Source organism: Malaciobacter pacificus (genome assembly GCF_004214795.1).
Classification (GTDB): domain Bacteria; phylum Campylobacterota; class Campylobacteria; order Campylobacterales; family Arcobacteraceae; genus Malaciobacter_A; species Malaciobacter_A pacificus.
Genome location: NZ_CP035928.1, coordinates 57,672 through 173,014, shown reverse-complemented (window position 1 = coordinate 173,014; position 115,343 = coordinate 57,672). Strand labels below are relative to the sequence as shown.

The 115,343-nt window shown below is 27.9% G+C and carries 115 protein-coding genes and 1 tRNA gene (2 of these 116 cut by a window edge); 57 read left to right on the top strand and 59 right to left on the bottom strand.

The features are described 5' to 3' along the window. The 10 genes from APAC_RS00850 to APAC_RS00805 all read left to right on the top strand — a co-directional run. Positions 1-1,512: the 3' portion of a phosphoethanolamine transferase gene (locus APAC_RS00850; protein ID WP_130232314.1), read on the top strand. Its footprint begins 96 nt before the window's first position; the window shows 1,512 of its 1,608 coding nt (coding positions 97-1,608); the start codon falls outside the window, past its left edge; the stop codon is at positions 1,510-1,512. Next, the gene (locus APAC_RS00845) at positions 1,493-2,188 is read left to right on the top strand and encodes a phosphatase PAP2 family protein (protein WP_130232313.1); all 696 of its coding nucleotides are present in this window, start codon (positions 1,493-1,495) and stop codon (positions 2,186-2,188) included. The genes APAC_RS00850 and APAC_RS00845 overlap by 20 nt, the downstream gene beginning before the upstream one ends. Beyond that, a complete protein-coding gene (locus APAC_RS00840) occupies positions 2,172-2,543 on the top strand; it encodes a diacylglycerol kinase (RefSeq protein ID WP_130232312.1) in 372 nt (123 codons plus the stop codon). The genes APAC_RS00845 and APAC_RS00840 overlap by 17 nt, the downstream gene beginning before the upstream one ends. Positions 2,544-2,600: 57 nt before the next feature. Further along, a complete protein-coding gene (locus APAC_RS00835) occupies positions 2,601-2,990 on the top strand; it encodes a hypothetical protein (RefSeq protein WP_130232311.1) in 390 nt (129 codons plus the stop codon). Positions 2,991-3,060: 70 nt separating this feature from the next. Then, on the top strand, positions 3,061-3,621 hold the full coding sequence (locus APAC_RS00830) for a cysteine hydrolase family protein (protein ID WP_130232310.1): 561 nt from the start codon (positions 3,061-3,063) through the stop codon (positions 3,619-3,621). A gap of 8 nt (positions 3,622-3,629) precedes the next feature. Continuing rightward, a complete protein-coding gene (locus tag APAC_RS00825; RefSeq protein WP_130232309.1) occupies positions 3,630-4,334 on the top strand; it encodes a winged helix-turn-helix domain-containing protein in 705 nt (234 codons plus the stop codon). Between the two features lie 34 nt (positions 4,335-4,368). Then, positions 4,369-4,884: an S-ribosylhomocysteine lyase gene (luxS, locus tag APAC_RS00820; RefSeq protein WP_130232308.1), complete on the top strand. Its 516-nt coding sequence runs from the start codon at positions 4,369-4,371 to the stop codon at positions 4,882-4,884. Positions 4,885-4,886: 2 nt separating this feature from the next. Then, positions 4,887-5,330 carry a hypothetical protein gene (locus APAC_RS00815; RefSeq protein WP_130232307.1) on the top strand — a complete coding sequence of 148 codons (444 nt, stop codon included), beginning with the start codon at positions 4,887-4,889 and terminating at the stop codon, positions 5,328-5,330. Then, complete coding sequence (locus APAC_RS00810) at positions 5,330-6,088, top strand: tRNA (5-methylaminomethyl-2-thiouridine)(34)-methyltransferase MnmD (protein WP_130232306.1); 759 nt, start codon at positions 5,330-5,332, stop codon at positions 6,086-6,088. The genes APAC_RS00815 and APAC_RS00810 overlap by 1 nt, the downstream gene beginning before the upstream one ends. Then, positions 6,085-6,324, top strand: a complete 240-nt coding sequence (locus APAC_RS00805) for a BPTI/Kunitz domain-containing protein (RefSeq protein WP_130232305.1) — start codon at positions 6,085-6,087, stop codon at positions 6,322-6,324. Before APAC_RS00810 ends, APAC_RS00805 begins: the two co-directional genes overlap by 4 nt. Before the next feature lie 5 nt (positions 6,325-6,329). Here APAC_RS00805 and APAC_RS00800 read toward each other — a convergent pair whose 3' ends face one another. Beyond that, positions 6,330-6,824 carry a hypothetical protein gene (locus APAC_RS00800; protein ID WP_130232304.1) on the bottom strand — a complete coding sequence of 165 codons (495 nt, stop codon included), beginning with the start codon at positions 6,822-6,824 and terminating at the stop codon, positions 6,330-6,332. A 214-nt stretch (positions 6,825-7,038) separates the two neighbouring features. Here APAC_RS00800 and APAC_RS00795 point away from each other — a divergent pair, with 214 nt between their 5' ends. After that, positions 7,039-9,480 (top strand): ABC transporter substrate-binding protein, encoded by a 2,442-nt coding sequence (locus APAC_RS00795; protein ID WP_130232303.1) that lies wholly within the window; start codon positions 7,039-7,041, stop codon positions 9,478-9,480. Here the strand turns inward: APAC_RS00795 and APAC_RS00790 are convergent. The 6 genes from APAC_RS00790 to APAC_RS00770 form a co-directional block, all read right to left on the bottom strand. Continuing rightward, on the bottom strand, positions 9,473-11,224 hold the full coding sequence (locus APAC_RS00790) for an SEL1-like repeat protein (protein ID WP_130232302.1): 1,752 nt from the start codon (positions 11,222-11,224) through the stop codon (positions 9,473-9,475). The two genes, APAC_RS00795 and APAC_RS00790, sit on opposite strands and share 8 nt — an antisense overlap. Beyond that, complete coding sequence (locus APAC_RS13420; protein WP_266095879.1) at positions 11,211-11,345, bottom strand: hypothetical protein; 135 nt, start codon at positions 11,343-11,345, stop codon at positions 11,211-11,213. The genes APAC_RS00790 and APAC_RS13420 overlap by 14 nt, the downstream gene beginning before the upstream one ends. A 13-nt stretch (positions 11,346-11,358) precedes the next feature. Continuing rightward, the gene (locus tag APAC_RS00785; RefSeq protein ID WP_130232301.1) at positions 11,359-12,519 is read right to left on the bottom strand and encodes a hypothetical protein; all 1,161 of its coding nucleotides are present in this window, start codon (positions 12,517-12,519) and stop codon (positions 11,359-11,361) included. A gap of 195 nt (positions 12,520-12,714) precedes the next feature. Next, on the bottom strand, positions 12,715-16,194 hold the full coding sequence (gene metH, locus APAC_RS00780) for a methionine synthase (protein ID WP_130232300.1): 3,480 nt from the start codon (positions 16,192-16,194) through the stop codon (positions 12,715-12,717). Positions 16,195-16,282: 88 nt separating this feature from the next. Further along, positions 16,283-16,882 carry an SAM-dependent methyltransferase gene (locus APAC_RS00775; RefSeq protein ID WP_130232299.1) on the bottom strand — a complete coding sequence of 200 codons (600 nt, stop codon included), beginning with the start codon at positions 16,880-16,882 and terminating at the stop codon, positions 16,283-16,285. An 8-nt stretch (positions 16,883-16,890) separates the two neighbouring features. Beyond that, the gene (locus tag APAC_RS00770; protein WP_130232298.1) at positions 16,891-17,595 is read right to left on the bottom strand and encodes a hypothetical protein; all 705 of its coding nucleotides are present in this window, start codon (positions 17,593-17,595) and stop codon (positions 16,891-16,893) included. Between the two features lie 140 nt (positions 17,596-17,735). On the opposite strand from APAC_RS00770, the gene APAC_RS00765 reads away from it, so the two are divergent. From APAC_RS00765 to APAC_RS00745, 5 genes are read left to right on the top strand one after another with little or no spacing between them, the layout of a single operon-like run. Beyond that, positions 17,736-18,656, top strand: a complete 921-nt coding sequence (locus APAC_RS00765; RefSeq protein WP_130232297.1) for a branched-chain amino acid transaminase — start codon at positions 17,736-17,738, stop codon at positions 18,654-18,656. Positions 18,657-18,702: 46 nt separating this feature from the next. Then, the gene (locus APAC_RS00760) at positions 18,703-19,788 is read left to right on the top strand and encodes an SPFH domain-containing protein (protein WP_130232296.1); all 1,086 of its coding nucleotides are present in this window, start codon (positions 18,703-18,705) and stop codon (positions 19,786-19,788) included. A 39-nt stretch (positions 19,789-19,827) separates the two neighbouring features. After that, on the top strand, positions 19,828-20,091 hold the full coding sequence (locus APAC_RS00755; RefSeq protein WP_130232295.1) for a hypothetical protein: 264 nt from the start codon (positions 19,828-19,830) through the stop codon (positions 20,089-20,091). A gap of 8 nt (positions 20,092-20,099) precedes the next feature. After that, positions 20,100-20,780, top strand: a complete 681-nt coding sequence (gene hisIE / locus APAC_RS00750) for a bifunctional phosphoribosyl-AMP cyclohydrolase/phosphoribosyl-ATP diphosphatase HisIE (RefSeq protein ID WP_130232294.1) — start codon at positions 20,100-20,102, stop codon at positions 20,778-20,780. Between the two features lie 58 nt (positions 20,781-20,838). Further along, a complete protein-coding gene (locus APAC_RS00745; protein WP_130232293.1) occupies positions 20,839-21,096 on the top strand; it encodes a hypothetical protein in 258 nt (85 codons plus the stop codon). A 32-nt stretch (positions 21,097-21,128) separates the two neighbouring features. Here the strand turns inward: APAC_RS00745 and APAC_RS00740 are convergent, their stop codons facing one another. Together APAC_RS00740 and thiC are read right to left on the bottom strand one after the other, a co-directional pair. Then, a complete protein-coding gene (locus APAC_RS00740; protein WP_130232292.1) occupies positions 21,129-22,310 on the bottom strand; it encodes an Mrp/NBP35 family ATP-binding protein in 1,182 nt (393 codons plus the stop codon). A gap of 66 nt (positions 22,311-22,376) precedes the next feature. Further along, positions 22,377-23,729, bottom strand: a complete 1,353-nt coding sequence (gene thiC, locus APAC_RS00735) for a phosphomethylpyrimidine synthase ThiC (protein ID WP_130232291.1) — start codon at positions 23,727-23,729, stop codon at positions 22,377-22,379. 165 nt (positions 23,730-23,894) lie between these two features. Here thiC and APAC_RS00730 point away from each other — a divergent pair, with 165 nt between their 5' ends. Genes APAC_RS00730 through APAC_RS00710 form a run of 5 tightly spaced genes read left to right on the top strand, consistent with a single transcriptional unit; the run spans position 23,895 to position 29,720 of the window. Continuing rightward, positions 23,895-26,351, top strand: a complete 2,457-nt coding sequence (locus tag APAC_RS00730) for a diguanylate cyclase domain-containing protein (protein ID WP_130232290.1) — start codon at positions 23,895-23,897, stop codon at positions 26,349-26,351. Between the two features lie 3 nt (positions 26,352-26,354). Continuing rightward, the gene (locus APAC_RS00725; RefSeq protein ID WP_130232289.1) at positions 26,355-27,176 is read left to right on the top strand and encodes an HDOD domain-containing protein; all 822 of its coding nucleotides are present in this window, start codon (positions 26,355-26,357) and stop codon (positions 27,174-27,176) included. Between the two features lie 59 nt (positions 27,177-27,235). Beyond that, positions 27,236-28,360, top strand: a complete 1,125-nt coding sequence (locus APAC_RS00720; RefSeq protein ID WP_130232288.1) for a bifunctional 2-C-methyl-D-erythritol 4-phosphate cytidylyltransferase/2-C-methyl-D-erythritol 2,4-cyclodiphosphate synthase — start codon at positions 27,236-27,238, stop codon at positions 28,358-28,360. Then, entirely contained in the window at positions 28,357-29,247 is an 891-nt protein-coding gene (locus APAC_RS00715; protein ID WP_130232287.1) for a DNA-binding transcriptional response regulator, read from the top strand. The genes APAC_RS00720 and APAC_RS00715 overlap by 4 nt, the downstream gene beginning before the upstream one ends. Beyond that, positions 29,247-29,720, top strand: coding sequence for a phosphatidylglycerophosphatase A family protein (locus APAC_RS00710; RefSeq protein ID WP_130232286.1), 474 nt, complete (start codon positions 29,247-29,249; stop codon positions 29,718-29,720). Before APAC_RS00715 ends, APAC_RS00710 begins: the two co-directional genes overlap by 1 nt. A gap of 59 nt (positions 29,721-29,779) precedes the next feature. Here APAC_RS00710 and carA read toward each other — a convergent pair whose 3' ends face one another. Genes carA through APAC_RS00685 form a run of 5 tightly spaced genes read right to left on the bottom strand, consistent with a single transcriptional unit; the run spans position 29,780 to position 34,674 of the window. After that, positions 29,780-30,904 (bottom strand): glutamine-hydrolyzing carbamoyl-phosphate synthase small subunit, encoded by a 1,125-nt coding sequence (carA, locus tag APAC_RS00705; protein ID WP_130232285.1) that lies wholly within the window; start codon positions 30,902-30,904, stop codon positions 29,780-29,782. Between the two features lies 1 nt (position 30,905). Continuing rightward, a complete protein-coding gene (locus tag APAC_RS00700; protein WP_130232284.1) occupies positions 30,906-31,457 on the bottom strand; it encodes a DUF507 family protein in 552 nt (183 codons plus the stop codon). A gap of 3 nt (positions 31,458-31,460) precedes the next feature. Then, a complete protein-coding gene (locus tag APAC_RS00695) occupies positions 31,461-32,714 on the bottom strand; it encodes an adenylosuccinate synthase (protein WP_130232283.1) in 1,254 nt (417 codons plus the stop codon). Continuing rightward, positions 32,711-33,562 (bottom strand): ATP phosphoribosyltransferase regulatory subunit, encoded by an 852-nt coding sequence (locus APAC_RS00690; protein WP_130232282.1) that lies wholly within the window; start codon positions 33,560-33,562, stop codon positions 32,711-32,713. Before APAC_RS00690 ends, APAC_RS00695 begins: the two co-directional genes overlap by 4 nt. A gap of 5 nt (positions 33,563-33,567) precedes the next feature. After that, complete coding sequence (locus APAC_RS00685; protein ID WP_130232281.1) at positions 33,568-34,674, bottom strand: pyridoxal-phosphate-dependent aminotransferase family protein; 1,107 nt, start codon at positions 34,672-34,674, stop codon at positions 33,568-33,570. Between the two features lie 244 nt (positions 34,675-34,918). Here APAC_RS00685 and APAC_RS00680 point away from each other — a divergent pair, with 244 nt between their 5' ends. The 5 genes from APAC_RS00680 to APAC_RS00660 are packed head-to-tail and all read left to right on the top strand — an operon-like array spanning position 34,919 to position 38,463. Beyond that, on the top strand, positions 34,919-35,371 hold the full coding sequence (locus APAC_RS00680; protein WP_130232280.1) for a MarR family winged helix-turn-helix transcriptional regulator: 453 nt from the start codon (positions 34,919-34,921) through the stop codon (positions 35,369-35,371). 11 nt (positions 35,372-35,382) lie between these two features. Next, positions 35,383-35,952: a YceI family protein gene (locus APAC_RS00675; RefSeq protein WP_130232279.1), complete on the top strand. Its 570-nt coding sequence runs from the start codon at positions 35,383-35,385 to the stop codon at positions 35,950-35,952. Positions 35,953-35,955: 3 nt separating this feature from the next. Continuing rightward, positions 35,956-36,720 carry a DODA-type extradiol aromatic ring-opening family dioxygenase gene (locus tag APAC_RS00670; RefSeq protein ID WP_130232278.1) on the top strand — a complete coding sequence of 255 codons (765 nt, stop codon included), beginning with the start codon at positions 35,956-35,958 and terminating at the stop codon, positions 36,718-36,720. 2 nt (positions 36,721-36,722) lie between these two features. Beyond that, complete coding sequence (locus APAC_RS00665) at positions 36,723-37,424, top strand: pirin family protein (RefSeq protein ID WP_130232277.1); 702 nt, start codon at positions 36,723-36,725, stop codon at positions 37,422-37,424. Positions 37,425-37,443: 19 nt separating this feature from the next. Continuing rightward, positions 37,444-38,463 (top strand): glyceraldehyde 3-phosphate dehydrogenase NAD-binding domain-containing protein, encoded by a 1,020-nt coding sequence (locus APAC_RS00660; RefSeq protein WP_130232276.1) that lies wholly within the window; start codon positions 37,444-37,446, stop codon positions 38,461-38,463. Between the two features lie 131 nt (positions 38,464-38,594). Here APAC_RS00660 and purM read toward each other — a convergent pair whose 3' ends face one another. Then, positions 38,595-39,590 (bottom strand): phosphoribosylformylglycinamidine cyclo-ligase, encoded by a 996-nt coding sequence (gene purM, locus APAC_RS00655; protein WP_130232275.1) that lies wholly within the window; start codon positions 39,588-39,590, stop codon positions 38,595-38,597. 98 nt (positions 39,591-39,688) lie between these two features. Here purM and APAC_RS00650 point away from each other — a divergent pair, with 98 nt between their 5' ends. From APAC_RS00650 to purT, 5 genes are read left to right on the top strand one after another with little or no spacing between them, the layout of a single operon-like run. Beyond that, entirely contained in the window at positions 39,689-40,237 is a 549-nt protein-coding gene (locus APAC_RS00650) for a spermine/spermidine synthase domain-containing protein (RefSeq protein WP_130232274.1), read from the top strand. A gap of 49 nt (positions 40,238-40,286) precedes the next feature. Further along, positions 40,287-40,880: a dephospho-CoA kinase gene (gene coaE, locus APAC_RS00645; protein WP_130232273.1), complete on the top strand. Its 594-nt coding sequence runs from the start codon at positions 40,287-40,289 to the stop codon at positions 40,878-40,880. After that, the gene (gene dapF / locus APAC_RS00640; RefSeq protein WP_130232272.1) at positions 40,877-41,614 is read left to right on the top strand and encodes a diaminopimelate epimerase; all 738 of its coding nucleotides are present in this window, start codon (positions 40,877-40,879) and stop codon (positions 41,612-41,614) included. The genes coaE and dapF overlap by 4 nt, the downstream gene beginning before the upstream one ends. A 3-nt stretch (positions 41,615-41,617) precedes the next feature. Further along, complete coding sequence (locus APAC_RS00635) at positions 41,618-42,379, top strand: glucosaminidase domain-containing protein (RefSeq protein ID WP_130232271.1); 762 nt, start codon at positions 41,618-41,620, stop codon at positions 42,377-42,379. A 12-nt stretch (positions 42,380-42,391) separates the two neighbouring features. Next, positions 42,392-43,561, top strand: coding sequence for a formate-dependent phosphoribosylglycinamide formyltransferase (purT, locus tag APAC_RS00630; RefSeq protein ID WP_130232270.1), 1,170 nt, complete (start codon positions 42,392-42,394; stop codon positions 43,559-43,561). A gap of 16 nt (positions 43,562-43,577) precedes the next feature. Here the strand turns inward: purT and APAC_RS00625 are convergent, their stop codons facing one another. From APAC_RS00625 to APAC_RS00545, 17 genes are all read right to left on the bottom strand, one after another. Next, positions 43,578-44,648 (bottom strand): ATP-binding protein, encoded by a 1,071-nt coding sequence (locus APAC_RS00625; RefSeq protein WP_130232269.1) that lies wholly within the window; start codon positions 44,646-44,648, stop codon positions 43,578-43,580. Positions 44,649-44,657: 9 nt separating this feature from the next. Continuing rightward, positions 44,658-45,653: a hypothetical protein gene (locus tag APAC_RS00620; RefSeq protein ID WP_130232268.1), complete on the bottom strand. Its 996-nt coding sequence runs from the start codon at positions 45,651-45,653 to the stop codon at positions 44,658-44,660. Positions 45,654-45,668: 15 nt separating this feature from the next. Next, positions 45,669-47,843: a hypothetical protein gene (locus APAC_RS00615; RefSeq protein WP_130232267.1), complete on the bottom strand. Its 2,175-nt coding sequence runs from the start codon at positions 47,841-47,843 to the stop codon at positions 45,669-45,671. Then, positions 47,840-48,334 (bottom strand): hypothetical protein, encoded by a 495-nt coding sequence (locus APAC_RS00610; RefSeq protein WP_130232266.1) that lies wholly within the window; start codon positions 48,332-48,334, stop codon positions 47,840-47,842. Before APAC_RS00610 ends, APAC_RS00615 begins: the two co-directional genes overlap by 4 nt. A 1-nt stretch (position 48,335) precedes the next feature. Further along, the gene (locus APAC_RS00605; protein WP_130232265.1) at positions 48,336-49,085 is read right to left on the bottom strand and encodes a hypothetical protein; all 750 of its coding nucleotides are present in this window, start codon (positions 49,083-49,085) and stop codon (positions 48,336-48,338) included. Continuing rightward, a complete protein-coding gene (locus APAC_RS00600; protein ID WP_130232264.1) occupies positions 49,073-50,761 on the bottom strand; it encodes a GspE/PulE family protein in 1,689 nt (562 codons plus the stop codon). Before APAC_RS00600 ends, APAC_RS00605 begins: the two co-directional genes overlap by 13 nt. A gap of 12 nt (positions 50,762-50,773) precedes the next feature. Next, positions 50,774-51,790 (bottom strand): hypothetical protein, encoded by a 1,017-nt coding sequence (locus APAC_RS00595; protein ID WP_130232263.1) that lies wholly within the window; start codon positions 51,788-51,790, stop codon positions 50,774-50,776. 3 nt (positions 51,791-51,793) lie between these two features. Then, positions 51,794-53,362, bottom strand: a complete 1,569-nt coding sequence (locus APAC_RS00590) for a hypothetical protein (RefSeq protein WP_130232262.1) — start codon at positions 53,360-53,362, stop codon at positions 51,794-51,796. Between the two features lie 92 nt (positions 53,363-53,454). Beyond that, a complete protein-coding gene (locus APAC_RS00585; RefSeq protein WP_130232261.1) occupies positions 53,455-56,274 on the bottom strand; it encodes an RCC1 domain-containing protein in 2,820 nt (939 codons plus the stop codon). Between the two features lie 75 nt (positions 56,275-56,349). After that, entirely contained in the window at positions 56,350-57,087 is a 738-nt protein-coding gene (locus tag APAC_RS00580; RefSeq protein WP_130232260.1) for a hypothetical protein, read from the bottom strand. After that, a complete protein-coding gene (locus tag APAC_RS00575) occupies positions 57,084-57,812 on the bottom strand; it encodes a hypothetical protein (RefSeq protein WP_130232259.1) in 729 nt (242 codons plus the stop codon). The genes APAC_RS00580 and APAC_RS00575 overlap by 4 nt, the downstream gene beginning before the upstream one ends. Beyond that, positions 57,809-58,534: a hypothetical protein gene (locus APAC_RS00570; RefSeq protein ID WP_130232258.1), complete on the bottom strand. Its 726-nt coding sequence runs from the start codon at positions 58,532-58,534 to the stop codon at positions 57,809-57,811. Before APAC_RS00570 ends, APAC_RS00575 begins: the two co-directional genes overlap by 4 nt. Positions 58,535-58,643: 109 nt before the next feature. Continuing rightward, entirely contained in the window at positions 58,644-59,306 is a 663-nt protein-coding gene (locus APAC_RS00565; RefSeq protein WP_130232257.1) for a hypothetical protein, read from the bottom strand. Between the two features lie 74 nt (positions 59,307-59,380). Then, a complete protein-coding gene (locus tag APAC_RS00560) occupies positions 59,381-59,935 on the bottom strand; it encodes a hypothetical protein (protein ID WP_130232256.1) in 555 nt (184 codons plus the stop codon). Between the two features lie 253 nt (positions 59,936-60,188). Then, positions 60,189-60,265, bottom strand: a tRNA-Arg gene (locus APAC_RS00555). Between the two features lie 38 nt (positions 60,266-60,303). Then, the gene (gene mqnP, locus APAC_RS00550) at positions 60,304-61,164 is read right to left on the bottom strand and encodes a menaquinone biosynthesis prenyltransferase MqnP (RefSeq protein ID WP_130232255.1); all 861 of its coding nucleotides are present in this window, start codon (positions 61,162-61,164) and stop codon (positions 60,304-60,306) included. A 60-nt stretch (positions 61,165-61,224) separates the two neighbouring features. Next, positions 61,225-61,704: an OmpA family protein gene (locus APAC_RS00545; protein WP_130232254.1), complete on the bottom strand. Its 480-nt coding sequence runs from the start codon at positions 61,702-61,704 to the stop codon at positions 61,225-61,227. 119 nt (positions 61,705-61,823) lie between these two features. On the opposite strand from APAC_RS00545, the gene APAC_RS00540 reads away from it, so the two are divergent. From APAC_RS00540 to rsmI, 5 genes are all read left to right on the top strand, one after another. After that, the gene (locus APAC_RS00540) at positions 61,824-63,050 is read left to right on the top strand and encodes a peptidoglycan-binding domain-containing protein (RefSeq protein WP_130232253.1); all 1,227 of its coding nucleotides are present in this window, start codon (positions 61,824-61,826) and stop codon (positions 63,048-63,050) included. A 65-nt stretch (positions 63,051-63,115) separates the two neighbouring features. Beyond that, positions 63,116-63,310 (top strand): hypothetical protein, encoded by a 195-nt coding sequence (locus tag APAC_RS00535; protein ID WP_130232252.1) that lies wholly within the window; start codon positions 63,116-63,118, stop codon positions 63,308-63,310. Positions 63,311-63,318: 8 nt separating this feature from the next. Further along, entirely contained in the window at positions 63,319-64,194 is an 876-nt protein-coding gene (gene miaA / locus APAC_RS00530; protein WP_130232251.1) for a tRNA (adenosine(37)-N6)-dimethylallyltransferase MiaA, read from the top strand. Positions 64,195-64,275: 81 nt separating this feature from the next. Then, positions 64,276-64,476 carry a 50S ribosomal protein L31 gene (gene rpmE / locus APAC_RS00525; protein ID WP_130232250.1) on the top strand — a complete coding sequence of 67 codons (201 nt, stop codon included), beginning with the start codon at positions 64,276-64,278 and terminating at the stop codon, positions 64,474-64,476. Between the two features lie 14 nt (positions 64,477-64,490). After that, on the top strand, positions 64,491-65,303 hold the full coding sequence (rsmI, locus tag APAC_RS00520) for a 16S rRNA (cytidine(1402)-2'-O)-methyltransferase (protein WP_130232249.1): 813 nt from the start codon (positions 64,491-64,493) through the stop codon (positions 65,301-65,303). A 3-nt stretch (positions 65,304-65,306) separates the two neighbouring features. Here rsmI and APAC_RS00515 read toward each other — a convergent pair whose 3' ends face one another. Continuing rightward, positions 65,307-67,208: a methyl-accepting chemotaxis protein gene (locus APAC_RS00515; protein ID WP_130232248.1), complete on the bottom strand. Its 1,902-nt coding sequence runs from the start codon at positions 67,206-67,208 to the stop codon at positions 65,307-65,309. Positions 67,209-67,448: 240 nt separating this feature from the next. Here APAC_RS00515 and rlmB point away from each other — a divergent pair, with 240 nt between their 5' ends. From rlmB to APAC_RS00490, 5 genes are read left to right on the top strand one after another with little or no spacing between them, the layout of a single operon-like run. Continuing rightward, positions 67,449-68,138: a 23S rRNA (guanosine(2251)-2'-O)-methyltransferase RlmB gene (gene rlmB, locus APAC_RS00510; protein WP_130232247.1), complete on the top strand. Its 690-nt coding sequence runs from the start codon at positions 67,449-67,451 to the stop codon at positions 68,136-68,138. 17 nt (positions 68,139-68,155) lie between these two features. Continuing rightward, positions 68,156-68,968 carry a hypothetical protein gene (locus APAC_RS00505; RefSeq protein WP_130232246.1) on the top strand — a complete coding sequence of 271 codons (813 nt, stop codon included), beginning with the start codon at positions 68,156-68,158 and terminating at the stop codon, positions 68,966-68,968. A gap of 3 nt (positions 68,969-68,971) precedes the next feature. Further along, the gene (locus tag APAC_RS00500; RefSeq protein WP_130232245.1) at positions 68,972-70,186 is read left to right on the top strand and encodes an LL-diaminopimelate aminotransferase; all 1,215 of its coding nucleotides are present in this window, start codon (positions 68,972-68,974) and stop codon (positions 70,184-70,186) included. A 14-nt stretch (positions 70,187-70,200) separates the two neighbouring features. Further along, on the top strand, positions 70,201-71,463 hold the full coding sequence (locus APAC_RS00495; protein ID WP_130232244.1) for a homoserine dehydrogenase: 1,263 nt from the start codon (positions 70,201-70,203) through the stop codon (positions 71,461-71,463). 19 nt (positions 71,464-71,482) lie between these two features. Beyond that, positions 71,483-72,835, top strand: a complete 1,353-nt coding sequence (locus APAC_RS00490) for an MATE family efflux transporter (RefSeq protein WP_228255929.1) — start codon at positions 71,483-71,485, stop codon at positions 72,833-72,835. Positions 72,836-72,838: 3 nt separating this feature from the next. Here APAC_RS00490 and APAC_RS00485 read toward each other — a convergent pair whose 3' ends face one another. The 8 genes from APAC_RS00485 to APAC_RS00450 are packed head-to-tail and all read right to left on the bottom strand — an operon-like array spanning position 72,839 to position 81,046. Then, positions 72,839-73,531 carry an HvfC family peptide modification chaperone gene (locus APAC_RS00485; RefSeq protein WP_130232242.1) on the bottom strand — a complete coding sequence of 231 codons (693 nt, stop codon included), beginning with the start codon at positions 73,529-73,531 and terminating at the stop codon, positions 72,839-72,841. Next, positions 73,524-74,345, bottom strand: a complete 822-nt coding sequence (locus APAC_RS00480; RefSeq protein ID WP_130232241.1) for an MbnB/TglH/ChrH family RiPP precursor modification enzyme — start codon at positions 74,343-74,345, stop codon at positions 73,524-73,526. Before APAC_RS00480 ends, APAC_RS00485 begins: the two co-directional genes overlap by 8 nt. Before the next feature lie 18 nt (positions 74,346-74,363). Continuing rightward, positions 74,364-74,684 carry an HvfA family oxazolone/thioamide-modified RiPP metallophore gene (locus APAC_RS00475; RefSeq protein WP_130232240.1) on the bottom strand — a complete coding sequence of 107 codons (321 nt, stop codon included), beginning with the start codon at positions 74,682-74,684 and terminating at the stop codon, positions 74,364-74,366. 27 nt (positions 74,685-74,711) lie between these two features. After that, on the bottom strand, positions 74,712-75,296 hold the full coding sequence (locus APAC_RS00470) for a YceI family protein (protein WP_130232239.1): 585 nt from the start codon (positions 75,294-75,296) through the stop codon (positions 74,712-74,714). A 49-nt stretch (positions 75,297-75,345) separates the two neighbouring features. Continuing rightward, a complete protein-coding gene (locus APAC_RS00465; protein WP_130232238.1) occupies positions 75,346-78,441 on the bottom strand; it encodes an efflux RND transporter permease subunit in 3,096 nt (1,031 codons plus the stop codon). Between the two features lie 5 nt (positions 78,442-78,446). Then, positions 78,447-79,463 carry an efflux RND transporter periplasmic adaptor subunit gene (locus APAC_RS00460; protein WP_130232237.1) on the bottom strand — a complete coding sequence of 339 codons (1,017 nt, stop codon included), beginning with the start codon at positions 79,461-79,463 and terminating at the stop codon, positions 78,447-78,449. 3 nt (positions 79,464-79,466) lie between these two features. After that, entirely contained in the window at positions 79,467-80,663 is a 1,197-nt protein-coding gene (locus tag APAC_RS00455) for a TolC family protein (RefSeq protein WP_130232236.1), read from the bottom strand. Then, positions 80,663-81,046 carry a FixH family protein gene (locus APAC_RS00450; RefSeq protein ID WP_130232235.1) on the bottom strand — a complete coding sequence of 128 codons (384 nt, stop codon included), beginning with the start codon at positions 81,044-81,046 and terminating at the stop codon, positions 80,663-80,665. Before APAC_RS00450 ends, APAC_RS00455 begins: the two co-directional genes overlap by 1 nt. A 242-nt stretch (positions 81,047-81,288) precedes the next feature. Here APAC_RS00450 and APAC_RS00445 point away from each other — a divergent pair, with 242 nt between their 5' ends. After that, the gene (locus APAC_RS00445) at positions 81,289-82,485 is read left to right on the top strand and encodes an IS110 family RNA-guided transposase (RefSeq protein WP_130232234.1); all 1,197 of its coding nucleotides are present in this window, start codon (positions 81,289-81,291) and stop codon (positions 82,483-82,485) included. Between the two features lie 115 nt (positions 82,486-82,600). Here APAC_RS00445 and APAC_RS00440 read toward each other — a convergent pair whose 3' ends face one another. The 9 genes from APAC_RS00440 to hisF form a co-directional block, all read right to left on the bottom strand. Then, the gene (locus APAC_RS00440; protein WP_130232233.1) at positions 82,601-83,743 is read right to left on the bottom strand and encodes an MFS transporter; all 1,143 of its coding nucleotides are present in this window, start codon (positions 83,741-83,743) and stop codon (positions 82,601-82,603) included. A gap of 11 nt (positions 83,744-83,754) precedes the next feature. Further along, on the bottom strand, positions 83,755-84,912 hold the full coding sequence (locus tag APAC_RS00435) for a sensor histidine kinase (RefSeq protein ID WP_130232232.1): 1,158 nt from the start codon (positions 84,910-84,912) through the stop codon (positions 83,755-83,757). Next, a complete protein-coding gene (locus tag APAC_RS00430; RefSeq protein WP_130232231.1) occupies positions 84,890-85,549 on the bottom strand; it encodes a response regulator transcription factor in 660 nt (219 codons plus the stop codon). Before APAC_RS00430 ends, APAC_RS00435 begins: the two co-directional genes overlap by 23 nt. Before the next feature lie 78 nt (positions 85,550-85,627). Continuing rightward, positions 85,628-85,894: an RNA recognition motif domain-containing protein gene (locus APAC_RS00425; protein ID WP_130232230.1), complete on the bottom strand. Its 267-nt coding sequence runs from the start codon at positions 85,892-85,894 to the stop codon at positions 85,628-85,630. Between the two features lie 67 nt (positions 85,895-85,961). Then, positions 85,962-87,371, bottom strand: coding sequence for a glutamate--tRNA ligase (gltX, locus tag APAC_RS00420; protein WP_130232229.1), 1,410 nt, complete (start codon positions 87,369-87,371; stop codon positions 85,962-85,964). Between the two features lie 92 nt (positions 87,372-87,463). After that, positions 87,464-88,546 carry a dual-specificity RNA methyltransferase RlmN gene (gene rlmN / locus APAC_RS00415; protein ID WP_130232228.1) on the bottom strand — a complete coding sequence of 361 codons (1,083 nt, stop codon included), beginning with the start codon at positions 88,544-88,546 and terminating at the stop codon, positions 87,464-87,466. Positions 88,547-88,564: 18 nt separating this feature from the next. Continuing rightward, the gene (locus APAC_RS00410; protein ID WP_130232227.1) at positions 88,565-89,101 is read right to left on the bottom strand and encodes a phosphorylase family protein; all 537 of its coding nucleotides are present in this window, start codon (positions 89,099-89,101) and stop codon (positions 88,565-88,567) included. Continuing rightward, on the bottom strand, positions 89,101-89,781 hold the full coding sequence (locus APAC_RS00405) for an SIMPL domain-containing protein (RefSeq protein WP_130232226.1): 681 nt from the start codon (positions 89,779-89,781) through the stop codon (positions 89,101-89,103). Before APAC_RS00405 ends, APAC_RS00410 begins: the two co-directional genes overlap by 1 nt. 1 nt (position 89,782) lies before the next feature. Further along, positions 89,783-90,544 carry an imidazole glycerol phosphate synthase subunit HisF gene (gene hisF, locus APAC_RS00400; RefSeq protein ID WP_130232225.1) on the bottom strand — a complete coding sequence of 254 codons (762 nt, stop codon included), beginning with the start codon at positions 90,542-90,544 and terminating at the stop codon, positions 89,783-89,785. Positions 90,545-90,616: 72 nt separating this feature from the next. Here hisF and rsmA point away from each other — a divergent pair, with 72 nt between their 5' ends. The 8 genes from rsmA to APAC_RS00360 all read left to right on the top strand — a co-directional run bounded on the left by rsmA (position 90,617) and on the right by APAC_RS00360 (position 98,776). Continuing rightward, on the top strand, positions 90,617-91,417 hold the full coding sequence (gene rsmA / locus APAC_RS00395) for a 16S rRNA (adenine(1518)-N(6)/adenine(1519)-N(6))-dimethyltransferase RsmA (protein WP_130232224.1): 801 nt from the start codon (positions 90,617-90,619) through the stop codon (positions 91,415-91,417). Then, positions 91,398-93,362 carry a ribonuclease J gene (locus APAC_RS00390; RefSeq protein ID WP_130232223.1) on the top strand — a complete coding sequence of 655 codons (1,965 nt, stop codon included), beginning with the start codon at positions 91,398-91,400 and terminating at the stop codon, positions 93,360-93,362. Before rsmA ends, APAC_RS00390 begins: the two co-directional genes overlap by 20 nt. A 20-nt stretch (positions 93,363-93,382) precedes the next feature. Continuing rightward, positions 93,383-94,345, top strand: coding sequence for a KpsF/GutQ family sugar-phosphate isomerase (locus tag APAC_RS00385; RefSeq protein WP_130232222.1), 963 nt, complete (start codon positions 93,383-93,385; stop codon positions 94,343-94,345). Then, positions 94,346-95,149 carry a pseudouridine synthase gene (locus APAC_RS00380; RefSeq protein ID WP_130232221.1) on the top strand — a complete coding sequence of 268 codons (804 nt, stop codon included), beginning with the start codon at positions 94,346-94,348 and terminating at the stop codon, positions 95,147-95,149. Further along, entirely contained in the window at positions 95,133-96,320 is a 1,188-nt protein-coding gene (locus APAC_RS00375; RefSeq protein ID WP_130232220.1) for a replication-associated recombination protein A, read from the top strand. Before APAC_RS00380 ends, APAC_RS00375 begins: the two co-directional genes overlap by 17 nt. Further along, a complete protein-coding gene (hemJ, locus tag APAC_RS00370) occupies positions 96,320-96,844 on the top strand; it encodes a protoporphyrinogen oxidase HemJ (protein ID WP_130232219.1) in 525 nt (174 codons plus the stop codon). The genes APAC_RS00375 and hemJ overlap by 1 nt, the downstream gene beginning before the upstream one ends. Beyond that, entirely contained in the window at positions 96,844-98,241 is a 1,398-nt protein-coding gene (locus APAC_RS00365) for a PhoH family protein (protein WP_130232218.1), read from the top strand. The genes hemJ and APAC_RS00365 overlap by 1 nt, the downstream gene beginning before the upstream one ends. A gap of 130 nt (positions 98,242-98,371) precedes the next feature. Beyond that, positions 98,372-98,776: a hypothetical protein gene (locus APAC_RS00360; protein WP_130232217.1), complete on the top strand. Its 405-nt coding sequence runs from the start codon at positions 98,372-98,374 to the stop codon at positions 98,774-98,776. A gap of 33 nt (positions 98,777-98,809) precedes the next feature. Here the strand turns inward: APAC_RS00360 and APAC_RS00355 are convergent, their stop codons facing one another. From APAC_RS00355 to accB, 9 genes are all read right to left on the bottom strand, one after another. Then, positions 98,810-99,874 (bottom strand): TRAP transporter substrate-binding protein, encoded by a 1,065-nt coding sequence (locus APAC_RS00355; protein ID WP_130232216.1) that lies wholly within the window; start codon positions 99,872-99,874, stop codon positions 98,810-98,812. Between the two features lie 54 nt (positions 99,875-99,928). Next, the gene (gene bluB / locus APAC_RS00350) at positions 99,929-100,549 is read right to left on the bottom strand and encodes a 5,6-dimethylbenzimidazole synthase (protein ID WP_130232215.1); all 621 of its coding nucleotides are present in this window, start codon (positions 100,547-100,549) and stop codon (positions 99,929-99,931) included. After that, positions 100,549-100,851, bottom strand: a complete 303-nt coding sequence (locus tag APAC_RS00345) for a hypothetical protein (RefSeq protein WP_130232214.1) — start codon at positions 100,849-100,851, stop codon at positions 100,549-100,551. The genes bluB and APAC_RS00345 overlap by 1 nt, the downstream gene beginning before the upstream one ends. A 61-nt stretch (positions 100,852-100,912) precedes the next feature. Then, the gene (asnB, locus tag APAC_RS00340; RefSeq protein ID WP_130232213.1) at positions 100,913-102,703 is read right to left on the bottom strand and encodes an asparagine synthase (glutamine-hydrolyzing); all 1,791 of its coding nucleotides are present in this window, start codon (positions 102,701-102,703) and stop codon (positions 100,913-100,915) included. A 4-nt stretch (positions 102,704-102,707) separates the two neighbouring features. Beyond that, positions 102,708-103,613 carry an AEC family transporter gene (locus tag APAC_RS00335; RefSeq protein WP_228255972.1) on the bottom strand — a complete coding sequence of 302 codons (906 nt, stop codon included), beginning with the start codon at positions 103,611-103,613 and terminating at the stop codon, positions 102,708-102,710. A 92-nt stretch (positions 103,614-103,705) separates the two neighbouring features. After that, positions 103,706-105,307, bottom strand: coding sequence for an inorganic phosphate transporter (locus APAC_RS00330; RefSeq protein ID WP_130232211.1), 1,602 nt, complete (start codon positions 105,305-105,307; stop codon positions 103,706-103,708). Between the two features lie 321 nt (positions 105,308-105,628). Beyond that, positions 105,629-107,134, bottom strand: a complete 1,506-nt coding sequence (locus APAC_RS00325; RefSeq protein ID WP_130232210.1) for a DEAD/DEAH box helicase — start codon at positions 107,132-107,134, stop codon at positions 105,629-105,631. Positions 107,135-107,339: 205 nt separating this feature from the next. After that, positions 107,340-108,692, bottom strand: coding sequence for an acetyl-CoA carboxylase biotin carboxylase subunit (locus APAC_RS00320; RefSeq protein ID WP_130232209.1), 1,353 nt, complete (start codon positions 108,690-108,692; stop codon positions 107,340-107,342). 10 nt (positions 108,693-108,702) lie between these two features. Continuing rightward, positions 108,703-109,170 carry an acetyl-CoA carboxylase biotin carboxyl carrier protein gene (gene accB / locus APAC_RS00315; RefSeq protein ID WP_130232208.1) on the bottom strand — a complete coding sequence of 156 codons (468 nt, stop codon included), beginning with the start codon at positions 109,168-109,170 and terminating at the stop codon, positions 108,703-108,705. Between the two features lie 153 nt (positions 109,171-109,323). Here accB and APAC_RS00310 point away from each other — a divergent pair, with 153 nt between their 5' ends. From APAC_RS00310 to APAC_RS00280, 7 genes are all read left to right on the top strand, one after another. Further along, positions 109,324-109,767, top strand: coding sequence for a deoxycytidylate deaminase (locus APAC_RS00310; protein ID WP_130232207.1), 444 nt, complete (start codon positions 109,324-109,326; stop codon positions 109,765-109,767). After that, positions 109,760-110,320, top strand: a complete 561-nt coding sequence (locus APAC_RS00305) for a class I SAM-dependent methyltransferase (protein ID WP_130232206.1) — start codon at positions 109,760-109,762, stop codon at positions 110,318-110,320. The genes APAC_RS00310 and APAC_RS00305 overlap by 8 nt, the downstream gene beginning before the upstream one ends. A 61-nt stretch (positions 110,321-110,381) precedes the next feature. Next, positions 110,382-111,131, top strand: a complete 750-nt coding sequence (locus APAC_RS00300; RefSeq protein WP_130232205.1) for a (Fe-S)-binding protein — start codon at positions 110,382-110,384, stop codon at positions 111,129-111,131. After that, on the top strand, positions 111,128-112,498 hold the full coding sequence (locus tag APAC_RS00295) for a lactate utilization protein B (protein WP_130232204.1): 1,371 nt from the start codon (positions 111,128-111,130) through the stop codon (positions 112,496-112,498). The genes APAC_RS00300 and APAC_RS00295 overlap by 4 nt, the downstream gene beginning before the upstream one ends. Continuing rightward, positions 112,491-113,078, top strand: a complete 588-nt coding sequence (locus APAC_RS00290) for a LutC/YkgG family protein (protein WP_130232203.1) — start codon at positions 112,491-112,493, stop codon at positions 113,076-113,078. Before APAC_RS00295 ends, APAC_RS00290 begins: the two co-directional genes overlap by 8 nt. 29 nt (positions 113,079-113,107) lie before the next feature. After that, positions 113,108-115,309, top strand: coding sequence for a sensor histidine kinase (locus APAC_RS00285; protein ID WP_130232202.1), 2,202 nt, complete (start codon positions 113,108-113,110; stop codon positions 115,307-115,309). A 2-nt stretch (positions 115,310-115,311) separates the two neighbouring features. Then, positions 115,312-115,343 carry the 5' portion of a response regulator transcription factor gene (locus APAC_RS00280; RefSeq protein WP_130232201.1) on the top strand. It continues 619 nt past the right edge of the window, so 32 of the gene's 651 nt are visible here — the first part of the coding sequence; its start codon is at positions 115,312-115,314; the stop codon falls past the right edge of the window.

The window sequence follows — 115,343 nt, the reverse complement described above, 5'->3', positions numbered from 1 at the left end:
AGTCTTGAAGGGATAAATATTGTTTATATAATCTCCATTGCAATTATATTAGTTGCACTTTTTACATTTCTTTTTTCACTATTTTCTTCAAAATATACTACTAAGCCATTGTTAATATTGATTTTTATTGTTTCTTGTTTTACAGCTTATTTTATGGATACATACCATGTGGTAATTGATGATGAAATGATTAGAAATAGTTTACAAACTAATCTTAGTGAATCTTCAGATTTATTTAGTTTAAAACTTGCTACATATGTATTAATACTTGGACTTATTCCAAGTTTTTTAATCTACAAATTAAATATTCAATATCAAGGATTAAAAAAAGAGTTAATCTCAAAACTAAAAACGATAGTTTTATCACTACTTATAATTATAATTATTGTTTTATCTTTTAGTAAATTTTATAGCTCATTTTTTAGAGAGCACAAACCTTTAAGATATAGTGTAAACCCTGTTTACTGGATGTATAGTATTGGTAAATATATCAACAAAACTGCAAATAGTGGTCCAGTTGTTGTAAAAGAAATTGGAGAAGATGCAAAAATTCTAAAAGAAGAAATTGATAGAAAAGAGTTAGTAATTATGGTTGTTGGTGAAACTGCAAGAGCTGATAGATTTTCACTAAATGGATATGAAAAAGAGACAAATCCACTTCTAAAAAAAGAAGATGTAATAAATTTCTCAAATATGAGTTCATGTGGTACTTCAACTGCAGTATCAGTTCCATGTATGTTCTCAATTTACAAGATGGATGATTATGATTATAAAAAAGGTATTTCAACTCAAAATGTTATTGATGTTTTAAATAATACAAAAGATATCAAGATCTTATGGAGAGATAACAACTCTAGCTCAAAAGGAGTTGCTAATAGAATAGATTATGAAGACTTCAAAACTTCAAAAACAAATACAATATGTACTGAAGATGGAGAGTGTAGAGATATAGGAATGTTAGTTGGTCTTGAAGAGTATATATCTAAAAATAAAGATAAAGATATTTTAATTGTGCTTCACCAAATGGGGAATCATGGGCCAGCATATTATAAAAGATATCCAAAAGAGTTTGAAAAATTTACTCCTGTTTGTAAAACAAATCAACTTGAAGAGTGTACTCAAGAAGAAGTTAGCAATGCTTATGATAATGCAATTTTATATACAGATTATTTCTTATCAGAAGTTATAAAATTCTTAAAACCTTATTCTAAAACTTATGAAACTGCAATGCTTTATATGAGTGACCATGGGGAAAGTTTAGGAGAGAATGGTTTATATCTTCATGGAATGCCATATTTCATGGCTCCACAAGAGCAAACTCATGTTGCTTCTGTTTTATGGCTAGGGGATGGGTATATGAAAAATGATTATGATTTAGAAAAGCTAAAAGCTGAATCATCAAATAAATATTCACATGATAATCTTTTTCACACCCTATTAGGTATATTTGAAATTGATAGTGAGGTTTATAAAAAAGATATGGATATTTTGTATGACTCAAAAATCCATTAATTTCCAAATAGTAATTACATCACTTCTTCTTTTTGGTGTAATTTTACTATTTGAATTAACAAATTTGGACATATTAATTCAAAATTTCTTTTTTAATTTTGAAACATCTAAATGGTTAATAAACAAAGATGAACCAATATTAAGACTATTTTTATATGATGGATTAAAAAAAGTTTTAATAACTTTTGCTTTAGTTATTGCAATATCTCTAATCTTTTTTAGAAAAAAAGAGTTAATCATAAAATATAAAAAAGGCTTACTGATTGTTCTTTTATCTTCAATTATAGTTCCAATAACTATTGGAGCCTTAAAAGCTGTTTCAAATACACCTTGTCCAAAAAATATAGAACACTTTGGAGGAGATTATCCAAATATTAAAGTATTTGAATCATACCCAAGTGATTTTATTCAAGAAAAGAAAATCAAATGCTGGCCAGCAGGTCACGTAAGTGGAGGCTTTGCTTTACTTTCACTTTTTTTCTTATTTAAAAAAAGAAAAAATAAAATCATCGCCATAACATCAGCATTTACTTTAGCTTGGGCTATGGGATTATATAAAATGCTAATTGGTGACCATTTTCTAAGTCATACAATTATAACTATGTTAATAGCTTGGTGTGAGATATTAATCATCTCAAAATTTATAAAAGGAACAGATATTGAGAAATCAGCCTAAATACAACTTTTTTAAAAACACAACTTATGCTTTAAAAGGTTTAAAAGATTTACTAAAAACAGAAACTTCTTTTAAAGTAGAACTTGTAATTGTAGTATTACTTTTACCTGTAATATTTATACTTGATACAACCATTACAAATAAAGTTATTATGTTTATAACTTTGATGTTGATGCCTTTAGTTGAGACTTTAAATAGTGCAATTGAAAGAGTTGTTGACCTTGTTACACTAGAGCATCATGATATGGCTGGACGAGCCAAAGATGTTGGTAGTGCTGCAGTATTTTTTAGTATTTGTATTTTTGTAATCACTTGGTGTATTATTTTATACAGTAGTATATTTAATATACAATAAACCTTAAAAGCCTTGTATTCTTTTTGATATACTAAATTAAAAAAATCAAGGTCTACTATGGGTATATTTGATGTTAGCATAAAAGAAAAAATTAAAATTAAAAATACTAAAAAAGAATTTTTAGAATTTTTCAAAAAACAACTTACAAAAGAAAAAGAGTATGAAACTTCTATTCAAACAAATTCAATAGAAATAAAAAAAGTTCACTTAAATACACTATTAAAATATAATACAATAATCGATATCCAAAAAGCTTCAGGGGAAAATGAATTAATCATAAATGCACAATTACATGATACTTTGGTTTTAACTATTTTAATAATACTTGCAATACTTTTAACCTATGGAATTGGCGTTATATTTGTAGCTGGATATGCTTATTTACAAAAGAAAAAAGCAAAACTATTTTTAGAAAAACTAGTTAAAGATTATGAAACTATAAATTAAATCGATAAAAATCCTACTTTTTTCCTCCTATATATTTATATAATTTTTTATAAATATAAAAGGAGAGAAAATGAAAAACACAGCTTTAGTTTTAATTGATTTACAAAATGACTATTTTAATAGTATTCAAGGTGCTAAATGGCCACTACACAAAACAGAAGAGGCTGCAGCGAATGCTTTAAAAATATTAAATAAATGTAGAGACTCAGATATAAAAATTGTTCACGTTAGACATGAATTTGCTATGGATAACCCACCATTTTTTGCACCAAATTCTGATGGGGCAAAAATTCATGAATCATTAACTCCAAAAAATGATGAAGAACAAGTTCTAAAAAATAATGTTAATTCATTTAAAGACACTAATCTAAAAGAGATATTAGATTCTTCTAATATTGAAAATGTAATAATCGTTGGAGCAATGTCTTATATGTGTATAGATGCAGTTACAAGAGCTGCTAGTGACTTTGGATATAACTGTTATGTAGCACACGATGCTTGTACTACTAGTAATGTAGAGTTTAATGGTGTAAAAGTTGATGCAACTTTAGCCCATGCAACAATTATGTCAGCACTTCAATTTGCTTATGCAAATGTTCATACAACTGATGAGATATTAGATTTAATATAAGGTATTAAATGGAATTAAGTGATTTATCTGTACTTTATGTAATGGATAAATGTAGCAAAGATGAGTCTTTATATACTCTTCTTTGCAATACAGTAAATAAAGTTACATGTACTAAAACAATAGAAGAATCAAAAAAAGAGTATATAAAACAATCGCCTTGTTTAATTATAATAAACAGTGAATTTGAAGATAAAAATATTATTGATTTTATGAATGAAGTTAGAAGTGATGATATAAAAACAGCATTTATTGTAATTAGTTCTAACAATAATAACTCTTATCTAAGTGAACTTCTTGAGCTTTATATTACTAAATACATAATCAAACCATTTGATGATAAAACTATTTTAGATGCATTACATAAATGTATGGAAATTATTGAAAGACGCTTATATAGTAACTTCAAACTCTCAGATAATATATATTTTAATTTCCAAACACAAAGTATTATAAAAGGGAATGAATCTTATGTACTAAATAAAAAAGAGAGTTTATTATTCAATCTTTTAATACAAAACCAAGGTAGAATAGTAAGTTATGAAGAGATTGAATATCATATTTGGAATAATGAAGCAACTGAAGCTGCACTAAAATCACTTATTAGAGATTTAAGAAAAAAGACCTTCAAAAGTATTATAAAAAACTACTCAGGAATTGGTTATAAACTAGAATTAAAAAATATTCATCAAAATTTTGATACAATCAGCAATTAATAAAAATTGAATATATTTTACAAAAGGATTTTTTATGCCATTATTAGACAGTTTTAGAGTTGATCATACTATCATGCCTGCACCTGCAGTTAGAGTTGCAAAAACTATGAAATCACCATCAGGGGACATTATCACAGTTTTTGATTTAAGATTTTGTGTACCAAATGAAAAAATGTTAGGGGAAAAAGGTATTCACACTTTAGAACACCTTTTTGCTGGATTTATTAGAAATCATTTAAACTCTGACAAAGTTGAAATCATTGATGTTTCACCTATGGGGTGTAGAACTGGTTTTTATATGAGTTTACTTGGAAGTCCAAGTGAGCAAGAAGTAGGAAAAGCATGGAGAGCATCTATGCAAGATGTTTTAAATGTAGAAAAACAAGAAGATATCCCAGAATTAAATATCTATCAATGTGGAACATGTGCTATGCACTCACTTGAAGAAGCAAAAGAAATTGCACAAGATATTTTAGATTCAGATATTGGAGTTATGTCAAATGAAGAGTTATTTTTAAGTGAAGAAAAACTAAAATCACTAGGTAACTAATCTTGTCAAAAGAGTTAAACCTATTTAAGGAGCTTTTTGCTCCTTACCCAAATATCGCCATCTTACATATAAACAATAATCTAGACCTTATCAATGATACTTTAGAAGAAGTAAAAAAAGAAAATGAAGGAAATATAAAATATATTCCTTTTATAGATGAATCAAGTGCAAAGCTTAGAGCAACAGCTAGAGAATATGAATACGTAGTTTTAGGAGATATTTTAAGTTACTGCCCAAATAAAGATAAGATTTTAAAACTTATGTATAAAGCAATAGAAAACTCTGGAAATATCATAATCTTAGAGAAAAAAGAAAAATCTGATAGATTTGAAACAACACAATTACTTGAGAATATAGGTTTCCAAGCAGCAAACTATATTGATTTATTCGAAGATTATGATTTATTCACTGCTAAAAAAATGCACCATTGGGATAATGGACTTTAATGCAAGATAATATAAACAGTATAGTTGCCACAAAAGATGGTTCAAACACTCTATTTTCGCAAAAGTACAATCAACACTATCACAATCCAGATGATGGAGCAATTCAAGAATCACTTACAAAACATATTATTCCAACTTTAGATTTTCATAAAGGTAAAAAAGAATTAAATATCTTAGATATTTGTTTTGGTATAGGATACAATACTTTTACAACTTTATTTTATATTTTACAAAATAATATAAATATAAAAGTGAATATCTACTCTCCTGAACTTGATGGGGAACTTGTAAAATCACTTGAAACTTTTAAATTCCCAAAAGAGTTTGAAGAGATAAAGCATATTATAAAAAGTGTTGCAACAACAAATAAATATGAAGATGAAAATATTAAAATAGAAATAAATATTGGTGATGCAAGAAATTATATAAAATCATTTCCTAATGATTTTTTTAACATCATATATCAAGATGCCTTTTCAAGTGATGTAAATATGGAGTTATGGACAAAGGAATATTTTGATGATTTATATAATATCTCACATGAAAACTGTGTTATGAGTACATATTCTATCGCTTCACCTGTTAGACTTAGCATGAATGAAGCTGGCTATTTTATATATGAACATAGACCAGCAAAAAGAAAAATTACATTAGCTTTTAAACAAAGGCAAGATATCATTGGCAAATATATTGATATGGATTTAAAGAAACTTAGAAATACTTCTATAAAAGCTATTTATGATAAGGATTTTAAATGATTAAACTTTTTTTACTTACTTTAATTTTTATATTTGCATTAACTGGATGTTCAACTAGCAATAAAAAACTTGATTCAAAGTGTTACTCTCAACCAAAAACAGGAAAATGTAAAGCTATGATTAATAAATATTATTTTGATTTTAATAGTGGAACTTGTAAAACTTTTATTTGGGGAGGATGTGGAGGTAATATCCCATTTCAAACCATGAAAGAGTGTAAAAAGAGTTGTGAATAACAACTCTATTTAGATAAATTATCTAAAATATATCTTTCTAAATCTCTTTTATTTATTTCATCTTTCATAGCATTTTCAAAGATTTCATCAATTTTTTTTGAATACTCTTCGTAAGAAAAATACGGAAAATGTAATATCCATGATTTTTTAATCAATTCTTTAGTAATTGAATCTCTCATGTATGACCTAAAAAAATTAAACCCTATAAATATAATTGCAGTTATAATCATCGCACCTAATATAGAAATATGAGGGTCAATAATAGCTAAAGGCTTATGAGTTAATAATGAGATAGGAACTAATACAGATAAAACTAAAAGAATATAAACTAAATATGCTCTTCCTAACTTTAATCTAAATCCAAGTCTTGCAGGTTCTACATGCATACCTTCATTATACTGCCTATTTGCAACAAGTAAATCTTTTAAAAGTATTGGTTGTTTCGATGTTGTATAAATATAATCTAAAATCTTTTTTTTTAATGTTTTTTCTTTAGACATGAATTTTTCCTAAAAATTATTATAGTTGACATTTTATCTTACTTTTTTGTAAAACTGCGTTAATTAAATCATAAATTAATAAGAAAATATATAAACTATAATTAAGATTATTTAAGGATTAAAAATAAAAAATTATATTACTAAACTTCTCTTATTAATTGTTTTTATATCCTTTGTACATTCTTCTGAAATTAGGAAAACCTCTGTACAATTAATGTGGCTTGACCAATTTGAATTTGCAGGATTTTATGTTGCAAAGGAAAAAGGTTTCTATAAAGATTTTAATCTAGAAGTAGAACTAAAAAAATTCACTTCAGATACAATAGTAACTAATGAGGTACTAAATGGCAATGCTGATTTTGGTACAAACTCAACTTCATTACTTATAGAAAAAGCTAATGGGAAAGATATTGTAATCCTTGGCTCAATTTTTCAATCTTCTCCTTTGGTTTTAATAGCTCTTGAAAACGCAAATATAAATTACATTCAAGATTTTAAAAATAAAAAATTAATGATTACAAAAGAGCAGGAACGATTTGCTACTTTACAATCTATGCTCACAAGCAAAGGTGTTGGGTTAGATGATATAAATATACTTCCTCATAGCTTTGATGTAAATGATTTAATCAATAAAAAAACTGATTTGATGTTAGCTTATACTACAAATGAACCTTTTTTATTAAAAGAAAAAGGCTATAAAACAAAAATCTTTAATCCTAAAGATTATGGGTTTGACTTCTATGAAGAATTAATTTTCACAAGAAGTGAGCTTGTTAATAAAGATCCTAAATTAGTTTCTGATTTTTATCAAGCAACTATTAAAGGCTGGGAATATGCATTTAATAATATAAATGAAGTTGCAAAATTAATTTATGAAAAATATAATCCACAAAATAAAAGTTTAGAAAGCTTAATTTTTGAAGCTAATGAAATGAAAAAATTAGTTTATGATGAAAAAGGAAGAATAGGAACAATTACTCCTGAAAGGATTAATTTAATTATTAATACTTATAAAGTTATGGGTTTACTAGATAAAGATATAAAATTTAATGAACTAGTATATTCTAATCATTTAAATAATTTAAATCTAACAAACTCTGAATTAATATATTTAAAACAAAAAAAGAAAATCAAACTTTGTATTGATCCAATGTGGATGCCTTTTGAAAGTTTTAAAAAAGGTAAACATATTGGAATCACTGCTGATTATTTTAAACTTTTAGAAAAAAAGCTTGCTATTCCAATTGAACCTATCGTTACTAAAAGCTGGAGTGAAAGTCTAAAACTTGGTCAAAATAGAGAGTGTGATGCTTTTTCATTAGTTATGTCTACGCCTAAAAGAGAGAAATACCTTGATTTTACAAAACCTTATTTGCACATACCCTTAGTTATAGCAACAGATATTAATCAACCCTTTATTGATAAATTAGAGCAAGTAAAAGATAAAAGACTAGCTATAGTAAAAGGTTATGCATATGGAGAAATCCTTAAAATAAAATATCCAACTATTAATTTTATTGAAGTTGAAAATATTACTGAAGGCTTAGAAAAAGTTTTAAACGGTAATGCATTTGGATTTATTGGGACAATAGCAACAGTTGGTTTTCATATACAAAAAGATTATATAGGGCAACTTAAAATTACAGCAAAACTAAATGATACTTGGAATTTAGGAATTGGAACAAGAAATGATGAACCATTGTTAAATTCAATTTTTTCTAAAGCTATAGACTCAATAAATGATAATGAATTACAGAAAATATTAAATAAATGGATCTCTGTAAACTTTAATAAAGAGTTTGATTATAGGATTTTATATATATTAATAATCTTTTCTTTTTTATCTTTTCTTTTTTATAGACAGTATTTATTAAAAAGATTAAATAATGAGCTAAACAAGAAAGTTGCATTAGAAATACAGAAAAATGAAGAAAAAAATAAAATACTAATTAAACAATCTAGAATGGCTTCTATGGGTGAAATGTTAGAAAATATTGCACATCAATGGAGACAACCTTTATCTGTAATATCAGTTGCAGCATCTGGACTAGAGTTAAAAAAAGAACTAAATACCCTAAGTGATGAAGAGTTTAAAGAGGCTATTTTACATATTAAAAACTCAACTCAATATTTAAGTGATACAATTGATGATTTTAGAACATATTTTAATGAAAATAAAGAAAAAAAATCAATTAATATACATAATATGATAAATAAATGTATTGATTTACTTGGATCTAAAATCATTAATTACAACATAGTTTTTATTAAAAACATAGATAAAAACTTGGAAATCATAAGTTTAGAAAATGAACTAATTCAATCTATAATGAACATACTTATAAATGCAAAAGATGCTTTACTCTTAAAAGAAAAAGATAAATATATATTAATAAATGTATTTAAAGACAAAGATAATTTAGTAATTGAGATTATAGATAGTGCTAATGGTATAAAAAAAGAGATTCTAGACAAAATCTTTGAACCATACTTTACAACAAAACATCAATATAAAGGTACTGGAATAGGTTTATATATGACTAAGCAGCTTATAGAAAACCATTTAAAAGGATCTATAGAAGCTACCAATGAGTCATTTACATTTGAAAACAAACAGTTATATGGAGCAAAATTCACACTTGAAATACCTATTTAAAACCCATTTTTAGCATTTTTTCATAGTTTTCTTTTGCAATATTTAAATTCATATCACTTGCTTTTTTAAAGTAATTAAATGCTTTTTTATCATTTTCTCTTACTCCAAAACCATTATAATAACTAATCCCTAAATTATAGTAAGCCTCTTTTAATTTTGTTTTTTCAAAATATTTAACAGCTAATATTTTTGATTTATCACTATTTATAAATAAATTTAAGATACCCATATTAAAATTTATCAGCTCTTTTACAGATTCAGTTTTTGCTTTTTTTAAAGCTTCTAATAAATAAAACTCAGACAATTCTAAATCTAAATTTTTATAATAGTAAACTGCAATATTATTTAATATTTTAGAATCAGAATATTTTAATAAAAACTCTTTTTTAGGTATTTTAAGATTATTTATATTACTTTGAATAAAGTTATCATAATAGCCTTTATAATTCATACATTTTTCATTAAATTTTTCTAAATTATTATAACAATTCATAGAAAAATCACTATTTTCTTCTTTAGTAGTTTCAACAAGTTTTATTATATTTTCCAAACTATTTTTTGTGAAATTATAGTCAATAAGATTTAAATCACTTTGGTTATAAGTAACTAGTTTTTCTTTGGGTAAAAAGCTTAATAAAGAGTCTATATTAGATTTATGAACACCTATTGATTCATAGATTTTTTTATATAAATCATAATTTAAAGTATAATCAATTCTTGAATCAACAAAATTAAAATCTTCTAATAATCTTGATACTAAAATCAACTCCTCTTTTAGACTCTCAATCGCATTTAAAACTCTAAAGTCTTTTTCATAATTGATATTTAAAACTCTTTTTTCATGGGCATTTTTAAGGTGAGTAATTTTTTTATAAAGTTCATCTAGCTGTTTTTTAATTTCTATTTTTGATGTGTCATTATTTATTTTAAACTGAAATTTTTTATATTCAAACTCTTTCATAAAAACAATTTTTGTTCGATTTAAATATATTTGTTTTTTAGCAGGAACTACCTTTTTAGGTTTTGTTTTTATAACAGCAACTTTTTTCTCTTTTTTAATACTTTCTTTCTTAATATTTCTCTTATTTAATAGATTGTTTAAATATGTGTGAAGTAATTGAAACTCTTTTTTTTCATAATCTAGTATTTGAAAATTTCTTTTTACATAACTATCAACTTTTGATTTATCTAAAATTAAATAGTATGAATATGCAAGATTTTTTAAAGCCTTAGCATCTTTTGTTTTATCAAAAGTAAAAAAATAGCTTCGATTTAAGTATCTATTTGAACTTAAATTATTAGCTTCAAAAACTAAAGATGTCCTAGCATCATAGTAGATTTTTTGACCATTATTTAGATGGTTTAACTGTTTTTTATTATCTTTTGGATTAGTTTGAAAATAATCTAAATTATCAAGTGATGGTTTTATTACATTTGTGAAATCAACATTTCTACTTCTTCCCAATGCCCCATAAATTAATCCTTTAGAACTACTTCTTAAAAACTCTATTCTAAAATCTGTAACATAACTTGGAAGATAAAAGGAAAATCCCGTAGCACTTTTAAATGATAGATAATTAGTTTCTTTTAAATGAATCTTATAGTTTCCCTTTTCAAAGCCATAAGATACATTTAGTTTTTTTGGGTTTATAACACTATGATAATAAGCAAAAGTAAAAGTAGGAAATAAAATAAGTACAAGAAATATTCTTATACTTATTTTAAATAAATTATTTTGATTCAACAGCAATTACTTTACTATGTGCTAAGTTAGGTTTTACACCGTAAGTTGTTGTATCTTTTACAGTACAAGCACTAAATGCTAATGCAAAACAAAAAGGAAGAGTTTTAATTAAAATTTTCATCTTCATTCCTATATTATTTAACCGCTGCTTTTACAACAGTATTAATAAATGTACTAGACCCAGTCATTGTTGAAACAACAGATGGAATAAATGAAGCAGTTTCACCTGCACCTAATTGATGATTTGAAACATTTTTAATTCCTTTTAATTGAATCATTCCTTTTTCATAGTTTGAAGAGTTTTGTGTTGTTGCTATTAGTTCACTAACAGGAATTACAACTAATTCATTATTAATCACATATTTATTTGAAGCTGGTCTTGGAGAAAAAATTAACTCTTTTGGAGTATCTTTATTTTCACTCATATCTCTAACAATTACTTTAACTTCTCTTTGTTGATCTGCTGTGTAACCAAATGGGAAAGTTAAATATACATATTGGTCTTGACCAAAATTATCATAAACAAATGATGTTGTACTATTTTGTAATAATTTTAGGATTTGTACTTTTTCACTTTGACCTAATAATAACTCTGGACTAGTATCTTCAGAGTAAGCTATACTAGTACCTGTTCTTTGTTTTGAATGTGTGTTTTCAAAAGCTACCATTGCAATTGATGCTGTCTCTCTTTGCTCTGTAACAAATGATATAACACCACTTAAACTATCTTCATCAACTCCACTTTTTCTAAGTTTTGAATCACTTGAATTTCCATTTGTTAATTGTTCCCATCTTTTATGAAGAACTGGTTTTTGAACTTTATTTGTACTTCCTTCGTCAAATTGTGCAATTGGATAAATCTCTACATAACCTCTTGAAAAATCAATATTTTCTAAGTGTTTTGCATTTCTACTGTGAGCATTTAAATCTTTTCCTGATGCTAATACTTCAGCAATTGAAGGGTGATTTGAATCATCAATACTTCTTAATACAACTCTTCCTTCTCCCTCTTCACAAATTGTACCTGCCCATACATCTCCTGGTGATAAGAAAATTGGGAAGTCAACCTCTTGTGAACTAATTTGTTCTCTAATTGAAACTTTTGCTAAAATTGAGCTTGATTCATTAGTATTAAATACTTTTAATTCACTACAAACATCATTTTTTGCTTCATAAAATGGTGCTGTTAAAAAATCTCCTGTCCCATCTGTTGCAATTTTTACATTTCCAGCTACAAGTAATGAACCACATAGCATCGAAGAAAATGCCAACTTCTTAAAAATATTATTTTTCATAATAATCCTTGTTTTTTAGTGTATATTGAAATTATATTTCATTTTTCTTAATTTTAGTTTAGGTTATGTTACATTATTTTTCTATATATCATATTATTTTTAGATTTACTTGTAAGAAATATAATTATTGAATAAAAAAGTAGGATTAAATCAGTATTTTATAATTTGTAGCAAATTTGCTACAAATTATAAATTTTAAACATTGTAATATTTAGCTTCGTGGTGAGGTACTACGATGGCACATGTAGTTTGTTCTGGATGCATTTGGAATGTTTCACTTAATTCAATTCCAAATCTTTCTGGGTCAAGTAAATCAAAAATATCTCTATTCATAGCTAAGTCTGGACAAGCAGCATATCCTGGAGAATATCTACAACCTACATATTGTTTCATTTGAACATCATTTAAAGTATGCCCCTCTTTTGGAACAATATCTAAATCAAGTCTCATTTGCTTATGTAAAACCTCTGCTAAGGCTTCTGCTAATTCAACTCCTAGTCCATGAATTTGGTAGTATTTGTTAAACTCACCTGCATTGTAAAACTCTCTTTCATAATCAGAGATTTTAAGCCCAGCACTTGCAAGAGTAAATCCAACTACATCTAATCTATCACTTGCAAAATAATCAGCAATACATCTAAATGGTTTTCTTCTCTGTCTTGGGAATTCAAGTACTTTTATAGCTTCATCTAAACTTGGTTTATTTTCTCTTGCTTCTTTTTCAGAGTTAAACAAATACTTCTTATCAAAAATATAAAGCTTATTATCATAAGACATACAAGGGTAATACTCATAAATAGCAATTGGGTCAAAAATATTTTTATCAACCAATTCAGCTTTTAACTCTTCATACATAGGTTCTACTACATCTTGCTCATACTTTAAGAAAGCCTCACTTGATTGCTTACCTCTTTTATATCCCCATCTTTGTCTAAATAAAACTCTATGATTTATCCATTTAAATACAAGTTCACTATCTATTTTTTCGCTTGTTAAACTTACTCTATCCCAAATTGGAGGAAAAGTAAATTTTGCCTCTTCTGGCATAGGAATCTCTTCATAAGGAGGAATTTCAACTTCTTCTTTTTCAACTCTTTCACTACTATCAATAATAGGTTTTAAATCTGCTGGAAGTGCAGTATTATATGAATCACCCTCTTCAATTCTTTGCATTGCAATTACACCATCAAAAGCATCTCTACAATAAAAAATTGGCCCTTCATAAATAGTTCTACAATAATCATCAACAAAACTTTTTGTTAAAGCAGCCCCTCCAAGTAAAATAGGTACTTTAATTCCTTGTTTTGCTAACTCTTCAAGGTTTTCTTTCATAACAGCAGTTGATTTTACAAGTAATCCACTCATACCAATGGCACTTGCTTTACTCTCTTCAAATTTTTCAATAAATGAAGATAAATCAGCTTTAATACCTATATTTTCTACTTTAAATCCATTATTTGATAAAATAATATCCACTAAGTTTTTACCAACATCATGAACATCACCTTTAACAGTTCCAAGTACTAATGTCGTATCAGTCTCTTTTTCCTCTTTTGGTAAATATGGATTTAATGCATCAACAGTAGCTTTCATAGTCTCTGCACTTTGAAGTACAAATGGTAACTGCATTTGACCAGAACCAAATAGATCACCAATAACTTTCATACCATCAATTAGCCACTTATTTACAATGATTTCAGGATTAACTGTATGTCTTAACTCTTCAACAAGTGGAAGCATTCTTTCTTTATCACCATCAAGTAATAGTTTTTTAACTTTATCGATTGGCTCTAATGCGTTATACTCTTCATCACTTTGTTCTTCTTGTGCTTCTACATTTGAGAAGTGTTCAATAAACTTAAATAATGGGTCACCATCTTCTTGGTTATTAAAGATTAAATCATCACAAGCTTTTTTATCTTCTTCACTGATTTTATTTAGTGGTAAAATGTGCTTAACATTTACAATAGCTGATGTTAATCCAGCTTTTACACAATGGTCTAAATAGATTGAATTTAGATAAATTCTTGCATTAGTTGATAGTCCAAATGAAATATTTGAAAGTCCAAGAGTCGTACCAACTTCAGGATGTCTTATTTGAAACTCTCTAATAGCTTCAAGTGTTTCAATACCAGCTGTTCTATACTCATCATCCCCTGAACCTATAGTAAATGTAAGCATGTCAAATACTAAATCTGCTGGGTCAAATCCATGTCTATTTACACATAAATCATAGATTCTCTCTGCAACTTCTAGTTTTCGCTCACATGATTTTGCCATTCCAACTTCATCAATTACTAAACAAACAAGCGCAGCCCCAAATTTCTTAGCTAACTTACAAACTGTATCAAATTTCTCTTCACCATCTTCAAGGTTAACCGAGTTGATAATACATCTTCCACCAATTTGTTTAAGTGCTGCTTCAAGGGCTGGTGTTTGAGTAGAATCAGGCATAAGTGGAAGTGAAATCTTTTGAGAATAAAGTTTTACAACTTCATCCATATCAGCTCTTTCATCTCTTCCTGCAAACCCAACAGAAACGTCAATCACATGAGCCCCTGCTCTTACTTGCTGTTGACCAACAGTTAGTGTTCCTTCATAATCATTTGCTTTTAATAGCTCTCTAAATGCCTTTGAACCTGTAGCGTTACTTCTCTCCCCAATTAAAAGAGGTGCTGGTTCTTGTTTTAAAGGTACTACATTAAACAATGAAGAAAGTGAAGCTTTTAAAAATCCACTAGGTTTTTTTGGAACTATCCCTTCAACATCTTTTGCAAGGACAGCTATGTGTTCAGGTGTTGTACCACAACAACCACCTAAAAAACTAACACCATTAAACTCTAAGAACTCTTTTGATAACGTAGTAAACTCATCAGGTCCCATTGGATAATAAGTTTTTCCTCCTCTATTTTGAGGAAGTCCTGCATTTGCATGAACTGAAATAGGAAACTTAGAAACTTCACTTAAAGCTTTAACATGCTTGTGAACTTGTTTTGGCCCAGTTCCACAGTTAAATCCAAGTGACAAAATATTAAATGGTTTTAAAATAGCTGCAATTGCCATAGCATCAGTTCCAATTAACATTGTTCCAGATAACTCAATAGTTACTGATACCATAATTGGAATGTGTGGTGCCGTATCATTTAGTGCATGAAGTGCTGCTTTAATTTGTAATGGATCTTGACATGTTTCAAGTAAGAAAATATCACAACCACCATCAGCAAGTCCTTGAGCCATGATTTTATAACCATCATACATTTCATCATAAGTAATATGACCTAATGATGGTAATTTTGTTCCAGGACCAATTGAACCTAAACAAAATCTTGGTTTGTCAGGAGTGCTATATTTGTCACAAGACTTTTTTACAAGTTCGGCCCCTAACTTTGAAAGTTCATAAGAAGTTTGAGGAATTTCATATTCATCTAAGACCCATGGCATAGAACCAAATGTATTTGTACTAATTAAATCTGCCCCTGCTTTAGCATATGCATCGTGAATAGTCTCTAAAATATGTGGTGCAGTTAAGTTTAGAAGTTCATTACAACCTTCTAAATCAGCTCCTTCATATTCCCATTGCTCTTGTTTTATATCTGCTAATTGAAGCTGTGTTCCCATAGCTCCATCGATTATTAAAACTTTTTTTTCTATTAAATCATTAATTGTTTTTTGCATTCTTTTCTCTAATTTTATTTATAAATTCTTTTTGATATTAATTATTAAGTAAATAGTATATTTAAATAGTAGTTAAAAAGCTGTTAAACTAATTTTTCTTAATAACAACTCTTATAACACAAGCTTCGCCTTTATGACCTTTCCCTTCATCTAAAGTTACAATTTCTTCACTAATAGTTTTAGAGCAACTACTAAAATGTTTTTCAAAATCTTCTGTAGTATAAAGTAAATCTAAATCTTTTGGACCACCACTATTATAGTTTATTTGTTTTGTTGAAAAAAATTCCCCAATAAAGTAACCACCTTTATTTAATGATTCTTCAATTTTTTTAAATAAAGTTTCTCTTTCATTTTTATACATATGTAAGTATGAAGTAACTATTGCATCAAATTTTTCTGACACAATCCAATCATTCAAATCAATACAAATTGTCTCAATTCTAACACCCTCTTCAAGTGTTCTAAAATGAAGTTTTGAAATACCAATATCAGATGCATCCATGGCTGTAACTTCAAAGCCATTTTTAGCAAAAAAGATTGCATTTCTTCCTTCACCTTCACCTAAACAAAGCAATTTTGAATTAGCTTTTAATAAATCTTTTTTTGAAGCTAAAAACTCATTTGGTTTAGTACCATATAGGTAACCATCTCTTGAAAATTTTCCATTCCAAAATTCTTGTTGACTCATAAGCTATCCTACTTAGTATTATTTTCTATTTCTTTTGGGCTACTACAATCAGTTGTAATTCTATCAAAAAGTGTTATATACCATTTTTTATCAATTTTATTAACATAAAAAACTATATCAGGAGTAAGTATTATTTTATAACTTTCACCCTCTACAAATTGTGCTATTTTTATCTCTTCTTCACTATATTTTGTTTTTTGTTTTTCATCTAATGTTGTAATCATTTTTGATAAATAATCACTAGTTATTGGGCTTAAATATAAACCTTCGCCATTCCAACCATAATAAGCATCATCATTTGGACTACAATTAAATTTCAAATCTTGTTCGATTATTACATAATTTATTGCATCTTTAGAGATATAATTCATTAATTCACTAATCTCTTCAACTTCACTGTCAATTACATTATAAATCTCTTTTTGATGGCTAAAACTTGTAATTCCATCAACTTTACTTAGATTATAAAAGCCTACTTTTGGATTTATAAATTTTGTATTTAAAGTTTGTAAATCTTTATTACTTAAAGCCACAACTACTTTTTTAATAAACTCTTTTAAATCTTGTGAAACTTCAGGTCTTTTCAATTCATAAAACTTTTTTTCTTCTTTTTTTATAAAACTAAAATCACCGGAACTTAAATTTTTTGTTTGGACAGTACATCCAGTAATAAAAATAGATAGTATAGTAAGTAAAAAAATATTATTTCTCATAAAAGTTCCCTAAAAAATTTTGTAAATATATCATAAACAAACTAACAAGTTAATTGAACAATATAAGTATTTAATGTGTATTTTAAAGATTTGTTAGATAAAATAATCTCTAAAAATTTTTAAAAACAGGATTTTATAAAATGACTGAAGCAAAATACATATGGATGGATGGAGAATTTGTAAATTGGCATGAAGCTAATGTACATGTTTTAAGTCATACACTACACTATGGAAATGGTGCAATTGAAGGTACAAAAGCATATAAAACAGTTGATGGAAGATGTGCTATTTTTAAACTACATGAGCATACTCAAAGATTAATTAGATCTGCAAAAATGACTTTAATGAATGTTCCATTTTCTGAAGAAGAATTAAATCAAGCACAAGTAGAATTATTACAAAAAAATGAATTATTTAATGGTGCATACATTAGACCTTTAGTTTACTTAGGTTATGGAGTTATGGGACTATATCACAAAGAAGCTCCAGTAAAAGTTTCTTGTGCAGCTTGGGAATGGGGTGCATATTTAGGAGATGAAGGTCTTAAAAAGGGTGTAAGAGTTAAAATCTCATCAATGACAAGAACTCCAAATACTTCAGGTATGGGTAAAGCAAAAGCAGTTGCAAACTACTTAAACTCTCAAATGGCAAAATTTGAAGCAGTTGAAGCTGGATATGACGAAGCATTATTAAGAGATGATCAAGGTTATATAGCTGAAGCTTCTGGTGCTTGTTTCTTCATTGTTAGAGATGGTATATTAATCACTCCTCCAAATGATAACTCACTTGAATCAATCACTCAAGCCACTGTTATTGACTTAGCAAAAGATATGGGTATTGAAGTAGTTAGAAGAAGAATTACTAGAGAAGAGATTTATATCGCTGATGAAGCATTCTTTACAGGAACTGCTGCTGAAATTACACCAATTAGAGATGTAGATGCAAGAGTTATCGGATGTGGTTCAAGAGGACCTGTTACTGAAAAGATTCAATCAGCATACTTTGATGTAGTTCAAGGTAAAAATGAAAAATATATTAAGCATTTAACATACGTTAACTAATCTGTTATATTATTAACGAATTTTAAACTTTTATATAAGGGAAAATATGCCAATAGATAACGACTATTTTAAAAAAAGACAACAAGGTAACAACGGTGGGGGTTCAAATAATAATGGAGGTGGTGGTAACTACCAACCTCCTTTTGAGCCACCTGAATTTTTCAAAAACTTTGGTAAAAAAGCAGGTTTCTTATATGTAATTATAATTATAATTGCCGCTTTATTTATCTTTAAGCCATTTACAATTATTGAATCTGGACAAGTTGGTATTAAATCAACTACAGGTAAATATAGTGAAACGCCTTTAACTCCTGGTTTTCATTTCTATTTACCAGTATTCCAAAAAGTTATAGTTGTAGATACTAAAGTAAGATTAATTAACTATGCATCAGTTGAAACAAGTGGAGGATTTGATCAAAGTATTAAATTAAATCCTGCAATTAATATTCTTGATGCAAGAGGTTTACCAGTTTCAATTGAATTAACTGTTCAATACAGATTAACAGCAGCTGGTGCTCCTGCAACTATTGCTACATGGGGTCTTTCATGGGAAGATAAAATTGTAAACCCAGTGGTTAGAAATATTGTAAGAAATGTTGTTGGTGGATTTAATGCAGAAGAGTTACCAACAAGAAGAAATGAAATTGCTACTATGATTGAAAATGGTATTAGAACTCAAATTGAAGCACTTGAAGGTAGACCAGTATCTGTTGAGTCTGTTCAATTAAGAGAAATTGTATTACCAGAAAAAATAAAAGATCAAATCGAAAGAGTTCAAATAGCAAACCAAGAAGCTCAAAGAGTTAGATACGAAGTTGAAAGAGCTAAACAAGAAGCAGAGAAAAAAGCTGCACTTGCACAAGGTGAGGCTGATAAAAACAGAATTGAAGCTCAAGGTAGAGCAGATGCAGTAACAATTGAAGCTAAAGCACAAGCTGCTGCAAACAAAGAGATTGCACAATCTTTAACGCCTAAATTACTTGAAATGCAACAAATTCAAATTCAAGGTAAATTTAATGATGCACTAAGAGAGAATAAAGATGCTAAAATCTTCTTAACTCCTGGTGGTTCAACTCCAAATATTTGGGTTGATACTAAAGACAAGTCTAAAACATCGGCTATTAATCAATAATTAGAAAGAGTAGATTTTCTACTCTTTTTAAATAATATTATGAAAACAATAATTTTAATTTCTACATTAGCAACTACTTTTATTTTAAATGCTTCTAACTTAGATAATAAAGAATTAAAACTTAAACTTGAACCGCAAACATCTTATGATGAAAATATGAGATACGAACAAAAGGTTGAAGAGTATAAAGAGATAGAAGAGAAAAGAAGAAAAAAAGATATTGATATAGATGTTAATGTAGATGTTAATAAAGAACAAAAATCTATAGATAAATTAAAACTAGATATGGGAACAAAATTTTAAGGATTATAATGGAACAATTAAATAAAATTGATTGGGAAAAAGTTGATGGATTAATTCCAGTTATTACTCAAGATGCAACTACAAATGAAGTTTTAATGCTTGCATATATGAATAAAGAAGCTTTAGAGCTTACAATTGAAACAAACTATGCCCACTATTTTAGTAGAACAAAACAAAGAATATGGAAAAAAGGAGAAAGTTCTAACCATACTCAAGAAATTGTAGAGATGTTACTTGACTGTGATAATGACACATTACTACTAAAAGTAAATCAAGAAGGTGTTGCTTGCCATACGGGTAGAAAATCATGTTTCTTTACAAACCTTAATACCAATGAAGAGGTATCTAAAGTACAAATAAACACAACAGCAACTTACGGTGTAATTGATACTTTATATCACACGATTTGTGAAAGAAAAAATGATGACCCATCTAAATCATATACTTCAAAACTACTAAATGGAAATGAAAACTCTATGCTTAAAAAAATTGTTGAAGAAGCTGGAGAGTTTACATTTGCAATAAAAGACAATGATACAGATGAAGCTATTTATGAAGCAGCTGATATCACATATCATGTTTTAGTCGCACTTGCTTCAAAAAATATTAGTCCAGATAGAGTAAAACAAGAATTAGCTAGAAGATTTGGAATGTCAGGAATAGAAGAAAAAAATTCTAGAAGCAAATAAAATATGCAACTAAGTTGCATTTAATATCTTAAAGATATAATTTCAAAAAGGAGTTATAATGTCAAATCAATGTCAATACTGCTCTAAAAAAATACCTATTTCAAAAGTTTTTTGTTCTAAAGAGTGTAAAGAAAACTATTTTGAAAAAGCAATAATAAATATACCTAAACCATTTGTTAAAAAGCTTTACTATTTCTGTTCTGATGAAGAAAAAGAGAGAGAAATTTCAGATTTTTGTAAAAGACACAATTGGAAAGAAAAATTAGTAAAAGAAAAAATTGAAGATATTTATTTAAAGCAGTTTAAATGTGGATAAAAAAGTAGATAAACTACTTTTTTATTCAATTCTTAGTGACAACCACATCCAGTTCCACAGCTTCCACCACTTTTTTTAGCAGCTTCTTGCTCAGCTTTAATTCTTTGTCCTTCAGTAGAACATGCACTAACACCTGCAGGCATAGTAGGTTGAATTGCTTCATTTGAAACTTCATCTTGGTTATCAATAAAGTTAATTAATTTTTCAGCAGCCATCATATATCTTTTTGCAGATACAGATTCAGGATTGAAATAAGTTACAGGTTTTCCTGAATCTCCACCTTCTCTAATAGCTGGTTCAATTGGTAAGTTACCTAATACTTGAGTATTGTATTGGCTTGCTAACTCTTCACAAGTTCCCATTCCAAAGATATCTGATTCTGTATTACATGATGGACAAATAAATCCACTCATATTTTCAACAATACCAGCAATTGGAATATGAAGTTTTTTAAACATATCTAAACTTCTTCTTGAATCATCAAGTGCTACATGTTGTGGAGTAGTTACATTAATTCCTGCTGCAACTGGAACACTTTGAGCTAAAGTTAATTGAGCATCACCAGTTCCTGGAGGCATATCAATGAAAAGTACATCTAACTCTTCCCATAAGATATCTCTTAATAATTGTTGAATTGCTTTCATAATCATAGCACCTCTCCAAATAAGAGCTTGCCCCTCTTCCATTAAAACACCCATTGACATAACATCAACACCATATGCATTTAATGGCTTAGCTTTATTTCCAACAATTTCTGGTTCTTGACCATTTAATCCCATCATTCTAGGAATATTTGGACCATAAACGTCTGCATCTAAGATACCAACCCTTTTACCTTGCATTGCTGTTGCTATTGCTAAGTTAACTGTTGTAGTTGATTTCCCAACTCCACCTTTACCAGAACTAACCATAACAACTTTCTTAATTTGTGGTGCCATATTTTGTCCACTTGTAGAATTACTTTGTTGTTTTGGAGCTTGTGGTTTATTAAAAGATAGTGTTGCATTTACTCCAATTGAACTCATAGCTGCACCAATCTCTTTTCTTAATTGGTCTTCAACTTCTTGAGCACTTGAAGTAATATCAAGTAAAATAGAAGCTTCACTTCCATTTACTTGAATATCTTTTACAAATCCAAACTCTACAATTGATTTTGCAAAACCTGGATATTTAATATTCGATAACTCTTTTTTTATATCTTCAATATTTGCCATATAAAATTCCTTTAAAATCTATTCATTTTTGGTATTATAATTTAAATAGGATAATTTTTGTCTTAATTAACCTGCAATATCTACCATTTCTTGACCATGATCTTTTACAATCTTTTGTGTAATTTTATATGAACAGAATTTTGGTCCACACATTGAACAGAACTCTGCTTCTTTAAATACATCTTGAGGAAGTGTTTCATCATGGTATTCTTTTGCTCGCTCAGGGTCTAAACACAGTTCAAATTGTTTATTCCAATCAAATGAATATCTAGCATCAGACATTTCATCATCAATATCTCTTGCACCTTTTCTTCCTCTTGCAATATCAGCAGAGTGTGCAGCGATTTTGTATGCAATAATACCATTTCTAACATCTTCAGCATTTGGTAAACCTAAGTGCTCTTTTGGTGTTACATAACATAACATAGAAGCACCATGCCATCCACCAACTGCCGCACCAATAGCAGAAGAAATATGATCATAACCAGCAGCAATATCAGTAGTTAATGGTCCTAAAATATAGAACGGTGCTTCATGACAATACTCTTTTTCTAACTTCATATTTCTTTCAATTTGATTTAAAGGAACGTGACCAGGTCCTTCAATCATAACTTGAACATCTTGTTCCCAAGCTCTTAAAGTTAATTCACCAAGAACTTTTAACTCTCTTAATTGAGCTTCATCAGATGCATCTGCTAAACATCCAGGTCTTAATGAATCCCCTAAAGATAAAGAAACATCATATTTTTTACAAATTGCTAAAATATCATCAAATGCTTCATAGAAAGGATTTTCTTTATGGTAGTGCATCATCCATGCAGCCATTAAAGAACCACCTCTTGAAACAATTCCCATTTTTCTTTTTGCAACGTGAGGCATAAATTCTAATAAGAATCCAGCGTGAATTGTAAAGTAAGAAACACCTTGTTGTGCTTGTCTTTCAATTACTTCTAGCATTTTTTCAATTGTCAAGTCTTCAATTTTATCTTTTACATCATGTAAAATTTGGTAAATTGGAACTGTACCAATTGGAACTGTTGAGTGTTCAATTACAGCCTTTCTAATCATATCTAAGTCACCACCTGTACTTAAATCCATGATTGTATCAGCACCATATTTTAAACATACATCTACTTTTTCAACCTCTTTTGAAACATCAGATGCAAGTGCAGAAGAACCAATATTTGCATTAATTTTACAAGATGAAGCAATTCCAATTGCCATAGGCTTTAAATGTTTGTGATTAACATTTGCAGGAATAATTAATCTTCCTCTTTCAATCTCAGATCTAACTAGTTCTGAATCTATTTTTTCAACTTGCGCAACGTATTCCATATCTGGAGTAATAATACCTTGCTTTGCATAATACATTTGTGTTCTAACTTTGTCGTCTTTATGATTGTCTAACCAATTTCTCATAATAAAATCCTATAATTTTTTTAATATTTTATAATATATTTGAACTGTAAAATCGATTATATCTAAATATATTTAGAGAAGCTTAAGTGAAGCAATTTATTTTATATTATTATATGTATAAGTTTCTTTTCTATATAATTTTGATAACTAACTAAGAGGTTAAATATGAAAAAAGAGATAGAAGCGAATGCTAAGATACTTTCTTTTTACGATGAAGAAGATATCCAAGAGATACAAGACCTTAAAAAAATCAACTTAGTTTTAAAAAAAAATGTAATTTTTGATGAAGATAATGATTTAATAAACTCTGCTGAAAAAAGCAGTCTTATTATAATCAATCATATAAATGAGTTATCAAAAAAAGATCTTTATATTCAAAAAGATTTAATTGAATTATTTGAATATAATTTTACTTTTATCAAAATATTAAACTCCTATCTAAAAAGAAAACTAAATAATCTTACTAATAATGATTCAACATACTTTTTTAAAGACATATCAAATATGATGAAAATATTCTCTATATCTACACCTTTTAAAATTTTTAATTCTTATAATGATTATAATTTCAAAGATTTATCTAGCTTATTAAGAGACATTGAAAACAATCTAATTAAACTTAAAGAAGAAAAAGAAGCCTTATTTGAAGTAAAATTTGATTCATATGTAATACTTCTTGAAGCATTAACACAATTATGTTTTATAAACTCTACAGATAGTGAAAGAAAAAAAACCATAGGTACATTTTTGAATTTGATGCAAGAGAGTATGAATATCTTAAAGTTTAACACTCCGTTAAGTGAAGATAAACTAGAAATATTAAATCACATTCAGGGTACTCACTTATACTATTTTTTTGAAAAGAATAAAATTGATTTAGAAGACAAAAACATAGAAAAGATATTAAAAAACCTATATCATCAAATGGAAAAACTACAAGATGGATATACTTTATCAAAAAACTGTAATTTTGGTAGAGAAAAAAATCATAAACATGAAAATGAAGAGTTTTATATATTTAAAAACAATAGTTCATTAATTTTATTAGATCTTATAAATAAATTAGAAATTAGTAATATATCTTTTGAAAGGTATAAAGAACTTGATATTTTCAAAAAGATTTTAAAATTGTATGGAGATAGTTTTCAATATGCTCTTGATGATAATTATGAACTAAATTCATTAGAGACTTTTAAAAAAAGTTTATTAGATTCTTTAGTTTATGAATATAAAATTAATGAAGATTTTACAAAAATTATAAATCACAATACAATATTAAGTGATTTTATTTTTACTGATAAAGACTTTTTAAATACAAATATCAAAACTATTTATTTAGTTCTAAAATATAGTAAAGATATTGAAAATTTTAAATATTTACATATAGGTCAAATTTTAGCAAAATCTAAAAAAATAAATAATGACTATTACGAATACTATAAACTTAAAATTTTTATTTTAATAATTAATCATTTTACAAAACAAAAAGCAGCTTATGAAGTAAATGAATTATTGATTTTAATAAAAAAATATATTGATGAAAACAAAACAGCATCTCATCTATTTGAGCTATACTCACAAGTTTATTTATCATTAGCACTTTACTATTCAAAGGATTCCTTATCAATAAAAGAAGCTAATGAAAACTATTTTCTTTATAATTATACAAACCCTAAAAGTATCCTTGAATATAAACATTTTAAAATTAATGAAGAGTATTTAATTAATATAGGAAAATATTATATAAATGAATTAAAACTAAATCAAAATTCTTATGAAAAAGATTCTTTAATTGAATTTTCTCAAAATATGTTGAAAAAATATGTACAAAATGAAGAACTTGAATTAAAACTTCAAATAAATGAATACTTATCTAATTTATCAAATGAAATATTAAATAATCCTCTATGGGAATTTAAAGATATTGATAAAAAGTTAAATTTAATAATTCAAAACTATTTATTTGGAGGAGTTTGTAAAGTCTTTATTTTAGGTAAGAAAAATGAGCAAGAAGAACCTGAAGATATTGGTTATAACTATTATAACTTAGAACTTGATGATTCATATGCCTTAAGATTCATTTATCCTATAATCAATGAAGAGAAATTTAACTCAATACTGAATAATAATAGAAATTTTTTAATGATAAATATAAATAACATTCTTAAAACTCTAAAGCAAAATGACAAACAAATGATTGATTACATAAGCGGCTTATATAATATTGATAAATTAAAAGAATCAATAAAAAATTCAAATGAAGACAAAATAGGTCTAATTGAAATATATATAAAATCTTTTGATAAAATTAATACAATTTATGGATTTGAAAAAGGAACAGAGATATTTAGAATAATATCTAATGAAATAAAAAATATAGCAAAAAAACAAACTGGTATTTATAAGTTAAATGGGCACAGAATTGCTATTTTGCTAAGTGATAGAAATAAACATAAAGAGATTATAGAAAAAATTAAAGATATGGTAATTAAATATGAAAGTGATTATATTAAAGTAAACTCATACATATCATATACAGAAGACAGAAAAGAAAGAATTCTATTCTCATCAGCAAAAAGTCTTGATCAGATTTTTATGGAAGAAACAAATAGGAATAATTAATAAATGAAAAAAATATTGGTTGAAAAAATAAACTCACTACCTCCTTTACCAAATAGTATAATAGAGTTAGAAAATTTTAGAAAATTAGAAAACTATGACGTAGATAAACTTTTAACTATTATAAATAAAGACCCTTTAATGGTTACAACTATATTAAGAGTAGCAAACTCTAGTATGTTTGGATTTAGAAGTGAAATAGATACATTAAGCAGAGCTATTAATCTATTAGGAATTAATTTTACAATATCTATTGCTATTGGCTCATCAATCCAAAGTACAATTGATTCTAATCTTTTAGCTTATGCTACAACAAATGATGATTTTATATTTGCAAGTTCCCTTGCAACAAATATCATAAATACCTGGATATCAAGTGTTGATTTTGATTTAAAAAATGAACTACTTTTACCTGCTTTCTTACAACAAATAGGTAAATATGTAATATCAGATGCAATTCAAGAAAGTAAACTTACAGAAGAGTTTTTACAAAGACTTAATGAATGTGATAATCCATCAATTGTAGAAGAAGAGTTTACAGGATTTACATGTTCTAAAATTACTGCAAATATCTTTAAAAACTGGTCTTTTAGTCATAAAATCATATTCCCTATCGCTTTTGTTGATGAAATAGATAAATGTCCTGAATCATTTAAAAAACATGCTCAAATCTTAGAAATAGTTAAAATTTTAAGTGATATAAGAAAACCTCTTGATGAAAAAAATATTGAGCTTGCAGTTACTAAAGCATCATCATACGGTTTTGATATAGAACATCTTTTAAACTCTATTGATGTTATTAAAGAAGTAATTTCTCAAAACTCTTAACTTTATAATAAGTGTAGCTACTATATAATTTGTAACTTTTTTACACAAGAGGAGTTTTGTTGCTAAATGTTACACTTGTAGTTCTTTGTGCTGGAAATTCAACACGCTTTGAACATAAAACAAAGAAGCAATGGCTTAGAATTAAAGATGAGCCCTTATGGTTAAATGTTGCGAATAGATTATCTTCATATGCAAATTTTGATAAAGTTATAATTGTTTCTCATAAAAACGAGTTAAATTATATGAAAAATTTTAGTGATGACTTTCAGTTTGTTCATGGAGGACAAACAAGACAAGAATCTATTAAAAATGCATTACAAAAAGTATCAAGTGAACATATTATGGTTACTGATGTTGCTAGGTCTTGCGTACCTAAAGATGTAATTATCAATCTAATTGCTTCAAAAGAAAAAGCCTCTTGTATAGTTCCTATTTTAAAAGTATCAGATACTGTAGTTTATGGAGAAGATACAATTAATAGAGACGAAGTAAAATTAATACAAACTCCTCAACTTTCACATACTCAAACATTAAAAAATGCATTAAATACTGATATTGAGTACACAGATGATAGCTCTGCTATTAAAGCTTATGGAGGAACTATTGAATATATTAAAGGAAGTATTGAAAGTAAAAAATTAACATTTGGCGAAGAACTAAATGATATTTTTTGCTTAAATGGACCATCTAATAATTTTTTCACAGGAACTGGCATAGATATCCATCAATTTACTAATGATAAAAAAATGTATTTAGGTGGAGTTGAAATCCCATGTGAGTATGGTTTTAAAGCACACAGTGATGGCGATGTTTTAATTCATTCTGTAATTGATGCTATTTTAGGAGCTTGTGGGGCTGGAGATATTGGAGAGTTTTTCCCAGATACTGATGACAAATATAAAGGTGCTGACTCAAAACTTTTGTTAAAAGAGATTTTAACTTTTGTGTACAATGTTGGATATGAAATAGTTAATATTGATTTAACTATATTAGCTCAAAAACCAAAAATCAATCCACATAAAGATGAGATAAAGTCAAAACTTAGTGAACTAATAGGTATTAAAAAGCAATTTATTAATATCAAAGCAACAACTGGAGAAAAAATGGGCTTCATTGGAAGAAGTGAAGGTGTTGCAGTTCAAAGCATAGCAACATTGAAATATTATAATTGGAAAATAAGATGAATATATTAATTATTGAAAATGAAATTTACTTAGCTCAAAAAGTGGTATCTAGACTACTTGATGACGGACATAGTTGTGATTATATTGAATCACCTAATATCGATAATCTAACGAAAGATTATGATACTATACTGCTATCAACATCACTTCCTTCTGCTTTAGTTAATAGTATTATAAAAAGATATAGTCCTACTTCAATAATTTTATTGTTAGTCTCTTATATTTCAGATGAAACAGTAACGAACCCAATTAATGAAGGTGCTAAAGATTATATAATGAAACCATTTATTATGGATGAATTAGTTAGAAAAATATATCACTATAAAGAGTGTAGAAGTTTAAGAAGAGAGTTAAGTACACTTAGAGAATATGTAGATTTTATCATGAATGATATTGATACAAATGACACAATCCTTCCTCCATCTTTCCCAACTTTAATTGAATCTAATTCACAAAAATGCTCAGATAAATTAGTTTTTGATCTATCTAGAAGATTAGATATGCCAATAAAATTTATTTCTCTATCTAATGCAAACTGGCAAAAAACTTTTAATTTAGTTAATACAAAAACTATAATATATCTTACAGATTTTCATACATTAAAAAAAAATGCAAAAGAGAACCTATATAAATTAATTGACCAAAAAAATGTTGTTATTTCTACACTGGAAAAAGAGGATGAGTTTCCATATAGAAAAGTGGAATTCAATGATGAAAATCAATTAATGACAAACTCAAATATTATGACTATAAATGACTATGTAAAACTTATGGTTTTATCATACCAAAATAAATATCCTGACACTGAACTATCTAAAAAGTTAGGAATTTCTAGAAAATCACTTTGGGAAAAAAGAAAAAAACTTGGTATAGAGAAGAAGAAATAATGAATTTTAGAAAATTTTTTTTAACCGTTGGATTTAGTGGACTTAGTCCCAAAGCACCTGGAACAGTTGGTTCATTTGTATCATTACTTTTAGGTATGTTTTTAATTCAATACTTACACCCTTCAACTCTTTTTTTATTAGCTTTATTGATTACTGTAATTGCAGTAAAACAAATCAATATTTATGAAAAGGAAGTTGGTGAGCATGATAGTAAAGAAATAGTAATTGATGAACTTGCTGGTATGTGGATAGCATTAGCAATTTGTGGAATTAATAGTGAAAATTTCTTAATCATGTCTGGTCTTGCTTTTATTTACTTTAGACTTTTTGATATTTGGAAACCATCTATTATTGGAAAAATTGATGAAAAAGTAGAAGGCGGATGGGGAGTTATGGGTGATGATTTAGTTGCAGGTATCGCAGGTGGTGTTGCAGCAGCTGGAACTTATCAACTAATTTCAAATTTTATTTAATAAAATCTACTAAATAAAAAAGGGGAAGAGGTTAAACTTCTTCCCCTTTTTTTTATTTTTTATTTTACGATTTCTGCAAATTTCTTAAATATATATTTAGATTCATGTGGCCCAGGAGATGCTTCAGGGTGATGTTGTACTGAGAAAATCTCTTTATTTTTATATTTAACACCTTCTATTGTGTTATCAAATAAGTTTTTATGTGTAATTTCTGCAATCTCAACAATTGTATCTGGAACATTGTAGTTGTGATTTTGTGCAGTAATTTCAACAATCTTACTCTCAGGATTTGCTACAGGGTGGTTTCCACCATGTTGCCCAAATGGTAATTTAAATGTGTCATACCCATGTGCAATAGATAACATTTGGTGTCCTAAACAAATAGCAAACATTGGTATGTCTTTATCTATTAATTTTTGAACTTCTTTCTTCTCTTCTGTTAAAGTTAATGGATCACCAGGTCCATTTGATAAGAAGATACCACCAATTTCTTTTGCTTCAAATCTAGCAATTAAATCTTCTGCTTTAAAAGTAGATGGTACTACTTCAACTTCAAGTCCTGATTGAACTAGTTCATTTAAGATATTTCTCTTAACACCAAAGTCAATAACTACTACTTTTTTATCACTCATTACTGCTTTATTATATGCTTTAATTTCGTGATTCCAAGCACCAGACTTATGAACATAAGACTCTTTAGTTGATACTTGCTCAATATAGTTAATATCTTCAATCCTTGGAGACTCAGATAATTTTTTAGCTAACTCATCTTTGCAAGAAATTTCAGTTGATGCAATCATCATCATTGCACCCTCATCTCTAATCATTTTAGTTAAAAATCTTGTATCAATCTCAGTAATACCTAAAACCCCATGCTCTTTTAATAATGTATCTAAATCACCTTGAGATCTATAATTAGAGTATTGCGCGTGATAGTTTCTTACTAACACACCCTTACAGTGACATTTAGTACTTTCCATATCATCTTCATTTACACCAACATTTCCAATCTCAGGCATTGTAAAAGTTACAAATTGTCCAGCATATGATGGATCAGAAATAATTTCTTGGTAACCTGTTAAAGAAGTATTAAAAACTATTTCTCCAACTGATGTTCCAGTTGCACCAAAAGATTTTGCCTCTAAAAATGTTCCATTTTCTAAATATATCCATACTTTTTGCATATTAAATTAACCCTCTTTTTATTAATTCCTCTTCATATAATCTATGATAAACTAAATCATAGTCCTCAGTTCCTGGTATTAACTTTCTTTTGTAATTTTTTAACTTCTCTAAAACTTCTGAATCGGCTTTTTCAAAGCCTTTCATAAACTCATCAATTGAAGCAAAAATAACATTTTTAACTTTATTATCTGAACAAGTATAATGAATAAAATCTTCTTCCCATAAGAAATCCATTATTTTATGTGCAATATCAGAAAATCTATCTTCATTATTCAAAATGATTCCAAAATCATTAGCCAATCTTTTTTTAGTCATCCAAAAAAGTTGTCTTCTATCTGCATTTAAAAACTCTATCTCTTCTTCTTGTGCATCTAAAATCTCATGTACTTTTTCATCAAGTGCAAACTCTTTTTCAATATCTTCATCTAAAATCTTCTCAATTTCAGCAGAGATTGAACTTTTTTCTTTCCTCATCTCAACATAGTCACAATTAACTAAATCTCTTGTAATTCTTCTTGAGATATATGGCGTGTGGTGTAATTTTAATCTCATTACTTATCCCCTTATAATTGTGTCATCTCTTTCTGGAGAAGTTGAAACTATTCCAACTTTTACAGATGTAACCTCTTCAATTTTTTCTATATATTTTTTTGCATTAACTGGAAGGTCATCATAATTTCTAATTCCAACTACACTATCCCATCCATCAATTTCTTCATAAACAGCTTTTAAATTCTCTAAACTTGATGGTACATAATCAATTTTTTCACCAGATTCCGTTTCATACGCAACACAAATTTTAATTTTTTCAAAACCATCTAAAACATCTAATTTCATTAATGCTAATTGGTCACAACCATTAAGTCTTCCTGCGTGTTTTACTGCAACTGCATCAAACCAACCACATCTTCTTTTTCTACCAGTTGTTGTTCCAAACTCTTTTCCAACATCTGCCATAGTATCACCATCTTTTCCAAAGTCTTCAGTTGGGAAAGGACCATTACCTACTCTAGTACAGTATGCTTTAGTAATACCAGTAACTATTCCAATATCTTTTGGATTTAATCCAAGTCCAGTACAAGCACCAGCACTAACTGTTGAAGAAGATGTAACATATGGATAAGTACCATGGTCAATATCAAGCATAGTTCCTTGAGCACCTTCAAGTAATACTTTTTTATTCTCATCAAGTGCTTTCCAAACCATATTTGTAGTATTTGTAATAAATGGTGCTAAAGTTTTTGTATAACCAGCTAACTCTTCTAAAAGTGCATCTTTATTTGGAGTTTCAATTTGTAAAACATCAAAGATAGCTCTGTTTTGTTCAAAATACTCTAAAATTGCATCAGTTAATTTTGCTGGATTTAATAACTCACCTACTCTGTGTCCAATTCTATTAATTTTATCAGAATAAGCTGGTCCAATTCCTTTTCCAGTAGTACCAATAGCCTTATCACCTTTTAATCTCTCTTTTGCTTGATCAATTAATGCATGATAAGGTAAGTTTAAATGAGCTTTATCAGAGATAAATAATCTTCCTTCTAAATTTTCAAATTGGCTCATTTCTTTGATAATTGATTCAGGAGATAAAACAACTCCATTTCCAATTACATTTATAGCTTTAGGATTTAAAACTCCTGAAGGAACTAAATGTAAAGCATACTTAACACCATCAACCCAAATTGTATGACCTGCATTATGTCCACCTTGACTTCTACATACCATATCATACTCTTGAGCAAGCATATCAACTATCTTACCTTTACCTTCATCTCCCCATTGAATTCCAACTATAACATCTGCGCTCATCTGTCTTCCTCTAATATTTTTAATAAGTTATCTGTATAAAGTGCAAAACCAAGTGAACTCATTCCCTCACTTGAATACATTCCACCTTTGCAAAGTGTTGAGTTATTGTGAATAACTCTATAGTAAATACCATCATAATATTTTAATGAACCATAATATAATGGAGCAATAATAGTATTTGAATAATTTACTTTTTGTGCTCTATCTAAAAGTTTTTCTAATTCAGTTTTTATACTTTGTGGTACAAATTGAATCGCTTGTTTTAAACTTTCTATATCTTTTACTTTAATTAATTTATTTAACCAATCACAATTTAATTCAAATAGTGCTGCTATCTCACCATTTTTTAATAAATCAATATCAATATTTAATTCACTAGCAACTAGTTTAGGGATATTGATATTTGATATTTGTAAAATTGGATTAATTTTTAAAGCATTTAAAATTTCTGCTGTTAAATTCATGATATCTGAAATATCATTATGCCCAATCCATTCACATCCTATTTGATACTCTTCTTTTGAAGGATATGTAAATATTGGTTGTACGTAAAACCATTTTTTATGAGCAGTTGTTCTTCCTAATCTTTTTGTAATAATTCTAACCACATCAAGTGTAGAATCTGCTCTTAATGATACTTGCTCATTATTTTCATCAGAAAACTTAATAAGTTTTCTATCATTTCCAATAGCTTGGTGCTGTGAATATGAAAAATTTGGAGTTAAAATTTCTTCAAAACCTGCATTATCTAAAATATCACAAACTTGATTTTCTAAAACTCTTTTAGCCTTAGCAGACGCACCAAAATATAATCGACTTCCTTTTGGAATTTCGTGTTCAAAAATCAAAACCCTTATCCTTTAAACATTACGTCTGCAAAAACTCTGTTTGCAGTTCCATCAAATGTTCTTAAACCTAATTCATCATATGCTAGTTCAATTGCATTTACAGCCCATGCAGCTTCATAATCTTCAACTAATCCCATGTGATTAATTCTAAAAATTAATGTTTTAATATGGTCTTGACCACCAGCAATGTTTACATTATATTTTGTCTTTAATATTTTTCTAACTTGTGGTGCATGCTCTGTATAAATTGTTGTCATAGCATTAGCTGGAGCTTTTGGATAAATCTCACATCCAATAGCCTTTAAAGCTTCTTGTGTAGCTTTTGCTCTTAATGCTGTTTTTTCATATAAATTTTCAAAACCAATTTCATTTTTGATATGTGCTAAAATCTCTTTTAATCCAATGATTAAAGTAGTAGCAGCAGTCCATGCTGTTGTATTTGTTCTTTGTTTTTTTATTTCAGTTGCTAAATTAAAGTAAAAACCTTTTTGGTTATTTTCAATTTTTTCAACTGCTGCATTTGATAAACCAACCATTGCTAAACCTGGTGGTAACATTAATGCTTTTTGACTTCCTGTAATAACTGCATCTAAATTTGTAGTATCAATTTTTTCAACACCAATTGCAGTAATTCCATCTGCAACAATTGTGATGTCTTTATTTATTTTTTTTACTTCAGCAGTAATTTGTTCAACTGGGTGTCTTAATCCTCCAGCACTTTCACAAATTTGGATATAAATTGAATCAATATCTGAGTCATTTTTTATAATATCTAAAACTTGTTCAACGCTTACAGGAGTATTCCATTCATTTTTAATTTCAGTATAATCTATATTAAATGCTTTACAAATTTTTCCAAATCTTTCACCAAACTTACCTGCATTTACAGTTAAAGCTTTTTTCTTTGTTAAATTTGTAACACAAGCTTCCATAGCACCCGAACCACTAGAAGCTAGCATAACAACTTCATCCATACCATATAATTCAAATAAAAGTTCTCTAGTTTGTGCAAAAATTGCTTCAAATTCTGGAGTTCTATGATGGATTGTTATATCAGCCATCGCCTTTCTAACAAATTCTGGAACAGGAGTAGGACCTGGAGTTAATAACATATTTGTATCCTTACAATTCTTTCTTTATAGCAAAACGGGATATTTTATCTAATTATAGTTTATTACTTGGTTAAGTAATTTTTTTATCTAAATTTTTTATATGAAAAAGAAATTTTCAAATTTTTTAAAGCACTATTTCATGGGACTATTAAGCAATATAATACTAACTAGTATAATTTTTATACTTACTTAGCCTTGACTTTTATTACTAATTAGTAGTATTATTTCATCACAAGGAGTATTTATGATAAAAACAAGTTTAAAATCTTACGGGAAAAGAACAGATAAAGCTATGAAAACAGTTGTGCGATTAGAAAAAGCACATACTAAAATTTCTAGTAAAACTTTAAACTACTTATCAAAAAATAACCTTACATTTAATCAATTTAAAGTATTAGAAGTTCTTTATCATAGAGGCGATTTAAATATTGGAGCAATTACAAAATTAACTATGAGTACCCCAGGTAACATAACAGTTGTTGTAAGAAATCTAAAAAGAGATGGTTATATCACATCAATAAAAGACCCAAATGATAGTAGGTCTACAATACAAACTATTACAAAAAAAGGTATAGATATCATAGAAGCAGTATTTCCGCAGCATGCTGAAAATCTTACTAAAATGTGTGAATCACTAAGTGATGAAGAGTTAGATACTTTATATGAGTTAGTAAATAAATTGTATAAATCAAATTAAAAGGAAGAGAAATGAAATTAGTAAAATTAGGTTTAGTGTCACTATTAAGTGCAAGTGCATTATTTGCAGGAACATACAATGTTGATAAAAGTCACTCGAATGTTGGATTTAAAGTTAAGCATATGATGGTTTCAAATGTAACAGGAAAATTCAATGAATTTAGTGGTTCATTTGAATATGATGAAGCAACAAATACTTTAAAATCATTAAATGGAGTTGTAAAAGTAGCTTCAATTGATACAGATAACGAAAAAAGAGATAATCACTTAAGAGCATCTGACTTTTTTGCAGCTGATAAATATCCAGAAATTAAGTTCGAATTATCACAAATCAAAAGCGACAAAGCTTATGGTAAGTTAACTATGAGAGGTGTTACTAAAGATGTAATTTTAGATTTAGAAACAGCAGGGGCTACAATAAAAGATCCATGGGGAAATACAAGAACTGGTTTAACATTAACTGGAACTGTTAATAGAATGGATTATGGAATTGAGTATAACTCTATATTAGAAGCTGGTGGAGTTGCTGTTGGTTCTGATGTAAAACTAATTGTTGAAATCGAAGGTATTAAGGCTAAATAAATTATGTTTCCATCACTATTTGTATCACATGGTGCTCCTAATACCATTTTAAAAAAAGTTAATACAAGAACTAATCTTAGGAATCTAGTAAATAACTTAGATAAACCAAAATACATAGTGATGGTTTCAGCACATTGGTGTTCAAGAGGATTAAAAATAATAAATCCTCTTGCTAATGATCTTTTATATGATTTTATGGGGTTTGAACCTGAACTATATAGAGTTAAATATCCACTATCTAGTGACATTAATTATACAAAAGATGTTTTAGAAGCCCTAAAAGATTTTGATGTAAAAATAGATGAAAAAAGAGTAACATTTGACCATGGAGTTTGGACAATTTTATACATGATGTATGAAAAACTTGATATACCTGTTATTCAATTATCTCTTCCTTTAGATTATTCAGTAGAAGAGTTGATAAATATTGGTGAAAAATTAAAAGTTTTAAAAAATGAAGCGATGATAATTACAAGTGGTTCATTAACTCATAATTTACACACCGTATCATTTGATGCACATCATAAACCAAGTCAAGATGTAAAAGAATTTGAGGAAAAAATTACTGAAATATTAAAAAAAGGGAATATGAAAGAGATATTAAATATTCAGAATATAGAAAACTTTAGATATATGCATCCAAGCCTTGAACATTTTTTACCTATTTATATTGCAATTGGGAATAGCAACAATAAAATTGCAGATGCTATTAATAATGAAATACTAAATAAAACATTAAGTATGCAAAGTTATATTTTTAAGGATTAAAGATGATAAAAAAACTTTCAAAAGAGAATATGGGAACATCAAATCTTGGATGGTTAGAGAGTAGATTTCACTTTAGTTTTGCCGAATATAGAAACCCTGATAATATAAATTTTGGAGTTCTAAGAGTATTAAATGATGATATAATTCATCCAAATGGTGGCTTTGATACACATCCTCATAGAGACATGGAAATTATTACTTATGTTATAAATGGCGAGCTTATGCACAAAGACTCAATGGGAAATGAAGAGACTTTAAAAAGAGGTGAAGTTCAATACTTAAGTGCGGGAGAGGGGATATATCATAGTGAATATAATAAACATTTATCAAAAGATTTAAGATTATTACAAATATGGATAATTCCACCGCAAAAAGGTCTTCCAAGACTTTATGGTTCACACAAATATAAAAAAACTCAAAGAGAAAATAAGCTTCTAAATATTGTGTCTTCATTAGATAAAGATAGTGAAATTAAGATCCATCAAGATGTTGATTTCTTTGTAAGTGAAGTTACAAAAGAGACAGAGTTTACAGTTAAAATAAAAGAAAACAGACAATTATATTTTGTTCAAATAGAGGGTAGTTCCCTTTTAAATAATATTAATTTAAATTATGGAGATGCAGCTGAAATTTTTGATGAAAAGATATTAACAATTAAATCAAAAAAAGATTCTCATTTCCTATTTATAGATTTGAGTATTTAAACTATGCTACAATTCTAAAATGAAAAAAAAAGTATTAATAAATGGTGTAGGAAGAATAGGGAAAGCTATTTTAAAACAACTTTTAACAAATGATAAATTTGAAATAGTTGTAATTAATGAAATAAATCCATATATAGAAAATATTGTTTACTCTATAAATTATGACTCAACCTATGGAGCTTATGAAGATAAATTTAAAATTATAGATACAAACTATATAAAAAACTCAAAAGCTAAAATCAAAATATCTAATCACAAATCTATTTTTGATATTGACTTAACTAGTATTGACTATATTATTGATTCAAGTGGAATTAAAAATGATAGTTCAAAATTAAAAGAGCTAAATGTAAAAGCGATTTTTCTAACTCATCCAAACTCTAGTGCTGATATTAATATGATTCTTGGAGTAAATGAAGATAAGTTAAATAAAAATACTCACAAAGTAATATCAACTAGTTCATGTAATGCAACAGCCCTTAGTCCACTTTTAAAAATAATTGATGAAGCAAAAGAGATTTTATGTGCAGATATTGTTACAGTGCATCCACTTTTAAATCATCAAAGAGTATTAGATGGAAGTTATGTAGCAAGTGATACAAGGGATGTAAAGTATAACTTTGAGTTTGGTAGGTCTTCAACTCAAAATATCATTCCTAGTAGTACAACTACAATTACTGCTTGTTCATATGTAAATAAAAAGTTTAATCATGATTTGATTTCTTCAAATTCACTTAGAGTTCCAACTGATACAGTTGGAGCTATAAATGTAACACTATTTACAAAAAACTCTTCGAGCAAAGAGGAAATAGAAAAACTATTTAAAGATATTGAAACTAATCAAAAATTTGATGTAATACTAAATAATTATGAACCACTTGTATCAAGTGATTTTAAAAAGCAAAGATTTACGACAATAATTGATCATAGATATACAAAAGTAAAAAATAAAAAAATGATAAAGCTTCTTCTTTGGTATGATAATGAATGGGGATATGCTTCTAAAGTAGTTGATATTTTAGAGTATTATTCTAAGTAATAATATGTAAGAAATCTAAAGTTTTATTTAGATTCAAGGCAAAGATCTATTTTTAAGATTAAACATACAATTAGTATGTGATTGATTAAAAATAAATCTTTAACGAAGAAGATGAATGAAAATCTAGATTTCTAGATATATTCAACTCCCTTTTCACCATCAGCTAACTCACCAATAACATAACCATCAGTATTTGCTAAAACTGCATCAACATTTGAAGGGTTAACAACTAAAATCATACCAACACCCATATTGAATGTTCTGTACATTTCTTCAAGTTCCACATGGTTACCCATAAATTCAAAAATTGGTAATACTCTAATAGAATCTCTTTTGATAACTGCTTTTAAGTTTTCAGGTAAAACTCTTGGTAAGTTTTCAGTAATTCCACCACCAGTGATATGTGCTAAAGCATTGATATTATCTTTATTTGCTTTAAACTCTTTTACATAAATTCTAGTTGGTTCTAATAAAACATCTTTTAATGGTTTTCCTTGGAAATCATCATCTAAAGACATTCCTAATTTTTCTAAAAGTAACTTTCTAACTAATGAAAATCCGTTTGAGTGGATACCTGAAGATGGAAGTGCAATTAATACATCACCAGCATTTACTCTTTCAATTCTATTTAACTCATCTTTTTCTGCAATTCCAACACAAAAACCAGCTAAATCGAAATCACCTTCTTTGTACATTCCTGGCATTTCAGCAGTTTCACCACCAACTAATGCACACTCAGATTGAATACACCCTTGCGCAATTCCTTTTACAACATCAGTAGCTTCATCAACTTCTAATTTTGCAGTAGCATAGTAATCTAAGAAGAATAATGGCTCACCAAAGTTACATAATAAGTCATTTGTACACATTGCAACTAAATCAATTCCAACTGTATCATATTTTTTAGAATCAATTGCTAATTTTAATTTTGTTCCAACACCGTCAGTTCCTGAAAGTAATACTGGGTTTTTATATCCCGTTGGTAATTCAAATGCACCTGCAAAAGAACCAATTCCACCAAGTACTCCTGGAATTAAAGTTGATTTAACATGTGGTTTAATGTTTTCTACAAACTGATTACCTGCATCAATATCTACACCAGCATCTTTGTAACTTACTGTACTCATTATTCACCTTTTTTCATTGTTTATTGTTTAATCTAAGTTCATTTAAAAATTTTTTGGTATTATATCGAAATGTTTATAAATATTAAGGATTATATATTATGAGAGATACAAACGCATTTAATGAAATGATGGTACATGTACCATTATGTACACACAAGGAAGCTTCAAATGTTCTAGTTATTGGAACAGTTGATGATGAATTCAAAGCTCAAACACAAAAACATTCACTTACTTCAAATTTTGAATTTGGTGATTTATCAGCTTTAACATCTAAAAATGAAAAAAATATTGATGTAATTATTTTTACAGATGTGCAAATTGATGAATTACTTTTAGCAAATATTGATAGAGTGTTAAAAGATGATGGTTTAATCACTTTTGCAACATCAGCATTTTCTAAAGATGAAGCAAAGTTAAAAGCTGACTTAGAGTTAGTTGGAACAAAATTCTGGATTGCTATGCCATTTAGATTTGGACATAACACTTCAATTATTGCTTCTAAAAATTTCCATCCAACTGCTGATTTAAATCTTCAAAGAGCAGATTTAATGGATGATTTAAATTACTATTCTGCAGAAATCCAAACTGCATCTTTTGTATTCCCAGCAGCTGAACACAAAGCTTTAACTGGTATTGCAAAAAGATAAAAACTACTATTAACATTAAATAAATCTTACTTTTAGTAAAATATCTACTATGAGTATAGATTTATTTAAAAACGCAATCGCCTTAACTGGCGGAATTTCAACTGGGAAAAGTACAACTTGTAATCTTTTTAAACTTCATGGTTTTCTAACTATTGATGCTGATAAAATAGCACACAAACTATTAGATGAGAACTCAGCAAAAGTTGCTGAAATGTTTGGAAGTCAATATATTGATGAAGATGGTAAAGTTATTAGAAAAGAGTTAGGAAAGATTATCTTTTCAAATGAAGAAAATAAACTCAAACTTGAAGCCCTACTTCATCCTTTAATCAAAGAAGAGATTATAAAAGAATCTAGAGTATTTGAATTACAAAACAAACCATACTTTATTGATATACCACTTTTCTTTGAAAAAATGCATTATCCAATTCCAAGGTCACTAGTTGTTTATACACCTAAAGATATTCAAATTGAGCGATTAATGCAAAGGGATAATATTAATAAAGAAGAAGCTGAACTTAAAATCTCAAATCAATGGGATATTGAAAAGAAAAAAGAGATGGCTGATATGGTTATTGATAATTCTAAAAATTTAAAACACTTACAAAATGAAGTAGAAAGAATCATTGAGGAAATTATATGACATATACAAAATATAGTGCAAGTGGAAATGACTTTGTAATTTTTCATACATTTATAGAAAAAGATTTTTCACAACTTGCAGTTAAACTGTGCAACAGAACAGAAGGAATAGGTGCAGATGGCTTAGTTGTTCTTGTTCCAAGTAGTGATGCTGATTTTAAATGGCTATTTTACAATAGTGATGGAAGTGATGCAGCTATGTGCGGTAATGCTTCAAGGGCAGTTGCACACTATGCTTATAATAATAATTTAGCTCCTTCATCTTTAAAATTTTTAACGGGTGCTGGAATTATTGAATCAAGGGTTGAAGAAAATATTGTTGAGTCACAATTAACAGCTCCTGTTGTTGTAAAAGAACCTTTTTCTCAATTTGGACTTACATGGTTTTTAGTTGATACTGGTGTTCCACATTTAGTAACAATAGTAGATGATTTAGATATTTATGACCATAAAATGAGTTCAACTATGAGACATGAACACAATGCAAATGTAAATTATGCAAAAGTAGTTGATGGAAAAGTTTATGTTAGAACTTATGAAAGAGGAGTGGAAGGTGAAACATTAGCTTGTGGAACTGGAATGGCTGCTTGTTTTTTAAGGGCTCATGACTTAGGTTTAGTTGATGATATTGCTTTTGTTTATCCAAAAAGTAAAGAAGAACTTACATTAAGTAATAAAAATGGCACTATTTATTTCAAAGGTGCAGTAAAAAAAGTCTTTACTACTGATATATAACTTATGATAAATAACTTTATTAAAAAATTTAAGAAACTAATTTTTACATTTGGTATACTTTTAGCTAGTGATATGGCTTTAGCTAAAGGTATGCCCAAAGAGTATTACAACATAAAAAACTCTAAAGAGTCTAAAGAGTATTTTTTTGATTATATGTATAAACTAATTGAAAAAGAAAATTTGAAAATCTTAGAGGAAAGAGATTTTGTAAAAAGGACTCTTAGCTCTAATATACTTACTTTAGATCACTCTTCTATGGAGTTTAAAAAACTTTTAGAAATAAAAAAGAAATATAAAATAAAAAAGCTTTATACCTATAATGAATACATTAAAAAAATCGATGTAATACCTCCTTCTCAAGCATTAGCTCAAGCTGCTGTTGAAAGTGGATGGGGTAAAAGTAGGTTTATCAAAAAAGCTAATAATATTTTTGGTCATTGGACTTATAATCCAAAAATTGGAATGGTTCCTGAAAAAAGAACACCAGGAGCACGTCATCTAATTAGGGTTTTTAGCACACTTGAAGACTCAATTAGTGCTTATATGTTAAATCTAAATAGAAACTATGCATACAAATCATTTAGAGAAAAAAGGTATAATTTAAGATTAAAAAAAATCAATCCTGATGGATTATCACTATCTCAAACAATGGTAAACTATTCTGGTATTGGACATGACTATTTAAGTATTTTGAAAAATGTTATAAATTCAAATAAGTTAAATAGCTATGATAAAAAATTTTATATGAAAGTAAACACAAATTAAAGGATAAATAAAATGAAATTTACAGCTCCACTAAAATCTGATTCTATTAAAATCATGCTTCTTGGAAGTGGTGAATTAGGGAAAGAAGTTGTTATAGAAGCACAAAGACTTGGAATTGAAACTATTGCTGTTGATAGCTATAATAATGCTCCTGCTCAATTAGTTGCAAATAAATCATATACAATCAATATGAAAAATAAAAATGAAGTTCTAGATGTAATTAGAAGAGAAAAACCAACTTATATTTTACCTGAGGTTGAAGCTATTAATATTCAAGCTTTATTTGATGCTGAAGCTGAAGGGTTCCATGTAATTCCAAATGCTGATGCAGTTAATAAAACTATGAATAGAAAAAACATTAGAGAATTTGCTGCTGTTGAACTAGGTCTTCCTACAAGTAAATATGAGTTTGTAACTACATTAGAAGCTTTAAAAGATGCTTCTAATAATATAGGTTTCCCTTGTGTAATTAAGCCTGTTATGAGTTCATCAGGACATGGTCAAAGTATTGCAAAAAGTCCTGATGATTTAGAAAAATCTTGGGAGTTAGCAAAAGAGGCTAGAGGTGATGCTAGTGAGTTAATCGTTGAGGAGTTTATCACTTTTGATTATGAAATCACTTTATTAACTGTAAGAAATGAAAAAGAAACAGTTTTTTGTGAACCAATTGGGCATATCCAACAAGATGGTGACTATATTTTCTCATGGCAACCAATGAACATGAGTGAAGTTGCAAAAGCTAAATCTCAAGAAATCGCAAAAAAAATCACAGATGGATTAGGAGGACGTGGTCTTTTTGGTGTTGAGTTATTTGTAAAAGGTGATGATGTTTACTTCTCAGAAGTAAGTCCTAGACCACATGATACAGGAATGGTTACTATGATTACACAAAGTGCAAGTGAATTTGCACTTCATGTTAGAGCGGTACTTGGATTACCATTAGATTATATTGATTATGGTGCAGGAGCAAGTGCTGCTTATAAAGCAAGTGGGGATTCATTTAATCCTATTATTGATATCTTTGACTCATCATTTACAAAAGAATCTATTATTAGAGTATTTGGTAAACCTCAAAGTCATGTTGGAAGAAGAATGGCTGTTGCATTAGCATATGACAAAGAAAGTAGCGATATTGCACTACAAAAAGCAAAAGAGATTATTGGGAACTTTGCAGATAACTAAAAGCTTAAGCTTTTAGTTATGCTTTAAAAGAGATAGAGTAAACCATTCCTTCGTTTTCTACTGAATAGATTTCTAAAAGTGCATTCATAGAATCTGCTAAATTTTTTGCTTCTAAAACAAATTTATTATCTACATCTGATGAAAACAGACTAAATATATTTTTTATTTCAAATCCATTATTTTTAACTGTTATAACTATTCTACCTTTAATCTTTTGAATATTTATATCAATAAATTTCTGGATTTTTCCTTTTTTTAGCTCTTGTTTTACTAAATCCATACATGATTGCTCAATAAAGCAAGAGATAATATTTTCTAAATAACTAATATTAAACAACATTGGTTTTCTAAACTCTAAATCATTATTGTACTCTATTGAGATTTTATATCTTGTATTTGCATAAAAAAAGTTATCACATCTTCTTTTATGTAACTCTAATAGGGAGTTTAAAAACTGAAAGCTTTGAATTTTTTCAATTTTAGGAGTTAAATAGTCTATTTCTAATTGAAATTTTTCAAGCTCTTTATATTGTAGTCCGTAAGAATCAATTACTTCAAAGATTATTGAACTATTAATTAACTCTTCAACCCCAAACTTATTAATATGTTTATCAAAGATTGTTGTATCAATCATTGATAAATAGTATTTAAAATTAAATATCCTATTTTTTAAAGTAAAAAGAGCAATTATTTCCCTTACAACTTCCCTCTTTTTTTCCCTTGGAATAACCTCATTATTTAAGTCTAATTCTAAAATCTCTAAAAAGTTTTTATCATCAAATATTAAATTTATAAAGTCAACTTTATCAAACTCTTTAAATTCAGATAATATTGACTTTATATTAGTTTTAATAAGATCAAGCATCTCCTCAAAAACATCATTTATTTCTAAAATTTTTTGAACTATAATCTCATGATTTTCATTAAATAGTTGTCTATTTAATCTAGTCTTCCCTCCATTTTCACTAGAGAAAACTTTTTCAATATTGAAAAATGTTACATAACTATCAATTAGAGGTGTTATCTCTTGTTTAATCTTTTCTAAACGTAAATTAATTTCCTCTTTACAACTATTTATATATTCCACAATATCTTCCTAAATACAATTCTCATCAGTTGCTTGTACATTATCAGAAGTAATATTTACCCAATTACTTTTATCATCAACAGGCATCACGTCACCTGATTTTTTCTTATATATAGTGTCTAATAAAACCCAGTCATCAGTTTTCTTAACTATTGTAAATTGATCTTCTAATCTTAAAATTCTTAAAATTGTTGCATCAGGTTTTGATTCATTTCTAACATTTAAATTTGATACTTTCACAGTGTATAAACATGTGTTACTTAATTCTTTTTTTTCTTTAACTTCATCTGTATTTACATTTGAGCTAATTTTTGTCAATTTAGTAAAGGCATCTTTTACTTTACTACTATTTTGTTTACTAACTTTAGGCTTTTTTTCATCTTCTTTTTCATATTTTATTAAATCACTAACACTAATTCCATAATTACTTATATAAATATTATATCCATACTCATCATCAAGTTTTTTATAAAGTTTTATACTTTTAGTTCTAACATTTACAGATGTAATTTTGTGGCCTAAAATATAATCTCCATTTGAATAACGCCCTTCAATACTAGAAGTTAATTCACCTACATTTTGAGCTTTTTCATTATCAAGTTTTAGAACAACATAATCTTTTCCATTAAAAGAGTACATACTTTTAATTCTAATATCTTTTAACTGTTTTGTTCTTGTAAAATCACTTGTTAATCTTGCTATCTCATTTTGATGTTTAAATATATTTTTTTCTGTCTCTTCCTTTGTTGGCTCAGGAACAGCAGGAACTACAGTACCTCTTTGATTAACTGCAGGAGTATTATTTGGTATTACTTGATTTTTTTTACTTTCAATATTAGTGATTTGCTCCTCTAAGTAATCTTTTTCTAATCCAGTAATAGCTTTGAAAAACTCTTTTGATTGTTTGTCTAATACATCTAATTTATCGACATTATTCATCTCATTAGCACTTAAACCTAAATTTAAGAACATTAATAAACCAACAATTGCTATATTTTTTTTCATATTTCCTCTTTTTTATTATTTAAACTCAAATTCAAAATTAAATCCACCAATATATGTTGGATACTTCATAAAAAATGCTCCACTGTATCCATCACTATTTGTTGTCTCCCATTCATCAGATGTCATATTTGTTAAATATCCATTTCCACCTTCAGCAACTAAAAAATCTTTATCTAAATCATATAAATTTGAATTAAATACAGGTATCATAAATGTATTTCCCATAGTAGAATATACACTTGAGTCATTTCTGTAAAAAGACATTACACCCCAACAATACATTTGGTTATTTACATCAATACCACACATACCATTATCATCTTGAATTACTTTGATTTTTTTCCATTTAATTTTTGATATAGCACTTTTAAAAAGATTGTCATTTTTATTTTCAGATGTAAAATAATCACCTTTTAACTCATTATTCCCATTTACCCAAACTATACCTTTGTTTATTTCTAAACTTGAACCACTTAATTTACTTGATAAATCGATTGACAATATTGTGCTATCTGCTTGTTCATCATATTCTGAATAAGTTTTAATAGCTTCATTTAAAGATTCTACTTGTATTTTTTTATTTTTAGGATGATATATTTTATAATAATTCCCATTTGTATCTTCAGCAATAAATGCTTCTAATCCACCTTTTATACTAGTAAAAGTTAAATCCTCAGACATTGTTGAATTTGATGTAGTAACAGCAGTAGGAAAACATAAATTATAAGATACATATTCCCATCTTTCTGTACAATCATAATTATTTGAGTTTTGAGTTTCCACACCCCAGATATAAATATCTCCAGTAGTTGATAAAGCTCCAATTTTTCTATATCCAATTGTTAAAAGATATGTTATATCATCAAATTTAGCACCTGTGTTGGGTATTATTTCTGGATTTTGGATAACCTGATTCCAATTCCACCATCTACTCCCACTTCCTGCAAATCCTGAAAAGTCATATCCCCATCTATAAATATCACCCTCTTCACTTAAGATATGCCATATTTGATTATTTGAAAAAACTTTTTTTGCTTTTGGAGCAGTTGCTGAACCATTAAAAAAAGTACTTCTATAAAGCATTTCATCATCATTTCCCTCTTTATCTACATGGGTAAACATTGTTCCAAATGATTTATCTTTTCCTGTAGTACCTCCGCAAAAAAGTTCTCCTTTTGTTGTAACACCACAAGTACTTGAATAAACAGTTGCATGAAAGTCAATAAATCTAGGTCTCATAGGAGAAGAGAAATAGCCTTTATTTATTATTCTACTATACTCTAGTCCATCAACAGTTTGAGAAGGCACATGAACCTTTGCTCTAACTAGTGCATTTATTACAGGAGCTGTATCACTTCTATCTCCTGTTAAATTATCACTATTGATACTTGTAATTCTATTTTGATTATTTCCCCAAGTATAAATATCTCCATTTACAATCATTCCACCAGCACGTCTTGTAAATTGAATAATTGTTCCACCATAATTTCTTTTCGTTTCATTTAAAGCAACAGCACTATCATCTGTTACTAAATAATCTTCTACTACTCCATTATCTTCTTGTAAAATAGTCTGTCCTGCATGTCTAACTCCAGATGTCATATTTTTAAACTCAGTCGAAAAAGATTTTAATGAATTTAAAATTGTTACACTTTCATCTACAATTATTTTTTCACCATCAAAAGAGTATTTATAATTTCCATTTGCATCATACCAATTTAGAACACCATCTTCTAAACTATATTGACTAACAGGATTTGTATTATCAATTTCTGCGATTCTATCAAAAATAATTTTCTCTTTTTTACTTAAATATATTTTTACATTATCACTAGTAGAACTTAGAGGTTCTCTTGTATACTCTCTGTATTTTCCATTGTAATAATGATCATAAGCATCAATTTTTATACTATCTGGAAGGCTATTAACAATTGTATTATCAAGTGTTAATGAGATTTTCATCTCCTTACCAAAAGGATTAATTTTACTAAAGCCCTTTGGTAAATATCCAGCTGTAATTAAACTATCAACAGTTGGTACACTACCTTCATTTATCAAAAAATTCTTATAAGCTTTAGCTATTTCTTCCTCTTTTTGAACAGTTTTCTTGATTTTTGCTAAACTTAGGGAATCTAACTTTGTAGCAATAGAAAAATTAAATAGTAGAAAAAAAAGAATAACTAATTTCATTTTTTAATTCCTTTAGGTTTTGTCACATAATCAACAAAATATAAAGAACTATTTTTATCACTTTGTTTCATATCACCAATGTATGATAAAATACCCTCACCTGCTTTTTTCCCTTGTTCACTTTGATAAGTTAATTGTGTGATTAATACATACCTATCAACACACATTTTTTTTGCATCTAAAAATGCTAAATTATAATCAAATACAGACATTCTTTCAAAAATATCTTTTACTTTTACTGCCAATTCATCCTTTGATATATAACTATTTTTAACATCTTCAATCTTTTCTTGATTTAATTTTATTTGTCTTTTTAAACTATTAGTTTCATTTTTCTTTATTTGTAACTCTTGAGTAAGTTTTTGCTTTTCATAATATGTTTTATAATACGTACCAATTTTATAAAAAGCAAAACCAATAGTATATACAACAACTACGGCTAGTCCTATTTTAATAATTAAAGATACAGTTTTTTTACTAATACTTACCATCTTAGTTTGTACCTTTCACAGTTATACAATCAGTCAAATCTTTATACTCTTTTAAACTCTTATTATATAATACTTCTTGCCTTTTTAACAATCTGTTTTGTACTTTTAATTCTCTATTTAAACTATCTAAAGACTCTTTACCAAATAAACTATTACTAAAAACATCTAAGCCATAAAACATGAACCACAAAATTCCAGCAACAAAAATCAAGCTAAATGAGTTTTTAAAAGCATGACCTTTAAAAGTATCTAATTCAACTAATGGCCTTACTAAATCTTTGATTTCTCCTAAGGATTGCGCAACAACATCACCTTTATCATTTCTTGTATTTTGTTTTAAAATATTTTCAATAGCACTTTTATATTTAGAGTTTATTACATAATAGAGTTTATCAATAGCTCCACCACTTGAAAGCATTACAATATGTTTTGTAATTAAGATCGATTTAATCATATCATCAGTAATAAAGTTTTGATTTATTTTTGCAGAATAAACTGTTTTATGATTAAATAAAATAATATATTCCCCATCTGCAATATGAATTAAAAACTGATTTTTTTTCAAATGTTTTTTTGAAAGCAAATTTAAAGAGTATATTTCATCATGCACTTCATATTTTGATAAATATACTGCATTTTTTTTAAAGGATTGATATGTATATATTTGAGTTAAAGCATCAAATTCATCATTTACATAAAATGATTCATTATCTTCTTTACTAGCAAAATCAGTAATTACTAGTCGTACCATACTTCTTCCCCTCTAATAATTGCCATCGCATCCTCTTTTGTAATTAATCCAGCATGATATTGCGCCATACAAGCTTTCTCAACTGTCATATATTCAGCTGGATTTTCGAAATCACCATCATGACCAATTTTAAATCTTACAACCTCTGCAATAGGAACCCTATCTTTAAATCCGCTATTGTTACATTCATCACATCCAACTTTTTTATAACCACCTTCTCCATCTTCTGTTTTACAATAACCACAAAGTTTTCTAACTAGTCTTTGAGATACTATTCCTCTTAAGTTATCAACAATATCCCCTTCATTAATTCCTAATGAACTTGTCATTCTTGACACTGTTGCAGGGGCTGAGTTGGTGTGCATTGTAGAGAATACTAACTGTCCTAAGTTTGCTGCATTTACAAGTTGTGAAGCTGTTTGAGGCTCTCTTGTCTCACCAATAAGAATAATATTTGAATCTTGTCTTAAAATATCAACAACCGCTTCAGGATAACCATACTTAAACTCTTCACTTGCACTTGCAAACTCTGATAAGTCAATTTGGAAAAAGGCTTCATCAACATACTCAACTGGATCTTCAATGGTTACAACATATTGTTGCTGTTGTGCAAGTTGTTTTAATAGGGCATACATTAAGTGTGTTTTACCAGAACCAACTTGTCCTGTGATAAGTATCATTCCATTTGCATATCTTGTAAGATTTTTTAGTATATCAACTGACTCTTTTGGATAGTTTAATCCCTCAAGTTTATGAGAAACTACACCTTTACCACCAATCATCCTCATAACAAGTGAAAAGTTTAGTTTTGAGTTAATTAAACCAAGTCTAAATTTTATTGATTTTTTTCCATACTCATAATTAATAACACCATTAATTGATTCATAATCAGAATCTTCTTGGTCTGCCATTGTTACAAGTCTTCTTTTTAAAGTCTTTGCAATTGCAATAGGCATAGTACCCATCTCAACTTTAATACCATCGATTCTAAACCAAAGACTTGCATATCTATTTGTTTTTTGAATGTGAATATCAGAAGCTCCTAATAAAATAGCTTGTCCCATCATTTTGTCAAAATATTTATTAATCTCTTCATCATTATCTGTATCAGCATTTGAACCAAAGATAATCTCTCTATCTTCACCAAATACTGAAGATAATACTCCCTCTCCTAAAACTACAATTTTTGTGAAGTAAAACTTACTTAAAACATCAAAGTCTAAGTTTACAACATCTCTAATACCAAGAACTTTATTTTTTGTTTTTTTATCTTCTAAAGTTATTATGTACATACTTGTACAAAACTCTAATTTTTTTTCATCAAGTTGAAAAGATGTATCTTGATAATATTGAGATAATTCATTATAAGTTGCATAATATTCATATCCAAGACTTCTTACAAACTCTTCATATTTTTCTTCATTTGCAATTAAGTCTCCAAATCCACCACTTAACTTGTATTTATCTTTAATCATATCTTCAATTAAAATAGCTAAGTCTGTATCTGCATCTTCTTTATTGTTTATTAATTTAATAAAAGATTTTTTTTGTTCTTCAAAAATTCTTTTTAAATTTTTTGAATCAAAAATATTTTTAGACTCTTTTTTCTTATTACTTTTTTTGATTCCTTTTAACACTTTTAAAGATGTTTTCTTATTAAATAATTTACCTAACATAACTACTTTTGCCTACTGATATAAAGTTTTAAATGTAAATGTACTAATAACTAAGTTAATAACATCCGAACCAATAATAACTGTTACTAACATAGCAATTAACCAGAAGAAAAATCTCCATTGTAATACCATATAATTAATATTTTTTTCATACATTGTATCACAAGTTTGATATAGTGCTTTTGTTACTTCTACAAAACTTGTTTTACTTAGTTCTGAAAGTTTTATATCTGCTGTTATAATTGTAGGAAAATTATATTTTTCAAAAACTATAAATAGTTTTTTATTTCTATTGATAATATCTGATAACTCGTGAAAAAATGGTCTAAGACCTACTTTAAAATAGTCTTTTGATAAAATCAATGATGTTTTATGAAAAGATATACCAGCACTTAGCATACCATTTAAAATTCTAAACATAAATCTTCCATCAGAAAAGGCTTGTGTTTTAAAAACACCATATAACCATCCAGGTTTATATTTTTCACAATAAATATATCCAAAAAGAATAAATGCTGTAATAAAAATAGATATTCCAAGTCCTAGATATGCAATATCATAAGTAAAATAGCCAGGGATTCCTAGAAATTGTTCTACATCAGGATTTAATTTTTTCAAACCTACAAGCTCTTTTTCAAGCATTCCAAGATATAAAATCAATCCATAAAATGTTGCTATTATTATTCCTAAGGGTACAAAAATAGGATTTATCATTTTAGTTAATAGATTTGAGTTTGCCTTTTTAAATGATTGTACAAGTTTTAATCCATCAATTGTACTTGTACTATTTACTACTAAACTATATTGAAATGAGTTTAAAAACTTATGCTTATGTAAAATTGCTTCAAGTGAGTGTTTACCTATTTCCATATCTCTAATTGCAGCTTTAAGTCTTTTTTTAAATTTTGTTTCTTTAGTTATTTGTTCACCATATAAAAGTAATGCTCTTCTAGTATTAGAACCATTTTCTAATTTAGTAATCAAATAATCTAATAAAAAAGACTCATAAGGATCAGAGAACATACTCATTTTTTAAAAGCCTTTAATATTTCTTAGTGTTACAATGTACACAATTTCTCTTCTTACATAAGATTTTGAATCAGCCCCACCAATTGCAAAACCTTCTAAAGGTAAAATCCCTTGATACTCTTTTGCATCATCATGAATTATAATAGAACCAACGATTGCTGTCTCTCCTAGTTTTACTTCTCTTGAAATATTGTAACTTTGGTCATTGTATTGAGGTAATTGAATAGTTGAATCACCAACTGTTTTTTCAGTAATTTCAATTAGTTTTTTAATTGTTGGTGTAATATTTAAAAATATTTTATCCCTAGATATTTTAGCCATTGCTGTAACAGAAGTTCCATCTTTAATAGTATTAACTGTTGCTTCAGATGTACTAACACCTTCAGTTACTGTTGTTTCAATTTTTTCAATATAATCAGTATTTTGACTAATTGATTGAACAGATGGGATATTATTTTTTAACACAATTATATTTTTACTATAATTTAAGATTGTTCCTATTTCATTATTTGCTTTTGCTGCAATTTGTAAAAGTCTTGTTGCATTATCGCTTGTAAAATTTATTGCACCATCAGCACCGATAGATTTTAATACACCTGCATCTTGATTTGTTTGTCTACTATCACTAATACTACCAATGCCATACTCTCTACTTTTATTTAAAGCTAACTCAATTCTTTCAAACTCTATAGTTGCTTCTTTAGCAAAACTTGTTTCATATGCTTTAACTATAGTTCTAACTGCATTTTCAACACTTCTAGTTGATTTTAAAAATATCAATCCACTTGCTTTATCAATATGATATGTAGAGATTGAATCAGTTGCTATTATATTTTTTAACATTTTATCAAGCTCATCATATAAAACTATTTGAGAACTATTTTTGATACTACTTTCACCTGATGTTTCTTGACTTGATGTTTCATTTGTAGATTTAATATCTAAAAGAGGAATATTTAACTCAACAACCATATCTTTATATCTACTAATATTTATCATCTCTTTATCATAATCAATATCTACGTAAACATTTTTTGCATAAGCTAATGAATTTAATGCATCTTTTAAATTTGTAGAACTGATATTTACAATACTATTTTGAAATCCAAATCTATCTTTTATATAATTTCCAATTGATACTTCATATCCGCAGCTTGCTGTAATTAGTTTTATTAACTCTTCTACTGAAATTTGACCATTTAATTTAAAAGGAATTCTATCAAGTGATAGTTTTTTTGATTCACTTACATTTAAAAGTTTTACAAGATAAATTGAGCCACTTTTTTTTACAAAAAGTTCTTTATCTAATACAGCATTTAAATAGTGATTTAATTCACTCATGCTATGAATTTTAATTCTACTTTTAGGAATAAGAATATCACTGCTTTTTAGAAAGTAAAAATTACCATCTAATAGTTCCATTTCTTTTAAAATATCCCCTAAAGATTTATCTTCTAAAATTGAAATATACTCTTTTTGCTTTTTTACTTCATTTACTAACTCTTCTGTATAAGAGGTTTTAATATCTTGATAATCCTTTTTCCCAAGGCTTCTTTTTGTGTTATCTAACATCTCATTATGGTAACTTTTAGGACTGCAGCCTGAAAATAAGATAATCAGTGATACTATAAAAGTGATACTCAATACTTTACGCATGTTTTTCCTTACTTAAAATAAAATGGATAGTCAAATCCACCAATGTACGTGGGATATTTCAAAAATAGACTTCCATCTATGTCAAATTCATCTAAAGTCATTTGTTTATTAGCGTCTGCATTTGTTGAAATAAATAATTTATTTAAAGTACTTATTTTATACATATTATATAATGAAGTGCTTAAAATAGGTAAACTTCTTCCCACAACTCCCCAACAATACATCTGTGAATCAGTACTAATTCCTGTTATTGCACATGTAAAATGTTTATCTTTTTCTTTTACTTTCACATGTATATTATCAATAGCCCAAGATTCATCATTTAAAGCCTGCCCAAAATCCCAACTATTATCTCCATATTCACCAGCTTGTAACTCTCTAACTCTAAACTTAACTTCTAATTTTCCATTTGAGTCTAGTTTAGTTTTTATTTTATAATGATATTTTTCATCATTATATTTAGATCTACTAGTATTACTTCCATACATAGTTCCTAAGTTTAGTGTATAAATTCCTGTGTCATTTGTATCTTGCCACTCTTGATGGTCATCATGAATAAACCCATCATCTGTATATCTCTCACCATTTATTACAACATTAAATCTTTCCATATCCCAAGAATCAATTTCATAAAAATCAAACTCAAGAACTACATCTCTATTTGCATAAGAAGATCCAAAATCATAAGTTTTATCTACAGATTGATATCCAATTCTAAATCTTCCTAAAACTTGTGTAGGGTCAACTCTTACCTTATCATCAGAGGATACACTTTCTGTTGGATTATATAAAGGTGGGGTAACAGAAGATGTTAGGTTTGTAAAATTATTATCACTATATGTATTTAATGTCCATGTATTTACAGTAGAAGAAGAGCCTTCAAAATTTTCATAAACTTCTTCAACGGTTGCATCTAACTTATATGTAGAAACATTTAAAAAATTAGATTCATTATTTAATTTTTGCAAAGCGTGGTCAAAAATTTGTATATTTAATGCCGCACTACATCTAAAATCTCGCTTATTTCTACACTCTAACAATGCTTGTGTACCTTTTAAATCAAAATCTTCATCAACATATAAATATTTCCAAACTCCATCTTCTTCAATTATTGTTGCACTAACTGCTGTTTTTGGAATATCACTCGTACTAATTGAGACAATATCATTTTGGCCATCTGTTCTATAAAATACTTTTGAGCTTAAATTTTGGAATAAAAACTCTTTACTATTTACAAAAATTAAATCAGGATTTATTTGCATATCACCATCATTTAATCTTGTTGGTTTTGATAAAAAAGTGCCATCCCTTTCTCCCCAAATCCAAAAGTTTTTATTATTATCAATTGCACCAAAAGTATCTATATCCCTAAGAACAAATATTTGGTCAAAAAATACTCCTGCATCAACTTGTACTTGTACAGGTTCATATTGAGTGATAAATTTATCATTACTTCCAATACCTAACAAACCATTATAATTTCTGCCTAAAGTATAGATTTTTCCATCATCACTTAAAACAGCAATTGTATCAGATGTCATTGCAACATCAGTTAGATATATCTCATCTCTAATAGGTCTATCATTGTAGTTTGGGCCACCATCTTCTTCATCATTTATAGTTTGAGGGGCATTATCTTCAAAATCATCTTTTCCCCATGCAAAGAATTTATTCTTACTTAAAATTGAAGTTTGAATTGAGTTAGCTGATGTTTCATAATACATAGAATCAACACTACCATTACAATATAAATCCCCTCCATACTTCTCATTTGTTCCATCTATATCATAAATTGGTGAAGTTCCACATACATTTTTACCATTCATAAACATTGATTCAAATTTAATTCTATATGGATTGTTATACCATTTTTTATTAGCTCTTACTGAATCATTTATATTAACTTTTAACATCACAGGAGTATTTACAAAATCAGGAGATAGGCTTGTATCAATCTGACCATAAGTATCAATTCCAGCTCTTTTATAAGAATTATCTCCCCAACAAAAAATATCACCATTTGCAAGCATACAACCACCTGCTTCTTTAATAGTTAGTGCTTTTGAATCAGGGATATAAGATAAGATCCTATCTTCAATTGTAGTATTATCTAAGTTTTCAGTTAAAATACTTCCTGAACCAGTTGGTATCCAAGGACTATTAGTATCTCCTTGATAATAATATTCATACCAGAATCCATTCTTTTTTACATATCCTTTTGAGCCAATATCTGATTTTATAAAACTTAAATCATCATCCTCTTCTACATACACAGGTTCTTTTTGATAAACCTCTATTTTATAGCTTTGTGATTTACAATATTTATAAATTAATTCTTCATCTTGTATTTCATAAAAATATGTTCCTGCTGTACAGTTTTGACTTGGGTATAAAATAGATTGGCTATCATTTAATAGATTTATAATTTTTTGTTGTAAATCTGAATAGACTACAAGGGAACCATTAAGTAAATTTGTATCTGTATTATCAATTGGGGCTATTGTATTTACTCTAAATACTTTATTTGTATAAAAGTTATATAGATATTTATACTCTTCTTTATACTCAGTAGTTTCTGTTATTGCACCTTTTATATAGGCATTATTTTTGCTATCAAACTCTACTAGAATATCACTTTTTAGTATTGGATTATATTTATTAAAATTAGTCCCTAAATACTCATCATTTAGCATTTCATTCCAGTCTAATTCATATTTTGAATTTACGACATTTAATTTTTTAGGTACAGTTAAATTTTGTAAAATATATTTATTTATTGCTATTGCAATAAACTCTTCTTTTTGAATAACATTTTTGATACCATTCATTAATGCTACATTTTGAGAATTAGCAAAAATAAAATTAACAAAAATAATTGATAAAAATAAAACTAGCTTTTTGATTTAATCCACCTTTAAAATACTATCTTTTAATTTAACATATTGTGCACCATTATTTATATAAATATATGTACCAATAGGTAGTGAAGTTATTCTACTATCACTTAAAAGAGAACTTGTAGAAACTGTTACATTACCTCTATCAAAATCTTTTTTACTATATTCAATCCAAAAAGAACTACTATTATACCATCTTATAGCACTGTCATTTAAACTACAATACTTATCTACTAAGGTACCAGAAGGTGAAGGGCAACTCTCTTCAATAGTATAACCTGCTTTTAAAATTGAGTGTAAAGTTTTAGCTTCATCACTCTTTAATAAAATTTCTGTAAACGAATTATTGTAGTTAATTTCATCAGCACTAATTTCTTCTAAATATACAGAAGTATATTCTCTGTATAAATCTCTTTTATAAAGTAAATTTTTATAATCATTTGGGTCATTTTCATTTGTTATTGCATAATATAACTGTAAATTAGAACTACTTTTAAAACTTAAATCAAAGCCAAACTTATTTGATAATGAAAAACTTGAGCCTAAATACTCATCCTCTAATAGATTGCTCATAGTTGGTATTTTATACTTTTCAAGAATATATCTCTCAAAATTTTTGGCTATTTTTTCCTCACTCTCAATTAATTTTTGAACAAGAAGAACATTTTGTTGTTTTAACATTTGATTTTCATCTGCAAATGAAATAATAGAAAATGAAAAAATAAATAAAATAAACTTTATCATTGTATCTCCTCAATTCCTGTAGATGTCTTTACATATTTAATTCCATCCTCATCATATAAAACAGCACCCTTTGGGATAAAATCAAACTCTGCATTTGTTGTTTGAAGTGTTCTATCTGAAGTTATAATAATTGGACCTTTTTTAAAATTTTCTTTATAAAAATACATAAGCTTATTTACTTGTAAGTCATCATAAATATAGATATTATCACCATCTTTACAATACTTACTAAGAGAAACTCCTAATAAATTTAAACTACAATCAATAATTCCATCAATCCCTGCTGTTTGATTTTGAACTAAATAAATTATATATTTTGCAAAGTCATCTTTAACTATAAAATTAATTTTTCCACCTGAATAAAAACTATTTTTTCTAAAGGTATTACTCTCATAAAGTGACTTTAAATAGTTGTCATTTTTCACTTCTTCTTTTAGGCTATATGTAAGTTTTGAAATTCCATCAAAGGCAAGTTTCACAAAATAAGTAGTATCAATTCCACTTAAAAAAGAGCTTCCTAAATAACTAGCACCTTCAAGTTCTAACAATGTAGGAATATCATAATTTTCTAAAATATACTCTTCATAAGCCTTTGCTGTCTCTTCCTCTTTTAAAACAATTGCTTTTATCTCATCAATCATAATTTGTCTATCTTCAAATTTTGTTAAATCCATAGAAAAAGATATTGAAAATAGTATTGATAAAAGAGTTAATAATCTAATCATAATTCATCTTTCAAAAGAGTATATAACTTGCTCTCAATTGGAGTTAGACTTTTTTCTAGCCTACTTTTTAGTAAACTTTGGAAGTATTTCTTTTTCTTTATAGTTTCACTATCAGTTGAAAGCCCTATATCACTTAAGTCATGATAAATATCATCATGTGGAGTAAAGTTATCTACCATATTTGTAACAACACCTGAGTAGTTTGTTTCAGTTCCATATATAAGCTCTTGAGTAGCATAATAAATAGCTTTTTCCAAACTATCCTCTACTGTTTTATCTTTTTGTTTTATGGTTTTATTATGAGCTATATTGACAGTATAAGTTCCATTTGAAGCACTCATTGATGCAGTGTTTAATGTATCATTTAACTTTGCTTTTAAAGCAAAAAGTTTTACTTTTTCATCTTCATTTATTATAATTTCTCCATCATTATTTACAAGTTCATCTTCACTTAAAGTGCTATCTTGGTTTCTATCTAAAAGTAGAACTTTATCCCAGTTTCCACCCTTTGGTAAATAGGCTATTATTTCATCTCTTGTAATATCATTTGGATTTTTATTATACTGTTTGGCTAGAAGGGTTTTTATATCTGTAATTATTTCAAAGTGCTCTTGGATTTGTTTTGCTTCATGTAAGTCACTATATGATTTATAAACTGCTGATGCAGTAAATATAGCTGTAACAGTGAGTGCCGATGCTAGCCATATTTTTGTTGCGAACATTTATAAACCTTTTTTTAATAAAAATAAAAACTAAATGCTAAATTATTTAGTACTTAGGTTTTGTTTTGTGTAAACTGTAATATTTAGGCGTGAGCCTAAATATTATTTATTATGGATTTGCTATTCTTTCAGGCATATCTTTAAAATAAATTGTAAAAATTCCATCTGTTAAAGTTGCTGTACCTGCAGCAACTGTACCTACAGTAGCTGCATTATCTACAGGTCTTGTACCATCAGGTGTATCACCATTACCGTCGATTGCAACTGAAGAACCATCTGTAGTTGTTCTGTCAATTGATGCAACTGCTGATAAATCATTATATATCTGTGTTTCTAAAAAATCTGCATTTGTTGCAAGTTCATTTAAAAACTCTACCCTAATTCCTGGTCTAGTATCTACTGCACCAACTACTAAATTTATAATCATTCCTGGGTTATTTTCACCACCAAATGAAATAGCACTATATGCATTTCCATTACCATTTGTTAAAAGAGCATTATCAGTATTATCCGCAATTTCATCATTCATTTGATCTGCGAAATAACCTAAAACTGCTAGATCTCTTAAAGTAGTAACATTTCCTGCACCATCGTTAGTAATATCTCCAGCTCTTACAGCTAACTGTAGACCATTTCTAATATTATTAATTTCAGTAATAATGCTTGTTCTTTGTGCAATACCTTCAATTTTATCACCAGTTCCACCAAATGTTTGGAACATATATATCATAGCTCCAACTACTACGATTACCATTGCTATCAGTTGTGGCATTTTTCGACCCTTTTTATGTTAAGATTATACCTACCTACAGCCCATATTAAAGTAGCATTTAGCTACACCAAAATTTATTTATATACTATACAAACAAATCTTCCATCATCATTTGAACCTGAATCATTTTCAAAATCATCTGTACCATCAAATTGATCTTGTTCTCTTAATAACTCTCCAAATAACATCTTTTCACAATACTCTCTACCTATAAATCCTTCTGAAAATCTAGATTTACTCATCAAAGAAGAATCTCCTGTAAAATCAACTAAAAGTTTATAAGAGTCTGCGTTTAACTTATTTGGAATAATATGCCAAATAACATCATCATTTGGTAGACTCATAGTTGTTTCTATTGTTCCAGAACCATCACTAGGATTTAATCTAGTGTTATTTTGATTTGTACCAACATTACTTAAGATACCAGCATCTGCTAAAACTTGAAAGTTAATATCACTTAAAATTCCTCCTGATTCGATATATGTATTTACATATCCATCAACCATAGAGACCATTGTTTTCATCTTTTCAATTTGTGACATAATAGCACTATCATCTGCTTCATATCTTGTTAAAAGTATCACCATTGCAGCAACAACAGTAATAATTGAAGATACCAGATAAGGCATATATATCCCTTGTTTTGATTAGATTTTTACAGTTACATGCATATTCTAGCATAAAAAGATTAGCTTAAATTATAATTATATTTTAGTCAGTTGATAAATTATTTTTTCACATAATTCTTTTATTTTTTTACTAACATAGCTTATATAATAGAATTTTAAAAAGAGATTTTTTATTCCATATTCAAAATGAAAAAATTATTTAAAAATAAATAAGCTATATTTAATAAATGGAAAATTTGTATATTATGTAAGATGGCACGCCTAGTAGGATTCGAACCCACAACCACCCGGGCCGAAACCGGGAGCTCTATCCAGTTGAGCCATAGACGCGCTAGAAATGGAATATTATCAAATACAAACTTAAACTTTTAGTAAAAAATTGTATCTAATAATATTAAGAAAAAGAATACTATTCCTAAATATCCATTTACTGTAAAAAATGCTTTATCGATTTTTCTAAAATCTTTATTTACTAAGTAGTGTTCATATGATAACATTAAAACACTAACTAATATTGCAATATAAGCAAAAGTCCCACCATTTGAAGTAACTACAAAGAAAAACCAAAAAACTATAGTTAAGGCATGAAAAACTTTTGAAATATTCATCGTATTTTTTACACCAAATTTTGAAGGAATTGAATGAAGTCCAAGCTTTTTATCTACATCAATATCTTGTAAAGAGTATAATAAATCAAAACCAGCAACCCAAAACATAACACCAATACTTAATAATATTGACCATAAAGTTATAGTCTCACTAACTGCAACAACACCTGCAATAGGAGCAAGTCCTAATGATATTCCAAGTATTAAATGAGCTAAAAAAGAGAATCTTTTAAAATATGAGTATGAACCAATAATTATTAAAATAGGTAAAGATAATATCAAAGCTAAATCATTTACAAAATATGCTACTAATATAAAACCCAAGGCATTTGCAAAAGTAAAAATTAATATTTGATTTGCACTTAATCGTCCATCTACATTTGGCCTATTTACTGTTCTTGGATTTAAAGCATCAATATCTCTATCTAAATACCTATTAAATCCCATCGCAAAATTACGAGCAGTTAGTGCAGCTAAAATTCCTAATACCAATAATGAAAACCCAAACCATCCTTTTGCAGCTACAATCATTGCAATAAAAATAAAAGGAAGTGAAAATATTGAGTGTTTGAACATAACTAGTTCATTGAAGTCATTTAATTTTTTTAACAATTTATTCATGTTGGGATTGTATCAAAATATAAGTAAAGAAAAGATTCTTTACTTACTATTTATTTTGATTTATTGTTCTTGATATTTTATTGAAGCGATTCTATTTTTTTCTGAAGTTATATATTCATTTAATTCAGAAGCACTGTTAAATACTTCTCCCCTTACTCTTCTGTTTTTAGCTTCACCATCTTCTGTACTATTATCATATAATGGCGTAGACTCTCCATATCCCATAGATTTAACTTGTGAAGGATTAACTCCTAGTGAAATTAGTGTTTCTCTAACTTTTGCAGCTCTTCTTGTAGATAAATCATAATTATATTTTGCCCCTGATAAAGAACTTGTATGACCTTCAATTAATGCATATAAACCAGTTTCTTTTAAAAAGTTTGCATAATCTTTTACTTCTTGGTACTCAGAAGCATTTGAATATACAGTTGAAGCATTTTTAAATTCAACATTTAACTCTTTTACCATGATACAATCTGCTGCATTTAAAGCTATTGTTGTACTTAACCCTAATAATGTATTTATTACTATTTTTTTCAAAATTCGTCTCCTTGATTTGATATAAAAATAATTATATCAGAAAAAAGTTTATTTTAAAGTAACGTTTATAATTATTTTGATACCATTTACATAAATCATTATTAAACAAAGGAAATAATATGACTAAATATTTAAGAAATTCTGCAGTATTAGCAGCTGCGGCAATTATTACTATGAGTGGTTGTTCTTCAAAAGAAGAAGTTTTATCAAGCTCAGTTGCTGAACTACAAAAAGCATTAGAAGAAAAAGATGCACAAATTTCTCAACTTGAAGCTGAAAAGTCAAAGGCTTTAAATTCAATTAATGCACTAAATGCTGAAGCCAAAGATAAAAATGCAGTAAGTAATTCATTAGTACCACCAAATGCAAAGCCAGGTGAATGTTATGCAAAAGTTTTAGTTCCAGAAAAATATGAAACTAAAATGATTAAAAAAATGGTAAAAGAAGCACAAGAAACTATTAAAATAGTTCCAGCAACTTATAAAGTAGTTGAGAAGAAAGTTACATTAAGAGAAGAATCAACAAAATTAGTTGAAGTTCCTGAAACTTATAAAACTGTGACTGAAAAAATTTTAGTAAAACCTGAAGCTACAAAATTAATACCTGTTCCTGCAACATATAAAACTGTAAGTGAACAAATTATGGTAGAACCAGAAAAAACAAAACTTGTATCAATTCCAGCAACATATAAAACTATTACTGAAAAAATCAAAATTTCCGATGCATATACTACATGGAAAAAAGGTAGAGGAGAGATTGAGAAAGTTGACAACTCAACAGGTGAAATTATGTGTTTAGTTGAAGTACCAGCAGTATATAAATCTGTTACTAAAAAAGTTATCGCTACTCCTGCTACTACTAAAGAGATTAAAACTCCAGCTGTTTACAAAACTGTTACAAAAAGAGTTGTAGCTACTCCTGCCACTACTAAAAAAGTTGTGACTCCACCTGTGTATAAAACTGTTACAAAACAAGTAGTAGCTACTCCTGCTACTACTAAAGAAGTTAAGATCCCAGCAATTTGTAAAATTGTAAAAACAAGAGAAGTTGCAACTCCTGCTAAAGAGATTAAAAGTGAGATTCCAGCAATTTATACTATGGTTCCAACAAAAGTAAAAACAGCTGATTCATACTTAAGATGGCAACCAATTTTATGTGAAACAAATACAACTACAAATGTAATTTCTAATTTACAAAAAGCTTTACAATCTAAAAACTACAAAATCACAAAAATTGATGGTGTTTATGGACCTGAGACAAAAGCTGCTGTAAATGCTTATCAAAAAGAGAATAAATTAAATCAAGGTGCATTAACTTTAGAAACATTAAAGTCTTTAGGACTATAATACCTTTTATTAAAACAAAAAGTGACTAATCACTTTTTGTTAATTTATACATAATAGAAAGATTTATGAAAATATTAAAATTTACATTTATAATAAGCCTATGTACACTTATATTTAATGGGTGTTCTTCAAAATCACAAGATGATATGATAGATTCAAACAAACAAGATATTTCACAGTTATTAAAAACTTTAATTCAAAAAGAAAAAGAGATTAATAATCTAAATAGAGAATTAGAAAACTGTAAAAATAGTAAATAAGAGATTAGATGAAAGAAATAGCAATCATTGGATCAACGGCATCTGGTAAAACTGCATTATCAATTGATATAGCAAATAAAACTAATTCTGTAATATTATCACTTGATTCTCTATCTGTTTATAAAGAAATAGACATAGCTTCTGCAAAACCAACACCACAAGAAAGAGGTGATATTATTCATTTTGGAATTGATGTTGTGTATCCAAATGAAGAGTTTGATGTTATCCAATTTATAGAACTATACAAACAAACAAAAGAGTTTGTAAAACAAAATGATAAAAATCTTATTATCGTAGGTGGGACTGGTTTTTACTTAAAAGCTTTAATAGAAGGATTATCAACGGGGATTAATCAAAATATTCCTTTGGATATTTCAAAAGAGGAAGCCTATGATTTACTTTATAGTTTAGATAAAGAGTATATGCAAAAAATTGAAAGAAATGACAGATATAGAATTGAAAAAGCCTACTGTATATATAAATCAACAAATAAAACACCAAGTGTTTATTTTAGTGAAAATCAAAAAACTCCTGTAGCAAAAGATTTAAAAATATTTGAAATCTTATGGGATAGAGAAGTTTTAAAACAAAGAATAAATCTAAGAACAAAACAGATGATAAATGATGGAATTATAGATGAAGTTATCTATTTAGAATCGAAATATGGAAGAAAACCAAATTGTATAAGTTCAATTGGAATTATTGAAACATTAGAGTACTTAGATGGAAAACTTACAAAAGAGCAATTAGAAGAGAAAATCGCTTTAAATACTGCAAAATTGGCAAAAAGACAAAACACTTTTAATAAAGGTCAATTTAAAGATAAAACTTCAAATATTATAGAAAACTTAAATTCAGATATTCTTAAGTATTTTTCGATATAATCCGCCTTCACAAAGAGTTTAATAAAGGGCCTGCCCAGACTTGACCTTTTATTTTACATTAATTTAAATAAGGAATATGGCGTGAAAAAAGACATCCACCCAGATTACAAAACTTGTACAGTTTCTTGTGCTTGTGGTAACTCATTCGAAACAAAATCAAATGTTGAAACAATGAGAATTGACATTTGTAATGCTTGTCACCCATTCTTTACTGGAGAGCAAAAAATCGTTGATGCTGCTGGTAGAGTTGAGAAATTCAAAGCTAAATACGCACAAAAATAAGTTAAAACTTACAAGTGCTTACTTTAGTTCCAACTCCAATAGGAAATCTAGACGACATCTCAAAGAGAAGTCTAGATGCTCTTTTGGAGGCAGAACTAATATTTTGTGAAGATACAAGAGTCACGAAAAAACTTCTACACCTTCTTGGCGAAAAAAACAATCTAGATTTTTCAAATAAAGAGTATAAATCATACCACTCTCATAATGAAAATCAAATCTTAAAAACTTTAACACCCGATACTTTTACTAAAAATGTAGTTTATGTTAGTGATGCGGGAATGCCTTGTGTTAGTGACCCAGGTGCAACACTTGTTGATTATTGTATTCAAAATGGTGTTACATATGATGTAATTCCAGGGGCAAATGCAGTTTTAACAGCATATGCAATGAGTGGATTTACACATACTACTTTTTCTTTTCATGGTTTTTTAGACCATAAAGGTGCAAGTAGAGCATCAAAATTAAATGACATTTTAAATGATTCTAATCTTGGAATTTTATATGAATCTCCCCATAGATTATTAAAATTATTAGAAGAATTAGCAAGACTAGATGAAAATAGAACTATATTTTTAGTAAAAGAGATTTCAAAACTACACCAAACAACTTTTAAGGACAACTCTAAAAATCTTTTTGAAAAATTCAAAAATGAGAATATTAGAGGAGAATGGGTTGTAATAATTGAACCAAAAGAAACTATTGGTCAAAACTTAGATTTAGCAGATATCCAATCTTTAGATTTACCTCCAAAAATAAAAGCTAAACTACTTTCAAAGATGACAGGTAAAAAAGTCAAAGATATTTATAACGAACTTCTAGAGAATTAATCCCTAGAAATTATGTTTTAATTGTTCAAGTTGATTATGAACTTGCTCAATTGTATTAATACTTTCAATTAATCTATTAAAATTATCTCTTTTTTGTTCTATATAACTATTACTTTGTGTTGAATTGTTATAAATTTTTTCTATTGATTCATTAATTAATCTCATATCATTTGAAACTAATTCTAACTTTTCACTAGATTGAGTAATATCTTGAGAAATTGCATCAATATTTTTTATAGTTACATCAACAGATTGGTTACTTTCTGTTAAACTCACCTGAGTTTTAGCTGCAAGTTTTTTTACCTCATCTGCAACAACTTTAAATCCATTACCAAATTCTCCTGCTCTTGAAGCTTCAATTGCTGCATTTAAAGCAAGAAGATTTGTTTGGATTGCAATTCCTGAAATTGAAGATAAAACTTTTTTAATCTCAGAAGCGTTTTTAGTTAAATCTTCCATATCATTAACTAAAGAACTGTTTGTTTCAACATTTGACATTAGATCTTTTACAAAGTTTTCAAATCTTGAAGTTATATCTACAATAATTTTATTACCTTCTGTTGTATCTTTATACACATGATTTAAAATAGTAACCATATCTTTAATTAAAGGGAAAGCCTCTTTTAATGAGTCTAATACTGCTGATCTTACTTTTGCTATTAATTGATATTTATGAATTTCTCTTTGTGCAAAATATAAATTAAAATTAGAGTACTTATGAACAAAATTATTTACATAATCATCATAAAAAGTTTCACCCTCTTTAACCTCATAAAAGAATAGTGCGGTAAGTGTTTGGTTGATATTTAGTCCTAATAATTCACCAAATGTTGAAAATCCTGCTAAAGGAATGTTATTAAATGTTTTTAGAGAGTTTAAACTATTAGAGTTTAATAATCTTCTTAAAATACAATCATTTAAAATTCCACCTATTGGACTTGAAGGTTTTCTTGAACTAAAACTTCTAAAATCACTATCTGTTTGAGATACAAAATCTTTGTTTTTTACTAAATGTAAAACATCACCAAAAGAGATATCACAAAAGAAAGAAATAGATTTATTTTCTATATCTACATTTGAAACTGACCTAATATATAACTCATTATCAACTTCAATTGCAAATGTATAATCAGATAAAACTGTTGCTAAATCTGATAAATCACATCTTAAATGTTGACAAAGTACATCTACAAAACTTGCAATACTATTTGATGATGGGTCTAATACACTTTGTACACTTCTATTTAGAAGATTTGATTGTGCAACTAAATATGTTAAATTTGTTTTTTCAACACTTTGAGATTTAAAAACTCCATATTTAATAGCTGGTTTTAATTTTACTAAAGCAATTATAGCATTATGTCTAATTGTATTACTGTTGTTAAAAATAAATGTTTCTTTAAAATCAAACTTTCCTCCAGCACTACCACCTACTAATAAACAAGGTAATTTTCCACTTTTATAAAGTGCTTCTGTTAAAAAGCTTTCACTATTTGATAAACCATCAACAATAGTTAATGCAAATGAATTCTCATGGTTAAAACTAAAAGGTACATTTATTCTATCTATTTCATTTTTTATTTTTTTGATTCTTTCATTATGACTTATTGTTTGTTGAGTTATATTTTCACTAAATAAAGGTATTGTTAAAATCTCTACATCTTCAATCATATCAGAACTAAAACTTTGTAAGATAATATTATTCCATGTTGAACTTGCATCTAAATATAAAGAGTCTCTTTTTTCATCTAAATTAAAAGTACACAACTCTCCTGCAGTTGTAGTTAATATAACTTTTGTATCACTTGGGAACATAGATTTAATTCTTCTTGCTACACTATCAAAACTAATGTGTGGTGATATAAATCCCAAAACTAATTTGGGAGCAATGTCATTAAAAAACAAAGATTAAGCTTGCTCTTGACTCAAACTTCTCTCATCACTTGTTAAAACCTTTATATAATTATTACTATCTAAACTCATAACTTTTAACCTTTCGAATTTTCAACTATCTTATATAACTAATAATTTTTAAATCTTAACAGAAAAATATAGCATGAGTATACATAATTAAAAGAATTTAAAAAAATAATTTGTATATATTATAAAAGATGAATATCAATTTATTTTAGATATAATCTCGCCATGATAATATATGGTAAACAAATTGTACTTTATGTACTTGATAAGCATCCCCAACTAATTGAAGAAGTAATGTTTTCAAAAGAGATTGAGCCAAAGCTTTTTTCTAAGTTTTTAAAACTTGGTAAAAAAATCATTAAGCTAGACAATAAAAAGGCACAAGCTCTATCAAAAGGTGGAAACCATCAAGGTTTTTTCCTAAAACTTTCAGAGTTTAGTTACACTCCCATAAAAGATATAAAAGATATGAATTTTATATTAGTTTTAGATGGATTAACTGATGTTGGAAATATTGGAGCGATAGTTAGAACAGCATACTCTTTAGGAGTTGAAGGAATTGTAGCTTCAAACGTTAAAACCTTAAATAATCAAGGGATAGTTAGAACAAGTGCTGGAGCTATGCTTGATATGCCTTTTACTATATATCCAAAATCAGTTGATTTAGCAAACGAATTAAGTCAATATGGTTTTGCTTTAATTGGTGCAACAATGGATGGAACTGATTTAAAAAAATATGGAAAAATTGAAAAAGATGACAAAGTAGCTTTATTTTTAGGAAGTGAGGGAGAAGGAATATCTCCTAAAGTTGCTAAAAAATTAGACTTGAAAGTTTCAATTGGAATGGAACATAAATTTGATTCATTAAATGTTTCTGTTGCAGCGGGTATATTAATTTATAATCTTAAAAAATAGTATAGAGAGTAATTATTATGATTGGTAAGTTTTTATTTTTAATTGTATCACTAAGTGTAGTTTTAAATGCAAGTTTAAATACAAAAGTAAAAGGTATCATAGGATACAGTGCTTATAATAAACATAAAAACCTAATTAATTATATATTTAAAAATAAATCTGCCTACTATACAAATGGTAAGATTGATTATGTAAAAGTTACAAGTGCTCTTCAAAATAATGGATTACTAAAACTTGGATACGGAGCAAATAGATTTATAGATGTTACATTTACAATAAATGATAATCCGAAAAAATCTTTTAAAATCTTAAATGATAGTTTAAAAACTATTGGTCACTACTACTACTTTACAAAAGAAGCCAATAAAAGTGATAATAGTTTAAAATGGACTATAAAATTGAAGACTAAAGCCGCCATAAACCCTCTTAGATTATCTCAAGAACTACAAAAAAATGGCTGTAGAGTTGTAGATATCCAAAGAGGGAGTTCGTATAAATGGAGTTATTATATAGATACAAGAAACTCTGATATTGAAAAAACCGTAGATTTAATAAATGAATCATCACAAAGTGTTAGAAAGTCTTCAAAACCATATATGGTTAGGGTATCCAATGCAAATGCATTAAATATCCAATCAAATAATGGAAATAACTGGCACCCAAATATAATTTTTTATGATGATGAATTGAATATAATCGATACATTTAAAGATGATAGTTTGCGCAAAGACCTTAGAGTTGATGTGCCTAATGATACTAAATATATTAAAATCAATGATTTATATACCCTTGCTAATCTAAAGCGGGGACTTACAATTACTAAGGAGTAAAACGTGTTTCCAGAAATAGACTTTGAAAGAATGAAGAGACTTCCAAACTATGTGTTTGCAGAGGTTAATAATATCAAAATGGAAGCAAGAAGAGCAGGAAAAGATGTAATAGACTTTTCTATGGGTAATCCAGATGGGCCAGCACCACAACATATTACAGATAAATTAAAAGAGGCTGCTGATAAACCAAAAAATCATGGATATAGTGCAAGTGCAGGTATTTATAAATTAAGACTTGCAATTTGTAATTGGTACAAAAGAAAATATGGTGTTGATTATTTAGACCCTGATAAACATGCAGTTGCTACAATGGGTTCAAAAGAGGGATATGTACACTTAGTTGAAGCTATTGTAAATGTTGGTGATGTTGCAGTTGTTCCAGATCCGACTTACCCAATTCACTCTTATGCATTTATGCTTGCAGGTGCTGCTGTTCATAAGTTTGAATTAACATTTGGAGATGATTTTAGAGTTGATGAAGAACTATTTTTTGAAAGATTACAAAAAACAATTGATGAATCAATTCCAAGAGTAAAATATATCGTTGTTAACTTCCCACATAACCCATCATGTGCTACAGTTACAGTTGATTTTTACCAAAGATTAGTTGATATGGCTAAAAAAGAGAGATTTTATATTATATCTGATATTGCTTATGCTGATATCACTTTTGATGGGTATAAAACTCCTTCAATTTTCCAAGCTGATGGAGCACTTGATGTAGCAGTTGAGTCATTTACTTTATCTAAATCATATAATATGGCAGGATGGAGAGTTGGATTTATTACTGGTAATGAAAAACTAGTGGGTGCACTTAAAAGAATTAAGTCTTGGCTTGATTATGGTATGTTTACACCAATTCAAGTTGCAGCAACGGTTGCATTAGATGGTCCACAAGATTGTGTAGATGAACATGTTGAAAAATATAGAAAAAGAAGAGATGTTATGCTTGAGGCATTTGAAGATGCTGGATGGAAAATGAACTGTCCAAATGCTTCAATGTTTATTTGGGCTAAGATTCCACAGTGTGCAGCACACTTAGGAAGCTTAGAATTTTCAAAACAACTGTTAACTGAAGCTGATGTTGCAGTAAGTCCAGGTATTGGATTTGGTCATTATGGTGATCAGTATGTGAGAATTGCATTAATTGAAAATGAAAAAAGAATTAGACAAGCAGCAAAAAATATAAAAAGATATTTAAAAACTTTAGAGAAATAGGAATAGGAATTAGAATGTTAAAAGTAGGAATTATTGGAGTTGGTACTGTTGGAGCAAGTGTTGCTAATATTTTAAGAGATAACAAAGATATTATCAAAGCACGTGCTGGTGTTGAAATAGAACCAGTTCTTGGAGTAGTTTCAAACTTAAGCAAAGATAGAGATGTAACTATTAAATTAACTGACAATGCTGATGAAGTTTTAAATGACGAATCAATTGATATTGTAGTTGAATTAATGGGTGGAATTGAAAAACCATATGAAATAGTAAAAAAAGCATTAGCAAATGGTAAAGCAGTAGTAACAGCAAATAAAGCGCTACTTGCTTATCACAGATATGACTTAGAAAAGTTAGCTGGTGATATTCCATTTGAGTATGAAGCAGCAGTTGCTGGTGGTATTCCAATTATTAATGCCCTAAGAGATGGATTAAGTGCAAATAATATCAAATCAATTAGAGGTATTATGAATGGTACTTGTAACTATATGCTTACAAAAATGATTAATGAAGGTGTTGATTATGACACTATTTTAAAAGAATCACAAGAATTAGGTTATGCAGAAGCTGATCCAACATTTGATGTTGGTGGATTTGATGCAGCACATAAACTTTTAATTCTTGGGTCTATTGCATATGATGTTGATGCAAAACCTGAAGATATTTTAATCGAAGGTATTCAAGATATTAGTCCTGAAGATATAGACTTTGCAAATGAGTTTAACTATACAATTAAACTTTTAACAATCGCTAAAAAAATTGGCAAAAAAGTAGAGCTTAGAGTTCACCCTGCATTTATTTCAAATGATGAAATGATTGCAAAAGTTGATGGTGTTATGAATGGAGTTTCTGTAATTGGTGATAAAGTTGGTGAAACAATGTATTATGGACCAGGTGCAGGAGGAGATGCAACAGCATCTGCTGTTATTGCAAATATCATTGATATTGCAAGACGTGGTAAAGGTGCTCCAATGCTTGGTTTTGAATTTGACCATAGTGAAAATCTTTCAATTATGCCAAAAGATGAGATTGAAACAAAATATTACTTAAGATTAAGAGTTGAAGATAAAGCTGGTGTTTTAGCAAAAATTGCAACTATCTTAGGAACTAAAAATATCTCAATTGAAAAGATGATTCAAAAACCATTAAATAAAACTTGTGCTCACATAATGTTATCTACTCACACTTCTGTTGAAAAAGATATTATGGATGCATTAAATGCAATAGTTGATGCTGGAGTAGTTACAGCAGATCCTGTTATGATTAGAATTGAAGACTAAACTTCAATTCTAAAAAATCTTGAAATCAAATAAACTAACCACAGAGGATATTCCCTCACTTATAAAACAATTAGCCATTCCAGCTAGTACAGGTATGTTTTTTAATACTATGTATAATGTTGTTGATACTTTTTATGCTGGACTTATCTCAACTCAAGCCGTTTCTGCTTTAACTTTATCATTTATGGTATTTTTTGTAATTGTTGGATTTGGATATGGTTTTTCTTCAGCAATCACTGCAATACTTGGAAATTCATTTGGTAAAAAGAGAAATCACTTAGCCTCTATTTATGCACATAAAGGTATTTTATTTATTCCTATTATTGGTATTTTTTTATCTATCTTAGGTCTTATATTTTCACCTGCACTATTTACTTTACTTGGAGCAAATGGTGAGTACTTAGATGATGCAATGACTTATATAAATCCAATTTTATTTGGAACAATATTTTTTATGTTTAACTTTTCTCTAAACTCTATTTTAGTTGCCCTTGGTGATACAAAAACATATAGAAATACTTTGATATTTGGATTCTTTGCAAACTTAGTTTTAAATCCTTTATTTATATATGGATTTTTATTTATACCTGCTATGGGACTTCAAGGTATAGCAATAGCAACAGTTTTAATACAAGTTATAAATATGTTTTATATGCTTTACAAAGTACTTCAAACAAAAGTAATACACTTTGAGAAACTAGAATACTTTTTACCAAATCTTAGAGTATACAAACACTTTTTATCACAAGGAATTCCTTCAAGTTTAAATATGCTTATTATGTCTATTGGTTCACTAATACTTACTTATTTTGTAGCTCATTATGGTATAGAAGCAATGGCAGGATATGGAATAGCATTTAGAGTTGAGCAACTTATGTTACTTCCTTGTTTAGGACTTAGTACTGCTGTTTTAACTTTAGTTTCTAATAACTATGGAGCCAAGAAGTATGACAGAGTTATTGAGATTTTGAAAACTGCTTTAAAATATGGATTTGTACTTTCAACTATTGGAATTATTACACTAACTATTATAGGAAGATTTTTAATCTCACTATTTGATTCAAATGCAACTGTTGTAGATTTTGGAGTTGATTATTTGCTTGTTGAAATTTGGATTTTCTATGCTTATGTTATTTTATTCATAAGTGTTTCAACTCTTCAAGGAATTAAAAAACCAAAAATGATAGTTTATATTGCACTTTATAGACAAATTGTAGCAAAATTTCTTGTTGCTTATATCATAGTAAAAATACTTGATTTAGAGTTTATTTATCTTTGGTTTGGAATTTTAGTTATGATTTATTCTGCAGCTATTTTTGCATACTATTATACAAATAGCTTATTAAAAAAAGTTTGTCATAGAACTATATAGGTTCTATGATTTAACAATAATATTAAGAGAAAACAACTCTTTTATTGCATCTTCTAGTAATTCTTTTGCTTCTTTAAAATTAATTTCATTCTCTTTACATAAAAGTTTCAATACCTCTTTTAAAGTCTGTTTCTTATTTAATTTTTTTAATAAAACAAATAAAAACTCATTAAGTTCTCTAAATAAAACTTCATCCCTAGAAAAGTCATAATAGCTTACTAAAAAATTTTCTCTTTTAATCTCATACTGACTATTAATAATATCAAAATTAAATTTTTTAATTCTAGCGCTTGAAGAGAGTTTATAACTCTCATTCCATGAAAATTCTGTGTTTTTTCTAAATTTATACTCTTTCATAAGTATTTCTACTTCAATCCAATCAAAATATAAAAGTTCATATAAATATTTTTTATTATGAAAAAGTTTTTGTTTCTTTACAAATTTTCTATAATCATTAGCAATTTTCCATACAAAAGGTGTTGAAGGAGGTTTTTTTAAAAATTCATATAGGGATTTTTCTAACTCATTAATTGAAATATGTTTTATAAATTCAGGGAAACTATTTTTAATTATCTCTTCAAATCTATAATAAACAAGTTTTTGATATACCTTATATGCATTGGAACTTGGATTATCCTCTTGCTTAGTAATAATATCAAAAAACCTCTTTTCTACATCTCTTTCTAGTTTAGCCATTCTTTACTTCTTCATAAATTTTTTTCATCTTATTATATTCAGTAACTAACTCTTCTAAAGGAGGTATATTATTATCTCTTTCAATCATTACAGGAGCATCAATTTGATTTAAAGTGTATTTTAATAATTTCCAAACACCTGAATCAATAGGCATACCATGAGAATCTATTTTCATATTCGCTTCTTCATCAAAATAATGTCCTGCCATATGCATATAAGCTACTTTACTTTTGTCTATTTGGTCTATAAATTTTCTTGCTTTAAAACCATGATTTACAGAATTTACAAATACATTGTTTACATCAAGTAACATTTTAGCACCTGATTTTTCCATAACTTCATTTATGAAATCAGTTTCAGCCATTTCACTATAAGGAACTAAATAATAAGTAGCATTTTCAAGTATTAAGTTTCTTTGAATAATATCCTCAACCTCTTTAACTCTATCACTAATAATCTCAATCATCTTCTTAGTCATTGGTACTGGTAAGAGTTCATAAGATTGTCTATTATCTAGTGATGAAAAACTCAGATGTTCAGAATAGTATTCGATATTGTATCTATCTAAGAAAGTTTTGATCTGTTTAACAAACTTTTTGTTTAGTTTGTCAACAGACCCAATTGATAGAGATAAACCATGAGCTATAGTTGGTCTTTGAAAAACTGCTTGCTCAAAAGCTTTTTCAAAAATTTTTGGCATATGCATCCAGTTTTCAGGAGTTACTTCCCAAAAATCTGGTTTAAATTTACTATCTTTTAAATCAAGTAAAAAATCACTTCTAAGTCCTAATCCACAACCCTTTAAATTTATCATCTACTCATCTTCTCCATTTCACCCACATTTACCAGCGCCACAAGCTCCTGTTGCTTTTTTCTCTGTCTTTTTCATCTCTCCACCACACTTACCTGCACCACAAGCTCCATCAGCTTTCTTTTTCATCTCTCCGCCACACTTACCTGCACCACAAGCTCCATCAGCTTTCTTTTTCATCTCTCCACCGCACTTACCAGCACCGCAAGAACCTTTCTTTTCCATTTTTTTAGCTTCACCACCACATTTTCCTGCACCACAAGAACCATTACCTGCAAATGCTGCTGTTGTACTTAATGCTGCACCTAATACCATACCTGCTAATTTTAGTTTTTTACTCATAATTTTTCCTTTAATTAAATTTAGTTTCTATTTTTGTTTTTCTTTTGCTTGAACATCAATAATAATTTTTACAGTTTCACTAACTGCTACACCACCTAATTCTAAAGCTTTGTTCCATTTTAATCCATAGTCCATTCTATTGATTTTACCATTAAGTGTAAAACCAACTCTTGTATTTCCTTGGAAATCTTTAATTGTAGATAAATCTTCAACCTCTAAAGTTACAGCTTTTGTAATACCTCTAATAGTAAGATTACCTTTCATTTCACCTTCATCACCATTAGCTTTATATGAAGTCATTTCAAAAGTCATCTTTGGGTATTTTTCAGATAAAAAGAAATCATCACTTCTTAAGTGGTTATCTCTTTTTTCAATACCTGTATCAATTGATTCTGTATCAACAGTTGCATTAAATTTGTTAAAAATCATATTTTTTGCATCAAAGTCAATTTCAGCATCATAAGATTTAAATTCACCTTTAACATTAGTAATCATCAAATGCTTTACTGAGAATCCAACTTCTGTATGTGAATTATCAAGTAGATATTCACTAGCATTTACAAGACTTAATGACATTGCCAATGCTAAAACTGATTTACTAATTAGTTTCATAATCCGCTCCTTTTTTGTGATAATAAAATTTTATATTTTTTATGTTTAGTTATTGTGTATTATATTTTTTAAGTTCAAAAATATAAAAAATACTTGGTATTATAACTAAAGTTAAAATAGCTGATGTAACCATTCCACCTATCATAGGAGCTGCTATTCTTTGCATAACTTCACTCCCTACTCCATTAATATACATAATAGGAATTAATCCGCCTAAAATAGCAAATAAAGTCATAAGTTTTGGTCTTAGCCTTAAAACTGCTCCCTCATAAATAGCTTTACTTATTTCTATTTTAGAAAAATTTGTAGAAGTTTTTTCTAACTTCTTCATTGATTCATGTAAATAAACTAACATTACAATTGAAGTTTCAGCAGCAACTCCTAATAGGGCTAAGAAACCCACTATTACGGCAATTGATATATTAAAATTTAAATACTCTATATAAAAAATTCCCCCACAAAGAGAAAATGGTAAAGTAAAAAATATTATCAAAGTATAATTAATATTTTTCAATGCAAAATAAATCAACATAAATATTAACATAAACGTTAATGGAATAATAAAAATTAATCTTTCCATCGCTGATTCTAAATATTGGCTCTGACCTGCCCATTCCATATAGTAACCACTTGGTAACTTTATATCCTTTAAAAGTTCAACAGCTTTATCTTTATACTCTTTTGCTGAAACCTCATTTTTAGGTGTTATATATATAAAATTTACATTTAATGCTTTTTCAGATTTAATTACACTTGGACCTTCTTCATAATAAAGATTTGCAAACTCACTAAGGGGTTGCATACCTAGTTTTGTTTTTATTTGAATATTGTTTAATTTTGTAATATCTTCTCTATATGAGCTATCATATCTTAAACTTATAGGGTATCTTTCTAATTTATCTAAAAATGTTGAGATTTTAGCACCCCCTACTCCAAGACTAATAGCACTTAAAACATCAGCTTTAGAAATACCATATCTAGCTATCATCTCTTCTTTTACATCAACATTTAAGTAATACCCTGAATTTATTTTATCAGTTGAAACAGAAAGTGTCTTATCAAATTTTTTTAATTTTTGTTCAATTAATCCAGCTGTCTGCTCTAATTTTTCATGGTCATTTCCATATAATTTAATTCCAAGAGGTGTTCTAATACCTGTTAGAAGCATATCAATTCTACCTCTAATTGGATATGTCCAAGAGTTAATAAGTCCATTTACTCTTAGTGCATTATCCATTTCACTCATTAGTTTTTTATATGTCATACCCTCTCGCCATTGCGATTCTGGCTTAAATGTAACTATTGTTTCAATCATAGCAAGTGGTGCAGGGTCCGTTGCAGTATCTGCTCGCCCAGCTTTTCCAAATACAGTCTCAACTTCAGGGAATGATTTTAAAATCTTATCAGTCTTTTGAGTTAACTCTTTTGCTAAATCAACTCCTATTCCATAAGGAGTTACAGGCATATACATAAAAGTTTGCTCATTCATCATAGGCATGAATTCCCAGTTTTGTTTTTTGTATGTCATTACACCTAAAACTAATGTCCCTAAAAAAACTAAAACAACTAGATATCGCAGTTTCAAAGCAAGCTTTAAAAATGGAGAATAAAGTTTCACAAAAAATTTATTCAATAGGTTTTTATCTTCACTTACAATCTTACCTTTGATAAAAAATATCATCAATATTGGAACTAATGTGATTGAAAGTATCGCACCCACACTCATAGCAAATGATTTTGTAAAAGCAAGTGGAGTAAATAATCTACCTTCTTGTCCAGTTAGAGCAAATATTGGTAAAAATGAAACTACAACAAGAACTAGTGCAAAGAATATTGGTCGCCCTACTTGCTTAGCTGATTTTATAATAATTTCTATTCTTTCATTATTTGAGATATTCTCTTTACCTTGAAGATATTTGTGAGCATTTTCAACCATTACAATAGTTGCATCAACCATCGCTCCAATTGCAATAGCAATACCACCTAAACTCATTATATTTGAACCTATTCCAAATAGTTTCATAAGAAAAAATGTAAGCAATACAGTAATAGGTAAAGTAATTATAATAATAAGTGCACTTCTAAAGTGGAATAAAAATAGTGCTGTAATCACCATAACAATAATAGATTCTTCAATAAGTGTATTTTTGAGTGTATCAATTGCTTTATCAATCAATGATGTTCTATCATAAGTCTCAACAACTTCAACTCCATCAATTTTTAGAGTTTCAAGTTTTGCTTTAACTGATTTAATTACTTTATATGGATTTTCACCATATCTAACAACTACAATTCCACCAACAGTTTCACCCTGCCCGTTTAAATCAGCCATTCCTCTTCTATTTGCTGAAGTAATATTAACCTGGGCAATATCTGAAATTTTCAATGGAATTGAATTCACTGTTTTAATAGTTATATCTTCAATATCTTTTAATGATTTTAGATAAGCCTTTGCTTGAATCATGTGCTCAAAACCATTTTCTAAAATGATTCTTCCACCTTTATCATCATTATTTGAAGTTATTGCATTTTTTATTTCATTAATTCCAAGATTATATTGAACCATTTTATCTTGATCAAGTGTGATTTCATAGTTTCTAATAAACCCACCAATTGATGCTATCTCACTAACGCCATCAACACCTAAAAGTGCATATTTATAGTAATAGTCTTGTAAAGTTCTTAACTCATCTAAACTTTTTGTATCAGATTTTAAAGCGTATTCATAAGCCCATCCAACACCTGTTGCATCTGGACCAATTGCTACAGTTGCACCTTCTGGAAAAGTCCCTTGTAGTTGTGATAATTGCTCTAGTATTCTATTTCTTGAATCATATAAATCAGTCCCATCTTTAAAGATGATATATATAAGCGCATTTTGAAATGAACTCATAGCTCTAACTGTCTCAATATTTGGTAAGCTCATTAGATTGGAAATAAGAGGATATGAAACTTGTTCTTCAATAGTCTTTGGACTCTGCCCTGCCCACTTAACTTGCACAATTACTTGAGGAGGTGATAAATCAGGTAAGGCATCTAAACTTGTGTTTTTAACTGCCCAAAATGAACCAACAGTTAAAACTAAAGTTAAGATCAATACTAAAAATTTGTTTTTAATACTATATGATATTAGATTTTCAACCATAACTATTACCAATCTTCATCATCAGATGTATATAAAGCATTTGTAATAGCATCTGAATCTAATAAAAATAAGGCATTATTTATAACCTCATCACCCTCACTTAGACCACTTGTAATTTTATATCTATTAGATGAGATTCTTGTGGCACTTATTTTTACTGGTTCAAACTCAGTTTTTGAAACTGGTTTAAATACATAATAATCATTTGCTTTTTTTAAAACTGCACTTTTAGGCAGAGTTAGCATAGATTTTTTCTCTTTACTTATATTAACTTTTGCAAACATACTTGGATAAAGAGTATTATCTTTATTATCTACTATAAATCTAACATCAACTGTTTTACTACTTTCATCAAAAATAGGATAGATAAAATCAACTTTTGATTCAATTTCCTTTGATACCCCATCAATTTTTATTTTTGCAGGCATGTCTTTTTTTACAAAAGATAAATCACTTTGATATATTGAAGCTATTACCCAAATTTTATCTAGTGAAGCTAACTGTAAAAGTAATTGACCCTTTTTAACTGCACTACCACTATTTATACTCTTTTTTAATAAAATCGAATTGCTATTAGCTTTGATATTAATACCATTTTTAGAAACCGTTCCTTTTTTTATTCTATTTATCTCACTTTGAGATATATCTAAATTTTCTAATTTTACTAGAGTACTTTTATAAATATTTTTATTAAATGTTTTTGCTATTTTTAATTCATCTTGTAAACTTTGAATTTCATCAGAATATACAGAGAAAAGTGTTTGGTTTTTCTTTATATTCATATATGTCTTATTTGCATCTAATTTAGTAATATAGCCATCAAATCTTGTTACTATATCTTTTATTGATGTTTCATCAATAACTGTTTTTCCATAAAAACTTTTATTAATAGAAATTGACTCTTTTTTTACTTTCGTTACTTTTTTATTAAATAACTGCTCAGCTTCTATAATTTTTGCATTTAAATTTGTAAAAATAAATATTGATAGAAAAATTGCACTTTTTAAATAAAACTTCTGCATTTACTAGTCCTCTAAAGTATAATATTTTGTTTTTGAATAGTTTGAAAAGTACTCAAACTTTTCATCTAAGGCTTTTATCTCAAATGAGATTAACTCATTTAGATTTTTAATTAAATCTTGTGGTTTTACACTTGAAAAGCTATTGTAGTTTTCAAGGTTTTTTTGGATTTTATTCTTAAGTGGTAAAACCTGTTTTTTAATAAGCTCATAGTTTACATAAGCACTGTTTGCATTGTTTATATAAGTTTTAAGTTCTGTTTGTAAAACTCTTTTTGTATCATCAAGTTTTGAAGAGACTCTATTTGATTCAAACTTTGCTTTTAAAGATTTCACACTTTGAGTATTGTTTATAGCTAAAGGAATATTTACAGAAATATTTGCATAATCTTCAAACTTATTGTCTCTGTTAAAATAAGTCACATTTAGCTTTATATCAGGGGTTTCATTTGCTTTTTCAAGCTTTGAAAGGTACATATACCTTTTTGATTTTACATACTCTTGCTTTATAATTGGATGTTCATCACTATTCATATTTAAAGTTAGTTTAGAAAGATTTTGTGTTTTTGTTTGAGAAATCTCATCTATTTTCATATAAGATATTTGCTCTAACTTTAAATATAAATTATCAATTAGATTTTTTAATTTTTGTTTTTGTATCTGCACATTTAAAAATAAAACTTTTGTATCAAGTACTTCATTTTGTGTAGCTTTTCCAAATTCATAAAGAGATTTAGATAAAGACTCTAATGTTTTGATATTTTTTTCATACTCATTTAGTAGTTTTAGCTTTTTTTCTAAAACTACTATTGAATATGCTAATTCATAAATCTTAGCTTTTAGCTTTAACTTTTTATCTTCTAATACTAAAGACTTTATTTGCATATCTTTTAAAGCGATTTTCTCTTTTATCTCCAATTTATCATTTGTAGGTATTACTTGAGAAAGTCCGATAAAAGAAGCCTGCATTGCTTCTTTATCTCTTTTAAAAGGCTTAGTAAAATGAATATCATTAAACCCTAAACTTAAAACTGGATCACTCCATTTTGAAGCTAGCTTTATATTCTCATTTGCTACTTTAATAGAGTGATTTAAACTTCTTAAATCACTACTATTTTGTAAACTATTTGAAACGATTTCATCTATTGATGCAGCAAAGCTTAAAGATGAGCAAATAATAAAAGTCAAAGCTAGCTTTTTCATTATAAGTTCACACTTCCTCTAATTGTATGCACTTTATCATCTGATGTTTTAAATTTTAGTTGATACTGCCATGTTCCACCCATAGAGAAATTAATCATCATCTTGTATTTGCCATTTACTAGTTTTGCTTTATCCTCATATTCCATATATGGCATACCTGGCATTTCTGGCATAAAGAATTTTGCTTTTACTTTTGCATCAGTCACTTTAGTTCCATCTTTTGATAATGTTACAAAAAAGTCATTATCACCTACAACCAAAGATTTTGTTGTTGTTAATTCTACTTCATAACCATTTTTCTCCCCAACTTGCTCAACAATTTCTGCATTTAAGAATCCAATAGTTATTAATAGTGCTAAAAAAGTTTTAAATAAAACCTTCATTATTTCTCCTACTAATAAATTTTGTATAATTACATACAAAGAGATAAGTAAGATGATCACATTTTTTTTAGATCAATGATAGAACTTTTAATGAAGTTTTATTAAATCTCCAAGGAGTCTATCACTTACTTCAAATCCCAATAGGTTGATTAAGCTTCGAGCTTCTGTCATTATGGAGATAGGATAAAAGTAAGGTTACTTATCTGTTTGTATGTAAAATAACATTTGTAAAGGTATTTGTGATGTATAAACAATTCATAGGAATAGATATTTCTAAAGATAGCTTTGATTTAACACTACTTGAAAATAGTGGTGAAATTAAACTAGAAGTAAAGCTTACAATGAATAGAGATGGATTTGATACTTTAGTAGAGTATTTATCCACATATCCTAAAGAAGAGCTTTTAATAGCAATGGAAGCAACTGGTATTTATCATTTACCACTATTATCTTTTTTATTAGAAAATAGTTTTAAGTGTGTAGTGATTAATCCAATACTCATAAAGAGTTTTATTGGTTCAACTACCCTTAGAAAAACTAAGAATGATAAAAAAGATGCAGCTTCAATTGCTCTATTTAGTTTAAAATCATATCAATCTTTACATCTTGCTAGTACTAATAATATTGAAAATATTAGACCGCTTATCCGTGAAAGAGAAAACCTCTCGAAAGATGTAGCAAGATTAAAAACTGAAATAAAAGCTAATTTAGTGCAATTATTCCCTGAATTGTTAAAGAACACAAATATATTTACAAAGAGCATTTTAAATCTGCTCCTTAAAGCTCCTAGCCGTAAAGCAATTAGGAACTTAAGGGAAAAGACCATCCAACGAATCTTAGATGATACAAGTGGCAATAAAGTTAAAATTACTGCAAAGGATATATTAGCCTTAGCAAAAACTTCTATCGCCGTATCCGATAAATATCTTGAAAAGGTTTTAACTTCTAAAATTAGAAGATTAATAGCTATTCAAGATGAATTATCTATTCTAGATTCTGAGTTGGAAAACTCTTTAGAAGATACTGATATAAACAATGATATTGATATAGTACAATCAATACCAGGAATTGGAGCAGTAACTTCTAAAAACTTTATGGTTGAAGTATCCTCTGTTGATAAGTTTAATTCCGTAAAGCAACTATGTGCTTTTATAGGAATTGACCCATCAGTTAGACAAAGTGGTACTTCAATCAACTATAGGGGCAAAATCTCTAAAAGAGGTAATGCAAACCTTAGAAGAACTATTTGGCAAATGGCAATTGGTACTATTCGTTCTTGTGAAAAATTTAAACTCTATTTCTCTAAAAAACGAGAAGAAGGTAAAAAATTCAAACAAGCTGTTATTGCTGTTGCAAATAAACTTCTAAAAACAATATTTGTAATGTTAAAGAACAAAACCAAATTTGATGAAAATTTAGCTTTAGGTGTTTCCAAATGAAACTTTAAAATCTTTGTTTTTTAGTTAGGTTTCTTTATAGTTGACTCCTTTATTTTATTTAAAAAATTTTATACTATTTTGTGTGTAAAATATGTGGAGTTAAAGGTTTATGAATTTAATGTAAATAGAATCTCTTTTTATTTAATACAAGTATTATTATTAAAATTAAAATCCCACAAAACATATAAATAACACTATTCCAACCAAACTTTTCATATATAATTGAAGGAACAAATGAGCCAATAGCTCCACCTAAATAATAAAAGGTTAAATACATTCCAGAAGTTAATGATTTTTGAGATGCTTTTAGAGAGTTTGCAAGCCCCGTACTTACAGTATGAACTGTAAACATTCCTAAACAAAAAAGAAATATCAGTAAGAACATTGTCATTACATTTGGTATTGTTAAAAAGATTGTAATAAAAGAGAAGAAAATCAATCCTGCTAAAATAGTATTTACTTCACTTTTAAAAAACTTTATAATCTTTTTTGAATTTAAAGATACCAAAATTCCCATTCCATAACCTAAATAAAGTAAAGATATTTGAAATTCTGATATATCAGTTGAAATCTCTTTTAATCTAAAAGGTAATACATTTAAAACTCCAGCAAATACAAAAAATACACAAAACATAAGTAAATAAACTGTAGAGAATCTTGTATCTTTTAAAATAGCAGTTACATCACTTATTTTAGGCTTAACTATTGTTGCTTCACCTTCATAACTTAACTTACTTACAAAATATATAGAAATTAATATAGCAAAAGATAAAGAGTAAAATACCCAATGATAAGAGATATTGGTTGCTATAAATCCAGAGAAAACTCTTCCTAACAATCCTCCAAATACCGTTGCAGCTACATAAATTGACATATTAAACTTGATATTTTCTTTATCAATATTTGCTAAGATACTCATAAGTGATGTAAGCATTGCTGGGATTACTAGCGCTTCAATAGTTCTAAAAAGTAAGAATAATTCATAATTACTTGCAAGTCCTAAAAAAATATTTGTAATAAATAGTATTATGGAAGAGTTAATAAGCATTTTTTTTGCATTTACTTTTTCTAAAATATATCCATATATAATAGGAGAAATTGCTAAAAACAGCATAATCACCGCTGTAAACTGTGAGGCTTTTGTTATGGATACATCAAACTCTTTTGCCAAAAGTGGTTGAAGTGGTTGAGTTGCATACATTACAGATAAAACTATAATAATACAGTACACTATTATAAACAAATCATATTTTTTCATATTTTTCTTTTTTAGTTAAGTAGTAATTTAAAAGTTGTTCCTATATTCTCTTGTGAGCTAACTTCTATTTTTATGTTATATTTTTTACAAATCATATTTACAATATTTAAGCCTAATCCAAAACCACCATTTAGTGAAGTAGCTCTATAATATCTATTATAAATATCTTTAATTTTTTCTTCTTTTATTCCTATTCCCCAATCTTTGATAATTAAAGTTTTATCTTTTAAGATTATTTCTATTTTTCCATTTAGTTTATTATACTTAATTGCATTTGAAAAAAGATTGTTAAATAATCTAATAAAATCATCTTCTAATATCATATATTTCATATTTTCAACTTTAATTTCCACTTCTATTCTCTTTTTAGAATATAAAGGTTCAAAGCCATCAATTTGCTCTTTTATAATCTTAGAAATATCTATCTCTTTTAGCTCTTTAGTCTTTTCTTTCTCTTCTAAAAAAATATATGTTAAGTCTTTATATATTTCAGATATTCTTTTTGCACTTAATCTGATACGTTGAATTTGTTTTGAATTTAGTTCTTCATTTTCACTAGACATCATAATAGCACTTATTGGAGTATTTAATTCATGGGTAGTATCTTTTATAAAATTATTTAACTTTTCTCTCTCTTCTTTTAATGGTTTTAAAAACAGTTTTGATAAATAGAAACCTATAAATGAAACAAAAATGCAAGATAATAAAAACATCCATAGTATTGATATTTTTAACTTTTCTATTTTAAAGTTAAGACTTGTATCTTTTAAAACAACATACTCTATACCTAAATGACCTACCGTTGAATTATCTACTAAAATTACTTCATCATCTTTAAAAGTAAACTTTTTAGTAAAATCAATTTTTTCATCTAATGTTCCATACAATTTTCTTTTAGTAAAATCATAGAAAGATATTTGATACTGCTTTGATTCTAGATATTTCTCTTTTTCAAACTTACTTCCCATCATATGTGAATAAATAATCTCATTTGATACTTTAGATGTTATGTTTTGCATTTCTGATTTTATTAAATCAGTATATAAAGTTTTTTCATTTTGAAAATATAATATTGCTACAATTAGCATTAAAATAAAAGAAGAGCCTAAATAAAGTACTAAGAATCTAAAGAAAGTACTTTTTTCACTAACTGTTAAGTCTATATCCAACTCCTCTTATATTAGTAATTTTTTCTTCACCTAAAATCTTTCGTAATCTTTTTATATAGCTTCTTATTGTTGAAGTATTTGGAGCTTCTTCATAAGGCCATACATTTAATATCAATTCATCGACACTGACACTTTTGTCTTTATTTCTAACTAAATACTGTAGTACTTCACACTCTTTTTTTGCAATATGTATCTCATCTTGCTCTTTTATTACTAAAAGTTGGTTTGTATCAAGTTTTGTATTTGTATCAATATCTATTATATGTGTTGAAGTAATATTAAAAAGTCTTTTTATATTATTTATTCGTAAGTCTAACTCTTTTAATTCAAATGGTTTTTTTATATAATCATCACATCCACTATCAAAACCCTTTTGCATATCATCAGCCATATTAAGGGAAGTGATAAAAATAGCAGGTGTTTTTATATTTTGTTTTCTTAACTCTTCTAAAAGCTCAAAACCATTTATATCTGGAACATTCACATCAAATAATAATAAATCAAAGGTTTGTGAATATAAATAGTCTTGAGCCTCGCTACCACTAAATGTAGTAATAACATCATATTTTAAATTGATTAAGTGTTCTTCGATAATTTCATTTAAAATTAAATCATCTTCTAGTAATAATATCTTCATAGTGAAGATTATATCATAAGTTTTGTGTAGTAAATAAGTAGTTATACCTTAGTAGAAAATTCTACTAAAGTATAAAAATTAAAATTGTCTTCTTGGTCTTTCTTCTCTTGGTCTAGCTTCATTTACTCTAAGTGTTCTACCCTCACACTCATTTCCATTTAAAGCTTCAATCGCCTCAGAACCAGCAGACGAATCTACCATTTCAATGAATCCAAATCCTTTAGATCTTCCTGTTTCTCTATCCATAATAACTTTAGCGCTCTTAACTTCACCAAATTTAGAGAAAACCTCTTCTAATGCTTTATCATCCATTCTATATGATAAATTCCCTACGTAAATGTTCATTTTTCTTATCCTTTATAAAAGTGCTAATATTATGCCCTATTATTTAAGAATTAGCAAGAAAAAAGAATTATTCTTTACCAAAATTTTTACTAATTGCGCTATTAATTCTACTTTTTGTCTCTTCAAAACCTAAAATAGCTGTAATATCATAAACAGAAGGAGCTTGTGTTCCACCCGTTAGTGCTATTCTAATTGGCTGAAATAGTTGTGGGAATTTTAGTCCATTCTCTTCAATAAATGGTTTTGTAATTGCTTCATAATCAGGTGCTAAATGTAATGAATCTTTATTTGCTTCAAGTAAAGCTAAATAATCATTTAACATTTCAATAGTTCCCTCTTTTACAAACTTCTTAGTCCCTTTTGCATCATATTCAGTAGGAACTTCTAAAATATTGTTAATTGCGTCTTTTAACTCAATTAGTGTTTGAGCTCTTTCCTTACATAAATCTAAAAGCATCTCTTTTTTATCGTGACCTTCTAAGTTACAATCAAAAAACTCTAACTCTTTTGCTAATCTTTCATTTGATACATTTTTAATATAATGAGCATTTAACCATAAAAGTTTTTCTGCATTATAAGCAGATGCTGATTTATTAATATTATTAGGATCAAATAGTTCTAACATTTCATCCATTGAGAAGATTTCTTGATCACCATTTGACCAACCAAGTCTTACTAAAAAGTTTAAAAGTGCTTCAGGTAAATATCCATCTCTTTTATACTGCATAACATCCATTGCACCATCTCTTTTAGATAACTTCTTACCAGCAGGATTGTTAATCATTGGCATATGATAGAATTTTGGTACATCAAAACCTAAAGCATTGTAAATTACGATTTGTTTAGGAGTATTTGATAAGTGATCATCTCCTCTTAATACATCTGTCATTCCCATTAAATGATCATCAATAGCTACAACAAAGTTATAAATAGGCATTCCATTTGCTCTAGCAATTACAAAATCATCTACTTGATTAGCATCAAAAGACATTTTACCTTTTACACCATCTTCAAACTCAATTTTTCCCTCAAGTGGAGCTTTTATTCTAATAACTGGCTCAACTCCTTCAGGAATTTCAGGAAGTACTTTACCTTCTTCTGGTCTCCAAGTTCCATCATATCTAGGATTTTGCTTAGCTGCTTCTTGTGAAGCTCTTAATGCATCAAGTTCATCTCTACTCATATAACACTTGTATGCTTTACCTTCTTCTAATAATTGAGCAATATATTTTTTATAAATATCTATTCTTTTTGATTGGTATTCAATTTCACAGTCACTTGGCATTCCAACCCATTCAAATGCTTCTAAGATAGCTTTTACCGCATCTTCATTATTTCTTGCATTATCAGTATCTTCAATTCTTAATTTAAATTCACCACCAGTTTTTTTAGCCCAAAGATAGCTATATAAAGCTGTTCTTAATCCTCCAATATGTAAATATCCTGTTGGACTTGGTGCAAATCTTGTAATTGCCATTTAATTACTTCTCCTCTTCATTTTTGTTAAATATATAAAATCCTACCCCTGATACTACTACAACTACCACGATAAATATTAATAAAGCTATCTCAAGTGTTGCCATTTGCTTCCTTCTCTTTTAACTGCCCACAAGCAGCACTGATATCAAGACCTTTTGACTCTCTAATAGTACAAATAAGACCTCTATCATTTAAATAATCTTTGAATTTTATCATATCTTTTTCTTCAGGTCTCTGATATGTAGTTCCAGGATATGGATTAAAGTAAATTAAATTTACTTTTGCTTGAATTCCATTTAAAAGTGTGATTAATTTTCTTGCTGCTTCAATAGAATCATTTTTACCTTTGATTACTAAATATTCAAACATAACTTTTTTTCTTGTATCCACAGGAAATGCTTTTACTGCTTCAATGATTGAAGCGATATTATAAGCTTTATTCATAGGAATAAGCTCACTTCTTAACTCATCATCAACTGCATGAAGTGAGATAGCAAGTTGCATTCCTAAATCTTTTTCACCTAATTTTTTAATCTTACTTGCAACCCCTGAAGTTGAAACTGTTTGTCTTCTTCTATTAATTGCAAGTCCTTCTTCATCTGAGAATATTTGAACTGCTTTAGTAAAGTTTTCAAAGTTATCAAGTGGTTCACCCATTCCCATATAAACAATATTTAGGGATTTGTTTTCAGGAATTTCATTATCTCTTTTGATATTTACAATTTGAGCTATATATTCTCCAACTGTAAGATTTCTAACAAATCCACCCTTTGCAGTCAAACAGAATGTACACCCTACTTTGCACCCTACTTGTGATGAGATACAAACAGTATATTGTTCACTTCTTACGATATTTCCATCTTCATCTTTTTTCTTTTTCTTCATTAAAAGTAATACTGCTTCAACAGTATGTCCATCTCTTAATTTAAAAAGATATTTAATACTTCCATCTCTACTTTGCTCTTTTTTTACAATTTGCATAATATCAATTGGATATTTCTCTTTTAATTCCTCTTTTAATTCATTTGGAATATTTTTCATATCATCATAAGAGTTAGCATATTTTTTATAAAGCCAATTATAAACCTGCTTTGCTCTAAATGATGGTTTTAACATCTCTTTTAATTCATCTAAACTATAGTCATATATAGATATTTCTTCAAATTTTGCCATTTATATTTTAATCCAATTTTATTTAATAATATTTTTTTCTATTAAGTATTTAGTTAGTATATTTTTTGCTTCTTCATGATTTTTTACGAAATCTTCATGGGCATTTTCATCTGTATAGTTTGTAACTACAAATATTCCAGCAACTGGTATCTCAAACTTTTTTGCAACACTTAAAACTGAAAAAAACTCCATATTTTCAATTCCAACACCATAATCTAAATACTCTTTTGTAAGTTTTTTATTTGTTGAAATATAATTTGAACTATTAACTATAGTGTCATTTCTTGCAAATTTATTATCAGATTCAAGTACATTATCCAAAGGAGTATATGCACTTTGTGTCAAAAATCCAAGTTCTATATTACTTGCTCTTTTTGATTCAACAATATCAAAAATCTTTTTTTCTCCATAACTTCCAGCACTTCCAATAAAAAGTAAATAATCTGGCTTATCAAATAAACACTGTTGTGTTAAATTAATTGCGGTTTCTACTAAACCTACTCCCATAGGTCTTGCAAATGGAAAGGTTTCATTTCTTCCAGCACAAATAATCATTATTTACACTCCAAAACAAAGCTTGGGTTTATTGTGATATTTTCGTCACTACTTGCAGGTGTCACATCACTTGCAACTTTTGCACTCATTACTACACTTTCTCTAGCCATATAAATATTTCCTCTGTTAACTGAGTTTATATCTATTTTTTCAACAGAACATCTTTTTGAAATTTTATTTGATAAAGACTTTGCGTAATCATTAATCCATAAAATTGATTCAATTCTTAAATTATCTAGGTTTTTATTATATAATTCATTACTAACATTCCAATTAATATTTGAAATATTTAATTTAAGTTCATCATTTTTTGATCTATCTTTTAGTTCAAGAATCTGATTAATAAATTCATTTATATTTTTCGCACTATTTGATTCTATTTTATATCTTAAACTTCCAATATAACCTGTAAAAATTTGTTTATTATTTATATATTTGTATCTTGGGCTTAAATTATATCTTCCATCTTTTATTACAACTTCGTCATACTCTTTAAAAAAATCATTAAATTTTTCAATTTCACTATTTATTACTCTCTCTTTTTCATCAAAAATTGATACATCTACATATGTTGTTAATAAATCTGGGCTTACACTTGTTGTGAATGATTTACTAAAATTAATTTCATAGGAAAAAAGTACAACTGGTAAAATAAATATAGCTAATAAAAATCTCTTCATCTTATATCCTTACTGGTATTCCATTATCTTTTAAATAGTGTTTTAAATCCATAATATCAATCTCTTTAAAGTGAAAAATTGATGCTGCTAATGCTGCACTAGCTCCATGTTCAAAAGCCTCTTTCATATGTTCCATTGTTCCAGCACCACCTGAAGCAATAACTGGAATATCAACAAGTTTAGAAATTTGCTCAGTAATATTTAATTCAAACCCTGTTTTAGCGCCATCAGTATCCATTGAAGTTAAAAGAATTTCACCTGCACCTCTATCATATACCTCTTTTGCCCAAGATAGGGCATCAAGTCCTGTATCTTCTCTACCACCTTTTACAAAAACATGATAAGAACCATCAGCAACTTTTTTTACATCAATTGCAGTAACAATACATTGAGAGCCAAATCTTTTTGCAGCCTCATTAATTAAATCAGGGTTTGTTACAGCAGAAGAGTTTATTGAAACTTTATCACATCCAACATTTAAAAGTGAATATATATCTTCAAGCTTTCTAATTCCTCCACCAACAGTTAAAGGAATAAAAACCTCTTTTGCAACTTCTTTAACAATATCAACTATTGTTCCTCTATTTTCATGACTTGCTGTAATATCAAGAAAAGTTATTTCATCAGCACCTTCATTATTATATCTTTTTGCAACTTCTACAGGGTCTCCTGCATCTCTTAAACCTACAAAATTAACACCTTTTACTACTCTTCCGTTATCAACATCCAAACATGGAATTATTCTTTTTGCAAAACTACTCAAATAAAATCCTTAATAATATGTACTAATATCTTATCTAATTGTAAGTTAAATACAGATATACTCTTGCTACTAATGGAAAATGTAATAGCAAAAAAGAAATTCGGACAAAACTTTTTAATTGATACAACAGTTTTGGATAGGATCATCCAATCGATGCCCAACAACAATAACTACATCGTAGAAATTGGGCCTGGCTTAGGTGATTTGACCGAGAAATTAGTCAAGTACAAAGATATGACTGCTTATGAAGTGGATACTGATCTTATTGGTATTCTAAAGTCTAAATTCGCAATACAATTAAATGAAGAAAAACTAAAACTGATCCACACTGACGTTTTAGAAGCTTGGGATAAACAAGGAAGTCTTCATAATGGTAAATATGACTTAATTGCAAACTTACCATACTATATTGCGACAAACATTATATTAAGAGCATTTGAAGACAAAAACTGTGAACATATTATTGTAATGGTTCAAAAAGAGGTTGCTCAAAAATTCACTGCGCGAGTGAATGAAAAAGAGTACTCATCTTTAGCAATTATTACTGAAACCTTAGGAGTTGATTCTAGGATACTATTTGATGTACCTCCTGAGTCATTTAACCCACCTCCAAAAGTAATGTCTTCAATTCTTTATATTAGAAAAGATATGAACAAAACTATTGATAAAAGTTTTAAAGACTTTTTAAAGGCCTGTTTCACACAACCAAGAAAGAAGCTTTCAAAAAATCTTTCGTCAATAGTTGACAAATCAATAATATCTGAGCTTTTTGAAGAACTTGATATAAATGACAATATTAGACCTCATGAAGTAAGTTCATCTTTGTATAGCCAATTGCATACAAAGGTAAGAAATGGAAGAAATAAAAACTGAGGAAACTGTTGTAGTTCAAGAAAACCCAACTACAAATAACACTGATAACAAACAAAATGAAGTTTCAAAAAATGAAACTACTGAAAATGCTCAACAAAATGGTGAAAATAAAAAAAGAACACCATACAATAAAAAAAGAAAGCCAAGACCAAACAACACTAAAAAAGGTCCAGTAGGGGGACCAAAAGAGGGTTGGATTAATGACCTTAAAAAAGCATACATTATAAATGAAAAGATTCATAGAGATAGATTAAATCCACACTATAAATTAAACTTAAACACTACTGCTAAACTTAAAATTACTCCACTTGGAGGATTAGGTGAAATTGGTGGAAATATGATGGTAATTGAAACTCAGAATGAAGCAATTATCGTTGATGTTGGTATGAGTTTCCCTGATGAGGATATGCACGGTGTTGATATCTTAATTCCTGATTTCACTTACATTAGAGAAATCAAAGATAAGATTGTTGGTATTGTTATTACTCACGGTCACGAAGACCATATTGGTGCAATGCCATATTTATTTAAAGAGATGCAATTTCCAGTTTATGGAACATCATTACCACTTGAAATGATTGGTTCAAAATTTGATGAACATAAAATGAGAGAACATAGATCTTTATTTAGAGCTGTACAAAAAAGAAGACCTATTAAAATAGGAAATGAGTTTGAAGTAGAGTGGATGCATATTACTCACTCAATTATTGACTCTTCTGCAATTGCTGTTACAACTGAAGCTGGAACTATGATTCACACTGGGGACTTTAAAATAGACCATACTCCATATGATGGTTTCCCAACAGATTTACATAGGCTCGCTTATTATGGAGAGAAGGGTGTTTTATTATTAACATCTGATTCTACAAATTCACATGCACCAGGATTTACTAGAACTGAAAAAACAGTTGGTCCTACATTTGATAGACTATTTGCAGGTGCTAAGGGTAGGGTGATTATGTCAACTTTCTCTTCAAATATTCACAGAGTTGCACAAGCAATTGAAAGAGCTATTACATTTGGTAGAAAAATCTGTGTTATTGGTAGATCTATGGAGAAAAACTTAGATTTAGCTATGACTTTAGGATATATTAAATTCCCTAAAGATCAATTTATTGATGCCCATGAAGTAAATAAATATAATGACAAAGAGGTTTTAATTGTAACTACTGGTTCTCAAGGAGAATCAATGTCTGCACTTTATAGAATGGCAATTCATGAGCATAGACATATTAAGATTAAACCTGATGATCAAATTATATTATCAGCTAAAGCAATTCCAGGAAATGAAGCAAGTGTATCTGGAATTATAAATCACCTATTAAAAGCTGGTGCAAAAGTTGCTTATCAAGATTACGGTGATATTCACGTTTCAGGACATGCTGCACAAGAAGAGCAAAAATTAATGCTAAGACTTGTAAAACCAAAATTCTTCTTGCCAGTTCATGGTGAGTACAACCACGCTTTAAAACATGGACAAACAGGTATTGATTGTGGTGTATTAGAAAGAAATGTTTACATTATGAGTGATGGTGAGCAAATTGAAGTAACTCCAAAATATCTTAAAAAAGTAAAAACTGTTAAAACTGGTAAAGTATATATTGATAATCAATTGAATCACAAAATTTCTGATGATATTGTAATTGATAGACAAACTATGGCAAACGAGGGTGTTGTTATGATTGTTGCTCAAATCAATGAAAATGATAGAACATTAGCTCAAAGACCAAAAGTTACATCATTTGGTCTTGTTCCTGATAAACAAGATAAATTCTTCTCAAAAGAGATTGAGGATTTATTAACTACATTCTTAGCAAATGTAAAACCAGGAATATTTAAAAATAACAGAATCTTAGAAGATGAATTAAGAAAAGTTGTAAGAAAACACTGTATTAGAAAATACAAAAAATACCCTATGATTGTTCCTACAATCTTTGTTCAATAAATTTTTTATTAAGGATAAAAATGAACTTTAAAGAGATTATTAAAGATGTTTTATTAACAGAAGCAAAAGAGATTGAAAAAGCAGCTGCTAATATCTCTTTTGATATTGAAAAAGCAATTGATTTAATAATCAACTCTAAAGGTAAGTTAATTATAACTGGAGTTGGTAAATCAGGTCTTGTTGGTACAAAAATTGCTGCAACACTAGCAAGTACTGGTACTAGTTCATTTTTTCTTCATCCAACTGAAGCTATGCATGGTGATTTAGGAATGATTGGTAAAAATGATATTGTTCTTGGAATTTCTTATAGTGGAGAGAGTGAAGAATTAGTTCAGATTTTACCTCACCTAAAAAGATTTAATATTCCTTTAATTGCAATGGCAAGAAATGAAAACTCAACACTAGCTAAATACTCAGATGTATTTATTAATATTTCAGTTGAAAAAGAGGCTTGTCCACTTGACACAGCACCAACTTCTTCAACTACATTAACAATGGCTATGGGTGATGCTCTTGCTGTATGTTTAATGAAAAAAAGAAACTTCCAAAAAGAAGATTTTGCATCATTTCATCCAGGTGGTAGCTTAGGGAAGAAACTTTTTGTTAAAGTTGAAGACTTATTAAGAAAAGAAAATCTTCCTATTGTTTCACGTGAAACTAAACTAAAAGATGCAATAGTTGAAATGAGTGCAGGAAGAATAGGTAGTGTTATAATTACTGATGATCAAAATAGGGTAGTAGGACTTTTAAGTGATGGTGACTTAAGAAGAGCCCTAATGGAAAATGATTTTTCAATAGATTGTAATGTAGAAGATATTGCAACTATGAATCCAAAAACATTGAATAATAAAAACCTTTTAGCTAGTGATGCATTGAAAGTAATTGAAGATTTCAAAATCCAACTTTTAATTGTAACTGATGATGATAATAAACTAGTTGGAGTTTTACATATTCATGATTTAGTAGAAGCTGGAATAAAATAAATGAAAAACAATAAAATACAAAATGAATTAGTTAGACTTAATAAATTCATTTCACACAATAGTGGATACTCAAGAAGAGAAGCTGACAAACTTATAGAAGAGGGTAGAGTTACAGTAAATGGTAAACCTGTTACAAATCTTGCTACTAAAGTTTCAAATAATGATAAGGTTTTAGTTGGTAAAAGAGTTATAAAAGAAGATAAAAATAGAATTGCTACAGTTATAGTATATAACAAACCTAAAGGAGAAATTGTATCTAAGAGTGACCCTCAAGGTAGAAAAACTATTTTTGACTCTCTAGGAAGCAAATATAAGCACTTTTTACCAATAGGTAGACTTGACTATGCATCAGAGGGTTTATTGCTTTTAACAGACTCTGTTGACATTTTAAACACTGTTGTTCACTCAGATTTAGAAAGAGTATATAAAATCAAAGTAAATGGTTTTATATCTAAAAAAGTAGAAGAGGCTATGCAAAATGGTTTAGTACTTGAAGATGCTTCAAGTGGAGGTCATAAAGATAGTAAAATAAAAGGAATGACTTTTGCTCCATTTTTAGCATATGATATTCAAAGAAATGAACAAAACTTTTCTAGAGTTAAAGTAGTGATTAATGAAGGTAAGAATAGGGAACTAAGAAGATTCTTTGCACACTTTAACTTAGATGTTATGGATTTAAAAAGATTAGAATTTGGAGGAATTTCATTAAATAACCTTCCAACTGGAAAGTCAAGATTCTTAACAAGAGAAGAGTATAAAAATCTTAGAATATTTATGAACGAAGAAAATGCAGGACTTAGCTAATAAATATAGACCAACAAGTTTAGAAACTTTTGTTGGTCAATCTCACATAATTTCAAAAGACAAAGCCTTATATAAACTCATAAAACAAAAAGATATCCCCCATTTATTTTTCTATGGAAAACCTGGAACTGGTAAAACAACACTAGCAAAAATTATTGCAAAAGAGATAGGAACTGATTACTACTATTTTAATGCAACATCAATAAAAGTAGAAGATTTACGTAAAGTATTTGATAGATATAAAAATGCTTTAATTAAACCTTTAATTTTTATAGATGAAGTACATAGACTATCAAAAAATCAACAAGAAGTACTATTGCCTATTATGGAAAACTATGATGCAATAATTATAGGAGCAAGCACTGAAAATCCATTTTTTACATTAACAAATGCAATACGTTCAAGATCTTTTCTTTATGAATTTAAAGCTTTTACTAAAAAAGAGATGGAACAAATATTAAATATAGTTTTAATTGATATAAATATAAAAATTAAATCAAATGCTAAAGAGTACTTGATTATTTCAAGCTCAGGTGATGCTAGAGCGATGTTAACACTTTTAAATTTTGTATATAAAGTATCAAATGAAATAACAATTGATTTATTAAAAGAGTTAAGAGAGAATGTAATAGGGGATGGAGTCTCTTCTTCAGATACTCATTATGATTTATCAAGTGCCCTTATAAAATCTCTTAGAGGTTCAGATATAAATGCTGCACTTTATTATCTTGCAAGATTGATAAATGGTGGAGAAAGTGTTGATTTTATTACAAGAAGACTTGTAATTTTTGCAAGTGAAGATATTGGTAATGCTAATCCAAATGCAATAAATCTAGCTGTTAGTACTATGCATGCATGTAATAAAATAGGATATCCAGAATCAAGAATAATCTTGGGACAATGTGTGATTTATCTTGCATCAAGTCCAAAATCAAATAGCGCTTATATGGCAATTAATAAAGCCATTAGTGAAGTTAAAAGTGGTAAAATATTAGAGATACCTAAACATTTAGACGCTCAACACGTTGGATATCTATATCCCCATGATTTTGGTGGTTATGTTGAACAAGAATATTTAAAAGAGAATCTAGAGTTTTATGAAACTTCAAATATTGGTTTTGAAAAGACATTAAATGATTGGGTTCATAAAATAAAAAATAAGGACAATTAGTGGAATACTACACATGGATACTTACTTTTCACATTATGGCAGTTATGTCATGGATGGCAATGCTCTTTTATCTACCGAGACTTTATGTATATCATGTAGAGAATAAAAATAAAAAAGATTTTGTTGATGTTGTAAAAATTCAAGAGTTTAAAATCTACAAATATATTGGTGCACCTGCTATGTGGGCAACAATTATAAGTGGTGCTGTGATGCTATATTTAAATCCATATTTACTATCTGGGGAAACTGGTGGTTGGATGCATGCTAAACTTTTAGTAGTATTTTTTTTAATAATTTACTCATTTAGTTTGGAAAAATATAGAAAAGAATTAGAGATAGAGAACTATAAAAAATCTGGTAATTTTTTTAGAGCCTATAATGAAGTACCAACTATTTTAGCATTGTTGATTGTTGGATATGTTATCACAAAAACATTTTCAATTCTATTTACAATAATTACTTTAGTAATTGGAGCATTTATAGTTTATAAAGTATTTAATCAAAAACCAAAAGAAGCAAAATAATGAATTTCGAAAAATATTATGTACTAGACACAAATATTATGTTAGAAGATGCCTCTAATATATTTAAATTAGCTCAAGACTCAAAAAACCTAATCATACTTCCTGAAACAGTTTTAGATGAAATTGATAGTAAGAAAAGTGGATTTGATGAAATTAATTTTCAAGCTAGAGAATTTGCTAGAATTTTAGAAAGCGCAGATATAGTTGAATCAAAAAAACAAGATGATTATAAGATCATAAGACTTAAAATAAATGAAAAAGCTGATGCAACTATTGATATTATTTCAAAAGAGTATTATGATGTTAATATAAAAAATGTTTCAATTAATATAATTAATGATAGAAAGATACTTGAAATAGCTAGTTTTGCTAATAGATATTATAATACACAAATTGAGTTCTTATCCCTTGATATTATGGCTAGAACAAGGGCAATATCACTTGATATAAAAACAGATGCATTAGTAGGAAACAAGGAAGATTTTAACTATGAATTTATTAAAGAAATCATAATAAACTTTGAAGATACAGAGTTTTTAGATAATGCTTTAATAAGTGATTTTGATGAAGATTATAAACCGTATAACTATAACTATTGTTTTAAAGTTAAAGGTTCAGATCAAGTTATACTTGCAACTATTCAAAACAATAGAGTGATACTTCTAGATGAGGGTGAAATTAGAAATCAAATCATAACTCCTTTAAATAAAGAACAATTATTTTTTTCAAATGCAATTTTATCTCACTTCTTTAATGTTTTAATAATTGAAGCAAAAGCAGGTTCAGGTAAAACTTTGCTAGCTTTAAGTGGTGCTTTAAAGTTAGTAAGGCAAAAACACTTCCAAAGAATAATTTATATTAGAAATTCTATAGAATCATTGGATAAGGGTGAAGATGTAGGATATTTACCAGGACTAGAAGAGAAGTTTGCAATTTATAATCATCCACTTATGGATAGTTTAGATTATATAATAAGAAGTGATTATAAAAAGAAAAAAACTAAAAAAAATGAATACACTCAAGAACTTGATGATGCAGAGGTTACAGCAAGAATAGATGACCTAATTAAAAACTACTCAATTGAAACTATGTGGGTAGGGGAGATGAGAGGAAGAACTCTATCTAATGCATTTATTATTATTGATGAAGCGCAAAATATGTCAAATAAAACAATGCAAATGGTTTTATCAAGAATAGACAATACTTGTAAGGTTGTGATATTAGGTTCAAATAAGCAAATAGATAACTTCTATGTGAATAAATACACAAATGCTCTTACAACTTTGCTAAAATCTACACAAGAAAAAAGTGAACTTGTTAATAACTATGCGATAAAACTACAAAAAGTCTTAAGAGGCCCTATAACAGAATGGGCAGAAAAAATATTCTCTAAATAATTATAATAATATTACAACTTAAAAGGTGTAATATTATTAAATTTTTTACTTAATTAAAACTACTTAGTCTATACAAAATTAAAAAAATTTACTATAATAAATACAAACTACAATACGTATAGGAGTTGGAATGTCATTATTACAATATACTTCAAAAGAGATGTTTTCATCTACAGACTTAATAAGAAAAAGTAAAATGGTATTTGATAAAATTAATAATAAAGAAATTGAAAAAGCAATCATTTTAAGAGATGGTAAACCAAGCTTTATGTTAATGGATTTTACAAAATATGAAGAGTTAATTACAGAATATCTTGAATTGAAAGAATTAGTTGATATTAATGATAACAAAAAGAAAAAAACAACAAATGAAAAACTAACACAAGATGTTTCACATGAAACAAAAGATGAAATCGATAATAAAGATTTAGAAAAAGCATTAGCAGAAATTGAAAAATTAGATTTTAATACTAGTGAAAAAATACAGTTATCAAATGAAGAAAAAAAAGAGCAACTAAAAGATTTTTGGGAATAGATTTGTTTAGATTAAGAGCTAAAACTCTTAATCTTATAAATTATCTTTTAAATATAAATAATCAGACATCTTAGTCCACTCTCTAACTTTTAACATATAATTATCTTGTGAATCTAATACCTCTTTTAATAAAGGTGATTTAGCAGACATTTCATCTCTTAACTCTTTATTAGCTTTTTTCATAGCATCCATAACTTCTTTTGGTAAAGTTTTAACCTTAATATTTGGATACTCTTTTTTCATATCTTGCCATGCTGTAGCATTCATATCATAATTTTGAATATACATATCATATGCACTAAGTCTAATAGCTTTTATCATAATATCTTGTAAATCTTTAGGTAGTTTTTTAAACTTTCTTTTATTTATAATAAAATGCATTTCTGATGCAGGTTCATGCCAACCTGTATAGTAATATGGAGCAATTTTATGAAATCCCATTTTAATATCCATTGATGGACCAACCCATTCAAGTGCATCAATTGAATTTCTATCTAAAGCTGTATATAATTCCCCTGGTGCGATATTTGTTACTTGTACTCCAAGTTTTGCCATAATCTCACCTGCAAATCCTGGGATTCTCATCTTAAGACCTTTTAAATCTTCTAGTGAGTTAATCTCTTTTCTAAACCATCCACCCATTTGAACACCAGTACTTCCACCTGGAAATGATAATACATTATGTTTATCATATACTTTATTCATAAGTTCTAAACCACCACCATAATAAAACCATGCATACTGTTCTGGACTAGTTAAACCAAAAGGCATTGAAGTAAATGGTAAAGTGTTTATATCTTTACCTTTCCAATAATATGATGCTGAGTGCCCCATATCATATTGACCACCCTTAACCATATCTAAAATGCCTAAAGGAGCTTTATGTTTATTTGATGTATGTACATCAATAATCAATCTTCCATTAGACATAGTTTTAGCCATATCTGCCATATTATTTGCAGCATCAATTAAAGGAGATAAAGTTGGTCCCCATGTTGTAGCCATTTTTAATTTATATACTTTATCTTTTGCATAAAGTGAAGTAGTTAGTGTAATTGCAATAGAAGCAATACATAATCTAGCAATGATTTTTTTCATATACTCTCCTAAGAAAATTTTCTAGATTATATATTATTCAGTGTGTAATAGTTCTTAAGTAAGCAAACACTCTTGTAGTTTTTTCTTTTTATTCCATTTCAATATTTTTAGTTCTGGTTCCACGTGAAACTTTTTAGTATAACCAAAACATAAGTAAGCAATAAACTTATACTCATTTTTATCAATATTTAGAATTTTATTTATCTTTTTTGGTTTTAAAATTGATACCCAACCCATCCCAATGTTCAAAGCTCTAGCCATATGCCACATATTTAATATTGCACAAACTACAGAGTATTCACCACTTCTTTTCATATAAGTTTGACCTAAAACTTCTTCATCACTTTCTTTATAATACACAGCAATATTAATATCAGATTCTAAAATTCCCTCAAGTTTTAATTTATTATAGATTGGTCTATCTTTGAACTTCTCTTTACTTTTATTAAAAACATCTGTAAAGTGATTATAAACTTCATTTCTTTTTTTATCATCAGCTATTACAAATCTCCAAGGTTGAGAATAACCAACTGAAGGTGCTGTTATACCAGCTTCTAAAATTTTATTAAGTTTCTTTTTTGATATTTTCTTTTTTATGAAGTTATTACCTCTAACATCTCTTCTAGAGGTAATAATTTTTGTTAGTGTGTTAACATCTTTTTGAGTAAATTTCATTAAACAGCAAAGTCGTGTAAGTCTTTAAATAAAAAAGCTTCTACAATTTCATCAATACTTTTTTGCGTTGGTGCAATTAGAGCTACTATACCTTCATCCATAAAAGGCCAAACATATTCAAGCTCATTAATTACAACAACTGTATCAATCCAACATGATATATCTTCTCTTCTATCAAAAAACTCCACTTTAGCAATTTTACCTTCATCTAAAGTAACAAAAGCCCATGCTTTATTCTCTTCAATTGAACTTATAATACATTGATCTCTATCTTTAGAGTCTACAGGAATTAAAATAGTCATATTTTCTCTTTTCTTAAAAATTTATATTAATTCAAATTTTTTGATTTTACAATTTTTTATCTTAAGATAAAAATTCTTTTTTATACCACAATGAAAAAACAAAAAGTGAATATAAATGTTGTTTGAATTTTCTATCTTTTGCTAAATGATAAATATGTTTTATGTACTCATCATTAAATAAATTTGTAGCATTATTAACTTCTAAAACTACATCCAAAATAGAATCTTTAAACTCTTCGTTTAACCATTCATTAAATGGCGAATTAAATCCTTTTTTAGTTCTGTTTATTATCACATCAGGAATATATTTTGAAGCAATTTTCTTTAATAAATATTTATTTGTATTTCCAACTTTTATATCTGATTTCACGTGAAACATATAATTTACTAAATTAAAATCTAAAAATGGTGTTCTCACTTCCAAAGAATTATGCATAGAGATTCTATCTACTTTTGATAAAAGTGATTCTCCTAACCAAATTTTTAAATCAATATAACTCATCCAATCAACTGGATCTTGTTTTGCTTTTTCACTTTTATATGTTGGAACTTTTCTAAAAAGTCTTTTTCTTTGAATATCAGTATATATTTCTCCAAAAGAGTTATAAAGATTTTGTTTTTTTATGATTCTTCTTAAGTACTCACTCTCTTTTGTATTATTTTGAAGTGCTCCAATAATTTCATTTAAGAAACCATTTTGTTCATTTGAAAGTGTTTTTTCAAACTCATAATATTTTAAAAACTTAGCATAGTTATCATAACCTAAAAAAAGTTCATCACTACCTTCACCAGAAAGTACTGTTTTTATTCCACTATTATGAATCTGTTTTGTTAAAATATTTAAAGGAACTGCTGCACTATCTCCATGAGGTTCTTCAAGTGCATCTAAACTATCTTCAAAGACATTTATATAATCTTTCTTTGATATTTCAACTGGATTATGGTTTGAGCCAATATACTTAGCTGTAATTTTTGCATAATCTAATTCACAATAATTTTTATACTCATTGTAACCAACAGAAAATGTATTAATCTTTTTGCCTGTAATTTTTGTATAAAGTGCAGAAATTAATGAACTATCAATTCCCCCACTTAAAAGTGAAGCAACTTCAACATCACCAACAAGTCTAGACTCAACACTTTTTATTAAAATCTCTTCAATATCATTTAAAGCCTGATTTTCATCAAAAACACTTTTATAGGTGTTTATCTTATAGTAACGCTTGATTGAAAGCTCATGAGCTTTATTTGGCTCATAAATCATATATGAAGATGATTCAAGCTTTTTAATATCTTGATAAAATGTATCTTCTCCATAAGAGACAAAATATTGCATATATTTATTAACAGCAACTTTATTTAAATTAGGTTTATAATCAAGAAGTTTTAATACTGATTTTATTGAAGAAGAAAAAATAAACTTATTATCTTTAAAAAAATAAAATAGTGGTTTTTTACCATATCTATCTCTAGCTAAGAAATATTTCTCTTTTTTAATATCATAAATACAAAAAGCAAACATGCCATTTAGTTTATTTAAAAAATCAACTCCATATTTTTGATAAAGTCTAATTATAACTTCACTATCACTTTTTGTTTTACACTCTAGTTGTTCATCAATAATTAGTTGCTTATAATTATAAATTTCTCCATTAAAAACTAAAACAATATCATCAAAAATCATTGGTTGATTTGCTTCTTCATCTAAATCAATAATAGAGAGTCTAGTATGTCCAAACTCTTGGTTATCAATTTTAACAGAATTTTTAAAATCAGGTCCTCTATTATTCATATGCTCTAATGCATTTTTAAAATTGTTACTTAAAAAATTTGTTCCTATAATTCCACACATAATTCTACTTTATAAAATAGTTTATCATTTCGATATAAAAATATAAAAGAGCTACAAAAAGTGCTGTTGATACTAAAACAGTTGCAGCAACATCATAGGGTCTACAATTATATAAAGCTGCAATATTAACATTATTAACAGCTAAAGGCACCATCAACTCCATAATTAAAATTGAAGCTACAAAAGCGTTTAAATCAGTAAAATTAACAATGAAAATAATTCCAGCAATTGGAAGTAAAATATGTTTAATAAAACTAATATTTAAAGATAAATGCCAAGGCATAGTTCGCACCTTTACACTTGATAAATAAATACCAAATATTAAAAGTTGAATTACCATTGAAGTATATGCACCCATTTCAAGTGCTGCATATACGTGTTCATTTATAGTTATTCCATTATAATTAATAAAAAGTGCAAGTAATGCAAACCAAATACCAGGAATTTTTAAAATAGAATATACAGCATCTTTTAATTGAAACTGCTCCCTTGCAAAAAAATAGACTGAAAAAATATATATAAATAAAATATTTGCAATATTTATTATACTTGTATAAGGAACTGATTCTATACCAAATATTGCAATTCCAAGAGGAATTCCTAAGTTACCTGTATTTCCTACTAATGAAGTAGCTAAATATATAGATTGATTTTGTCTTTGTTTAAATAGTAATTTACTTAAAGGAATTAATAAAACTAATATAACTAACACTATAGACAAATATGCAATTGGAGAAGCTATAAATTCATAATCAATAGGACGTTTAGTTAAACCCCAAAAAATCAAAATTGGTTGAAAAAAGTATAAAGAGAGTAAAACAAGTGTTCTTTCATTTATTTCTTCTTTAAAGATTTTTTTGGCTGTAAAGCCCATAAGAATAAAAAAGTAAATAGGAAGAACTGAAAATATAGCTTCTATGATAAAATCCTAAAATTTTTTTGTGATTCTATCATTAAAGTGATAAAGAAATAGAAATTAATACATAAGTAGAAAAATTCTACTTATGCCATGATACCTTTTATCATAAAGAAAATAGCGGCAGATAAAAGTGCAGCAGCAGGAACAGTAATAATCCACGCAGCAACAATCTTTTTAACTGCATCTCTTTTTACATATTTTGTTCGCTTAGCTTCTTTTACATCTTTTTTCTCTTGTTTAACTAAAGCTTCTTTATCTTCAATTGCTTTATATAATTCAACTATTCTTACATAATTAGATTTAGATTTTTCCTCAATAACTTCTAACTTAGCTAATTCTGAAGTCATTTTATCTAATTCTTTTTTATGTTTTTTAAATTTCTTTCTAATACCTTGAATATATCTAGTTTCATTTGAATCTAAATACTCTCTTAAGAAACCAACTCCAAATACACCACCAACTGCAATGTGAGTTGAAGAAACAGGTAATCCTAATTGAGATGCAATAATAACTGTAATAGCAGCAGCCATTGCAATTGCAAATGCTCTCATTTGATCTAACTCTGTAATTTCACTACCTACAGTTCTAATAAGTTTTGGACCAAATAAAAGTAAACCAACTGCAATACCAAATGCACCAACTGCCATAACCCAAAATGGGATTGCAACTTTTGATTGAACACCTGAATTAATAACAGCATCACTAATAGCTGCAAGTGGTCCAATTGCATTTGCTACATCATTAGCTCCATGAGCAAATGATAATAATGCTGCAGCAAAAATTAAAGGAATAGTAAATAAAGTATTTACACCTTCTCTATTATTTTCTAATTTATCAGCCGCTTTTGCAACAATTGGCTTTAAAACAACATAAGCAATTATTGCTATAACTAAACCAATACCAGCAGCAGTTAAAAAGTCTAATTTAATAATCTTCTTAATACCTTTTAAGATAATATAAGTAGAAAATGCCCATGTCATCACAGCAATCAAAACTGGAACAAAACTTTTTGCTGCACTTATCATATCTTTTGTGAAAACAATTTTTACTTTTATAGCATATAAAAATCCTGCTGCAATCAATCCTCCTAATACAGGAGATATAACCCAAGATGCAGCAATTTTACCCATAGTTCCCCATGAAACAATTGCAAAACCAGCAGCTGCAATTCCAGCTCCCATAACTCCTCCAACAATTGAGTGAGTAGTTGAAACAGGAGCGCCTATAGAAGTAGCAAAGTTTAACCAAAGTGCTGCTGCTAAAAGTGCTGCTGTCATAGCCCAAATAAATATCTCTGGATTATCAATTAAACCTGGGTCAATAATACCTTTTTTAATTGTTTTAACAACATCACCACCAGCAATAAATGCTCCCAATGCTTCAAATACTGCTGCAATTAAAATTGCTCCCATCATTGTTAATGCTTTTGACCCAACAGCAGGTCCAACATTATTTGCAACATCATTTGCACCAATATTCATTGCCATATATGCACCAAATACTGCACCAATAATTAAAAATGTATTATTAGGAACATCACCATGTGAAGTGTAAGACCATAAAAATACAATAACCATAAATAAAAGTGCTAGAGATAATTTTGCAAAACCAGGAAGTGTTTTTTCTTTTACAGTATCAATTTTTTCAATTGTTTTGATATCCAAAGTAACCCTTTTTGTAACCATTTTGTGATTTTTTTAATATAAGATTATATTGGCTATTTCCTTATCAAACCTTTAACTAAGCTTAAACTTTTTATAGTTAAAAACATTTATATATATGTTAACTCTATATTTTATTCTTTAGAAATTTATAAATTTCTAGTTTAATTAAAAATAGTAAAAAAATTAAAAAGTTGAGATATCTATTTATTTTATATATAGTAACTATAAAATATAGATAATTAAGATTTAAAGAAAAATTTATTTTGTTTTGAGTAGTTCATAGTAAATAAGCAAAAGAGATTTAAAATGCTTGAATTTTTTAATAAGGATAGAAGAAAGGGCTTAGTCCCTTCTTCTTCTAGAATCACCGCTTCTATTTCTTCTTCTAGAATCTCCACCACTTCTTTCTCTATCAGAGCTTCTGTCGTTTCTATTTCTAGAACCACCATATCTAGAACCACCTCTAGAACCTCTTCCTCTACCACCTCTATTTCTATCTCGACCATTTGAATCACCATATTTATTAGCATTTTCAATTAATCTTTGAATATCTTGTTCTGATTTACCGATTTTGTTATTACCTTTTACATAAGTAGAAGATGAAATCATAGATGCTAGTTTATAAGCAATAGTTGAAATATCATATTCTTCTTTTAGCTCCTCAACTAATGCTAAAGCATAATCTTGGATATCTTGTTCTTTAATTTTATTCATTAAATCAGTAACTTTTTTCTCTTTTACTGAACTGATATTTGGAACAGATCTACCTTCTAATTTAGTACCAATATTTTTCTCAATTTTTTGAAGCATTCTAAACTCATGTGGAGTTACAATAGACACTGCCATTCCTTCTTTTCCAGCACGTCCTGTTCTACCAATTCTATGTACATAAGATTCAGAATCAAATGGTAAATGATAATTAAATACATGAGTCACATCATTTACATCAAGCCCTCTTGCTGCAACATCCGTTGCAATTAAAATCTCTAACTTAGAAGTTTTAAATGCTCTAATAGCTTCTTCTCTTTGTCTTTGCTCCATATCTCCATGAAGACCTTTAGCCATAAATCCTTGAGATACTAAGAAAGTTGATAATCTATCAACTTCTTTTTTTGTTCTACAAAAAATGATTGACTTTTCTGGGTTTTTAAAATCATATAATCTAATTAAAGCATCATCTCTCTCTTTTTCTTCTACTACGTAGAAAGTTTGAGTAATTTTAGAGTTTGTAACATCACTTTTTGTGATTGTAATAAATTCTGGCTCTACTAAAATTGTTTGTGCTAACTTTTTAATAGCAGGAGGCATAGTTGCTGAGAATAATAGAGTTTGTCTTTCATTTGGCATAAAAGTAAAGATTTCTTTAATATCATCTAAAAATCCCATATCAAGCATTTCATCTGCTTCATCTAAAATCACATATTTAGGTGCAATATTGATTTTTCCATCTCTTAGTAAGTCTAAGAATCTACCTGGAGTTGCAACAATTACTGATGCATTATCAATATGTTTTAATTGTCTTGAATATGATTGTCCACCATATACAGTTGCTGTATTGATTTTAAGAAATTTTCCAAATCTAAAAATCTCATCAGATACTTGCATCGCAAGTTCTCTTGTTGGTACAATAACTACTGCTTCTACATCACCGTTACACTCTAACTTATTTAAAATTGGAAGTCCAAATGCCGCTGTTTTACCTGTACCTGTATGTGCTTGACCAACAATATCTTTTCCCTCTAAAATAATAGGAATTGCGTCTGCTTGAATAGGACTTGGCTCTTTAAAACCAGCATCATCTATCGCTTTTTGTAATTGTGTTTTGAAATTAAATTCATTGAATGTCATTTTTTACCTTAGTATATATTAAAAAAATACACACCAGATATCTAACACGCGATTTGTTACTATAAAATCAATTGGATTAAAATCAACTCTTAAGATAAGTCTTTGTAGTTTAATTAATGGATATGTAAATGTGTATAATTTTGCGGAGTATATCTAAATTTAGATAAATTTAAGCTTGTACAAAAAAGGACTAGCCTTTTTTGTATTAGATGTCATCTAGACTTTTGTAACCTTCTAGGTATTTAGTGTCATAGTTATTTGAGATAAAGTCTTCATTTTCCATCATTTTTTTATGGAATGGAATAGTTGTTTTAATTCCTTCTACTTCAAACTCATTTAAAGCTCTTTTCATAATATTAATAGCTTTATTTCTATCTCTTCCCCAAACAATTAGTTTACCAATCATTGAGTCATAAAATGGAGGTACAGAATATCCTGCATAAACGTGAGAGTCAACTCTTACATTTCTACCACCTGGTACAAACCATTGTTTTACATTACCTGGACAAGGTAAAAATGTATTTGGATCTTCTGCTGTAATTCTAACTTCAATAGCATGACCTCTGAATTTGATTTTATCTTGAGATGGTAATTCTTCACCCTCAGCTACTTTAATCATCCACTCAATGATATCAAGTCCTGATACCATTTCAGAAACTGGATGCTCAACTTGAAGTCTAGTATTCATTTCCATAAAGTAAACATTTTGTTTATCATCTGCTAAGAATTCAAAAGTACCCGCACCTTCATAGTTTAAGTATTTAGTAGCTTTAACTGCAACTTCATGTAAATGAGCTCTTGTCTCATCATTTAATAAAATTGCAGGAGATTCTTCGATAACTTTTTGGTGTCTTCTTTGTAGTGAACAATCTCTCTCACCAATATGAATTGCATTTCCATGGCTATCACCAATAACTTGAACTTCAATATGTCTTGGGTTATTAATGAATCTTTCTAAATACATAGTACCATCACCAAATGCAGCTAAAGCTTCTGAAGAAGCAGCAGTAAATAGTTGCTCAAACTTATCTTCAGTTTCAATAAGTCTCATACCTCTACCACCACCACCTGCAGCAGCTTTTGCCATAATTGGATAACCAATCTCTTTAGCAACTCTTTTTCCCTCTTCAACAGAGTGAACAGCACCATCAGATCCTGGAACTACTGGAACGCCAGCTCTAATCATCTCTTCTTTTGCTTTAGATTTATCAGCCATTTTTTCCATTACTTCAACAGAAGGACCAATAAATTTAATATTGTGCAATCTACAAATTTCTACAAAATCTTGATTTTCAGATAAGAATCCATAACCTGGAAAAATTGCATCACATCCAGTCATTTCAGCTGCAGTAATAATTGCAGGAATATTTAAATAAGATTCAGATGATTTAGCACCACCAATACATACTGCTTCATCTGCATGTTTTAAATAAGATGCATTTTTATCACCTGCAGAGTAAACAGCAACTGACTTTTTACCCATCTCTCTAATAGTTCTAATAGCTCTTTGAACTATTTCACCCCTATTAGCGATTAATATTTTTTTAATTTCAGCCATAGTTTAGCTCTTATAATTTTTCAACTACGAAAATTGGCATATCATATTCAACTGGAGAACCATCTTCAACTAAAATCTCAACAATTTTACAATCAAACTCTGCTTCAACTTCATTCATAATTTTCATTGCTTCTAAGATACATAAAGTTTGACCTTTTTTAACTGTATCACCAACTTTTACAAACGCTGGAGATTCTGGAGATGGAGAAGCATAGAATGTTCCAACCATTGGAGAGTTAATAGCATCACCTGATACTGGTGCTGCTGATTCACTTGCAACTGGTGCTGCTGGTGCTGCAACTGGTGCAGATGCAACTGGTGCTGAAGAAGCTGCAACTGGTGCTGCTGTTGTAGTTACTACAGTACCTTCAAAACCACTTTGCATAGATATTTCAAATTCACCATCTTTTACTTTTAATTTATTTAATTCGCTTTTATCAAATACTCTGATTAACTCTTTGATTTCTTTAAAGTCCATACTTAGCCTTTTACTAGTTAAATTTTTTGAGATAATATCACAATTTTGATTATAATTCTATTTTAGAAGCTTTAAATAAGTTTTTTTTAAGTTTTAAGCTTATAGAAAATTTTAAAAAAATTGATATAATGGGCTAAAAAAATAGGATTTTTGATGTTAAATGACAGAAGTTTTATAAATATTGCTAAAGAGATTGCAAATGCATCAAAATGTGTTTCAAAACAAGTAGGTGCAGTTATTGTAAAAGATGGAAGAATTCTTTCAACGGGATACAATGGAACTCCAGCAGGATATAAAAATTGTTCAGACCATTGGAATGGAGAGTATACAAAAGATCACCATGAATGGTCAAAAAAATATGAAATACATGCAGAAATGAATGCAATTATTTGGGCAGCAAGAAAAGGTATAAGTATTGAAGGTGGAACAATTTATGTTACATTAGAACCTTGTAGTGAATGCTCTAAAAACCTTATTGCATCAGGAATTGTAAGAATAGTTTATGAAAAAGCTTATGAACATAATAACTCAGAAATAATATCAAAATTCATAAAAGATAATGGAGTTCAAATAGAACAAATTTCTAGCAATGATTAGTAACCACGAATTCTATAAAAAAGCTCATGAAAAATATAATACCAGTGCAAAAGCTTTGCATTGGGTTTCAACTTACTCACAAGAAAAAAGATTTGAAGTCTTAATTAGTTTTATCAAAGAAGAATTATCAAATTCAACACTTATTGATGTTGGGTGTGGCTATGGCCATTTAATTACATACTTAAATAACAAAAGTATTAAACCAAAAGCTTATGTAGGAATTGATTGTGAAGATTTTATGATAGAAATCAATAAAAAGAAATATCCTGACTATGATTTTTTTGTTCTAGATATTTTGGAAGATGAACTTCCAAAAGTAGATTACTATTTTTGTAGTGGTGCTATGAATATACTACCTAAAAAATATGTTTTTAGATTTATAAAAAAATGCTATGAAGCCTCAAATAAGGGTTTTGTATTTAACTTTATTACAAATAGCTTTTTTAGAACTTCAAAAAAAGAGATAATAGATTATTGTAAAACTTTTAATCCTAATATTGAACTTAAAGAGAATTATCTTAAATATGATTTCTCTATTTTTATTAAAAAATAAAATATCATATATATCTCATATTTTAAATATAAAATTCAAATATTAACTATGAGGAGTTTTTATGAAAATAGGATTATTTATTCCCTGTTTTATGAATGAACTTTACCCAGATATTTGTAAAGCTACATATAAAATATTAAAAAATTTAAATTTAGAAATAGAATACCCATTAGAACAGACTTGTTGTGGTCAACCTATGGCCAACTCAGGTTGCTCAAAAGATATAGAAACATTAGCAAAAAATTTTGTAAAAACATTTAAAAAATATGATTATATTGTTGCCCCAAGTGGTTCATGTGTATCTATGGTAAAAGAACATTACGCACCATTTTTTGACAATGATAATGACTATAATCATGTTAAAGCATCAGTGTATGAAGTATGTGAATTTTTACATGATGTAATAGGATTAGATAATTTAAATATTGATGTATCATTCCCTTTTAATGTAGGTGTACACAACTCATGCCATGGGCATAGAGTTTTAAAATTAGCAACTGCAAGTGAATTAAATATTCCATATAATTCAAAGCTAAAAAATTTATTATCAAAAGTAAATGATATAAATATTGTTGAATTAAAAAGAGAGGATGAGTGTTGTGGATTTGGAGGAACTTTTAGTGTTCAAGAAGAAGCAATTTCAGTTGCTATGGGGAAAGATAGAATAAAAGACCATTTAAACTCAAATGCACAAATAATGACAGGTGCAGATATGTCATGTTTAATGCACATGGATGGTATTATAAATAGAAATAAAGAGCCAATTAAAGTTATGCATATAACTGAAATCTTAGCAGGAGTAAAACCATGAGTAGCCACAGTATAAATGCCTCAAAATTTGTTGCTAATGATGAGAGAATGCATTGGCATGATGAAGCTTTATGGTTTGTAAGAGAAAAAAGAGATAGAGCGAGTAAATCAATCCCTGAATGGGAAAGTTTAAGAGAATACGCAAGTTCAATAAAATCTCACACTATGGCAAACCTAGACAAATATATTTTAGAATTTGAAAAAAATGCAATTGCAAAAGGGATAAAAGTTCATTTTGCAACAGATGCAACAGAACATAATGAGATTGTACATAAAATTTTAAGTGAAAAAAATGTTAAAAAGATTGTTAAATCAAAATCTATGTTAACAGAAGAGTGTCATTTAAATCCATATTTAGAGCAAAGAGGCATTGAAGTAATTGATACAGATTTAGGTGAAAGAATCGTTCAGTTAAGAAACGAACCACCATCACATATTGTTTTACCTGCAATTCACCTAAAAAAAATGGATGTATCAGATACTTTTCATGAACACTTAGGAACTGAAAAAGGAAATGATGACCCAACATATCTTACAAGAGCTGCAAGAGCTAGTTTAAGAGAAGATTTTTTAACAGCAGATGCAGGACTTACTGGAGTTAACTTTGCTGTTGCATCTACTGGAGGAGTTGTTGTTTGTACAAATGAAGGAAATGCTGATATGGGAGCAAGTGTTCCTAAACTACATATTGCTTCAATGGGAATTGAAAAAATTATTCCTAGACTTGAAGACTTGGGAGTTTTTACTAGATTATTAGCTAGAAGTGCAACAGGGCAACCAATAACTTCATATACTTCACACTTTATGGGTGCAGTTGAAGGTGGAGAAATGCATATTATTTTAGTTGATAATAAAAGAACACAATTCTTAAGTTCAACAAAAAACAAAAAAGCATTAAATTGTATTAGATGTGGGGCATGTATGAATACTTGTCCTGTTTATAGAAGAAGTGGTGGTCATTCATATGAGTATGTAATTCCTGGACCTATTGGCTCAATTTTAGGAGCAGCAAGACATCCAGAACAACATAATAGTTTACCATTTGCTTGTACTTTATGTGGGTCTTGTACAAATGTATGTCCTGTAAAAATTGATTTAGATTCACAACTTTACTCTTTAAGACAAGATTTAGGAGCTGCAAATTTAATTGATAGTAAAAAGAAGATGGCAATGAAAATAACTTCTTGGCTAATGAGTAAACCAGCACTATTTGATTTTGCGGGAAAAGTAGCTAGGAAAGTGGTACCTAAACTTCCTAATTCAATTATCTATAATAAATCAAATGTTTGGGGAAAACAAAGAGATATTCCAAAAATGGCTGAAAAAAGTTTCAAAGAGATCTTTAAAGCAGGAGAATTAGATGACTAGTAAAGAGAAAATTTTAAATGCAATTAGAGCAAATAATGTTGTGCAAGACACAACTCTTCCTTCTTATGAGAATTTTGGAATAACTTTTGAAAATAAGTTTGAAAAATTCTCTGAAATGATTGAAAGTGTTGGAGGAAAAGCTTTACTTATAAATAAAGCTGATTTAGATAAAACTATAAAAGAGCTATATCCAAATGAAAATCAAATATCTTCAAATGTTGATAGTTGTAGTTTAGGTAATTTTGATGCAAACAATGAAGATGACCCTCATAATCTAAAAGGTGTTGATTTAGCAATAGTAAAAGGTAATTTTGCTGTTGCAGAAAATGGTGCAATTTGGATGAAAAACAAAGATAATAGACATAGAAGTTTATACTTTATTGCGCAAAATATAGTAATTGTAATTGAAGAATCTAATATTATAAATAATATGCATGAAGCATATGAAAGAATAAACTTTGATAACAAAGGTTATGGTGTTTTTATTTCAGGACCTTCTAAAACTGCAGATATAGAACAATCTTTAGTTATTGGAGCACATGGACCAAAATCAGGGTATGTAATTTTTACAAAATCTTGATATAATGAATGCTAAATAGAGGTAAAACTATGAAAAAATTAATACTATTTAGCATGCTATTTTTTACTTATTTATTTGCAAATAATAGTAGTAAAGATGTTTTATTGCTTCATTCATATCATAAAGGTTATGTATGGAGCGATGATATCTCTAAAACTATTGAAAACTCATTAAATAAATATGACAATATTGAACTTACTACTGTTTATATGGACACTAAAAGAATTGATGACCCACAATATATAAATGACTTAGCTTTACTTTATAAAAAACAGTTTGAAAATAGAGACTATGACCTAATTATTGTTAGTGATAATAGTGCCCTTGATTTTACTATAAAATATCATGACTATTTATTCAAAAATTTACCTATATTATTTTGTGGAATAAACAATTTTAATAAAGATTTATTAATTGAACATAATATGACTAAATATATGACAGGTGTAGTTGAGCAAGTTGATTTAGAAAAAAATTTTGAACTTATATCTAAACTTCACCCTAATTTAGAAAATTTAATTTTCATTGGAGATAGATCAAAAACAAGTCTTGCAATAAAAAAAGATTTAAAACCTGTAATTGAAAAATATAAAAAATATTTTAATATCGAATATATTGATAACTTAGATATAACTAATCTTAAAAATAAAGTTTCAAAATTAGACCCTAGTAATACAGTAATTTTATTTGGATTACTATTTAAAGATACTACTGGCAAATACTTTACATATAAGCAAAGTTTTCAACAAATAAAAAATGTAAGTAATGTTCCAATTTATGGCTTATGGGATTTTTATTTAAATTATGGAATTGTAGGAGGTTTATTAACCTCTGCAATTGCACAAGGGGAAGCTGTATCAAAAATGGCACTTGATGTACTATTAAAAAATAAAGAAGTATCTGATATTCCTATTTTAGAAAAATCCCCAAATCTTTATATGTTCGATTACAAAGAGTTAGATAGATTTGATTTAGACCCAACAAAATTCATTAATGACTTAATCATTATAAATGAGCCTTCAAGTGTTTACAAAGAACATACTAAGTTCTTTATAATAGCTATTACTATAATTATTATATTAAGTATAATAGTTGTAACACTAAGAGCTAATATTCAAAGAAGAGTAAAACTAGAACAAGCTTTATCAAATAGGCTTGAGTTTGATAAAGTTTTACTTGACACAATACCAAACCCAATATATTATAAAAATACAGAGGGTAAATTTCTAGGTTGTAATATTGCATTTGTATCTTTAGTAAATAGTACAAGAAATGAAGTAATAGGAAAAACTGCATTTGATTTTTTTCCAAAAGAGATTGCAAGTAAAAATACAAAGATTGATAAAGAGTTACTAAAAACTTTTAGTACAAGTACTTCTGAATTCACATTCTATACGCCATTAAATGAAATGAAACATATAATTCTAAATAAAGCAGTTTATAAAAATATTGATGGAACTATTGGAGGAATTGTGTGTATTATGGATGATATAACTGAACGTGTTCAGCAAAAACAATTTCTAATCCAACAAAGTAAACTAGCAGAAATGGGTGATATGGTTGCAGCAATTGCCCATCAATGGAATGAGCCACTAGTGGAACTTTCTGCACTTGTTCAAGATATACAAACAAGCTATTTATTGAATGAATTAAAAGATATTGATGTAAATGATTTTGTAAAAGATTCAATGGTACAAATACAATATATGTCAAAAACATTAAGTGATTTTAGAAACTTCTTAAAACCATCAACTAAGAAAAAACTATTTTCAATATCTAAATCTCTTAATGAAATTAATGAAATAATAGGGAAACAGGTATTCTATTCAAATATAAAAATGAATTTTAACTATAAAAATAAAGATGAAGAGCTATTAATATATGGATATGAAAATGAATTTAAGCAGGTTTTATTAAACCTGCTTAATAATGCTAAAAATAAAATTGTAGAGAAAAATCTTAATACTCACAAAAAAGGTACAATAAACATAAATATTCAAAGATGTATTAATTACAATACAATTGAGATTTGTGATGATGCGGGTGCAATTGAAGATAATATTTTAAGTTCAATATTTGAACCATATTTTACGACAAAAGAGAATGGAACAGGACTTGGCCTATATATGGCAAAAGTTATAATTGAAGATAAAATGAGGGGAACAATTAGCGCTAGAAATAATGAAAATCAAGCAATATTTACAATAAAGCTTCCTCATAAAAAGGTATAAACATGAAAATTTTACTTTTAGAAGATAATCAAAA

Bases quoted from the DNA above. Each gene is read 5' to 3' on its own strand.
- APAC_RS00845 (WP_130232313.1), top strand. From the start codon at position 1,493: ATGACTCAAAAATCCATTAATTTCCAAATAGTAATTACATCACTTCTT.
- APAC_RS00835 (WP_130232311.1), top strand. From the start codon at position 2,601: ATGGGTATATTTGATGTTAGCATAAAAGAAAAAATTAAAATTAAAAAT.
- APAC_RS00830 (WP_130232310.1), top strand. From the start codon at position 3,061: ATGAAAAACACAGCTTTAGTTTTAATTGATTTACAAAATGACTATTTT.
- APAC_RS00825 (WP_130232309.1), top strand. From the start codon at position 3,630: ATGGAATTAAGTGATTTATCTGTACTTTATGTAATGGATAAATGTAGC.
- luxS (WP_130232308.1), top strand. From the start codon at position 4,369: ATGCCATTATTAGACAGTTTTAGAGTTGATCATACTATCATGCCTGCA.
- APAC_RS00810 (WP_130232306.1), top strand. From the start codon at position 5,330: ATGCAAGATAATATAAACAGTATAGTTGCCACAAAAGATGGTTCAAAC.
- APAC_RS00805 (WP_130232305.1), top strand. From the start codon at position 6,085: ATGATTAAACTTTTTTTACTTACTTTAATTTTTATATTTGCATTAACT.
- APAC_RS00800 (WP_130232304.1), bottom strand. From the start codon at position 6,824: ATGTCTAAAGAAAAAACATTAAAAAAAAAGATTTTAGATTATATTTAT.
- APAC_RS00795 (WP_130232303.1), top strand. From the start codon at position 7,039: ATGTGGCTTGACCAATTTGAATTTGCAGGATTTTATGTTGCAAAGGAA.
- APAC_RS13420 (WP_266095879.1), bottom strand. From the start codon at position 11,345: ATGAAAATTTTAATTAAAACTCTTCCTTTTTGTTTTGCATTAGCATTT.
- APAC_RS00785 (WP_130232301.1), bottom strand. From the start codon at position 12,519: ATGAAAAATAATATTTTTAAGAAGTTGGCATTTTCTTCGATGCTATGT.
- metH (WP_130232300.1), bottom strand. From the start codon at position 16,194: ATGCAAAAAACAATTAATGATTTAATAGAAAAAAAAGTTTTAATAATC.
- APAC_RS00775 (WP_130232299.1), bottom strand. From the start codon at position 16,882: ATGAGTCAACAAGAATTTTGGAATGGAAAATTTTCAAGAGATGGTTAC.
- APAC_RS00770 (WP_130232298.1), bottom strand. From the start codon at position 17,595: ATGAGAAATAATATTTTTTTACTTACTATACTATCTATTTTTATTACT.
- APAC_RS00765 (WP_130232297.1), top strand. From the start codon at position 17,736: ATGACTGAAGCAAAATACATATGGATGGATGGAGAATTTGTAAATTGG.
- APAC_RS00760 (WP_130232296.1), top strand. From the start codon at position 18,703: ATGCCAATAGATAACGACTATTTTAAAAAAAGACAACAAGGTAACAAC.
- APAC_RS00755 (WP_130232295.1), top strand. From the start codon at position 19,828: ATGAAAACAATAATTTTAATTTCTACATTAGCAACTACTTTTATTTTA.
- hisIE (WP_130232294.1), top strand. From the start codon at position 20,100: ATGGAACAATTAAATAAAATTGATTGGGAAAAAGTTGATGGATTAATT.
- APAC_RS00745 (WP_130232293.1), top strand. From the start codon at position 20,839: ATGTCAAATCAATGTCAATACTGCTCTAAAAAAATACCTATTTCAAAA.
- APAC_RS00740 (WP_130232292.1), bottom strand. From the start codon at position 22,310: ATGGCAAATATTGAAGATATAAAAAAAGAGTTATCGAATATTAAATAT.
- thiC (WP_130232291.1), bottom strand. From the start codon at position 23,729: ATGAGAAATTGGTTAGACAATCATAAAGACGACAAAGTTAGAACACAA.
- APAC_RS00730 (WP_130232290.1), top strand. From the start codon at position 23,895: ATGAAAAAAGAGATAGAAGCGAATGCTAAGATACTTTCTTTTTACGAT.
- APAC_RS00725 (WP_130232289.1), top strand. From the start codon at position 26,355: ATGAAAAAAATATTGGTTGAAAAAATAAACTCACTACCTCCTTTACCA.
- APAC_RS00715 (WP_130232287.1), top strand. From the start codon at position 28,357: ATGAATATATTAATTATTGAAAATGAAATTTACTTAGCTCAAAAAGTG.
- APAC_RS00710 (WP_130232286.1), top strand. From the start codon at position 29,247: ATGAATTTTAGAAAATTTTTTTTAACCGTTGGATTTAGTGGACTTAGT.
- carA (WP_130232285.1), bottom strand. From the start codon at position 30,904: ATGCAAAAAGTATGGATATATTTAGAAAATGGAACATTTTTAGAGGCA.
- APAC_RS00700 (WP_130232284.1), bottom strand. From the start codon at position 31,457: ATGAGATTAAAATTACACCACACGCCATATATCTCAAGAAGAATTACA.
- APAC_RS00695 (WP_130232283.1), bottom strand. From the start codon at position 32,714: ATGAGCGCAGATGTTATAGTTGGAATTCAATGGGGAGATGAAGGTAAA.
- APAC_RS00685 (WP_130232281.1), bottom strand. From the start codon at position 34,674: ATGTTATTAACTCCAGGTCCTACTCCTGTTCCAGAATTTGTTAGAAAG.
- APAC_RS00680 (WP_130232280.1), top strand. From the start codon at position 34,919: ATGATAAAAACAAGTTTAAAATCTTACGGGAAAAGAACAGATAAAGCT.
- APAC_RS00675 (WP_130232279.1), top strand. From the start codon at position 35,383: ATGAAATTAGTAAAATTAGGTTTAGTGTCACTATTAAGTGCAAGTGCA.
- APAC_RS00670 (WP_130232278.1), top strand. From the start codon at position 35,956: ATGTTTCCATCACTATTTGTATCACATGGTGCTCCTAATACCATTTTA.
- APAC_RS00665 (WP_130232277.1), top strand. From the start codon at position 36,723: ATGATAAAAAAACTTTCAAAAGAGAATATGGGAACATCAAATCTTGGA.
- APAC_RS00660 (WP_130232276.1), top strand. From the start codon at position 37,444: ATGAAAAAAAAAGTATTAATAAATGGTGTAGGAAGAATAGGGAAAGCT.
- purM (WP_130232275.1), bottom strand. From the start codon at position 39,590: ATGAGTACAGTAAGTTACAAAGATGCTGGTGTAGATATTGATGCAGGT.
- APAC_RS00650 (WP_130232274.1), top strand. From the start codon at position 39,689: ATGAGAGATACAAACGCATTTAATGAAATGATGGTACATGTACCATTA.
- coaE (WP_130232273.1), top strand. From the start codon at position 40,287: ATGAGTATAGATTTATTTAAAAACGCAATCGCCTTAACTGGCGGAATT.
- dapF (WP_130232272.1), top strand. From the start codon at position 40,877: ATGACATATACAAAATATAGTGCAAGTGGAAATGACTTTGTAATTTTT.
- APAC_RS00635 (WP_130232271.1), top strand. From the start codon at position 41,618: ATGATAAATAACTTTATTAAAAAATTTAAGAAACTAATTTTTACATTT.
- purT (WP_130232270.1), top strand. From the start codon at position 42,392: ATGAAATTTACAGCTCCACTAAAATCTGATTCTATTAAAATCATGCTT.
- APAC_RS00620 (WP_130232268.1), bottom strand. From the start codon at position 45,653: ATGAAAAAAAATATAGCAATTGTTGGTTTATTAATGTTCTTAAATTTA.
- APAC_RS00615 (WP_130232267.1), bottom strand. From the start codon at position 47,843: ATGAAATTAGTTATTCTTTTTTTTCTACTATTTAATTTTTCTATTGCT.
- APAC_RS00610 (WP_130232266.1), bottom strand. From the start codon at position 48,334: ATGGTAAGTATTAGTAAAAAAACTGTATCTTTAATTATTAAAATAGGA.
- APAC_RS00605 (WP_130232265.1), bottom strand. From the start codon at position 49,085: ATGGTACGACTAGTAATTACTGATTTTGCTAGTAAAGAAGATAATGAA.
- APAC_RS00600 (WP_130232264.1), bottom strand. From the start codon at position 50,761: ATGTTAGGTAAATTATTTAATAAGAAAACATCTTTAAAAGTGTTAAAA.
- APAC_RS00595 (WP_130232263.1), bottom strand. From the start codon at position 51,790: ATGAGTATGTTCTCTGATCCTTATGAGTCTTTTTTATTAGATTATTTG.
- APAC_RS00590 (WP_130232262.1), bottom strand. From the start codon at position 53,362: ATGTTAGATAACACAAAAAGAAGCCTTGGGAAAAAGGATTATCAAGAT.
- APAC_RS00585 (WP_130232261.1), bottom strand. From the start codon at position 56,274: ATGAATGGTATCAAAAATGTTATTCAAAAAGAAGAGTTTATTGCAATA.
- APAC_RS00580 (WP_130232260.1), bottom strand. From the start codon at position 57,087: ATGATAAAGTTTATTTTATTTATTTTTTCATTTTCTATTATTTCATTT.
- APAC_RS00575 (WP_130232259.1), bottom strand. From the start codon at position 57,812: ATGATTAGATTATTAACTCTTTTATCAATACTATTTTCAATATCTTTT.
- APAC_RS00570 (WP_130232258.1), bottom strand. From the start codon at position 58,534: ATGTTCGCAACAAAAATATGGCTAGCATCGGCACTCACTGTTACAGCT.
- APAC_RS00565 (WP_130232257.1), bottom strand. From the start codon at position 59,306: ATGCCACAACTGATAGCAATGGTAATCGTAGTAGTTGGAGCTATGATA.
- APAC_RS00560 (WP_130232256.1), bottom strand. From the start codon at position 59,935: ATGCCTTATCTGGTATCTTCAATTATTACTGTTGTTGCTGCAATGGTG.
- mqnP (WP_130232255.1), bottom strand. From the start codon at position 61,164: ATGAATAAATTGTTAAAAAAATTAAATGACTTCAATGAACTAGTTATG.
- APAC_RS00540 (WP_130232253.1), top strand. From the start codon at position 61,824: ATGACTAAATATTTAAGAAATTCTGCAGTATTAGCAGCTGCGGCAATT.
- APAC_RS00535 (WP_130232252.1), top strand. From the start codon at position 63,116: ATGAAAATATTAAAATTTACATTTATAATAAGCCTATGTACACTTATA.
- miaA (WP_130232251.1), top strand. From the start codon at position 63,319: ATGAAAGAAATAGCAATCATTGGATCAACGGCATCTGGTAAAACTGCA.
- rlmB (WP_130232247.1), top strand. From the start codon at position 67,449: ATGATAATATATGGTAAACAAATTGTACTTTATGTACTTGATAAGCAT.
- APAC_RS00505 (WP_130232246.1), top strand. From the start codon at position 68,156: ATGATTGGTAAGTTTTTATTTTTAATTGTATCACTAAGTGTAGTTTTA.
- APAC_RS00495 (WP_130232244.1), top strand. From the start codon at position 70,201: ATGTTAAAAGTAGGAATTATTGGAGTTGGTACTGTTGGAGCAAGTGTT.
- APAC_RS00485 (WP_130232242.1), bottom strand. From the start codon at position 73,531: ATGGCTAAACTAGAAAGAGATGTAGAAAAGAGGTTTTTTGATATTATT.
- APAC_RS00480 (WP_130232241.1), bottom strand. From the start codon at position 74,345: ATGATAAATTTAAAGGGTTGTGGATTAGGACTTAGAAGTGATTTTTTA.
- APAC_RS00475 (WP_130232240.1), bottom strand. From the start codon at position 74,684: ATGAGTAAAAAACTAAAATTAGCAGGTATGGTATTAGGTGCAGCATTA.
- APAC_RS00470 (WP_130232239.1), bottom strand. From the start codon at position 75,296: ATGAAACTAATTAGTAAATCAGTTTTAGCATTGGCAATGTCATTAAGT.
- APAC_RS00465 (WP_130232238.1), bottom strand. From the start codon at position 78,441: ATGGTTGAAAATCTAATATCATATAGTATTAAAAACAAATTTTTAGTA.
- APAC_RS00460 (WP_130232237.1), bottom strand. From the start codon at position 79,463: ATGCAGAAGTTTTATTTAAAAAGTGCAATTTTTCTATCAATATTTATT.
- APAC_RS00455 (WP_130232236.1), bottom strand. From the start codon at position 80,663: ATGAAAAAGCTAGCTTTGACTTTTATTATTTGCTCATCTTTAAGCTTT.
- APAC_RS00450 (WP_130232235.1), bottom strand. From the start codon at position 81,046: ATGAAGGTTTTATTTAAAACTTTTTTAGCACTATTAATAACTATTGGA.
- APAC_RS00445 (WP_130232234.1), top strand. From the start codon at position 81,289: ATGTATAAACAATTCATAGGAATAGATATTTCTAAAGATAGCTTTGAT.
- APAC_RS00440 (WP_130232233.1), bottom strand. From the start codon at position 83,743: ATGAAAAAATATGATTTGTTTATAATAGTGTACTGTATTATTATAGTT.
- APAC_RS00430 (WP_130232231.1), bottom strand. From the start codon at position 85,549: ATGAAGATATTATTACTAGAAGATGATTTAATTTTAAATGAAATTATC.
- APAC_RS00425 (WP_130232230.1), bottom strand. From the start codon at position 85,894: ATGAACATTTACGTAGGGAATTTATCATATAGAATGGATGATAAAGCA.
- gltX (WP_130232229.1), bottom strand. From the start codon at position 87,371: ATGGCAATTACAAGATTTGCACCAAGTCCAACAGGATATTTACATATT.
- rlmN (WP_130232228.1), bottom strand. From the start codon at position 88,546: ATGGCAAAATTTGAAGAAATATCTATATATGACTATAGTTTAGATGAA.
- APAC_RS00410 (WP_130232227.1), bottom strand. From the start codon at position 89,101: ATGATTATTTGTGCTGGAAGAAATGAAACCTTTCCATTTGCAAGACCT.
- APAC_RS00405 (WP_130232226.1), bottom strand. From the start codon at position 89,781: ATGAAGAGATTTTTATTAGCTATATTTATTTTACCAGTTGTACTTTTT.
- rsmA (WP_130232224.1), top strand. From the start codon at position 90,617: ATGGAAAATGTAATAGCAAAAAAGAAATTCGGACAAAACTTTTTAATT.
- APAC_RS00390 (WP_130232223.1), top strand. From the start codon at position 91,398: ATGGAAGAAATAAAAACTGAGGAAACTGTTGTAGTTCAAGAAAACCCA.
- APAC_RS00385 (WP_130232222.1), top strand. From the start codon at position 93,383: ATGAACTTTAAAGAGATTATTAAAGATGTTTTATTAACAGAAGCAAAA.
- APAC_RS00380 (WP_130232221.1), top strand. From the start codon at position 94,346: ATGAAAAACAATAAAATACAAAATGAATTAGTTAGACTTAATAAATTC.
- APAC_RS00375 (WP_130232220.1), top strand. From the start codon at position 95,133: ATGCAGGACTTAGCTAATAAATATAGACCAACAAGTTTAGAAACTTTT.
- APAC_RS00365 (WP_130232218.1), top strand. From the start codon at position 96,844: ATGAATTTCGAAAAATATTATGTACTAGACACAAATATTATGTTAGAA.
- APAC_RS00360 (WP_130232217.1), top strand. From the start codon at position 98,372: ATGTCATTATTACAATATACTTCAAAAGAGATGTTTTCATCTACAGAC.
- APAC_RS00355 (WP_130232216.1), bottom strand. From the start codon at position 99,874: ATGAAAAAAATCATTGCTAGATTATGTATTGCTTCTATTGCAATTACA.
- bluB (WP_130232215.1), bottom strand. From the start codon at position 100,549: ATGAAATTTACTCAAAAAGATGTTAACACACTAACAAAAATTATTACC.
- APAC_RS00345 (WP_130232214.1), bottom strand. From the start codon at position 100,851: ATGACTATTTTAATTCCTGTAGACTCTAAAGATAGAGATCAATGTATT.
- asnB (WP_130232213.1), bottom strand. From the start codon at position 102,703: ATGTGTGGAATTATAGGAACAAATTTTTTAAGTAACAATTTTAAAAAT.
- APAC_RS00330 (WP_130232211.1), bottom strand. From the start codon at position 105,307: ATGGTTACAAAAAGGGTTACTTTGGATATCAAAACAATTGAAAAAATT.
- APAC_RS00325 (WP_130232210.1), bottom strand. From the start codon at position 107,134: ATGACATTCAATGAATTTAATTTCAAAACACAATTACAAAAAGCGATA.
- APAC_RS00320 (WP_130232209.1), bottom strand. From the start codon at position 108,692: ATGGCTGAAATTAAAAAAATATTAATCGCTAATAGGGGTGAAATAGTT.
- accB (WP_130232208.1), bottom strand. From the start codon at position 109,170: ATGGACTTTAAAGAAATCAAAGAGTTAATCAGAGTATTTGATAAAAGC.
- APAC_RS00310 (WP_130232207.1), top strand. From the start codon at position 109,324: ATGTTAAATGACAGAAGTTTTATAAATATTGCTAAAGAGATTGCAAAT.
- APAC_RS00305 (WP_130232206.1), top strand. From the start codon at position 109,760: ATGATTAGTAACCACGAATTCTATAAAAAAGCTCATGAAAAATATAAT.
- APAC_RS00300 (WP_130232205.1), top strand. From the start codon at position 110,382: ATGAAAATAGGATTATTTATTCCCTGTTTTATGAATGAACTTTACCCA.
- APAC_RS00295 (WP_130232204.1), top strand. From the start codon at position 111,128: ATGAGTAGCCACAGTATAAATGCCTCAAAATTTGTTGCTAATGATGAG.
- APAC_RS00290 (WP_130232203.1), top strand. From the start codon at position 112,491: ATGACTAGTAAAGAGAAAATTTTAAATGCAATTAGAGCAAATAATGTT.
- APAC_RS00285 (WP_130232202.1), top strand. From the start codon at position 113,108: ATGAAAAAATTAATACTATTTAGCATGCTATTTTTTACTTATTTATTT.